Here is a 115,343-nt window from a genome sequence, read left to right as displayed (position 1 = left end):
GGGCTCGACGCGGAAAAGTATGCGAAACAGGGGAGCCGGGTCCTGGTGCTCGCGCACAGCGACTCCACCGACGTGTTGGACAATAAGGTCCCGATGGGGATGCGCCCCATCGCTTTCCTGCTTATTTCCGACCGGATTCGCGCGGATGCAGGGAAAACGCTCGAATTTTTTGAAAAGCAGAAGGTTGAACTGAAAATTATCTCCGGGGACAGCCCGGTCACGGCTAGCGCGATTGCCAAACGCGCGGGCGTGAAAAACTATGAAGCGGTAGACGCGACGATGCTCAAAACGCAGGAAGATATCGAAGCGGCGGCCGAAAAATACAGCGTATTCGGACGGGTCACGCCTTCCCAGAAAAAGGAATTGATTGCGGCGCTGAAACGAAAGGGCCATACGGTCGCCATGGCGGGTGACGGCGTGAACGATGTGCTGGCCTTGAAGGAATCCGATTGCAGCATCGCTATGGCATCGGGCAGCGACGCGGCAAAGAACATCGCTAACCTGGTGCTGCTCGATTCTAATTTTGCAACGATGCCCGATATTGTGAACGAAGGGCGCAAGGTAATCAATAATATCGAGCGCGTGGCGACGCTGTTTATCACCAAAACGGTGTACGCCGTGCTCCTTGCCTTTGCAACGGTGATCCTGCTCGACAGCAGTTACCCGTTTACGCCGCTGCAAATGACGCTGATTAGCTTTGTAACCATTGGCTTCCCGGCGTTTTTCCTGGCGTTGGAACCGAACTTTGCGCCAATCAAGGAGCATTTCCTGATTAATATTTTGAAAAAGTCATTGCCCGGGGGCCTTTCCGTAATTATCGGCATCCTTGCGATCAACGTGCTCGCGGGCATCTTCCAGTATACCCCGGCGGCGATGTCCACCATGTGTATGCTGATGGCGGTTGCCGTCGGCATGTGGGTGGTGGCCAAGGTCAGCATGCCGTTTACCACAGCGCGCAAGGTTATCCTGGGAAGCGCCATTGGCGTATTTATCCTATGCATCATCTTCCTGAGGGGCTTTTTCGACGTGGCGCCCATCAGTCTCCCGCAGGCTGTCGTGGTGTGCATCTTTACGGTGGTTGCGCCGTTTATGATGCGGGGCTTTGAGCATGTTGTGGAAAAGCGCGCCGATAAAATCCTTTCCAAAAAGCTGGTGCGCAAGAGTCTGCAAATCACGGACGAAGAGCTTGAAGACAAGGAATGAGCCATAAGGAATCATTGATAATGAAGGAATGCGCCGAAGGCGCGTGAAATACAAAACGGGAGAGCCGCCCAAAAAATGGCGGGAACGCTTCAGTAACCGGGAAACAGTAAATTAACAGCCAAGCGCCCGGCAGGTGCAAAAGAATTTCGTAAGCCGGAATTTTCCTTTGCGCCGGCCGGGCGCTTTTTTTATTTACTGCCTATTCCTTTGTTCTTTCAGTGCACCGCGCGCGGCCCCTTGTATGGGCGCGTAAACGGCATGAAGAAAGACTCCTCAAACGGCCGGAAGGGCACCATCCGGTAAATTTCGTCGATCCGCTTAAGCACATCCGCCGGAAGCGGCCCCTTTTCATAGGAAGCAAGGTTGCGTTCCACATTTTTCACCTTGCCCGCCCCCGTAACAACCGCATGGATATCCGGGTTTGAAAATGCAAACCGCATCGCAAGGTCCGCGACATCCATCTTGAGGTCGTCGCACAGCTCATATAGTTTCAGGTATTGCTGCTGGCGGGGCTTTGACAGCCACGCGGGCTTCGCCTTCACCTGAACGTCATAGCGTTTTGCGAGCGCGCCCTGCTGGAGCGCGGAACCAAGCAAAATTCCCATGTTCTGCTTCTTCGCCGCAGGAATCACCTCAATGGCCGCTTCCTGCCACAGCAGGCTGTAATTGAAGGCGGTCAGGATCACGTCGAAAAATCCGCTTTCAATAATGGGTACGATTTCATATGCGGTTGTGCCGCCGATCCCCGTATATTTGATTACCCCCTGGCTTTTAAGGTCCACAAGCACATCCATGACCGGGCCGTAATATTCCTCCGGATGATTGAGGTCCTGCGGCCGTTCCCACCAGTCGTACTGATAAGGACGGTCGGGCTCGTGCACCATCCAGATATCGATGGTATCCCGTTTCAGCCGGGTCAGGCTGTTTTCTACGGCGCGCATCAGGCAATCCCTGTCCCGGGGCAAAAAGGGCTGCGGGTCGTTGCTGAACTTGGTGGATACATAAAGCTCGCCCTTGATTTCCGGCAGGATTGTCCCCAATACTTCCTCGCTGTTTCCATAAGCAGGCGCGGTATCGATCAGATTCACGCCGCTGTCCACCGCAAGCTGCAATGCGGCGGCAAATTCTTCACGGGGGGTGCGCACATCCCCGCCCATCACCATGCGGCTCACGTTCAAATCAGTCCGGCCAAGCTTTACATACTCCATAAATTCATCCTCCGCCCTATCCGATGGCTCGTCATCGTTTTAAATACTATTTTCATTATCTCACAAACGAAACGTCACATCAATTACAGACGAAACAAAAAAATAACGAAACAGGCAAAAAAGTGTCGAAAAGTTACAGGAATTTGTTGTTTTCTTCATTGATTCTGAATTGTATTTTCAGTATAGTTATTACATAAAAAGAAAATAGTAAAGGGGAAAAACCATGAGCAGGATTTTGGCATTCGATTTTGGCGCTTCAAGCGGTCGTGCAATGATCGCGCAATATGCTGACGGAAAAATTACAATGGAGGAACTCCACCGGTTTACGAATGATCCGGTTTCAATCAATGGAACGCTTTTCTGGGATGCGCTGCGCCTTTTTTACAACATCAAGCAGGGCATTACCAAGGCGGTAAATGCAGGCGGATTCGATATGATCGGCATTGATACGTGGGGCGTGGACTTCGGTCTGATCGGGGAAGACGGCCAGCTTATCCAGAACCCCGTACACTACCGCGACGGGCGTTCGGAGAAACCGTTTGAGGAATTTTTCCGGCGCGTCGACCCGGCGGAGCTTTACAGCAAGGTCGGTTTGCAGCATATGGCAATCAATACGCTGTATCAGTTAATTTATTTAAAGGAGAACAAGCCGGAGCTTTTTGCGGCGACAAAAAAGATTCTTTTTACGCCCGACCTCTACAGCTATTTCCTGACGGGCGAAATGAAATCGGAATATACCATCGCTTCCACATCGGAGATGCTGGATGCGAAAAAACGCGATTGGAGCGAAGAAGTGCTGGAGCTTGCGGGTATCCCGCGTGAAAAGCTGTGCGACATTACGCCCCCGGGTTCGCAGTACGGTCTGCTGCGCGACGATATTTGCGAAGAGCTTGGCGCGCCCAGGGCAAAGGTAATGTGCACGGCTTCGCATGACACCGCGTCTGCGGTTGCGGCGGTGCCCACACAGGAAGAGGATTTTATATTCATCAGCTGCGGCACATGGAGCCTCCTGGGAACGGAGCTTCACGAGCCCTGCCTTAACGACAAGGCGGCGGAATACAACTTTGCGAACGAAGGCGGCGTCGCGGGCACGTACCGTTTCCTGAAAAATATCATGGGAACGTGGCCAATCCAGGAATCGCGCCGGCAATGGATTCGGGAAGGCAAAGAATTCGGCTTTGGGGAATTGGAGCAGATGGCAAAGGAATGCAAACCGTTCCGCAGCCTGATTGACGTCGACAGCCCGGAATTCGGAAAACCGGGGAACATACCGCGCCGTATCCGCGCCTATTGCGAAAAGACCGGGCAGCCTGTTCCGCAGACGGAAGGCGAGGTCATCCGCTGCATCGATGAAAGCCTTGCCATGAAATTCCGTTATAGCATCGAACGGCTTGCGGAATGCACGGGCAGGAAATATAATACGGTGCATATCCTTGGGGGCGGAACCAAAAGCGCGCTCCTGTGCCAGATGACCGCCGACGCAACCGGCATGAACGTGGTTGCGGGGCCGGATGAAGCGACGGGCTTTGGAAATATCGCGGTGCAGCTGATTGCCGCGGGAGAAATCAAGGATATCAAGGAAGCGCGGCGTGTGGTTGCCGCTTCCTGCGCGCCCAAGACATATGCGCCCCAAAACACGGCGGAATGGGATACGCAGTATCAGGCGTTTGTAAAGATCATTGAAGGCTAAACCGGGAACACCGAAAAAAAGGAACGCTCCGCGTTCCTTTTTTTGTGCAGGATTTGCATACGCGGCCGCTGTTTCCGGCAGGGCCTTAAGTAATACTTAAATTTGTAAGAATTTATTCATAAAGTACCGGCCAATGGCAAGGGCCTTTATGATATAATGAAAGGCGTAGGTTAAGGGAGTGGATTTCTACTTTCCCCTTTACTTCGTGCGGGGCTTTTTTATGCCCTGAAAACGTCGGCCTGGAGGAAACCATTGGAACCGATTATCGCAGCCAGGAACCTGAAAAAAATATACCGTATGGGCAGCGCCAAAATCCACGCCCTGGACGGGGTGGATATCGATGTTATGCCCGGGGAGGTGTGCGCGATCCTCGGCACCTCGGGCAGCGGGAAGTCGACGCTGCTTTCCCTTCTCGCGGGGCTTGAACACCCGACCTCCGGGAAAATTTTTATCAAGAAAAAACCGACATATAAAATGAATGAAAGCGAACTGGTGGATTTTCGCCTCAAACACATTGGGTTTGTGTTCCAGTCCTTCAACCTGATGCCCACCATGACGGCGGTGGAAAATGTGGCGCTTCCCTTGATGTTCCGGGGCGTGCCGCGCGCAAAGCGTATGAAGGCGGCGAAAAAGCTGCTTGTAGAGATGGGGCTTAAGCAGCAGCTTAAAAACCTTCCCAACCAGCTTTCGGGCGGGCAGCAGCAGCGCGTATCGATCGCGCGCGCCATCATTGCCAAACCGGAGATCATCTTCGCGGACGAGCCGACGGGAAACCTCGATTCGGCGACCGCGGAACAGATTATGGATATCATGTGCGGACAAGCGAAGAAACGGGGCGCGACCCTTTTGTTCGTGACGCACGACCGGGCCAAGGCGGAATATGCCGACCAGGTCGTTCACATCATAGACGGAAAAGTGGCGAAGCGCGAAGTGCGCGAGCCCGCCAAAATCAATGCCGGAGAGGTTACACAGGCAGAATCAGGAACACAGGGAGAGGAAAAATGAAGAAACGGATCACGATTATCGCACTTATAGTTCTATTCGCCTTTTCTTTGGCGCTGCCGACCGCGCTTGCGGCGGATATGCGCGGAACGGCGCTGCGGATTGACAGCGGAAGCCAATATGAAGGAATGGACGCAACCTACCAGAACGGGTACAGCCCTGCCGTATCCGGCGGGGCGGCGCGCATCATCCTTCCCCTGGTCCCCGGGCCGGGGACCGAGCAGGTGAAAAGCGGGGAACAGGTTAATATTTCGGTGAACCTGGGAAACCCGGAAACCGCTCCGTTTATATTCAATAATTATGATACGGCGGCGTCCCTCCAGGAAAACAAACTGGCGGACGGGAAAACAAAGAAATCCTATCTTGTGAACCTGAATTTGCCGCTTTCGGAAACCAGGGTGAACGGGAACTATCCGGTCGTTATCACGGCGAAATATCCGGTGACGGACGGCACCGTCAAAACGCAGGAATTTACGGTGTTTGTGAAGGTGACAGACGGCCGGGACCCGTCGGAGCCGACTGCGGAACCGAGCGGGGAGCCCAGCGCAGAGCCGACGGAAAAACCGGGAACGGACCCGGGGCTTGATCCCGGAACGGGCGGCGGTGGCGGAGGAAGCGGGGCAAGCTCCCAGCCCAAGGTCATTATCAGCAATTATGAAATCAGCCCCGACCCGGTCAATGCGGGCGAAAAATTTTCGGTAAAGGTAACGCTTACCAATACAAGTAAGTCGACGAGCGTTAAAAACATCACAGTCACCTTCAAGAGCCAGACGACGGATTTGATGCCCGGCGACAACACCAATACGGCCTACATCGAGAAGATCGGGCCCCAAAAAACAGAGGATTTCAGCTTCACAATGGCGGCGCGCGCGGATGCCAAGGCGGGTCCGCAGAAGATCGATATTGCCGTTGCCTATGAAGACAACCAGGCGGCGCAGCTTACGGCGGCGGACGAAATCAGCGTGGAAGTGCACCAGAAGATTCGGCTTGAATACGACCAGCCGAAATTCCCGTCGGAAGTGTATATGGGCGACACCACCTCCGCGAGCCTTAACCTTTACAACAAGGGAAAAAATACCCTTTATAATGTGACGGTTGTGCTCGACGTTCCCGGTCTCACGCCGGAATCGAGCGCATTCCTTGGAAATATGGAATCCGGCACGGCCAAAACGGCGGACATCTATGCCTCCGTGGCTGCGGACCCGAATGCGGGAATGAGCGGCGGGGCAGAGAATGGCGCCGGACAAGGGGCGGTGGCAGGCGATTCCGGAGTTGCTCCTGCCGCGGATGCCGCGGCAATCGGGGGAGCCGACGGGCCAACCTCGATTGTTGTATCCGGGGAAAGCGGTCCGTCTGCGGATATGCCCGCGGACGGGGGCGACGGCGCCGTCCAGCCCGGACCGGTGGAAGGGAACTTCATCGTTACCTATGAGGACGAATACGGCGAGGAATACGAAATGAAGGTTCCCGTGGAAACGATGCTTGTTCCCATGCCCGATTACGGCGGGGGTATGTATCCGGGCGAAGAGCCGCAGCCCGAGGAACCCACAGGCTTTCCGTGGTGGGGCTGGGTGATTATTGCGGCGGCCGCGGCGGCCGTGGTGATCGCAGTCGTTTTGAGGAAGAAAAAGAAAAAACGCGCGCAAGAGCTTTCGGAGGATTTCGAAGACGATGACATTTATTGATATTGTCCTTCTGGCGGCCTCCAATTTATGGCGGCGCAAGATGCGGACGATCCTTACAGTCCTTGGCGTAATTATCGGCACGGCGTGTATTGTTATCATGGTGGCCCTCGGGCTCGGCAACCTCGAGCAGTTCAACCAAAATATCATGCAGAGCACGGACCTCACACAGATTGAAATTTCGCCTATGGGCTCCGGGGAAAACGCGAAGCTGACGGATGCGAAGCTGAACCAGATTCGTGCGATTCCCGGCGTGAAAAACGCGACCGGCCTGATGAGTATTCCCTCCTATATTGTGATGGGAAAATACAAGGCGGATACGCAGGTTTACGCGGTCGACCCGCAGACGATGGATTTCAAATTTATGGAAGGAAACGTTTTCGCGGACAGTTCCAATGTAGAGCTTGTCGTGGGCGCAAACGCGCGCCAGTATTTCCAGGACCCGAATGCGTCCGGCGGCGGTATGGCCGGCGGCGTAATGATGGCCGGCGGATATGCCATTGCAATGGAAACGGGCGGCGAATACCAGGAGCCGACCGGGCCGGATGTGGACTGGGTGGGCATGAACGTGAAATATTACCCGGGCAGCGGTTACCTGATTGAGAATCCCGATCCGTCCACGCCCGACCAGCCGATGCCCAAGGAGTACCGCGGGAAAATTTCGGGAATCCTCGAGCAGTCCGACAGCCAGGAAAGCTATAACATTTATATGAGCATTCCAGCGGCCAATATGCTCATTCGTGAAAACCGCAAGCTGATGGACCAGGCGGGGGTCAAGGAGGGGCAGTATTCCCAGGGATATGTGAACGCGGTGGATGTGGACGCGGTCGCGGACGTCCTTGCGGCGGTTAAGGAAATGGGCTTCCAAGCCTATAGCCCCACCGAGTGGATAACCCAGATGCAGGAGGAACAGGCGCGCCAGCAGTCCCAGCTCATTGCCATCGGCCTGATTTCCCTGCTGGTATCGGCCATCGGCATTGCCAACACCATGCTCGCGAGCATTTTAGAACGCGCCCGCGAGATCGGCGTAATGAAGGTCATCGGCCTCTCCATCCGCAAAATTAACCTGATGTTCCTTGTGGAGGCGGCAATGATCGGCCTTTTAGGGGGCCTCATTGGCCTCGGGGTCAGCTATATTTTCGGCGCAATCGCCAATTTTGGCGGCGGGGAAATTAGCTTCCTCGGCATGTATTTCCAGAACGGCGTGCAGCTTTCCATTCCGTGGTGGCTCAGCCTTGGGGCAATTGCGATTGCCGTGGGAGTGGGCGTTGTGTCCGGCATCTATCCCGCGTGGAAGGCGACAAAAATGAGCCCGCTCGAAGCGATCCGCAGTTCAAACTGAGCGGCAGGCAAAACGCCCGGCAAAAAAGCCGGGTGTTTTTTTGTGAAAAAAGTTTGAAGGGCCTTATGGGTGGTATATTGATAGTATCCAGGGGAAAACAGCATAAGCGGGCATCGGTGGAAATTTTTATCGAAAGAGGGAGAAAACATGTATAATCAGAAAATTCGCGCCGTCCAATACGGCTGCGGGAAGATGGCCAGGTATACGGTGAGGTATTTGTATGAAAAAGGCGCCGACATTGTGGGCGCAATCGATGTAAACCCGGATATTGTGGGTATGGACGTAGGGGAATGGGCGGGCCTTGGCGTGCGCCTCGGCGTTCCGATCCGCAGCGATGCGGATGCGGTTCTCGACGAATGCGACGCCGATATTGCGGTGCTCACCCTGTTCAGTTTCATAGACGATATGTATCCGCATATTGAAAAATGCGCCCTGCGCGGAATTAATGTGGTCACGACATGCGAAGAAGCAATCTATCCGTGGACCACCTCGCCCGCCCTTACAAACAAGCTGGACGTGCTTGCGAAGGAAACGGGCTGCACCATTGTGGGCTCGGGTATGCAGGATATTTATTGGGTGAATATGATCGCGTGCGTTGCGGGCGGCGTTCACAGCATAGACCGCATCGAGGGCGCGGTCAGCTATAATGTGGAGGATTACGGCCTCGCTCTCGCACAGGCGCACGGCGTGGGCCTCACCCCTGAAGAATTTGAAAAACAGCTGGCGCATCCCGAGGTTCTTGAGCCAAGCTATGTCTGGAATTCCAACGAAGCACTGTGCGCGAAAATGGGTTGGACAATCAAATCCCAGACACAAAAAAGCGTGCCGTATTTTTACGGTGCGGACCTTTATTCCGAAACGCTCGGAGAAACGATTCCCAAGGGCAACTGCATCGGCATGAGCGCGGTTGTCACCACGCAGACACACCAGGGGCCGGTGATCGAGACGCAGTGCATCGGCAAGGTGTACGGACCAAACGACGGCGACATGTGTGACTGGAAAATCCTCGGCGAACCGGATACGGCTTTCTATGTAACCAAACCGGCGACGGTGGAGCACACCTGCGCGACCGTCGTGAACCGCATTCCCACCATCCTGAACGCCCCGGCGGGATATGTCACGGTCGACCAACTCGAGCCGCTTGAATACCTGTCCTATCCGATTCATATGTACACGGAAGAGTGGTAAAAAGGAGCAAAAAACGCCCGGGAAGATTTTCCGGGCGTTTTTTAGCGTTTACAGTTTTTTCATCCTTTCACCACACAACCTTCACGCTGCCCTTCCATAATGGTGCCAGATCAGGAAAGGAGCAGCAAGCTATATGAAAAAGATATTGACGGTACTCCTGTGTGCGGTATTGATGATGGGCTTCACCGCCTGCGCGCAGCAGGCGGTGAAGCCCCGCAGGCCGCCACGGGGGAACAGGCGGACGTACAAGCCGCGGATGGCGCAATGTATGGGCAGGTGACCGCGATAAGCGGAAATGACGCGACGATTATCCTTGGCACAATGACGGAGGGGATGGGCGGCCCGCCCGGTATGGAAAACGGCGAAGCGCCGACAGGCGGCGCACAGGACGGCGAAATACCGCCGGATATGCAGGGCGGCGGGACTCCGCCGAACGATATACAGGATGGAGAAGCGCCTGAACCGCCAAGCGGGGAAAACCCGCCCGGCGATGCACAAGGCGGCGGAACGCCACCGGATATGGGCGGAGGCGGCCCCGGCGGCATAGGCGGTTTTACCGCGGATGAGGACGGCACGGAGATTACCGTTGACCTGGCCGCCGTCACCATTACAAAGCAGGACGGGGACAGCGAAGCGGAGGTTTCCGCTTCCGACCTTACGGAAGGCACCGTTGTCAAAATGGAAGGCCCGGGCGAAGGCGCTTCCTTTGTACCGGAAGCCCTTGTCATCGTGAACGCGGGCGGCGGTCCGGTTCCGGCATAAAAGAACGGGATGATTGGGCAAGCATTAAAAAAAGGACGGCGCATGCCGTCCTTTTCGGCTGTTCGGCAATTATAGTTCCCTGATCTCGCGCTGCTTTTTCTTTGGCAATGCGGCAAGCCCGGCTTCGTATGCCTTGTCGGCCATCTTCCGCACAGTTTCCCCGGGCACGTTTCCCTCGAGATAGAGGGAACTCCAGTGGATTTTGTTCATATAATAGCCGGGCACGATATCCCCGGGGTGCTGGTGGCGCAGGAAATCACTGAGCGCGGGCGCGAGCTTCATCGTGAAAATTGGCCGCCCTTCCCTGTCTCCGCCCTGCATGGCAAACATTTTGCCGCCCACAAAATAACGCGTGGCTTCCCATTCGGGCTGGTAGTCCGTGGTCACCCCCGGCTTCCTGAGGCAATATTCGCGAAGCCATTCATAGTTCATTTTATCATCCCGCTTTCGTGGATCAGGCGCACCGCGCGCTCTATGGTGGGTACGTCCGCCACCAGTGCAAGCCGTACGAAGCCCTCGCCCGCCGGGCCAAAGCTTTCGCCGGGGGTACAGATTACCCCGGTTTTATCCATCAGCTCGAGGGCGAAGTCCCACGATTTTTCATAACCCTTCGGCAGCGGCGCCCATACGAACATCGTGCCCGGGGAATCGGGGACATCCCAGCCGATGCTCCGAAGGCCGCCGCACAGCGCATCCCGGCGCGCGCGGTACCCTGCACGGTTACGCTCCAAAATATCCTGCGGGCCGCTGAGCGCGGCAATCGCCGCCTTTTGCACCGGGAAGGAAATCCCGTAATCGATCTGCGAACGCAAACAGCGGAAGTTGCGGATGATTTCCGTATTGCCCATGGCAAAGGAAATGCGCAGCCCCGTCAGGTTATATGATTTGGAGAGGGAATTGAATTCAATCCCCACGTCCATCGCCCCCGGGACGGCGAGGAACGACATCCCGGGCTCGCCGTCCATCACAAGCTCGGAATAGGCGTTGTCATGGATTACGATCACATCGTATTTTTTTGCCCAATGGACGAGCCTTTCATAGAAGGCATAATCCGCAACTGCCGTTACCGGGTTGTTGGGATAGGAAACGACGATCATTTTTGCGCGCCTTGCGACCTCTTCAGGGATACTGTCAAAATCGATCAGGAAATTGTTTTCTTTTTTCAGCGGCGTATAATATATTTCCGCTTCCGCCATACGCGGGCCAAACATAAATACCGGATAGCACGGATCAGGGGCGATCACAAGGTCGCCGGGGTTGCAGATTGGCAGCGCGACATGCGCCATACCCTCCTGCGTGCCGTAAACGGACATCACCTGTTCGGGCGTAAGGGAAACGCCGTACCGCCGCTTATACCACGCAATCACCGCATCGGTCATCTCGGGAAGGTCGGCAAGGGAATATTTGAAGTTATCCGCGACCCCCGCCGCCTCCTGCAAGGCGGCAATCACGTGGTCGTCCGGCTTGAAATCAGGCGTGCCCACCGAAAGGTTGATGACCTCCATGCCCCGCCGGAGAAGCTCCGCGCGCTTTTCTTCCAGCTTGGAAAAAATATTCAAATCGAATATTTTCATTTTATCCGCAAATTTCATATTCCGCCTCCGCAAGTAGTCGTTAGTTGATACAAGGATATCTTACCGCAAACGCGCTGTGCCTGCAAGCTTAAACCCCGCTGTATGGTCGGGGCAAAGCCTGTGGCAGGGCGGCTTTGGGATGCGCCGGAAACCGGGAATAAATATTTCGCTTCCGGTTGGCGGGGATTTTTGCCGGAATGCGGATTGCCGCAGCAGGTCAATATTTTAAACGGAGAAGGCGTTCCCCGGCGTTTTTTTCGTGGTATAATAAAATTATTGTAAGCGAAACGGGGTGAAACGGATGTCTTATTTTTGTGCGGATTGTGCGCAGGGCTCCTGCCGCAGGCACGATGCGGAGCACGCGCCGAAAAACTGCCCTTCCTTTGGCGGGGAAACCGATTTTTACGCAGGGTATGAAGGCGAGGAACGCGAGATTGCGCGGGTTTCCGCCATTGTGGAAAGCAGCGGCTACGGAAGGCTTACCCGCATCGAGGAAATCATGGATTTCTGTAAGCGGATGGGCTATCGGAAGCTCGGCTTTGCCTTTTGTATGGGCCTGCATAATGAGGCAAAAGTTGCAGCCCGTATTTTCCGGGAAAATGGTTTTGACGTCGTTTCCGTCGGCTGTAAGGTCGGCAGCGCGGACAAAACCGGGATCGGCGTTAAGGAAGAGGAAAAGCAGCACGGCGGTTTTGAAGCGATGTGCAATCCGGTTTGGCAGGCCAAGCTCCTGAATGGGGAAAAGACGGATTTCAATATCATCCTCGGGCTGTGCGTGGGGCACGATACGCTTTTCATCCGCCATACGCAGGCGCCCATGACCGTGCTTGCCGTGAAAGACCGTGTGACGGGGCATAACCCGCTCGCCGCGGTATACCTTGCCGACGGCTTTTATAAAAAGTTGCATACCTTTTCAAAAGACCACGGGTATGAGGAATAACGAGTATTCGATAAAGGAGAATTCAGTTGGGAATCCAGATCAAACAGAATTATGTCAATGAGGAAAACGTGTTGTGCTATAACTGCGTGCACTATGGCGTGCTCACCTTTGCGCCGGGCATGCCTGAAATACGGTCCTGCCAGGTCTACGGGGATATCGACCCGGAGATGCTGACGGGCGAAAAGAACAAATGCGACCACTTTGAACCGAAAAAAGGACAGGAATACTAAATGTTTGTAGCAGACCTGCACATCCATTCCAAATATTCGCGGGCGACGAGTAAGGAATGCGTACCGGAGCACCTCGAACTGTGGGCGCGGCGGAAGGGGATAGACCTCCTTGGCACGGGCGACTTTACGCATCCCGCATGGCGGGAAGAGCTGAAGGAAAAACTTGTCCCGGCCGAAGAAGGGCTGTACCAATTAAAAGAGGAATACCGTATTGCGGATGAAGTCGGAGGCCCCCCGGTAAGCCCGCGGTTTGTCCTTTCCGGGGAAATCAGCTCGATTTACAAGCAAGACGGCAAGGTGCGGAAAATCCACAATGTCATCCTGTTGCCCTCGCTCGAGGCGGCGGAAGCGCTTTCCCACAAGCTTGAGCTTTCCTTCAACCTGCATTCCGACGGACGGCCGATCCTTGGGCTCCCGAGCCGCGATTTGCTGGAAATCACGCTCGATATCTGCCCGGAGGCAATCTTTATCCCGGCGCATATCTGGACGCCGCATTTTTCGCTGTTCGGCGCCTATTCGGGCTTTGATACCATCGAGGAATGCTTCGGGGATTTAACGCCCCACATCCACGCGCTCGAAACGGGCCTGTCGTCCGACCCGCCCATGAACTGGCGCCTGTCGGCGCTCGACCGGTTTACGATGGTGTCCAACTCGGACGCGCATTCCCCCGCGAACCTTGCGCGGGAAGCCAACCTTTTCAATACGGAAATGAGTTATCCCGCCATTGCGGCGGCGCTTCAAAACCGCGATACGGATGAATTCCACGGGACGCTCGAATTTTTCCCGGAGGAAGGGAAATACCATAACGACGGCCACCGGAACTGCAAGGTGTGCATGACGCCGGAGGAAACCATCGCCGCCGGCGGCAAGTGCCCGGTGTGCGGGCGGCGCATCACGGTTGGCGTTTACCACCGCGTGGTAGAGCTTGCGGACCGGGAGGAAGGCTATGTTCCGCCGCGCGCCCGGCATTTTGAAAGCATCGTGCCTTTGCCCGAGGTGGTGGCCTCGTCTATGGGGCTTACTCCCGCGAGCAAGAAGGTGCGCGCGCAATACCTGGAGCTTCTCCGGGCGCTTGGCCCGGAACTCACGATCCTGCGCGAAACGCCGCTTGCGGAAATCGAGCGTGAAGCGGGCGTATGTATTGCCGAGGGTATCCGGCGGCTGCGCTGCGACGAGGTGGAAATCCATCCGGGCTACGACGGTGAATATGGGAAAATCCTCGTGATGAACAAAAGTGAGGTGGAAACGCTGTCCGGCCAGCTAAGCCTGTTTGCGGACGAACCGAAACAAGCGCCGGAAAAACACGAGGCTGTGCAGGCAGGAAGCAGGCAGCCGGACGAGAAACCGGCGGAACCGGGGCGCGGACCGGGCACGGAAGAAAACCCGTACGGCCTCAATGAAGAGCAATGGGCCGCCGCTTCCGCCGCGGAACCTGCGGTTGCCGTACTTGCGGGGCCGGGCACGGGAAAGACGCGCACCCTCGTATGCCGTATCGCCTGGCTTGTGGAGCAATGTGGCGTATCTCCGGACAGCATCACGGCGGTGACCTTCACCAATAAAGCCGCAAATGAAATGCGGGAACGCCTGGAGGCGCATTTCGGCGATAAAAAAACGGCAGGGGCGATGCACATCGGCACCTTTCATTCCATCGGCCTCGGCCTGCTGAAGGAATGGGATAAAAATGTAACGGTGGCGGACGAACAGGAAGCGCTGGCCATCCTTTCCGATACGCTTACCGCGTGCAACTGCGCGGTAAAACCGCGCGAGGCAATGCAGGCGGTTTCCCGGATCAAGAACGGCGGTGCGGGCGATATCCCGCAGGTGGTGTATGACTCCTATTGCACGCGGCTGCGCAGCCTTGGCGTGCTCGATTTCGACGATATCCTGGCGGACACACTGGAAAAATTCCGCGCGGGCGGCGCAAAATGCGAAACGCTTTTCCCGCGCTTTGGGCATTTGCTGGTGGATGAATTCCAGGACATTAACCCCGTGCAGTTCGATCTGGTCCGCGCGTGGGGAAAAGAAAGCAAGGGAATCTTTGTGATCGGCGACCCGGACCAGTCTATTTATGGTTTCCGCGGGTCGGACGCGCATTGCTTCGAGCGGCTGGCGGAAGACCGGCCCGTGCGCGAAATACGCCTGAAAAAGAACTACCGGTCCACGCCGGAAATCATCGGCTGCGCACTCCCGGTGGTCCGCCGCAGCGAGCCTGTGCTTACGGCCCAGCGGGAAAGCGGAAGCAAGGTGCGCCTGCTGACGGCGGATTCGCCTTTTTCGGAAGCGCTCTTCATTGCAAAGGAAATTAACGCTATGGTGGGCGGGATCGACATGCTTGCCGCCCATGCGCAAAATAAAAAACGCGGGAACGCGCCCTTCGGCCTTTCCGATATCGCCGTCCTCTACCGCACCCACCGGCAGGCGGAATTGATTGAAGACTGCCTTATAAAAGAGGGGATTCCTTATGTTGTGCTTGGGAAAGACAATACCCTTGCCGACCGCCGCGTGCGCGGCGCGCTTGCCTTTTTCCGGGTTTTATGCGACCCGAAGGACAGCGTTGCGCTCGGAACCTGCCTGCGGGCGGAGAGCGTCCCCCCGGCGGTGCTGGAAAAGGTCGCGGATACCTACGGACAGGGAAAGCGGACCCTATCCGCCCTTTCGTCCATTCTCGCGGACGCGGGGGAAACGGCGCTTGCCGGACGTTTCGGGGCCTATGCGCCCATGATGCGCAAAAATACGCCCGCAGAGATTCTTTTGCGGTGGATTGAAGATCACGGATATGGCGAAGAGCCGCCCGCGTGCCTTGTGCGCCTGCAAAACATGGCGGTATTCCACCGCCGCATGGCGGATTTCCTTTCCTCCCTCACGCTGGGGACGGAGGGGGATGTAAAGCGCAGCAGCTCGCGGACCTATGTGTCTGACGCGGTCACGCTGATGACGCTGCATGCGGCAAAGGGGCTTGAATTCCCGGCCGTGTTCCTGTGCGGCGTTCGGGACGGCCTGGTTCCCTTCCGCAAAAAGGACGGGGAATGCGACGAAGACGAGGAACGCAGGCTGTTTTACGTAGGAATGACGCGCGCGCAGGACGAGCTTGTGATGCTTACAAACAGGGAAGAGCGGTCGCCCTTCCTTGTGGATATCCCGGCCCGGCTTCTTGTGGAGGGACCGGCGCATACGCGCAAAAAGTCCGCGGGAAAACAACTGGGATTCTTCTAAGGGGGGGAGCCATTTTGAAATTGCTGATCGACCAGTCGCCGGACAACGAAGAGGTCGAAATTACAATCAAATGCGGGCTTATCGATCCCGGGCTTGAAAAACTGATTGAGCAAATCAGGCTGTATTCCTTTTCCGTCACGGCGAAACGGGATGGAAAAACCTTCCAGATACGCCTCGAGGACGTCTATTACTTTGAATCGGTGGATAACCGTACCTTTGTCTATACGCAGCAGGAGGTTTATGAATGCGGCATGAAGCTGTATGAACTGGAAAACCAGCTTGCGAAGACCAATTTCGTACGCATCAGCAAATCGTGTATTTTGAGCGTCACAAGGCTGGAAAACGTACGGGCGCTTTTGAACGGAAAGATGGAAGCGGAGCTTGATAACGGGGAAAAGGTTATCGTCACCCGCCACTATGTGGACGCGCTTAAACAAAAGCTCGGGCTGTAAGGGGGAAAGAAAAATGTCGAAATTTAAGTTTTATGTCACTATGGACTGCATTTCCTTTACCGCACTGATGCTTCTTTATACCGTGCTCTCGGTTACGGTGGGTTTTGCGGATGTGGTGCCGGAAGCGGTGCTGGTCCTGTTCCTGATGACGACCTGTATTGCGGTGCTCATCTCCTTTACCGACAGGCTGCCGGTCAGCAGCCCGGCGCTGCAGATGATTGTCGACCTTGTCGATATTGTCGCGGTCGTGTTCCTGATCGGCGGCTTCGGCGGCTTTATTCCCATGGAACTGCCTTATGTGCCCATTGTGCTCGGCATGATCGGCATCGTTTACCTCGTAACCTTCGGCGTGCTGGTCATTAAGAACAGGGCGGACGCGGAGGATATCAACAAGCAGATTAAAAAGCTGAAGCGGAAATAGCGGGCCGGGCGCGCCGCGGAGCGCCCGCTTTGTTACGGCAGCAATTGATGCGGTTTTGAAGGGACGTCATTGGCGTCCCTTTTGCATTTCACCATGCAAAATATGCACCTTGCCCGGAACCGCTTGAACCGGGCCTTTCCTGCTGGTAACGTAGGATGCGTAGAAAGCGAAAGGACAGGAAGGTATGGAAAAAATAATCGAGGTCAGCGGCCTCAGGAAATCCTATGGAACGGTGCAGGCTGTGGCAGGAATTGATTTTTATGTGGAAAAAGGGTCCCTCTTTGCATTTTTGGGGCCGAACGGCGCGGGCAAGTCGACGACGATCGACATGATTTCCACACAGCTCGCGCCGGACGCGGGGCAGGTTATGGTGGACGGGCACGAGCTTGGACGGGACGACGGGGCAATCCGCGCGGAAATTGGCATCGTGTTCCAGGACAGCGTGCTCGACGCGCTGCTTACCGTGCGCGAAAACCTGATGCTGCGGGGGAGCCTTTATGGGATGCGGAAAGACGCCCTTCGGGACGCGGTCGCGTCCGCCGCGTTTACGGCGGATGTAATGGGCTTCTGGAACCGTCCTTACGGCAAGCTTTCCGGCGGGCAGCGGCGGCGGGCGGATATTGCGCGCGCCCTTGTCAACACGCCGCAGGTCCTGTTCCTCGACGAACCGACGACAGGCCTCGACCCGCAGACCCGCCGTAAGGTGTGGGACACAATCCGCCTGCTGCAAAAGGAGCGCAACATGACGATATTCCTTACCACGCATTACATGGAGGAGGCGGCGCAGGCAGACTATATCACCATCATGGACCACGGGCGCATCCTTGCCAAGGGAACGCCCGCGTACCTTAAGGAAAATTATACCCGGGACATGCTGAAAATCACCCCCAAAAAAGAGGAAGCGCTCCATGCGCTCCTGGACCGTGAGGGAATTGAATTCCAAAAAACGGGAGGGGATTTCGTCGTCAGGCTGCGGCATACGGCGGACGCAATCGGTATCATTGATAAATGCAGGGATGAAATCGCCGGCCTCGAGGTGCGCCGGGGGACAATGGACGACGTTTTCCTGAATATTACAGGTTCGGAAGTGAGGAATTAACGATGTGGGCAATGACAAAACGAAATTTGAAATTATTTTTCAGGGACAGGGGCGCGGTGTTTTTCTCGCTGCTCTCGGTGCTGATTATTATCGCGCTGTATGCGGTGTTCCTCGGCGATACGATCACCGGGGGCATGAAGGACGTAAAAGGGGTTGACTTCCTGATGAACAGCTGGGTTATCGCGGGCATCCTCGCCGTGATTTCCATGACCTCCACGCTTGGCGCGCTCGGCATTATGGTGGAAGACCGCGCGGGAAAAATCATGAAGGATTTCACCGTATCGCCTTTAAAGCGCGGAAGCCTTGCGGGCAGCTATATCTTTTGCGCGTTTGCCGTGGGCGTAATCATGAGCCTGGTCGCGCTCGTCGTGGGGGAAATTTTCATCGTGGCTTCCGGCGGGGAGGTACTGTCTGCGGAGAATATGCTAAAGGTGGTCGGCGGGATTTTCCTTTCCGTGCTTTCATCAAGCTCTATTGTCCTGTTCCTCGTATCCTTCTTCAAAAGCCGGAATGCGTTTACCACGGCAAGCACGGTGATCGGCACCCTGATCGGCTTTTTAATCGGGGTCTATATCCCGATCGGAAGCCTGCCCGAAGCGGTACAAGGCGTTATCAAGGTGTTCCCGGTGTCTTATTCGGCGTCCTTTTTCCGTACCGTGATGACGCAGCAGCCGGCAGCCGTCTCCTTTGACGGCGCGCCCGCGGGCATGCTTAAGGAATTTAATACGGAGCTGGGCGTGCAATTTGAATTTGACGGAAAAATGACGACGCTTGCGGTTTGCGTCATTGTCATGGTTGTCACAGCGGCCGTGTTCTATGCGCTGTCGATCTGGAACCTTTCAAGAAAGAAGAAATAAAAAAGCGCACCACAAAAGGGCTGCCGGAAGGCGGCCCTTTTCTATTCCTTCGTATGCGTATTGATATAATCCACCACATCCTGGACAGTATTCAAAAGATGCAGGTCGCTGTCCGGAATCGCAATGTGAAAATGATCCTCGAACGCCAAAGCGGCGTCGAGCAGGGAGAAGGAATCCAGGCCAAGGTCGCCCACCAGGGACTTATCCGGTGTGATTTCTTCGATATCGCACGCGGAATGTTCCGCCAAAAGCCTGCTGATTTCCAATAGGTCAGTCATACTGCATTCACGCTTTCTTTTGTTGATCTATCCCTATTATCGCTGACCGGCCCCCATATAGTCAAGTCCCTTGAAGCTGCGGCGTTTAAAATCGCTTTTTTCATATTCGCGTTCAATGTCGGGTTCCACCATGGGCCGGACGCGGCAGTGCTTATCATAGCATTTGGCCGGGGTCTCGCCGCCGTGGCAGCGCCGCCACGGCAGGAAGCCGGTTTTGGCAAAGCGGATAAAATCCCCTTGGATTGCCCCGAGCACGCGGCGTGGACGCGGCGAAGGGAAGAGGAACATCCATTTGTATTGCCGGGCATGGAAATTTCCAAAAACATACGGGATATCCGAGGAATGGCACGCATGAAGGGCCGTAAGCCGCATGGCCGGGGTTTCATAATCGAAACGGTACATCCACGTACGCGCATACTGGCTGTAAACCTCGGCGTACCATACGCTTGCCATGCGAAAGATGCGGTCCGTCAGCATCATGGCTTGCGCACGCTTGCCATAGCGCTTGTATGCCTGCCGGATTCTTCGCCTTGTTTCAGCGCTTTCACGAGTGCGGTCCGAAATCAGGATGCTGCTGATATCGAGGACCTTGGAAAGGAGCTTTTTGCATGAAAACGAAAGCTCTTCCCGGGTTGTGCCGATGAGGATCGGAATATCCCTTGCGGCGCCCTGCGCCGCCGCGGGAATCGGGTAATTGGGGACCAGTATGCCGTCCACCTCGATCATAAAGGTGCCGTCGCCAAGGCCGCAATAGGAGGCGAATTTTTTTTGCCCGGCCACAAGCCGGGACGCGGGAATGGAGCGCAGCTCCTCCGGCGAGGAAATATCCATAAACGAAAGGAATTGCTTTGCAATTTCCTGGTAATGTTCCTTCGTATATAAAAGCGACGGCCCGCCGCTCATCATGATTACCTTGGACACGTATTTCCGCGCGGAGGGCATCACGGGAAGCACGGAAGCGGCGATTGCCCCGGCGGACTGGCCGAATACCGTAATGTTTTCCGGGTCGCCGCCAAACGCTTCAATGTTGCCATAGACCCATGCAAGGGCCATGACAATATCGGAAAGGCCGCAGTTTGCGGAAAACCCTTCCCCTAAAAAAGAAAAATCCAGGAAGCCCAGCACCCCCAGCCGGTAATTGATGGTTACGACGACCACGTCGCCGTTTTTCGCAAGGGCCGTTCCGTCATATTCGGGCTCGCTTCCGCTGCCGCCCGCAAAGGAGCCGCCGTGGATGAAAAAGAGCACCGCGCGCTTCCTGCCATCCGGCCGGGGCGACCAAATATTAAGGTACAGGCAGTCCTCGCTCGTTCCCATATATTTTTTGCGCTGCGGGCAGGCGGGGCCGAATTCTGTCGCCGAATAAGGCTCCTTCCAGCCGGCAAGAGGCCGTGCGGGCTGGAACCGAAGCGCGCCCACAGGGGGCTGCGCATATGGAATTCCCTTCCACACGTGAACGCCCCTTTCCACCATACCGTATATTTCTCCGCATTGTGCATGGCAAGCTGTATGCATTTTCCTTTCGCCTTTCGTATCTGATAAATATTTTATACGCCGGCAAAAGGGCTTTGAAACGGCAGGAAGAATTAAAATTGAAAGCCGGGAAGACGCGCGGAAGATGTTTGGGAAAACAGGCGAAAAAAGAGGCCGCCGGTCCGGCCCCTTCGGTTTGCTTCCATTATAACCTGTATGTAAAACGGAATATCCCTAATTTGCGGAATAGGCCTCGTCCACAATGGTGAAAATCTCGTCGATCCATAAACCGGAATCACGCGCCTCCCGGGTAACGCGTATGAACATTTCACGGATTTCCTGTTTCTTCATTTCCTTGATGCGCGCGGCGTTGTCCGCCACAAAATCTCCTTTCCCCACCACGGAGTAAAGGATTCCATCCCGCTCGAGGATCGCATAAGACTTCTGGACCGTGTTTGGGTTAATGCCAAGCTCCTTCGCCGTCTTTCGCACGGAAGGAACCTGTTCATGCGGCAGCAGCTTTCCCGTCATCACAAGCGTTTTCATTTCCTGGACGATTTGCTCATAAATCGGCTTTTTTGATGCCGGATCAAGTTTTACCATCATCGTGTGTCAGTCTCCAATCCGTATGAATCGTATTAGTACGATTCAATTATAATTCGTCCAAAACGGCCTGTCAAATTGGATGAAGCCGCAAAATTGCACATATTTTTCCGTGGTGTTTGGAATAATTGAGAATTTTACCAAAATTGCTCAAAAAAAGCGGGAATAAATTGCTCATTTTACTTTCAAATAAACAAAGAAAGTATTATAATGAAGTCGATCCGATTTTTAACTACTTTTTTTCGGCAGGCGCAGCCGGCCGGTTTCCATATTAAGATATGACGCGTTTGCCGCTCCTTGTGTGTATGGGGTGCGGATGGGCGTGCCTGCATAGAAGTTTCAAAAATATATGTAATCATAGGAGGAAGTACCAATGGACATTATGTTTTGGGCCTTGATCGGCGCTGTCATTGCTCTCGTGTTCGCCGCGGTCACCGCGTCGGGCGTGCTGAAGAAGAGCGAAGGCAGTGACAAGATCAAGAAAATCGCCAGTGCGATCAGGAGGGGCGCGAACGCCTACCTCAAGCGCCAGTATAAGACGGTTGCAATCTTTTTCGTGATTGTAACCATCGTCCTGGCCATCCTGGCCGCGACGGGCTTTATGACCTTCTTCGTACCGATCGCGTTCATCGTGGGCGGCGTGTTCTCCGCACTCGCGGGCTTTATCGGCATGAAGATCGCCACGGCGGCAAACTCCCGTACGGTGACGGGCGCGACCAAGAGCCTCAACTCGGCGCTGCGCGTTTCGTTTTCGTCGGGCGCGGTCATGGGCATGACGGTTGTCGGCCTTGGCCTTCTCTATCTCACAATCTGGTATTTTATACTGAACGCGTACTTTGCGGGCGATACGGCGCAAATCGCGAGCAACATGCTGATGTTCGGCATGGGCGCTTCGTGCATGGCGCTGTTTGCACGTGTGGGCGGCGGGATTTTCACCAAGGCGGCCGATGTGGGCGCCGACCTTGTCGGTAAGGTGGAAGCGGGCATCCCGGAAGATGATCCGCGCAACCCGGCGACCATTGCCGATAACGTCGGTGATAACGTCGGCGACGTTGCGGGCATGGGCGCCGACCTCTACGAATCCTATGTCGGGTCCATTATTTCGGCGGGCGCCCTCGCGGTTGCGGCGGGCCTCGGCGGCAGCGGGCTTACGCTTCCGATGATTTTGGCGGCGGTCGGCATCGTTGCCAGCGTAATCGGCAGCTTCTTTGTCAAAACAAAGGAAAACGCGTCGCAGAAAAACCTGCTTTCCGCGCTTCACAAGGGCGTGTATATTGCGGCGGCGATTGTTGCCGTAGCGGGTTATTTCCTGGTTACGGGCATCCTCGGGCCCGGGCATATCGGCGTGTATGTGGCAATCCTTTCCGGCCTTGTGGCGGGTATCATCATCGGCTACTATACGGAATATGTCACGTCCGATCATTTTAAACCCACCAAAGACCTTGCAGAGTCCACAGTGACGGGCCCGGCAACCACGATCATCAGCGGTATCGCGCTTGGCATGAAGTCCACGGCGATTCCGGTTATCGTAGTAGTTGCCAGCGTCCTCATCAGCTACTTTGCTTCGGGCGGAACGCTCGGCAGCGGCTCGTTTGAGGTTGGCCTCTACGGCGTTGCAATCTCTGCGGTCGGTATGCTTTCGACGCTCGGCATTACGCTTGCGACGGATGCTTACGGCCCGGTGGCGGATAATGCGGGCGGCCTCGCGGAAATGAGCGGGCAGGACCCGGTTGTACGCGAACGCACGGATGCGCTTGATTCCCTCGGGAATACGACGGCTGCAACGGGCAAGGGCTTTGCAATCGGCAGCGCGGCGCTTACGGCGCTCGCCCTCATTGCGGCGTTTGCAGACCAGTGCCAGATCGATATGTCGGCGCTTTCGCTGCTCGACCCGACGGTCCTGATGGGCCTCCTTATCGGCGCGATGCTCCCGTTCCTGTTCTCGTCCATGACGATGAGCGCGGTCGGCAAGGCGGCGATGAAGATTGTTGTGGAAGTACGGCGGCAGTTTAAGGAGATTAAAGGAATTATGACCGGCGAAGGCGAGCCCGACTATGAATCGTGCGTAGATATCTGCACGAAGGGCGCCCTGCACCTGATGCTCGCCCCGGCAATCCTTGGGTTCGTCGCCCCGATTATCGTGGGCCTTATCCTGGGGGCAAACGGCGTGGTCGGCATGCTCGGCGGCGCGACGGCAACGGGCTTTGTGCTTGCGGTCATGATGTCCAACTCCGGCGGCGCGTGGGATAACGCAAAGAAATACATCGAAGGCGGCGCACACGGCGGAAAGGGCAGCGAGGCCCATAAAGCCGCTGTTGTGGGCGATACGGTAGGCGATCCGTTCAAGGATACGTCCGGCCCGTCCCTCAATATACTGATTAAGCTGATGTCTATGGTAGCGGTCGTTTTTGCGGCGGTTATCGTACAGTATGGCATTCTTCAGTAAACAGCATATCAAAAAGACGCTGCCGCGGCAGCGTCTTTTTTTGTATGCCGGAATTATTTTTCTTCCATGTTGCCCAGGGCGTATTCAATACACTGGTTTACAATTTTGTTGAAGGAAACGCCGGTTTTCTCGCTTAACTCCATAATTTTTTCAAAATACTCCGGCTTTAAGCGGATCGTCCGGTTAATGGATGAAATTTTTCCATCGTTTGTGTTCACTTTAAATTTTTCCATACCGCTGCTTCTCCTGTAATTAATATTGTAATTTATTTTGGGAAGCGTTATAATGTACAATAATGTAATTAAAAAACAATTACAATTAAAACGACAAAACGTCACATGCAAACTGTGATGGGAAACGGGAATTTTGGCGGGGAAAACCGGCTTTGTTAAAATAGGAAATTGGATTGTTTTTCGTATAGTAAAAGCGTATAATAAGTATCGCTTAAAGTATACTGGCCAGGAAGGGTATTTCCTACATGGATGATAACTGCGGAAACACAGAATATTTGGAAAACCTGAACGAAGCGCTTGGAGCGCTGGAACCTTTTATTATCGGGCAGGGGTCCCTCGCCGAGGGCATCGGCTGCTTTGCGGAATTCGTGCGGCGGTTCCTCCCGGTCTGCGGGGTTGCCCTCGTCGGTTTTTCCGGGGACTACCGGGTCTGTGAGGCCGCGGAATGGCGCGGCGGAAAAGTTATGCCGGAAAACGCGACCCGGTATTTGTACGACCTGGATTTCAGTAAATGGAAAGATGCGGATGTAAACGATGAAGCGCTGTGCAGGATGGTGGCAACGGCCCGCGGGGCAGAGGGCGGGGCGTCTTTCTTTGCGGTGGTTTCCGTCGCCTGTTCCGGCCAGGTGCAGGGCGTAATCCTGGCGGAAAAAGAAGAGGCGTGGACAACTGGGGAAAAGGAATTGCTGGGCAAGCTCGCGCAGACTTCCAAAATAGCCCTCGCCAACCGGATTTACTGTAAAAACCAATTGGAACAAACATGGGTGTTTAATGAGCTCATGGACAATATGCGCGCAAACATTTATGTAACGGACCTCGATACGGACGAGATTCTTTTTATGAATAAAACCATGCGCAAGGATTTTGGCGTGGAAGACCCTGTCGGGAAAATATGCTGGAAAATCCTGCAGGAGGGGAAGACGCAGCGCTGCGAATTCTGTCCGATGGAGCAGCTGCGGGAGAATCGCGATAAAAATTTTTCCTATGTGTGGGAGGAATATAATACGATCACACACAGGAATTACGAGAATTACGACAGCACGATGCGCTGGATGGACGGGCGTATCGTGCATTTTCAACAGTCTGTAGACATTACGAATGCAAAAAAAATGTCGCGCGAGGCAAGCCTCGATGAACTTACGGGCGTGCTGAACCGCCGCGCGGGCAAGGAACGGCTTTCGGAAGCGCTTGAACGGGGCAAAAAGGAAAACAAGCCGGTCACGGTGTGCCTGTATGATGTGAATTTATTAAAGGCTGTCAATGATATCTATGGCCATGTGGAAGGGGATAAACTGCTTACCACGATTGCAAGGGCGGTCACGGAATCGCTTGAAAAAGGGCAATTCGCCTTTCGTATGAGCGGGGACGAATTTATGATTGTATTTTACGCCTGCGGCGGGCAGGTGGCGGAAAAGGTGATGCAGCATGCGCTCGAGGAATTGGACAGGGTCAGGAGACGGGAAAAAAAGCCGTACGAAATCAGTTTTTGCTATGGAGTGCTGGAGGTCGACCCGCAAAATACGGGGGATATGACGGAAATCATTACGGAAGTGGACGAACGGATGTATATGCAAAAGCGCATGTACCACAACAGCAGGCTCAACCGGGAACGGGCGCAAAGGGCCGAAGCGGGGCCGTTTGCGGGTTCCGCCAGGGAACTGCCGGAATAGGAAATACGGATCGGCATAGCGACCTGAAGCAAATCAATAAATGCCGCATGCCGCGCAAGGCAAAACGGGTATAAGGCGGAAGGAAAGCTTTCCGGCAGATATTTGCTGTTTTGTTATTCGGGAAACGGCGAAAAATACGCCTCAATGCGCTGCCCGACGTTGCGCTCCAGGTTCTTGTAAAAAAGCGCGATATCAAGCATGTGCAACGAGCCGCGGTTCATCAGGCACTTTTTGAAAAACCACCGCGCCTTGTAAAGCTCATAGGCCGCGTCGTCGTCAATCATCAGGACGCCGCGCGCTTCATCCACATAGGCGCCCGTATAATGGGGCACCTCATATTTGAATTTTTTACCGAATTGAAACAATACCGCCCCGTCGTTTTTGGATTTGTCCGCGTACGCGCTGTCGTGCCTCCAATTGAGCGGATTCACGCACAGCGAATCCGGACGGATAAAACGCATCAGGGGCAGGCCGCGCGCGGTTGTGTTGTAAGAGATAATCACGCCCGTATCGTCGGCCGCGTTTGCGAGCCGGAGGTGCGGATAGCGTCTAAAATCACGTTTTGTGAGTGAAAATCCGATTAAATAGGCGGCGACAAGCTTTTCCTGGAGCAGGGGATCGGAAAATTCCCGGCGCATCAGCTGCAGGAGCATGGCGCTTCCCTGGCTGTGCCCCGCAAGGATAAACGGCCGCCCGTTGTTATAATGCTCGAGGTAATAGTGGAATGCGTCGCGCACATCCTCATAAGGCATCCGCTCCGCCCGCATGACCTCGGGCAGGGGCATTTTAAAACTCTCCGTGCCAAGCTGGCGGTAATGCGGCGCATAAAAATTACAGTGGCGCGCAAAAAGCTGGCCCTGCCAGGCGGACATGCCCTTGGCGACCCATAGGTAAATAGGATTTTTCATGCTCATATGATGGCGCTTTTTTTGGAAAGGATGCGCGTAAATAGTGGGATATACGTAAAATACATCCACCGGTTTTGTTTCGTTTTTCCTGTTTGGCAAAAAAGCCCAGAGGCTTTTTTTTGAATAATCCATACCGCACCCGCCTGCTCGTATTTAGTATCGTATCATATCGGGGCAGGGATTACAAACTCTGCCGCGGCAGGATGCACATACCGGAGCGGGATAAATTGTGACGGAGCAAGGTTCTGTGGTATAATGTAGCAAAGCAAAACCCGGGTCCTGGGCACCCGGAGGCAGGGGAATCGGTTATGAAACAAAAATGGATCGCGTTTTTTACGGCGGCTGCGTTTATGCTTCCGCTTGCCGCCGGATGCGCGGGAGATACGAAAAGCAGGGAGGAAAGCCCGGACGCCTACCGCAGCAGGTTTGAAGCGGCGGCGGTGAGCCGGCAGCTTGATTCGGCGGACGGCGTGACGAGCGGGCATATCCTCGAAACGGAGGGCGATACGCTGGTGTCCGTCGACTATCCGGTGCTTGCGGGCGCGCCGGATATTTCGGCAGAACTGAAAGCCTTTGCGGAAAATAAGCTTGCGGATTTCCGTGCGGCGGCGGAGTCCGCGCACGCGGAGCATAAAAATGAATTATGTAGCCTTACCGTCACGTATAAGCCGTATATGACGGAAGGGAACCTGCTGAGCGTCAAGTTCACGACGGAATCAAAGCTGGCCGGGCAGGATGCGGAGGAAGAAACCGAAGCGTTTGTGTACGACCTTGCGGCGGGCAAAAAGCTTGCGCTTGCGGATGTGTTTGATCCGGCGCAGGATTACCTGACGCCCGTTTCACAGGAAGCGCAGGGATATTTGCGTAAAAATGAAGTCCTGCGCAAAAGCATGGATGAAGACCTGTTCGCAACGGGAACGGCCCCCGAGGAAGCGAATTATGCGAATTTTGCGCTTGCGCCGGACAAGGTGCTGTTCTTTTTCGGGCGCGGGAAGGTCGCGCCGCCCGGGGCGGGGAGCTTCGAGGCAGGGATTCCGCTTGAAAAGCTTGCGAATCTCCTGAACCCGGAAAATAAAGAAGCGGTTCTCGGCACGGGGCAGGCCGCAGACGCACCGGCTTCGCAGGGCGCGGAGCCTGCGGAAACGGATATCCACCAGATCAGGCAGCGGGACGGTTTTATGCCCGCGAAAAGCATCGAGGGAATTGATCCGCTGAATGACAAGGTGATCGCCCTGACCTTTGACGACGGCCCCAATGAAACGCTGACGCCGAAGCTGCTCGACATCCTCAAGGAAAACGGCGTTGTGGCGACCTTCTTTGTAGTCGGACAGAATGTTGAAAAATATCCGGATATTGTCAAGCGTGAATATGAGGAAGGACACGAGATCGGCACGCACAGCTGGAACCATACGGAAAAATGGAAAAACCTCCCGGTCGGCGAAAAGCTCGACCAGTATACAAAGGCCAACGATGCAATTGAGGCGGCGACAGGCCTGCGCACCATCATCGACCGTCCGCCGGGTGGCGCGATGACGAAGGAGGAGGCTGCGTCCATCGGGCGGGAACAGATCATCTGGTCAATGGACCCGAAGGATTGGGTGCCCGAATTCCGTGACCCGGACACCATTTACGCCAACGTTATGAACGGAGGGGAAGGCGGCGGCGCAAAGGAAGTGGAAGGTTATGTTGCCGACGGCGGCGTTATCCTTTCGCACGACATCCACGCGACGACGGTGGACGCCTACGACCGTATTATCAAGGAACTCAAAAACCAGGGCTATAAGTTTGTGACGGTCACGCAGATGATGCAGATCGCGGAGGCCCGCGGGCAGGATATGGGAAGCTTTAAGTTTTACAGCGCGCCCACGGCGGAGGCGGCGAATAAATCCGCGGACGGCGGCGAAGAATAGGCAAACCGTGAAAACGAAAGGACGGCCGGGCTTAGGGGCTGTCCTTTTTTTGCGGGTATACAGCGGTTACGGAATCGAGTTTGCAACTTTGATACAAGTGCACTATAATCTAAAGAACGATATTCCGAGACAGACGAAAGGACAGTAAAATGAAAAAAACAGTCGGTATCATTTTGACGATAATGATATGCGCCGCGTTGCTTGCGGGGTGCAGCCTTGGAAACGCGGCTTCTGCGGCGCCTACGGTTATCACGAGCGGGCAATCCGCAGCCGCGGAAGACGAGCCCCGGGCTTCCGTGCCCGCGGCGACGCCCGGGCCGACGCCCAGCCCCACGCCGGAGCCCGTAACGGATATTCCCCAGCTCCAGTCGAAGGACGGGTTTATGGAGGCCCAAAGCCTCGAGGGCATCGATCCGTTAAACGATAAGGTAATCGCGCTGACGTTTGACGACGGTCCCAACCCGGTTAAAACGCCCGAGCTTTTGGATGTTTTGAAGGAAAACGGCGTGGTTGCGACGTTTTTTGTGGTCGGGAACCTTGTGGAGCAGTATCCGGATGTTGTGAAACGCGAATACGAAGAAGGCCATGAAATCGGAACCCACAGCTATACCCATCCGGAAAAAACGTGGTCAACGCTCTCGGCGGATGAAATCCTCGCCCAATATACGCAGGCAAATGATGCCATCGAAACGGCCACGGGACTGCGTACCCTGTTCGACCGTCCGGTGGGGGGCGGAATGAGCGAAGAAACGGCGGTGGAAATCGGCCGGGAACAGATCATCTGGTCGGTTGACCCGGAGGATTGGAAATATAAGGATGCGGATGCGGTTTACGAGCATGTTATGAACGGCTGGAACGGGGGCGCCGTACAGGACGGCGCGGTTATCCTTTCCCACGAAATCTACCAGTCCACGGTGGACGCATACGCGCGCATTATTCCCGAGCTGAAGGGAAAGGGCTATAAATTTGTGACCGTTTCGCAAATGATGCAGATCGCGGAAATTAGGGGAGAATCGCTCGATTATTTGTTTAAGAGCGCGCCCGCTGCCGGGAAAACCGCCGGGGAGGAATAAGAAAAAGAGGGAATCATTCCGGGCCTTATTGGGAAACACCGGTAACCGGTGTTTACAAGCTTACGGAAGGTGTATTATAATTGAAACGGCGGTTCCCCCAAAACCGCTGAAAGGAATAATGAATGAGTAAAAAAATTAAGCTGATTTCTATGGTACTCGCGGCGCTGATGGCGTGCGCTTTTATGGCGGGCTGCGGCGGCGCGGGAAGCGCGGCGGAATCCGCCGCCGTACCGACGGTAATTACCACGACTCCCTCCGAAGAGCCGTCCGCGGAAGCAACGCCGGACCCGACGGCAACACCGGAGCCAACGCCGGACCCGACTCCCGAGGTAACCACAAACCTTGCGCAGCTGCAGGCCAAGGAAGGGTATATGCCTCCAAAGAGCCTTGAAGGGATAGACCCGCTAAACGATAAAGTGGTGGCGCTTACTTTTGACGACGGCCCGCATCCGGAGAATACGCCCAAGCTGCTTGATATCCTGAAGGAAAACGACGTGGTCGCAACGTTCTTCATGGTCGGGACCAATGTGGAAGAGTATCCGGATATCGTGAAGCGCGTCTATGACGAAGGACACGAAATCGGCACGCACAGCTGGGACCATACGGACCTGATGACGCTTTCGCTCGATGAAATCATGACGAACCAGTACGGGAAAGCCAACGACGCGATTGAAGCGGCGACAGGCCTGCGGGCGCTGATCGACCGTCCGCCGTACGGCTCCATGTCGGAGGATATGGCGGAGCAGACCGGCCGCGAGCAGATTTTGTGGTCGGTGGACCCGAACGATTGGAAGAAGGAAAACCGTGACCCGGATATTGTATACGACCACGTGGTCAACGGCACGCCGGACGGCGGATACGTGCAGGACGGGGCCATTGTTTTGTCGCACGATATCCACGCCACAACGGTAGCCGCGTACGACAGGATCATTAAAGCACTGAAGGATGAAGGCTATAAATTTGTTACGGTTACGCAGATGATGCAGATTGCCGAGATTCGCGGGAAAGATATCGAATACCGCTTTGGCCATGCGCCGACGGCAAAGGAAGCGGCAGAAAGCACGGCAAGCGGCTCACAGTCGCCCGAAGTGGAAAGCGAAGAATAATTTAATTGGAACGGATGTTAAAACGGATGTGCAAAGCTGCACATCCGTTTTTTATACCGCCTGGCCTTCATGTAAACTGCACGAAAAAGCCCGCCCGTTTATACGTTTAGTTCCGCGTATTGCTGCGCGGCGGCCTTCTGCTCTCCCGTCTTTTGGCACAGGTCGCAAATACGTACGCTGTTAAGGCGCTCGATAAAACCATCCTGGAGCTCCTGGAAGAAGGTGTGCACGGTGCACCATTCTGCGGCATTCCTGCTGCAAAAACGATCCTCCTCGAGGCACCGGTTGATCCGCACATCGCCCTCGGTCACTTTAACTACGTCGTAAAGCGTTGCGTTTTCCGCGTTTTTTGCAAGCTGGTAGCCGCCGTTGCAGCCCTGCACCGATTGGATCAGCCCGGCGTGCTTCAATACGCCTGTCAGTTTCATAAAATACAGATACGTAATTCCAAGTTTTTCCGATAAATGGGTCGCTGTGGAGAGCCTGTTGTTGTTTTCATACAGGTAACACAGGATGCGTATTGCGTAATCTGTTGCGAGTTGGAATTTCATGTTGCTCCTCCTTTTTTGTTGCATGAGCAGACCAACCTTGATTCATCAGGTATTTCTTGGGCCTGCAAATATTGCTTTGCTTGGTAATACTTATGATAGATGACCTGAAAAGGCAAATATATAGCCGTCAAAAGGAAGCACAGCCAAAAAATGATAAAAGTGTGATTGCCGGGGAAAGGAGAAATGGTTTCCATTTCATGAACGTTGATATATAATAAAATTATGACTTTACGCGCGTGCGGGAGCTCGCCGCAGCCGACGATCCTATCCCGAAGTCATAAATAAAACAATTCCGTATGCGGAGGCATGGTTTGCAAAAACTGAAATTATATGGATTTAACAACCTTACGAAAACGCTGAGTTTTAACCTGTACGACATTTGCTACGCCAACACCAAGGAAGACAGGCGCAGTTATATTGAATATATTGACGAATGCTATAATGCGCGCCGCCTGACGGAAATCCTCACGGATGTGGCGCGCCGGATCGGCGCCCAGGTGCTGAACATCGCAGAACAGGACTACGAACCGCAGGGGGCGTCCGTCACTATGCTGATTGCGGAAGAAGAGGTGCCCGCGAGCCTTGTGGGGCATCTTGACAAAAGCCACCTTACGGTGCACACTTATCCGGAAAGCCATCCGCAAAACGGGGTTTGTACCTTCCGTGCGGATATCGACGTTTCCACCTGCGGGGAAATATCGCCCCTCAAAACGCTCGAAAAGCTTATCACGAGCTTCGATTCGGATATCATTACCATGGATTACCGTGTGCGCGGGTTCACCCGCACGGAAGAGGGCGGCAAGGTATTCATGGACCACGATATCATGTCCATCCAGGATTACATCCCCGGCTCAATCCTCAAAAAGTATGAAACCTACGACGTTAATTTATACGAGGAGCGCATTTTTCATACGAGCATGATTTTGAAAGAATACGATCTTGACAATTACCTTTTTAATTTGGACGCGGCGGACCTCAAGGAAAAAACGCGCGCGCGCATCGAGAGGAACCTCGAACGGGAAATGAAGGAGATTTTTTATGGCAGGAATTTCAAAAAATGATTGGTTTTATGAATATTTTACGGAAAACGCAAAGTTCGGCATTAAGGTAAAAGACCATTTTGTCGATACCAAAAGCGAGTTCCAGAAAATTGATTTTTATGATTCTTATGAATACGGGCGTTTTTTTACGCTGGACGGTTTTATCATGCTGACGGAGCGCGATGAATTCATCTATCATGAAATGCTGGTGCACCTGCCGATGGCGGTAAACCCGGACGCCCGAAAGGCGCTTATTATCGGCGGCGGGGACGGCGGCGCGGTGCGCGAGCTTGTGCGGTATCCGGGAATCCGCCATATCGATATGGTGGAAATCGACCAAATGGTGGTCGACCTGTGCGGGGAATACCTTCCCAGGACCGCCTGCAAGCTGAATGATCCGCGCGTATCGCTGCATTATTGCGACGGCATTGCCTTTGTGCGTGATGCGCAGGAAAAATACGACCTGATCCTGATTGATTCCACCGATCCCGTCGGGGTGGGGGAAGGGCTCTTTTCACAGGCGTTCTACGAAGACTGCGCGAGGCTCCTCGCGCCCGGCGGGGTCATGGTGAACCAGCATGAGAGCCCTTATTATGAGGGAGACGCAGTGGAGATGGAGCGCGCGCACAAGAAGCTTTCCTCGGTATTCCCCATATGCAGGGTGTACCAGTTCCATATGCCAACCTACGCCTCCGGGCACTGGCTGTTCGGGTTTGCATCCCGGGATCGCGATCCTCTTTCCTTTGACGCGGATGCGTGGAACGCGCTCGGCCTTTCCACAGGTTATTATAATACGGAGCTCCACCGCGGCTGTTTTGCGCTGCCGAACTATGTGCTCAAAAGGCTTGAAACGGCGCGCAAAAAATGAAACGGCAGGATTTACAAATTATTAACAAAATACTACTTGCAATATGCAGGGATGTAGTATAAAATGAAACCATATCTTAGGAGACTAGGATATGTCAATCCCCACCCTTTTATTATTTTTTGAAAAGCCGGTTCGCGAGAACCGGCTTTTCACGTTTCACGGGGTTTATATACGTTTCCTTTGCCGGGCATTTGTTTTGGCGCGCTGGATTCCCGCGGGAAAAACGGCAAACAAAAAAGCGGCGGATGTGCCGCTTTCTGCCGGTCCGTATTTATGCCGCGGCGGGCATATACAGGGATTTAAACATTTTCCGCTTGTTTTTCAGGAGTATGCACATCAGGACGATGTACACCGCGCACATGATATATGTGGAGGGCAGGCGCGTTGTAAGCACCACAAGGTAAGTCGGCCCGTACAGCAGGTAGTTCCAGAAGGAATTAATCAGCAGGGAACAGACCGTCTGCGTAAGCGCCGTGCCGAGGGAAATTTTCGCAATGGACGGCACCTCGGCCGGGCGTTTCTTCCTGTAAAAAACCAGCCCGGAAATAAGGCCGTAGAGGATCATTGTCACCGTAAAGCCGGGAAAATAAGGACCGGGCTTCGCCGCCGTACCGATGAGGAAGGACAGCAGGTCGGTCACGCCGCCCGCCGCCGCGCCCCAAACAGGGCCGAGCACCGCGCCCGTCAGCATAATGACCACGGGCGCAAGGTTGAATTTGATGCTTTCCGTCAGGTAAAAAGACAGGAAGCTGCCGACGACGACGGCAATGGCGATAAAGGTTGCGCAATACACAAGGCGCAGGGTTTTTGGACTGATTTTGGACATAAAAATAACCTCCCTTTCGTAAAAATGGCAACGCTTCTACAAAAGAAAGGCTGTCGGCCGGAATGCTGATAAGCAAAAAGCCGCCTCAAAGAATCTTCTTTTGTGAGCAGCGGACGCGACTTTGCACCGCAAGGCCAAGGGCCTTTTCGTTATCAGGCGACATCCCATCCTGATACACTTAACGCGCAAAATCTACTCTGCACATTTTTCTGTTGTGCTTTCAGTATAGCATAGGAAAAAAGGGAGCACAAGGCATAGCTTTGGGGAGAAAAGCATTTCTTTCCCGAAAATAAAAAATGTACGTACATACGGATAAATTGCAACCCCCTCGCATCCTGTGGATGAAATTTCAAAAAAAGGGGATATAGCGGCGTTTCACCTTGACTTTTCGGTGCCCGCAATACTATAATTATAATGTTGCGAATGTTTTTAAATGAATTATAAAATTAGGAGGTCACTAAGAATGGCAAAACAAACAATCGACGGTAATACCGCCGCCGCACACGTCGCATATGCATTTTCCGACGTCGGCGCGATTTACCCGATCACTCCTTCCTCGCCGATGGCGGAGTCCTGCGACGAATGGGCCGCGGCAGGAAGAAAGAATATCTTCGGACAGACAATGAAAATTTCCGAGCTGCAGTCCGAAGGCGGCGCTGCCGGCGCTGTCCACGGTTCGCTCGCTGCGGGCGCCCTTACGTCCACATTTACGGCGTCCCAGGGCCTGCTGCTCATGATCCCGAATATGTACAAAATTTCCGGCGAGCTCCTCCCGGCGGTGTTCCACGTTTCCGCACGGGCGCTTGCCGCGCATGCGCTCTCCATCTTCGGCGATCATGCCGACGTGATGGCCGCACGCCAGACCGGTTTTGCCATGCTGGCTGCCGCTTCCGTACAGGAAACGATGGATATGGCCGCGGTGGCGCACCTCTCCACGCTGAAAGCAAAGGTTCCGTTCGTGCACTTCTTCGACGGTTTCCGCACGTCCCACGAAGTTTCCAAGATCGAGCTGCTTGATTACGACAAACTGGCGGAGATGGTGGACTGGAAGGCAATCGAGGAATTCCGCGCGCGCGGCATGAACCCGGATCATCCGCACCAGCAGGGTACGGCGCAGAACCCGGATATCTACTTCCAGAACAGGGAAGCTGCGAACAAGTATTATACGGCGACTCCGGCAATCGTTCAGGAAACGATGAACGAATTTGCGAAAATGTTCGGCCGCCAGTATCATCTGTTTGATTATGTCGGCGCTCCGGATGCGAAGCACGTTGTCGTCATCATGGGCAGCGGCTGCGACGTAACGGAAGAAGCGATCAATTACCTGAACGCGCAGGGCGAAAAACTGGGCCTCATCAAGGTTCGCCTGTATCGTCCGTTCGACGCGAGCGCGTTTGTGGATGCGATTCCGGCTTCGGCTGAAAAAGTGACCGTCCTTGACAGGACAAAGGAACCCGGTTCCCTCGGCGAGCCGCTGTATGAAGACGTCGTAACGGCGCTCTTTGAAGCGGGCCGGACCGGCATCAAGGTTTTTGCGGGCCGCTATGGCCTTGGTTCCAAGGAATATACGCCTTCCATGGTGAAAGCGGTTTACGACAACATGAAGCAGGCTGCCCCGAAGAACCACTTCACGGTCGGCATCACGGACGATGTGACGGGAACATCCCTTGAAGTGAAAGACCAGATCGATTCTTCGCCGCACGGCCTTTTCAGCGCGAAATTCTACGGCCTCGGCTCCGACGGTACGGTGGGTGCGAACAAGAACTCCATCAAAATCATCGGCGACCATACGGATATGTATGCGCAGGGCTATTTCTCCTATGACTCCAAGAAATCGGGCGGCATCACGATCTCGCACCTGCGTTTCGGGAAATCCCCGATCCAGTCGGCGTACCTCATCACGCAGCCGGATATGGTGGCCTGCCACAATCCGTCCTACGTCATCCGTTACGACGTTCTCGAAGGAATCAAGGAAGGCGGCACGTTCCTGCTGAATTCCCCCTGGTCCCTCGAAGAGATGGAAATGGAACTTCCGGCGGTCATGAAAAACGTTATCGCCAAGAAGAAGCTGAAACTCTACAATATCGACGCAATCAAAATTGCGGGCGAAATCGGCCTCGGCGGCAGGACCAACATGGTTATGCAGTCCGCGTTCTTCAAGATTGCGAACATTATTCCGGAAGCGGACGCCATCGATTATATGAAACAGGCGATCAAGAAGACCTATGGCAAGAAGGGCGACGAGATCGTAAACATGAACTATAAAGCGGTTGACGCGGGCATGGCGGTCCAGGAAGTGAAGTATCCTGACAGCTGGGCGACGACAACGCAGGGCGCTCCGTGCCTTACGCTGCCGGATGATAAATATTACTGCGACGTAATCCATCCGATCCTCGTCCAGAAGGGCGACGAGCTTCCGGTTTCCGCGTTTGATCCGCGCGGCTTTGTTCCGACGGGTACGACGAAATTCGAGAAGCGCGGCATTGCCGTCAACGTACCGGAATGGCAGATCGGCAACTGCATCATGTGCAACCAGTGCTCTTATGTATGCCCGCATGCCGCAATCCGTCCGTTCCTCGCGACAGACGAAGACCTGAAGAATGCCCCGGCCGGTTACGAGACGAAACCTGCGCGCGGCAAGGAAGGTTATAACTACCGCATCCAGGTTTCCACGCTCGACTGCACGGGCTGCGGAAACTGCGCGGATATCTGCCCGGCGAAGGAAAAGGCCCTCATCATGAAGCCGCTTGCTGAGCAGGAAAAACTCCAGAAGGACAATTGGGACTTTGCGGCGGCGCTACCCGAACCGAAGATCGAAATCAAGAAGAACACGGTTCCGGAAAGCCAGTTCTTAAAGCCGCTGTTCGAGTTCTCGGGCGCATGCGCGGGCTGCGGCGAAACGCCGTATGTAAAACTCGTTACCCAGCTCTTCGGCGACAGGATGACGGTTGCAAACGCGACGGGCTGCTCCTCCATTTACGGCGGCAGCGCTCCGACGTGCCCTTACACGGTCAACGACGCGGGCAAAGGCCCGGCTTGGGCAAACTCGCTGTTTGAAGACAACGCGGAATTCGGCTACGGCATGAACCTCGCGTTCACGGCGCGCAGGAACGCCCTCAAGGATCAGGTACAGGCTGCAATCGACGCACCCGGCGAAAAGGACGCGGCGGTTGTGGAAGCAATGAAAGCATGGCTCGAAGTGGCCGACAAGGGCGACGAGTCCAAGGCTGCGGCTGCAAACCTTGAGGCGGCCCTCGAAAAGGTTGCGGATAAGTGCGATACCTGCAAGAAAATCCTTGACCAGAAAGACCTCTTCATCAAGAAGTCCGTATGGATTTTCGGCGGCGACGGCTGGGCGTACGATATCGGCTACGGCGGACTCGACCACGTGCTCGCTTCCGGCGAAGACGTGAACGTACTCGTCGTAGATACGGAAGTTTATTCCAACACGGGCGGCCAGGCCTCCAAGGCGACGCCGACAGGCTCGATCGCGAAGTTTGCGGCTTCCGGCAAAAAGGTCAAGAAAAAAGACCTTGGCGCAATTGCCATGACATATGGCTATGTGTATGTTGCAAGCGTTGCAATGGGCGCGAACCAGAACCAGCTCCTGAAAGCAATGCAGGAAGCGGAAGCATATCCGGGTCCGTCGCTCATCATTGCGTATGCTCCGTGCATCAACCACGGTATCAACATGGGCAAATCGCAGCATGAAGAAAAACGCGCGGTGGAAGCGGGCTACTGGCAGCTTTACCGCTATAACCCGACGCTTAAGGAAGAGGGCAAGAATCCGTTCACGCTCGATTCCAAACCGGCAACGGCAAGCTTCCAGGATTTCATTATGAGTGAAACCCGTTATAAATCCTTAAAGAAGCTCTTCCCGGAAATGGCGGACGAACTGTTCGCAAAATCCGAAGAGGAAGCGAAAGAACGGTACGAATACTACAAGGGTCTCGCAGAAGAAAAATAACCGTTCAGGCAAAGAAAGAAAACGCTCCCGCAATATTGCGGGAGCGTTTTTTGCATCCCGCGTTTTACAAACGGCGGAAAGTGTGCTATACTTCAGAAGTATACAAAGTAGATTGATAAAAAGACCTTGCTTTGAGAAGCAGGGTCTTATTTTTTTGCTGAAATGGGAAAGAGGTAATGATTTGAGTTTTTCGATGCAATTGTCAAAAGAAATGAACAAAACGCTTAACCGCGTAGGCTATGCAAAGCCCACGCCTATCCAGGAGCAAACGCTTCCGGCGCTTTTGGAAAAGAAAGACCTGATTGGTCTTGCGCAAACGGGAACGGGAAAGACCGCCGCGTTTATGATTCCGATCCTGGAAAATATTTTTCCGCCGAACAGGAAAGTCCAGGCGCTGATCCTGTGCCCGACGCGCGAGCTTGCCATGCAGACCGCAAAGGTGGCGACAGAGCTCTCCGCACATATGCACGGCGTGCGTACGGTAAGCGTGTACGGCGGCCAGCCGGCAGGCATACAAATCAAGGCGCTGCGCGGCGGGGCCCAAATCGTTGTGGGAACGCCCGGACGTTTAAAAGACCTTATCAGCCGGAATGTGCTGAAACTGAAAAATGTACGCACGGTCGTAATGGATGAGGCGGACGAAATGCTGGATTACGGTTTCCTGGGCGATATGAAAGAAATACTGTCCTCTGTGCCGGAGCAACGCCAGACCATGCTGTTTTCGGCGACAATGAACAAAGAGATCACGGCGATTGCAAAACAGTTCCAGAAAAACCCGGTTCGTATTAAGATTGGGGAGCAGAACCGTCCGGTCGAAACGGTGGAGCAGGCCTATATGCAGACCAAGCGGAAATCAAACGCGGTCTGCGGGCTGATTAACCGCTGCAATCCCAGGCTCACGCTCGTGTTCTGCAACACCAAGCGCAAGGTGAAGGAGCTGCAAAAAGAGCTTTACCACCGGGGATTTTCCTCGGCCTGCCTGCACGGCGATATGCGCCAGAAGGAGCGGGATACGATTATGAATACCTTCCGCAAAGGAAGGACAAAGGTGCTTGTCGCGACGGATGTTGCGGCCCGGGGGCTTGATATTGAAAAAATCGATATGGTGATCAATTATGATGTGCCGGACAAGCCGGATTATTATGTGCACCGCATCGGGCGAACCGGACGCGCAGGAAAAGACGGGAAGGCATATACGCTGATTACGCCGCGGGAGCATGGCAAGATAAAGGATTTGGAACGCAAGCTCCACATCAGGATTTTCCGGGAAAAGAATGAGGAAGAAGCAAAAGCGGAAGCGGTATCATAAATCAAAAAATGGGGTTTCCGTTCGGAAACCCCATTATCATATTTACATTTAATTTTACTCTTGTGCACCTGCGCTCTGCCTATACCTTCGGGTCATGCATCCCCCATCGGTTCCTGCCGACCGCCACATTGATACGCAGCATCTTTTTCTATATTTACGCACCAACCGGTTGCTCCGGTATCGCATTTCTTGCGAACAAACTGCACCTCCGGCACCACGCACATTTGGTTTGAAACTGCTTCAAACCCCCTTGCGGCTACAACGCCCGCGATACGTTTGCTTTTTCGGCGCCTTCACTGAGCTTTCTTTACAACTCTGTCGTGGAATCCGGCCTGCCCTCCGCTTTCTTCACAGCATCTTCGGGAACCTTGCTTCCACCGTCACGGATATTTCCAAACTGTCAATCGCCAATTCAAAAAATTTTGTTCCGTGATCCCTTTCGTGCGACCTTAAAGCCTACTTCTGGGATTGTGCGTGCGTGCCCAATATCACGCATTCGGAATCGTACATTGGTATCACGCCCTTTCTTTCTGCATTCAGATTTTCTTCCGGACCACTGTCCGCCGAAGTCCATCTGTCCTTACTATTATCATACCCTGAAATCAGATTCTTAAACCATCATTTTCTTCTGACCTCTTGTATGATCTCTTGTTATATGTATTCTACATCCGAATTCAAATTCCTGCAAGTATTTTTTGAAATTTTCAAAAAAAATGTTTGAACAGGATTAAACCGTTCAAAAATGCTTGCCCGATCGGATTATTACGGTGCAGGAAATAAAGCGTTTAATTCTTCCGGATGCTCTTCAAACCATTTGACTACATAAGGGCAAGTGGCAAAAGGCTGCTTTTCCGCTTCCGCAATTTGCTGGAGGGCGGCGCGTACAAGCTTGTCGGCAATGCCCTGCCCGCGCAGGGACGGGTCGACAAAGGTATGGTTGATATCCGCCCTGCCGCCATTTTGGGGAAACGTGATCTCCGCAAGCAAATGTCCGCTTTTATCTTTCGCATAAACGCGTTCCTTTTCATATTGAAAAATCATTAATCTACCTCCCAAGGATGTCTTTCCTTTATTATACAAAGAGGAACGCCGGTGCAAACAAAAAAAATTGGAAGCCGTAAAAAAATCACGCGGTTATACCGCGTGATTTTTCAGCCGTATTTTACTGCTGCAAGAGCAAAGCCGTTCAGCTTGCTTCCGGCGTAATCGTTCCTTCGCCTACGGTATAGGTAATCACTGTGGACCCGCCGTCCTCAAAATAAAAGCTGATGAGGATGATACGCCCGTCCGCTGACGCTTCCTTTCCGATCTGGTAGCTCTGGCCGGTTCCCTGGGCCTGCGCTTCCTGCGTAATCATATAGCCGTCCGAAACCAGGCTTTCAATATAGGAATTGAGTTCGTCGAGGGCCACGCCCTGATAGGTAAGCTCTACCTCTGCGGCTTCCGTATTGATGCTTTTCGACGTGCCGGTGATCTTCTTTTCCCCCACCACGGAATATAAAGAGGGGAGGACTTCGCCGCCCACTTCAACCGTTGGCGCGGTGCTGGACGCGCATCCGGCCATAAACACCATCATGGCAAGCAAAATGAAAGCCAATATCCCACGTTTGTTTTTCATAACGGTTCCTCCGCCTGATTAATACCAATAGGACATCAGGGAAACCGTATTTAAAATCCAGGAGATGACCGCAATCACAAGGCCGATAATACCACAGGTAAAGCCGGCATTTGCCATGCCCCTCTGATCGGCAGGGAGGATGCGTTTGGCCTTATTGCCCAACGTGAGCGCAATAATGCCGAGGATAATTCCGACAATCGGAACAAATAAACCCATTACAATAGCGATAATGCCGCAAACAAGGCTGCCCGTGGCCGAACTCTTTGCCGCGGAAGTATCCTGGTAACCCTGCGGCGGCGCCTGCTGATACTGCGGCTGCTGATATTGCTGCTGGGGCTGTTGTTGTGCCTGCGGCGGCTGGTATTGCTGCTGGGGCTGCTGTTCCTGCGGCTGTTGGTACTGCTGCTGGGGCTGTACCGGCGGGACATTATTCTCCGCCGCTTTCGCCGCGCCGCAATAAGGGCATGCGTTTAAATTGTCGTCGTAACTTTGATTACAGTTGCTACAAATCATCAAAAAATCCTTCTTTCCCATTATTTTATGGAACGGACGAAACCCGGCCAATTCCATAAGACTTATTTTATCATAGTTTCATTATAACGTAAAAGAACGGGAATATGAAAGCAATTTGTGCATTTTTTAATCTTATGCGGGCCATAGGTCTCTGAAGATTTTTGATTGCAGTGAAAACCGGAAAATTTCTTCCGCCGAAAGGGATTGAAAAATTTGCCGGAGTATCATATAATATTTAAGTCGTAACTTTATTATGCTGATGTGGCACAGGAGGTAGCGCACATCCTTGGTAAGGATGAGGTCACGAGTTCGAGTCTCGTCATCAGCTCCAGAAAATCCCTTCAACCACTCGGTTGAGGGGATTTTTTTAACGACAGGCATATGAAGCTGTGTGAATGCGGATGGGAGTGTTTTAAAATCATGATGAATATTGTTGTTTTGGCAGGCGGAATCAGCACGGAACGCGAAGTATCCCTTTCTTCGGGAACGATGGTCACCAATGCGCTGCGGCGGGCAGGTCACCGTGCGGTGCTGGTGGATTCCTTCCTCGGCGTCGATGTGCCGGGGGATGTGATGGACGTATTCAACGTGGAAGGCGAAATGGAAGCCGTCCGTGTAGAAGAAAATGCGCCGGATATTGCAAAGGTAAAGGCCGCCCGCGGAGACAGCGGTTTTGGAACCGTCGGCAAAAATGTTATCGAGGTCTGCCGTGCGGCGGATATCGTATATATGGGGCTGCACGGCGAAGACGGCGAAAATGGGCGCATGCAGGCTTTTTTCGACGTGCTGGGCATTCGGTATACGGGTACGGGCTATCTTGGCAGCGCGCTTGCCATGCATAAGGGAATCAGCAAGAGGATGGTGGCGGACAGCATCCTGAAAACCGCAAAAAGCAAGGTCTTTTATAAAGGGAAGGGAACGGAAGGAATCGAAGAAATCGGCTTCCCCTGCATTGTAAAACCGTGCTGCGGAGGCTCGAGCATCGGCATTGCCAAAGCGGAAAATAAGGAAGAGCTGGCGCGAGCGCTGGCCGATGCGTTCCGGTATGAAGACGAAATCATGGTGGAACAGTTTATCACGGGCCGCGAATTTTCAGTCGGAATATTGGGGGATATGGCGCTTCCGCCCATCGAAATCATTCCGCGCGGCGGCTTCTACGATTATGCGCATAAATACCAGGCGGGCTGGACGGAAGAGGTGTGTCCGGCGGATATCGATAAAGCGACAGAAAAAACAATGCAGGAAATGGCGCGGGAGGCGTGCCGCCTTTTAAAACTGGAGGTTTATGCGCGCGGGGAATTCATCCTTACGGAAAACGGCGGGATATATTTCCTGGAAATGAATACGCTCCCCGGCATGACGCCGACCAGCCTGCTGCCCCAGGAAGCGGCGGTTGCGGGTCTTTCCTATGAACAATTGTGCGAACGAATCATTGAGCTTTCGCTTGAAAAATACAGGTGAACCGTATGAAAGAATTTTTACTCAGCCAGGCCGTGGAAGCGGTGCATGGAATCTACTGCGGGGATGCGGATGCGCTCTCGAAAAGCGTACGCGGCGTTGTGATCGATAACCGCAGGGTGGAAGCGGACTTTTTGTTTGTGCCCATCAAGGGGGAACGGTTCGACGGTCACAGCTTTATTCCCGCCGCCTATGAAGCGGGCGCGCTTGCCTGCATTACGGAACGGAAGCTTGAAACGAAACGGCCATATATCCTTGTGGAAGATTCCCTGCTGGCGTTCCAGAATCTTGCGGAATTTTACAAAGGATTGTTTGATGTCAAAACAATTGGAATTACGGGCAGCGTAGGAAAAACGACCACAAAGGAGCTGATCTCGTCCGTGCTTTCCCAAAAATATGACGTGCTGAAATCGGAAGGGAACCTGAACAACCAGACCGGCGTACCGCTGACGGTGTTCCGCCTCGGGGAGCATCATGAAGTTGCCGTGGTGGAAATGGGAACCAACCATTTTGGCGAAATCCGCAATCTTGCGAAGATCGCGCGGCCGGATTTTTGCTTCCTGACCAACATTGGGGAAGCGCATATCGAGCATCTGGGATCAAAAGAGGGCATCTTGGAAGCAAAATCCGAAATGCTGGAATATATGCAGAAGGATGGGCGCGTGTTTGTAAACGGCGACGATCCTTACCTCAGGATGCTCAGGGATACGCGAACGGATGTAACCGCGTTCGGCATAGGCGTGCAAAACGATATTTACGCCGGGGAAGTGCAAAGCAGGGGCCTCCACGGGACGGATTTCGTGATCCATACGGCGGATGTGGAATTCCCGGTGCACGTTCCTTCGCCGGGCGGGCATATGGTGTATAACGCGCTTGCCGCTGCGGCTGCCGGGCTTGCGCTTGGCATGACGCCGGAAGAAATCGAAACAGGCCTTGCGGAATATAAAACGATTGCGGGGCGCATGTGCATCGAAACCAAAAACGGCGTTACGGTTTTGAATGACGTGTATAATGCAAACCCCGGCTCCATGCGCGCGGCGCTGGATGTGCTTACCTACGCGGAAGGCGGAAAGGTCTGCGTTCTCGGGGACATGCTGGAGCTTGGCGGCAGGGCGGGGCAATATCACCGTGAACTTGGCGTATATGCGGCGCAGAAGGCGGACCGCGTGCTGTGCGTGGGGACGCTTGCAGAGCAAATTTACGCGGGCGCAAAAGAGGCGGGTGCGGAAACGTTTTACTTCCCGACGCAGGAGGAACTACTGGAAAAGATACGGCAGCTGGTCCGCGAAGGCGACGCGGTGCTGGTCAAAGCCTCGCGCGGAATGAAGCTTGAAAAGACGGTTGAATTCTTACTGAAGTAAAAAAGAGCTGCAGCCTTGCAGCTCTTTTACTATTTTCATGTTACGCGTTCATCCCCACGACCATTCCCAAAACATACGGGATAAGCCATACGGCCCACACAATCACACTGAATTTATGGAAGGAAGAACGCAGCCCTTCGCTGCCCCTTACCAATACATAGGTCGCCCATACCGCATGGAAAAGCATAAGGGCAATCGCGGCAACGCCCGTTATCCCGTGCAGAAGCCTCGTTACCCCTGAAAGCTGCGCCGTACCCGCGGCGGCAATAAAACTCATGATCGTGGTGCCCGTCGTATCAAAAGCAAGGCCGCACCAAAAGGTGACGACATGCTTTTTTTGAAGCGTTCCGCTTTTCCGTTCGCCAAAAACGCCCACCGTATAAAATACAAGGGCCAGTGTAATCGTAATAATTGCAAAAACCAGTTTAATATCCATAATTTATTCCCCGCATCACATTATAAGCGCCCGGGATTAAAAAAGCAAACCTTCATTAAAATTCACGGGTTTTGGTTTTATTCCAAAAAATCCAGTTTAAGTATAGACCTACAAAGAGCCGCGCTGGAAGTTGAAGGGCGCTGCCGTTTCATTATTGGCTGAAGAGAAAGGGAGTTGATATTATGCCAAGCTTTGGAAACCCGTTTGCGGGGAATGTGGAAAGAAAAATCACCAAGGGAGAACTTATACAGGCGGTACGCCTTGATATTGCAGGGGAGCTGGAAGCCATCTATCTGTACGACGCCCATGTTATGGCAACGGACGACATCGTTGCGAAAACGGTGCTCGCGGATATTCGCGATGAGGAAAAAGCGCACATCGGCGAACTGATGACGCTCCTTCAGCACCTCGATCCGGAAGAAGCGGAGCATTTTGCTTCCGGCGTAGAGGAAGTTAAGGAAATGATGGAAAAACTGGGCACCCCGGATGAAGCGGCGGTCAAAGCCACCGTGGGCAGCCTTTTGGATAAGTAAGGGAGGAAGCGGACATGGATTATTTATCGAGGGAAAGCGCGCCTTTTGGCGAGGCGCTTTGGGATAAAATCGACGGCGCGGTTGTTGAATCGGCGCGGAGGAACCTGGTCGGACGCCGTTTTCTGACCGTGTTCGGGCCGCTCGGCGCGGGCGTGCAAAATATTACGATCGACAGCAAAAAGAAAGAAGAAGTCTTTGAGGATGGAATTGTAAGGACGGAAGGCAGGCAATATGCGGAAATCCCGCAGGTTTATGACGATTTTATCCTCCTGTGGAGGGACATCGAGACGAGTGAAAAGGCAGGCTATCCGGTAGATGTTTCTTCCGCCATGACGGCGGCGGAATCCGTAGCGCGCAGGGAAGACAAGCTGATCTTTTTTGGCAACCAGGCGCTTGGGCTGACGGGCCTCATGAACGCGCCGCGCGCCAACAAAATAAAACGCGGCGACTGGACGACCGGCGAAAATGCGTTCGCCGATATCGCAAAGGGCCTCACGATGCTGAACGACAAGGGCTATCTGGGGCGTTACGCATTGATCCTGAGCCCGGACCTCTATCTCGATCTTCAGCGGATACAGCCGGGCACGGGCCTGATGGAGATTGACCGTATTTCCACAATGGTCGACGGCAGGCTGTTCCGCGCCCCGGTCCTCGGGATCAAAAAAGCGGCGCTTGTGTGCTGCGAACCGCAGTATATGGATATCGTCATCGGGCAGGACATACAGACGGCCTATCTTGAGCTTGTGGACCTCAACCACCATATGCGTGTGCTGGAAACGGTGCTTCCGCGCCTGAAAGAGCAGGAAGCGGTCGTGGTGTTTAACTAACGGAATTACACAAAAGGACCTGCCAAAAACGGCAGGTCTTTTTTGTTATATAGAAGGATTACAAAAACGTAATCTTATTGTAAGCAAGAGGAATAGCAGGATTTCGTCCCGGGAAGTACGATAGAATCAGAAAAAGACAAGGAGGACGAAAACATGAAACGAATTTTGTTTTGGTTAATCATAGGAACGACGGTGCTCGCAACGCTTGTTTATTCGGGCATTACAACGGTAACGCATAAGCTCAGGCGGAAAAAGGAAGACGGAAAAAGCGAACAGGTAAGCGGCCTTATGCGGGATGCAAGGTACGCGATGATTAAGTAACGGGAGGAATGGAAATGGAAAAAGTTAAAAAAGCCCTGTATACGGCGGGAGTGCTCATTGGAACGGTTTTCCTCGTCACGACGGGGGCAACCGAAAAGGAAGTGCTGGAACTTCTCCCGGATTACGGGAAGGGAAAAAGAGGCGGAGTACCGCGGGAGTAAATATTCCCGCGGTTTTTCGTTCCCGGATTTATGCGGGAAGAATGAAGGACAATGCCTGCCGGGGATTGCCCTGAAAGCCTAATTGAACAGCACTATGCCCGTATTGGTAATGGTGCCCGCGCCATGGATATATGCAAGCCCGCATTTTTCGCATAATATGGATACATCGATTCCGCATGCCTCCAGGGATATGTTTTTGCGGTCCGGGAAGCGGCAGGGAGCGGCAGGATAGGTACACTCCGGGCAAAACCTGCATGCGCCCGCGCCGAGGACCAGCGCCTCCGGTTCAGGCACACTGCTTTTTAAGTATAACCGGATGCCGTCCGATATTTCCCCGAAGATATGTTCCGCCGCCATCATCCCCTCGTAATCAAAGGAATCCTCCAGCGTGCCCACAGATTGATAGACAACGCCGCGCCGGTACTCCCGCACTCTGCGCGCGAGCTCTTCCACCATGCCGCAGCCGGGAGGGCAGCCCCAACCCGCGCCATACGCGCCGCAGCGGTTCATCTCGCACAACAGGCGGAGTTCGGGCGAAAAGCTGATTTTGGAAACCGCGATGGGCGCGGTATACATCGCCCCCAATTTTTGCAGCTCTTGCGTGATTCGCTGTTCCATAGCCAACCTCCCCGTGTGAATAAAGCAAGCTTTTTCCTATTATAACATATGGACTGTGAAAAACGGTTTCTCCGGCGCGCCGGGTTTCCTGCAAACAAAAAACCGGCACAAGGCCGGTTTTTTGCTGATTGGGGGTATGTATTGTTTTGGCGTCACTTCAGCCCGTAGGCGTCTGTGACATAATATATATACCCTGTGTTTCCGGCAGTAAACACTATTTTTTTGATTTTATTTTTTGCTTCCTGCGTTTCCGGTAGGCGGAGAAGAAAGCAAGCAGGCCCATGAATATCTGGCCGTTCACAATCATCAATACGCCGCGGGCCATGCCATAGGTGAAAAAGCCGCCCGACATGGAAACCAGAACCCGCATGGGGTTCTCCTCCAACAGCCGGAGCATAATGTCATGCCCCATGTATCCGCCCGGGTCGATATGCTTTTCCACGAACCGGGAAACCAGCCGGTGCACCGTGCGTCCGATGGCCACGGAATCAAAATCCTTCAGGGTGGCGTTGATGGTAAACGGATGGATGCTGAAGGTAATATGCGGGATTTTTTCAAATAAGCCGTAATATTGCACGGCGTCCCAGTGCCCGTCCGCGGAGACCGGATATTCGGGCAGCGGCTCGCCGTTCGGGATTTCCACGATAATTCCCAGCCTCAGGTCGCGCGAAGAAGCGCCGATCAGCACGTGGACGTCCTGCATCAGCTTCCAGCCGTCGGAAAAGAAGGAAAAGTCGCGCTCCGTAAGCGTAAAGGAAACGCGCGCGCTTTCGCCGGGCTGTAAAAATATTTTTTCAAAGCCGCATAATTTTTTCACGGGCGCCTCGTCCGCGCGGACATAGCACTGTACCACTTCCGCGCCGGCAACCTTGCCCGTGTTTTTAATTTGGACGCTGACCGTAACCGTACCGCCGGGGGCAAGGCTTCCCGCATCCGTCTGCATATCGGAATATTCAAAGGTGGTGTATGAAAGCCCGAACCCAAAGGGGAAAAGGACTTCCTTTTCCGCCGCGTCGTAATAACGGTATCCTACGTAAATGCTTTCACGGTATTCTACGTTGTGGCGGTCGTCGGAAAAGAAATGATAAGACGGATTATCCGAAAGCCGGAGCGGATAGGTTTCCGCAAGCTTGCCGCTCGGGTTCACCTCCCCCGTTAAAATCTGCGCCATGGCAGACGCGCCCGCCTCGCCGCCCAGATAGCAATTCACAAGGGCGGAGACGGAGGAAAGCCACGGCATTTCAACAGGAGCGCCGCCGCACAGCAGGACCGCCACAGGTTTGATTTTTGCGATACGTTCGATCAGATCGACCTGGTTTTGCGGGATGCGCATGTGCGCCCGGTCGATTCCCTCCACTTCATATTGCGGGGGCAGGCCCGCAATGATAACGGCAACGTCGCAGTCCTGCGCCGCCCGTTCCGCTTCGGCGATCATCGTTTTGTCCGCTATATCGGCGGAGACGGAAAAGCCCGGCGAATAGGTGTAATGAATTCCATACTTTGAGAATACGCCGACCGCATTTTCCAGGTTTGCGGGATGAATCATGGAACTCCCCGCCCCCTGGTAGCGCGGCTGTTCGGCGAATTCCCCGAGAAGGGCGACCTTAACGCCGGGTTTCAGCGGAAGCAGGCCGTCGTTTTTGAGGAGGACGGCGCTTTCGGCGGCCGCACGCCGGGCAAGCGCATGGTTTTTTTCCATATCGCACCGATAAGGGATTTTTTTATTTTCTTCACACCGGAATATAAAGGAAAGGATGCGACGCACGCATGCGTCAAGGTCCTCCTCGGAAAGCATACCGTTTTTTACGGCCCGGAGGATGCGGTTCGTGTTTTCCTCACCGGAATAGGGCATTTCGAGGTCGAGTCCGGCGGAGATGCCCTTTTCCCGGTTATAGCATGCGCCCCAATCGGAAACGACAAGGCCGTCAAACCCCCATTCGTCCCGCAGCAGGCCGCGGATCAACGCGGGTGATTCCCCGCAATAGGTGCCGTTCAGCATGTTATACGCGCTCATGACCGCGTAAGGCTTTCCCTTTTTCACGGCGCGCTCAAAGCCTTCGAGATAAATCTCGCGCAACGCCCTTTTGTCAATAATGGAATTGGAGACCATGCGGAAATATTCGCGGTTATTCGCCGCAAAATGTTTCAGGCATGCGCCGGTTCCCGTGCTCTGGATTCCCTGGATCATGGCCGCGCCGAGCTCGCCGGAAAGCACCGGGTCCTCGGAAAAATATTCAAAATTACGGCCGCACAGAGGGGAACGTTTGATATTGATTCCCGGGCCGAGCACCATGGATATTCCCTGCTCCCGCGCCTCGCTTCCAAGGGCGGCGCCCATTTCGTGCAGGAGCTCCCTGTCCCACGAACATGCCGTGGTTGAAGCCGCGGGATAGCAGGTTGCGGGCACGGACTGTTCAAGCATGGCCGTGCTCTCGTCATACTGTTTCCGCAGGCCGTGGGGGCCGTCCGTCATCAGGACGCTGGGAATACCGCAGCCTTTGACCGGGAAGGTATTCCATGCGTCGAGCCCGGAACACAGGTCCGCCTTTTGTTCCTGGGAAAGCTGCGAAATGATTGCGTCAATCTGTTCCATAAATCCTGACCTTTCTTAGAGATACATTATATTATACCATACAGCGCCGGACGGGAAACGGGCCGAAAAAGTTTTACAATGGAACCCGGCAAAAATTTTTTTTTAATAAATAGAAAAAATTCTTTTAGGCATGCGAATTATGGGTTATTTATTACGCAAATATTACAAAAAAGTTAAAAAACTATAGACAACTCAAAAAAAATGTAGTATACTCATAACAAATTCGCGGAAGCGAAAAAAAGGAGACCAACATGATTAAGCCATTTGGGAAACACAGAACGTTTGTCAAAGCCAGACGTAACGGCGACGTTTCCTCGAATAGCGAAAGCGTATCCCGCACGGCGGTGCGCTATCGCGTCAGAAAGAAGAAACGTTTGTTTACGGTGGTGACGGTTGCTGTGGCCTCGGTGATGATTCCGATCATGATCGCGTCAGCCGCAACCGGGGACATGAAGATGACTCCGCAGCCGGAAAAAACAGCACAGGTACAGGCAGCGGCGCAGCCGCAGGAAACGGAAGAAGCCCAGCCCGCCTCTACGGCGACGCCTAAGCTGACGGAAACGACGCAGTCGGCAGCGCCTGTCGCTTCGGAAGGCTCGGTGGTGACGGCGGAAGGCGAGACAGCCCAGACGCAGGCTCCGGCAGCGCAAACACCGGCGGCGGAACAGACGCAGGCGGCCGAGGAACCGGCGGTAGCCGTTACCTACATGGAAGGCATGACCGACCCGAAGGTCCATGAAATCCAGCAGAGACTGATGGACCTCTATTATATGGGCCAGGATGACACCACGGATTATTTTGGGCCTGCAACCAACCAGGCGCTGAAATATTTCCAGCGTAAGCATGGACTTACGGTCGATGGCGCGGCAGGGCCGGAAACGATGGCGTTGCTGTTCTCTGAAAACGCAAAGGAATATTCCATGTCGCTCGGTATGGCCGGCGCGGATGTGGAAAATATGCAGGAACGCCTGATCGAGCTTGGTTACCCGATCTCTGAGGCGACGGGCTATTTCGGGGAAGAAACCGAAAAAGCGGTGAAGTATTTCCAGAGAATGAGCGGCCTTGCGGAAGACGGCAGCGTCGGCCATATGACGGAAGAACTGCTTTATTCGGGCGCGGCGGAAAAATCGCTTGAATATGAACAGATGCAGGCGGATAAGGAAGCTGCGGCACAGAAGCCTGCGGAAGACAACAGCGGTAAGGAAAACGACAAACAGGAAAGCAGCAAGGAAGACAACAGTAGTAAAGAAGATAGCAACAAGGAAGACAGCGGCAGCAAGGAAGACAGCAAGCCGGAGAGCGACGATTCCCCGCAGGAAGACAGCGCTCCCGCAGAGGATAATTCCTCGTCCTCCGAGGATTCCGGAGACAGCGCTCCTTCGTATACGGCAGACGCAGGTTCCGTAGAGGCGTTTATCGCGGTTGCGGAAGCACAGCTTGGCAAGCCGTATGTGCTTGGCGGAAAAGGACCGAATTCGTTTGACTGCTCAGGGCTCATCTACTACGCCCTCAGGGAAAGCGGAAACGATGTTCCTTACAGGACGTCGGGCGGCTGGAGAAGCACGGATTATCCGACGATCACCAGCATCAGCGATTTACAGCGCGGCGACATCATCTGCATGGACGGCCACGTGGCAATCTACCTTGGCGACAATATGGTGCTTGACGCATCCTCGAGCCAGAATGCAATGGTCACAAGGGAATTTGGTTCCTGGTTCAGGAACGGCTTCATTTGTGCGAAGCGTCCCCTGTAACATCATTTAAAAAAAGGTGTAAGCCAAATCCCCTGCTTCCGAAAGAGAGGCGGGGGATTTTTTTGCGCGTCAGCCGGAGGCTGAATGCGGCTTTCGCCCGGCCGGACAAGGAAAGACTGAAAGGAACCATGAAAATGGATACGCTGGATTTTGATTATTTTTTCCGGCAGCTGAAGGCCGGGAAAAGCATTGATGAAACCTGTTTTTATTTTGCCGATGACGAAAAGCAGGCAGAGCATTACCTTGGATATCTCCCGGAGTTCGATAAACCGTATTGGGTGGGATATTGCGATATTCCGGACGGGACGGACTTCGCGCTTGCGGAAGAGCTCGTGGAAGCGCCGGTTTTTGACGGGAAATCGCTGAAAGAGCGGTGGAATGAGGTCCGCATTGTGAGCATCTGGGGAATAGGCCTCGACGACTGGATGAAATACTGCGGGCATGTTTAAAGACAGGGTTTTGGGAATGAATACAAAAGGACCGCATATCGGCGATATGCGGTCCTTTTTGGCGGGGCAGCCGCTTTTTACAAAACGGCTGCGGTTCCCGCGTTTCTCATTTGATTCTCATTCCGGGTATGCCGCGTGGGTCGGGCATTCAATTTCACATGCATAACAGTCGATGCATTTGTCCCTGTCAATCTCCATGTGCTTTTCGCCCTTGTGAATCGCGTGCACCGGGCACAATTTTACGCATCTTCCGCAGTTGATGCAATCGTCGTCTATTGTTCTTGCCATAATACTGCCACCTTTCTGCTTATTATAGATCGTTCCCTATTTTTCCCTGCTGCAGGTTTTCCGTTCCGCAATCAGGTGTGTTTTGCTTTCAGTTTGCCCTCTTCCTTAATCATCTTAACGTATTCATCCGTGAAATGCGGGTCATACGTCGCACAGCCTACGTGATGCTGGCGGATCAGGAATTCCACGCAATGGTCGCAAAGCGTGCACCAATGGATATCCTTTTCGTTTCCTTCCATCATCTTTTTCGGGAGGTATGGGTCCGCAAACGCCTGGCGGCCGATTGCAATCGCATCCACAATGCCTTCCTTGATGTTTTTGTTGCCCCAGAAACGCAGGTTGTTCTTTTCAGGCTTTACAGCACAGAAGGGCTGCTTGCCGTCGCGGTAAATGCTGTAAGCGGAACCGATCACCGCCGTTTCCGGTTTCAGTGCGTCGCGGCAAACCTTCTGGAAATAGAAGTGCATATATGCATAGTCCGGCGTCCGCCTGTCAGGATGCGCAAGATCGAGCGTATGGGACGGGGAACCCGCAGACTGGAGGATATAGCTTGCGCCATGCGCCTCAAGCTGCTTGACGAGGTCGATCGATTCGGTCAGGTCCATCAGGGCGGTATCCGGGCCGGCCGTGCCTACGCCGCCCGGGAAGCCTTCGTAAATGGAAATTTTGGAACCCAATACGAAGTTTTCGTCCGGAATTGCAGCACGGGTGCGGTCATAAATATCGATTGCAAACTGCCTGCGGTTTTCCCAGCTTCCGCCGTATTTCCAGTTATCCTTGTTGAACGGACGAAGAATCTGGCTGCCAAGGTATCCGTGGCAAAGCTTCAGGTCTACGCCGTCCGCGCCAACCTCGTAAGCGTATTCGGAGCCGAGCACATAATCCTTGATTACCTGCTCGATTTCCTCTTCGCGCACCAGCTTGGAATCTTCATATCCCGGAAGCGGCTCTTCCGTTACACGGATTCGCTGTGAATATACGTTGTTGCTGATTTCGCCGGAATGCGTGATCTGGAAAAAGATCAGCGTATCGGGATTGATTTCCTTCAGATGGGCGATGAACTTTTTCAGCGCCGGAAGGTTGTGTTCCTTGATCGAGAGCTGGTTCCTTCTCGCGATATAATCGTATTGCGGCGTGATCGCTTCCAGTATGACAAGACCGGCCTGTCCTTTGTAATAATCCTCATACCGTTTATAGGTTGCCGGACTCGGATCGCCGTTGTCAAGTGCGTCACAGCATTCCATTGCATTCAGCACAATACGGTTCTTCGCTGTTCTTGTACCGATCTTAATCGGCGTAAACAACAATTCTTTTTCAGCCATTCTTAAATACCCTCCATATTTAGTTATTTTATTTTGAAAAATGTGAAAAGCCCCTCAATACTGCTATCATAAACCTATGGCGGCAATCATACAATCCCTGAAAAGTCCATTGATAATACCAGTGCAAAACTAGTATTTTGATTGACTTTTGGCCATGGGGGGCCTATACTGAAATTATTACAGTTTTCCAAATGCCCCGGCGTCAGATATCTGCGGGGATTGCCATACAACATATCCCGTACGCTGCGGGCTGTTATCTGCTGTAAAATATCGATATATGGGGAAATTTTAAATGGCGAAAAGTACAGAATGGGTATTCAAGCCCGACGTGCCTACCGCAATCTCGGTCGATACGGAGGACGAGTTCCTCTCCAATACGGAGCTCTATGAAGCGGTTCTTTCCAGTATACAGGACGGAATCAGCGTCCTCAAGCCGGATTTTAAAATTATTTATGTGAATAAGTCTATGCTGCACTGGTATCCGGGCGGGGACAATGTGCTCGGCCAGAAGTGCTATGAGGTGTTCCACGGCCGCGGGGAGCCGTGCGCCTGCTGCCCCACAATCCGCGCCGTCCGCACCGCCGCGCCGCAAATGGACCTTGTGCCCTATACGACGGACGGCAAGGATTCGGGATGGCAGAAGCTGTACGCGGTTCCCGTCCTCGACAAAAACGGCCATGTTGTATTGGTCATCGAATATATCCGCGACATCACCTTCCAGAAACGCGTGGAGACCAATATGAACGAGCTGGCGGAATTATATGAGAACCTGGAAGCGCAAAACGACATGCTGATGGAAATCCTGAACCAGCGGGAACGCTATAAGGAGGACCTGGAACAAACCATCACGCAGAATGTGGAAAAATATATCCGTCCCTCCCTGAATTACCTGAAGAAAAACGTCAAGGAACGGGACCTTAATATTGTGACGGGGCTGATTGACGAGATCGTATACCCCATTACCAAAAAACGCCCGTCCGTGTTCGATAAGCTCAGCCCGCGTGAATTGCAGGTGTGCACGATGATTAAGGAGGGGTATTCCAGCAAGGAAATTGCCGACGCGCTGTTTATCACCAAGAAAACGGTGGATTACCACCGCAGCAATATTCGCAAAAAGCTGGGTCTCCGCGAGGAAAACCTCCGCGTTTACCTGGAAACCCATCTGTAAGGAATGAACGAAGCGCCCGGGGCGGAACGAATTCTTCCGGAAGGCGGATGAATTTGCGCGGGCGCCCGATTCATATTGCGTTCATGTGCGTGCGGTATAGTAATATTAACAAAATATTCACGCGAAATCCCGGCGCTTAAAGGTTGTAAAGTGGGGCGCTTCAGTATATTATATATACTAGGGATAGAATTTGGTATGGAAGAGCGAGTGAGGGACTTCATAACAGAAAACGGGCTGATCGGTCTTGGACAGACGGTCGGCGTCGCGGTTTCCGGCGGACCGGATTCCATGGCGCTCCTGGCCTGCCTCCGGTCCCTTGCGCCGTTTTTTTCCTGCTCCGTGGCATGCGTGCATTTCGAACACGGAATCCGCGGGCAGGAATCGCTTGACGATGCGGATTTTGTAAGCCGTTTCTGCGAAGAGCAGGGCATCCCCTTTTATATGAGCGCGGCGGATGTTCCCGTGCTTGCGGGGGAATGGGGGATGAGCGAGGAAACAGCGGCGAAGCGCGCGCGGGAAACGTACTTCAACACGCTTGTTGAAAACGAAGACGTCGACGTGATCGCGACGGGCCACCACAGCGACGACAATGCGGAAAGCGTGCTCATGCATATCCTCCGCGGCAGCGGGATCGACGGGCTTAAGGGAATCGCCGCGCGGAATGGAAATTTTATCCGCCCGTTCCTGTGCGTTTCGCGGGAAGACGTGATGGAATACGTCCGGGAAAAAGGCCTTTGCTATGCGCAGGACAAAACGAACGACAGCGCGCAATACACACGTAATTTTGTCCGCAATACGCTGCTTCCACAGGTCAGGGAAAGGATTAACCCCGATGTTTCCGGGGCCCTCAACCGCCTGAGCGCGATTGCGCAGGAAGATTCCGCGTTTATCTTTGGCGAGGCGGAGCGCGTGTTCCCGGAATGCGCCGCACAAAAGGGCGACCGTGTTGAAATCGATATCGGGCGTTTCCTTGGGCTTTCACCGGCGGTGGCCTACAGGATCATCAAAATCGCCTGCGCAAAGCTTTTTGTTACGCAGGATATAGAGAAGGCCCACGTGGGTTCGGTGATGAGGCTCGCGCAGAAAAACAAGACGGGCACCCGTGTAAACCTCTCCGGGGGGCTGTGCGCGGAAGTGGAATATGGAACGCTCGTTATTTGCTTTGCGGCGCGGCGTATCAATTACAGCTTTTGCAGCGTGTTTGATATTGAGGCGAAGAACGAAACGCCGTTTGGGGATTATATCGTGTGCGAGCAGGCCCGTGCCTGCGATTTCAGCAATAAAGACCCGTATACGGCGTATGTGGACCGGGACAAGCTGCCCGCGCATTTCATGTTCCGCACGAGATATACGGGCGACCGCATCACGCCGCTTGGAAGCGGGGGAAGTAAAAAGCTGAAGGATTACTTTATTGACAAGAAGCTGACGCGGGAGCAGCGGGAAAAGACGCCGCTTCTTGCCGACGGCAACCGCATTATTTGGGCGGTAGGCCACGTAATCGGGGACGATTACAAGGTGGATGGTACAACAAAGCGTATTTTGCGGATGAATTATGTCCGCTGCGGCAATAAAAAAGAAGAAACTGACGGGGGAGAAAGCTGAACATGCAGCATTATGTGGAACGGGATATCGAAAAGATATTGCTTTCAAAGGAACAGATCGAAGATCGCGTAAAAGAGCTTGGCGAACAAATTTCAAATGATTACGAAGGGAAGGACCTCATCGCGGTGGGAATCCTGCGCGGGAGCGTCGTGTTTTTTTCCGATTTGATGCGCCAGGTCAAAATTCCCATGGAAATCGATTTCATGGCGGTTTCAAGCTATGGAAAGGGCAGCACGTCCTCGGGCAGCGTACAAATCAAATACGACATGCAGGAGGATATCCGCGGGAAGCATCTTCTGATTATCGAAGATATTATCGATTCGGGCTGGACGCTGCACAACCTGACGGAACAGCTCAAGGGCAGGAAGCCGGAAAGCATCAATATCTGCTGCCTGCTGAACAAACCCGACCGCCGCGAGGTAGAGGTGCCGGTGAAATATGTCGGCTTTGACATCCCGGATGAATTCGTGGTCGGCTATGGGCTGGACTATGCGTCGAAATACAGGAACTATGAGCATGTAGGCGTATTGAAACGTTCTGTCTACGAATGAGCCGCATACGGTTTGAATCCGGCAAAAAGTAGGTAATAATATTAATATGATATAAACCCATTGCCTTTGCGGCAGCCAACCGGAAAGCGTAAAATGGGCCCCCGCAAAACTCGCAGGGTGAATCGCCGCAAAGCGGCGAGAGAAAGCACTCTGGGGTGAACAAAGTGAGTTTTGTGGGGAAGATGGCTGAAGCTCCGGGAGCGCGAGGAAACCGAAGCGCGACGGCAAGCAGAAGCTATGCAGGGCAGGAGCAACCGCCCGCAGCCGCGAAGCTTCGTCCGCAGGACGAAACGAGCAAAAGGGCGCTAAGAAGAAGGCATTATAAAAAATTTAAAAGAATAAACCCATTGCCTTTGCGGCAGCCAACCGGAAAGCGTAAAATGGGCCCCCGCAAAACTCGCAAGGTGAATCGCCGCAAAGCGGCGAGAGAAGGCACTCTGGAGTGAACAAAGTGAGTTTTTGTGGGGAAGAGGAGCAACCGCCCGCAGCCGCGAAGCTTCGTCCGCAGGACGAAACAAGCAAAAGGGCGCGTTGCGACGAAGGAGGGTAGAAATTTGGGCAAATTTTTCAGAGGGCCGCTGATCTATATTATCATTATCGTAGTAATCATATTGGCGGCACAGTTCCTGGGCAGTCCGCAGACAACGACGGTGGACGAGCTCCAGTATTCGGAATTCCTGCAAAAGGTGCAGGGAGACGACATCAAGGCTGTGGCGCTTCAGGACCGCACGCTTGTGGGCCTGTATAAAACAGGGTCGCAGGTGCAGGACGAAAAGCTGTTTCCCACACAGCAATATGATTTTTCAACCACAATCCCGGCATCTGTCGAGCAGTTCAACCAGGACCTGGCCGCAGTAACGGGTAGCACCAATCCGGAAGAATACGGCTTTACGCTGAACTATGTTCCCACACCGGAACCGAACTTCTTTGTACAGCTGCTGCCGTACCTGATCCCGATTGTGCTTTTGCTGGTGCTGTGGGTGGTCATCATGCGGCGCGCGCAAAACGGCGCGGGCGGCACGGGCAGCGCGATGGCGTTCGGAAAGAGCAAGGCGCGCATGACGGACGGCGGCGATACCAACAAAACGTTTGCCGACGTTGCGGGTGCGGATGAAGAAAAGGAAGAGCTTGTCGAGATCGTCCAATTCCTGAAAAATCCGGCAAGGTTTAAAGAACTTGGTGCGCGCATCCCCAAGGGCGTGCTCCTGGTGGGCCCTCCGGGCGGTGGTAAAACGCTGCTCGCAAAGGCGGTCGCGGGCGAGGCGAAGGTACCCTTCTTCTCAATCAGCGGTTCCGATTTTGTGGAAATGTTCGTGGGCGTCGGCGCGTCCCGGGTGCGTGATTTGTTTGAAAATGCAAAGAAAAACGCTCCCTGTATTGTATTCATCGATGAAATCGATGCGGTAGGACGCCAAAGGGGCGCGGGCCTTGGCGGCGGCCACGACGAACGAGAGCAGACGCTGAACCAGCTGCTCGTTGAAATGGACGGTTTTGAGGTCAACGAGGGAATTATCGTCATGGCGGCGACGAACCGCCGCGATATCCTCGACCCCGCGCTCCTGCGCGCCGGTCGTTTTGACAGGCAGATTACGGTGAATTATCCTGACGTTAAGGGCCGGGAAGAAATCCTCAAGGTGCACGCAAAGGGCAAGCCCTTTGAATCCGACGTGGATTTCAAGGTAATTGCGCGGCGCACTCCGGGCTTTATCGGCGCGGACCTTGAAAATGTGCTGAACGAAGCCGCGATCCTAACCGCCCGCCGCCGGAAAAAGAAAATCGGTATGAGCGAGATCGAGGAATCGATCACGCGGGTCATTGCGGGGCCGGAAAAGAAGAGCCGTGTCATGACCGAGGACGACAGGCGCTGCACCGCCTATCACGAGGTGGGCCATGCCATTCTTGCGCATGTGCTCCCGAAGTGCGATCCGGTGCATGAGGTTTCCATTATTCCGCGCGGCATGGCGGCAGGCTATACCATGACGCTGCCGGAGGAAGATAAACAGCATGTGTTTAAATCCCGCCTGATGGATGAAATCACGATGATGCTGGGCGGCCGCGTGGCGGAGTCGCTTACCCTGAAGGATATTTCCACGGGCGCGATCAACGACCTCCAGCGTGCGACGGAAACGGCGAAGGACATGGTCACAAAATACGGCATGAGCGACGAGCTCGGTCCGGTGTTCCTCGCATCCGGCCACGAAGTGTTCCTCGGCAAGGATTTCGGGCAGACGCCGGAATATTCCGAGAGCACGTCCGCGCGTATCGATGCGGAGGTAACGCGTATCATCGAAAGCGCGTATACAAAGGCAACGGATATCCTCAGCAAAAACCTGCGCAAGGTGGTTAATATCGGCGAGGTGCTGATGCGCAAGGAAAAGCTGACAGGCGAAGAATTCCAGCAGCTGTTTGACGACGAAATCCCGGTAGACGACCCCGATTCCTGGGAAATTGAGGAAAAGAAGACGGAAAAGGAACCGGAATGGGTTGCGCCTCCGGAGCAGCCGACAGATGCGGAAGCGGTGGAAACAATTATTGTGGAGCCGCCCAAACCGGAAGATATATGAAATACGAAAATCAATCGCGCCAAAGGAGGCAATTGATTTTCGGCGGCTGAACGGTTTCGTTTTGCGGGGCAATACGGAGCTTCATTCATTACAAACAGCAGGGGCGCGATCCGTCGCGCCTTCCTGTTTTTCACGGAGCAAAAATATGATCGATTTACATATGCATTCAACGGCGTCCGACGGAACGGATACGCCGAAAGAAATTATCACAAAATGCCGGAAGCTGGGCCTTAAGCTTTCCGCAATCACGGACCACGACACGATGGATTCCCAGCCGGAGGCAATTGCCACGGCAAAAGAGCTGAGGCTGAAATATCTTGCGGGCGTGGAGTTTTCCGTGCGCCATACGGGAGAGCTGCATATCCTCGGCTACGGCATGGACACAAAGGACAAGGAACTGACCGCCATGATGGACGACCTGCGCGGCTCCCGCGTCGAACGTGTGCGCGAAATCATCCGCGTGGTGCAGGAGCACGGCATGAAGATAGAGTTTGCGGATGTGGAGCGGTTTGCGAAGGGCAATACGCTCGGGCGGCCGCATGTGGCGCTCGCGCTGATTGAAAAAGGCTATGCGAGCGATTTGCAGGACGCGTTCACACGCTATTTAAACGAGGAAGGCAGCTGCTATGTACAGCGCCGGAAATTAAACCCGCAGCAGGCGATTGAAATGATCCTGAAAACGGGAGGGATTCCTGTGCTTGCCCATCCGAAGTTTGTGCGGGCGGATAACATTGAAACTTTGACAGCCGAGCTCAAGGAAATGGGACTCGGGGGAATCGAAGCATATTATCCGGCCCATTCGGACGCGGATGTGGAGCGTTATTTAGGGATTGCAAAACGCCACGGGCTCCTTGTAACGCAGGGCAGCGATTACCACGGCGCAATGCGTCCTTATGCGGCGATTGCGTGCGAAAAACGGACGAGTCCGTATCTCGACGAGTCAATTAAAATTTTAACTGAAAAATATGCAATTTGATTGAAAAGGGACCGGGCGGGTGCTATAATCAGTAATAGGTGTTTAAACGATTATAACAAGGATGGTAGGTATTTATGCTGAACGGAAACCCGGACATAAAAATTTTTGCCGGCTCATCGGGGGTTGCTTTCGCGAAGAAAATGTGCGCCTATCTGGGGGCAGATTTAGGAGCGTCGGAGGTGATTCATTTTTCCGACGGAAATATTTTTATCCGTATTAAAGAAACGGTAAGAGACAAAGACGTGTATGTAGTGCTCCCGATTGGTTTGGACCCCAACAACGAATTAGTGGAGCTTTTATTTTGGATGGATTCTTTCAAGCGTGCGAGCGCAAGCTCGATCACGGCGATCATTCCATATTTCGGGTATGCCAAGGGCGATAAAAAGGACGAGCCAAGGGTTTCCATCCGTGCGCGCGTATGTGCGGACTGCCTTGAAACGGCGGGTGCGGACAGGGTTATTACCATGGACCTGCACAGCGCCCAGGTACAGGGTTTCTTCAAAATTCCGGTTGACCACCTGCTTTCCCTGCCGATCCTCTGCGAATATATCAAGGGAATGGATATCATGGAAGACCTCGTGGTCGTTTCCCCGGACGCCGGTTTTGCCAAGACGGCAAGGAAGTATGCGGATTACCTGCAGCTGCCCGTTGCCATTGGCGATAAAACGCGTACGGACCATGACGAAAATGCGCATATCCTTGAGCTTATCGGCAATGTGGAAGGCAAGAACTGCATGATCGTGGATGATTTCTCCATTTCCGGCGGAACGCTGATCGATGTGGCCCATATGCTGAAATCGCGCGGCGCCAAGCGCATTGTGGCGGTCCTTGGGCATATCATGCTGCGTGAAAAGGGCGTGAAAGCCATCAACGAAAGCCCGATTGAAACGGTTATTTCCACAGACAGCGTAGAAAATCCGTTCATCATCGGCCAGAAAAAATTCCAGACGGTTTCCGTTGCCCCGCTTTTTGCAGAGGCGGTTTACAGAATCCATGAACGTGAATCGGTGAGCACGCTGTTCTCCACCGTGCCGCAAAAATTGAAAGACGACCTCAAGGAGTCTTGCGGAAAATAATCGACAGTATGAAACGACCCTGCCTTGTTGTATTGCTATAATAAGACAGGGGATTTTTTTAGATCGAGAGGAACTATATGAAAAAATATACGAAATTAATGGGCCTCGTTGTTATAATTGCCCTGGTGCTGGCGATGATGGCGCCCATGGCGGCGTTCGCGGAAGGGGAAACGGCAGAGCCTGATCCCACGGAAACGGTTACGGCGGCGCCGGACCCGACGCCCGAGCCCACGCCGGACCCAACGCCTGATCCCACGCCGGACCCGACGCCCGAGCCTACGCCGGACCCGACGCGTCAGCCGACGCAGGCGCCGACCCAAACCCCGGAGCCGTCCCCGTCGCCTACCGAGACGCCGGACGACAGCCAGAATTATGTCGACCTGATAATGTATGTCTATGACAACGGCGCGGTTGCCTCCGGATATACGGTGAAGGTAGGAAACCTTTCCCAAACGAGTAATCAGGAGGGGATGGTCACGTTCCCGGGCGTGCCGCTTGACAGCCATAATGTGACGATCGTGGGCAAAGACGGAAAAGAGAGCACGGGCCGTATCCTGCTTTCCCGCGGAGACCGTACGGCGATTGTGGATATGGCGATGGGCGGTAAATACGATATCTCCATCGCGAACGGCGTGCAGAGCCTGCATATGACCGTCGCCTTTATGGCGGAAGAAGCCTTGCAGATCACGGCTGTGGGGGAAAGCAAGACGCCCGCTCCCGAAGCGACGGCAACGGCTTCCGCAGGGGTTGCCGGAACAATTAAATTTACGGCCGACTTTGTGGATGCGGCAGACAAGGCAGTGGCCGGCATAGGGGTACAGATCAACCAGGGAGATACGCCGCTTACCACCGGCCTGACCGATGGCAAGGGACGGTTTGTGTTCAACCAGGGGGGCATCGGCGCCTACCAGTGGGGGCTTCTTGCGCCGGGCGCATCTATGGAGCAGGGAAAGATTTTGAGCATCGAGGTGCAGCAGGGAGCGACGACAAAAATCGTTTCCGCGGATGGCGATTCCTACGTGGTGCAAACGCCGGGTACGTCCAAAGACCTGTACCTGAAGTTTGAGCAAAACGGCGACAGCTTTACTTTAAAAGAGGTTGCAGACAAGGTGCCGGGGGGGATCAGTTCCCTCATGCTGGGGATTATCATGGTGATTGTGATTATTGTCGTGATAATTGTAATTATCGCCGTGGCGCGTCATAACAAAAAGAAAAAGCGCAAGATTGAAAAAATCTATAACGAACCGCGCGGACGCGAACGTGAATTTGAACTTGAGGATGACGAAAAGGATGATGAGGACGACCTAGAGCCTCCGCGTCCGAAACAGACGGGCGGCGCCAATAAAATGGGCGACCGGAGCCGGTTGTAAAACAGGAAAAATATGAAGTGCGGCGCAGGAATGCGCCGCACTCTTTTGAATCGGGGGAAAAACAAATGAGAGTGTTGATCGCATCGGATATCCACGGCTCGGCATCCTTCTGCGCCCGGCTCATGGAAGCATACGGGCGGGAACGGGCGGACAGGCTGCTCCTGCTCGGAGACCTCCTGTATCATGGCCCGAGGAACGATTTGCCCGACGGATATGCGCCTAAAAAGGTGATTTCCATGTTGAACGGCATGAAAAACAGTATTATGTGCGTGCGCGGCAACTGTGAGGCGGAGGTCGACCAGATGGTGCTCGAATTCCCGGTCATGGCGGATTACGGCGTGTTTTCCTTTGGGGAGCCCGTGATCTATGCGACGCACGGGCATGTGTGGAACGAAGAAAACCTGCCGCCCTTAAAACAGGGCGACATCCTTCTCTGCGGGCATACGCATATTCCAAAATGCACGGATCATGGAAGTTATGTGTATATGAATCCCGGATCGGTTTCCATTCCCAAGGAGGGAAGCGCGCATAGCTATATGATTTATGAAAACGGCGTTTTTACGTGGAAGACGCTCGACGGGCAGGCATACATGGAATACAAAACGCAAAGGAAAGGTATTTCGCAATAAAATCCAATACAGAATGGGTAAGCAGGCCATGCCCCGCAAGCGCATGGCAGACTGCCCCCGAACCCCCTGTCCCAACCGGGACAGGGGGTTTTCTATTGTTTTGGCTTTTTTCCGGCGCCTTTCCATCCAAACCCGACCCGGTCTTACGGTTGGACCCTTTCAGCGGCAGGAGGGCATCGCCCTCCTTTTTGTGATGCAGTCAATAAATTTTGGTATATTCACATTTGCGTCAACCTTGCCGCGTGATAAGGCCGCGCAGGCGTTGAGAACGTATTGTCTATTTGGTATATAACGTATTGTCTATTTGGTATATATAGACTACATATATAGGAAAGCGAAACTAATACACAGAGAATCAGATATCTATTCTGTCGAAATCGGATCAATGGACACAATGAGTAGAAAGCATAAAAAGGGGATCAAAATGAAGAACAGCCGTTTAGATTCCGGCAAAAAATATAAATTAAAAACACGCCGTAAAAGATGCCTTTCCATTGTATTGGCCCTGGCGCTTTTGATAACCCTGCCCGTTGCTTCTTTCGCGATGGGCGACACGATTATTAACAATGAGGGCGATGGCGGCATCCCTGTGGAAATGCCGACGGAAAGAATAAATAACGAAGCAGAGCAGGCTGCGGAGCCGGAAGAGCCCGGACAGGCGGATACGTGCGTTTGTGAAACCCTGTGCACGGAAGATGCAGTAAACGGGGATTGCGCCGTATGCGCGGGAAGCCCGGCAAGCTGTACGGGAAAAGAAGCGGAACCAGTGCCGGAAGCGGAACCAGTGCCGGAGCCAGAACCAACACCGGAGCCGAAACCGGAACCGGAGGAAACGGAAAATACGCCTGTGCAGGAGCTTACAATTCATTTTAAGGTAGCGGAAGCCAACGACGGGAACGGACTCCTGAAACCAAGCGCGTTAGGAATAAACGGCGATGGGACGGTTACGCTCCCGGGCTATGAAGACGTCTTTACGGCGGAGGATTATGAAATTCCCGGGGGGCTTATATTCAAGGGCTGGGGCCGGGAAGATTTATCCGTGCTGGAAGCGGCCGGGACGGCTGTCCTTTCCGAAGGCGATGAGCTGGCCGCAATTTTTGAACAGGACCCAAATGCGCAGGGCACGGCGTTGGGCGGCATGGTGGCAAACGCCAACGAATTTGTCGCGGCGTTGGGGGGCGCGGCAAACGCCGAAGCCGACGGGAATACAATCACATTAAAGGAAGATGTTTCACTGGAAGCGGCAATTACAGTCGGCGCGGGTTCGTATACGCTGAACGGGAACGGACATGCCGTCACAAGAAGCTTTGCGGGCGGCGGGTCTGCCGCAGCGCCATCGGCAATGTTTTTGGCTACCGGGGCCGGTACGGGGCTTGCATTCGGGGATATCGTCCTTGATGGAAACAAAACGGGTTATCCCGCCATGCCTGAAGCTTATTCGTCGGTCATTTATGCCATGTCCGGCGCTGCTGTTGATATAAACAGCGGCGCTGTAATCAGGAATAATGCACGAAACGGCGTCGTTCTGGAAGGAGAAGCGGCTGTCAGCATGTCCGGCGGAAAAATACTTGATAACCAAACAGGAGTGAGCTTTTACCATCCAACCGCCGGAACGGTTTTTAATATGAGCGGGGGAACGATATCAGGCAGCACGAATTCAGGAGTATACCTGTCGGGAGCCGCGGGGACGGCAAATTTGTCCGGCGGTGAGATATCTTATAACACCTCGGCAAGGAGCGGCGGCGGCGTAGGGCTTGAGAGCGGCGCGGCCGTTCATATATCCGGGAGCGTAAAGATTGTAAACAACTCCACAACCAACGGCAATGGCGGCGGCGGACTCTATGACAACAGCAGTCATATTACCTTTTCGGGGACCCCGGTCATTGCGGGCAATGTCGTCAACGGAACGGTTTGGGGGAGCAACGGCGGCTATACGCTCAGCGGAGGAACTGAGAACAACCTGGCCTTCGCGCAGTGGACCGCAAAGAGCAATAAGCGTGCCATTACTGGGGAACTGGGTACGGGCGCGAATATTGGAATCACCTCGCCGGTGGACTCCGCGGTGCAGATTATACGCGACGATACCGGGGAAAAAGCGGGCACGGAGTATATCGGCGCACAGGGCTATTTCCGGGCGGATTCACCGGCTTACGCCACCACCCTTGACGGCGGCAGCGGAAACATCGTCCTTGCCCCGGCGGAAGTAAGATATACGCTCGCGGGCAGCGGGACGGAATATTCCGGCACGTTTGTCCAGGCAATTGCGGCCGTCAACGCCTCGGCCTCCGGCGGAACGATCACCCTGCTTGCGGATATCACGCTGGCAGCCGGACAGACGGTCACTAAGAATACCGTTATTTTGGGCGGCGGGCACACCATTGCGCGCGTAAATGCCAACGGCGCAATGCTCATCGTCGATTCCGGCGCAACGCTGACGCTGGGAAACAGCGCGGGCACGGAAGCGCTCACCCTTGACGGGAAAAAACTCACGGCAACCGGACCGGTCATACAGCTCGGCAGCGGGGTTTTGAATATGTATGAGGGAACGATACTCCAGGATAATATAAACAACGCGAACGCAGGAGCCGGAGGGGTCCAGGTCGGGGGAGGCGGTACATTCAACATGTACGGCGGAAGGATTTGGGATTGCGAAGGGATGCAGGACACGGGCGGCGTCGTGATAAGCGGCGGGGCCTACCTGCTTTCCGGCGGCGTGGTGTCAGGAAACAAGGGCAGCGGCTTCGGCGGAGGGATTTGCCTCACCAGCGGAAGGTTCGAGATGAGCGGCGGCGCGGTTTCCTATAATAAAGGCGGCTTTGGCGGCGGGCTTTATATAGAAAATCCGGCCGGGGCGTCCGTTAAGCTTACGGGCGGGGAAATCAGCTATAATGACGCCGCGGTACTGAACGGCGGTATAGGCTGGTCCCAGGGACTGCATATCAGCATAGCGGGAACGCCCGTCGTCACAGGAAATATTGAGGGCGGCAGCCTGGAAGGAAGCAAGGGAAGCTATACGCTTTCGGATGGCACTGTAAGCAATATCGCCATTTCCGGGAATGACGACACGCTTAAAATTACCGGCCCCATGGCAGGCGGGGCGCGAATCGACGTATCGGGGGATTATGGAGTGGCCTATCCGCTGCTCGTGGCGACAAACGAAACGGGAACGCCGCTGGGCGCGGAATATTATGGCGCGGACGGTTATATCCGGTCGGATAACGCAAACTATGTTTCGAAACGCAACGCGGACGGGAATATCGTGCTCGGCAAGGCGGTCGTTTATGTACAGCAGCCCCAAGACACGTTGATCCCGGAAAAAGGCGGAAGCATATCCTTTGCGATGGACAGCCCGGTTGCGGGCTTGCTAAATACCGTCTCCGTATATACGGCCGAAGGGGCCCGTGTAAGCGGAGCGGCCGCATCGGCCAGCGGCGATAAAGGAATCACCGTTACGTTCAGCAGCGCGAATGCGCTCGCGGCGGGAGAGTATTATGTGATGACGGACGACGTAAAAAGCAGCGTGTTCGGGCTTTCCACCTGGTCGCTTTCCGGGGCCGACGGAACCTCAGACGCGGAACTGACCGCCGGCGAAACCGTGCTTTCGAATGATAACAACGACGCGGTGAAACTCACGGTCAATCCGGCGAAGGCGGGCGCGCAGATATTCATGGGAACGCCTGCGCTTTCCCTGCCGGGCTATACGCCGCAAATCGCGGCAATCGGAGAAGTAAAGAACAACCGCAATTCATGGGGCAGCGCCGACGCGATGAAGAAGTTCGGGTTTGGCCTCGGTGCGGTCGATATGAACAGCATCACAGGCGACATGCCGATCGGAAGCGAGAACGCGGTACGCCTGTATAACGCATACGCGCTCTCCGAAACGGTGACGGGCGGGAGCCTGAAAATCCCGGTGAAAATCATGGACGGGGCGTCCGCGCTTGGTTCCGCGGAAATAGAGATTCCGTTCAACGTCCGGCAGGCGACGATCAACGTGTCGATCCCCATAGCAAGCACGGCAAAGATCGACGCGGCGGGGGAAATCACATTCCCCGACGCCCAGCAGCTGACCAACGCCTCTATGGCGCCGGTGCAGCTTACGAATGTAGCGATGTCATGGACTGCGGATGCCGGAAGCTGGGTAAGCGATATAAACGCGCTGAGCGCACAGCTGGGCATCGGTTCAAACCGGTACGTTTTTTCAAACGGGGGAAGCATGGCATATCCAATTCCCGCCGCAGCGGGAAAAGTAAACGGCGGGGGAAGCCTGATGCTTGACTGGGGAATGAAGCTCGGCGCGGGCAACGTCCTCAACTATTGGAACGCGGGAGAGTCCGTACATATGGCGGATATTGTTTATACCGTCAAAATGGCACAATAAGAAGGGTACTTAAATATATGGGAAGAACACAAAAACAGGCTGGAAAAAGGAAAAAAGGGAAGAAAGTTATTATCATAATCTGCATCCTGGTTGCGGCAGGAGTGGCGGCGGTGCTGCTGGGAATGCATTCATGCGGCCGGGGAAACTGGTTTGATACGACGGCCCAAACGGGGTCCCTTGCGGGGAAAACGCAGGAAGAAATCCAGGAAGAGCTGAACCGTATCGTCGAGGAAGGAAACTTCAACATTTCGATCGCGTCGAAGATTTATTTTGAGAACGGCGGCGCCGAGGGCTCCGCGCGCATCGAGAACATCAGCGCAAACCATTACAACATGAAGGTGGCGATCACGCTCGACGAAACGGGAGAAACAATCTATGAATCCGGCGGGCTCAAGCCGGGGCAGTTTATTGAAAAAATCAGGCTGCTCCGGGATTTACCCGAAGGTACATACAGCGCAACGGCGGTGTTTACCGCCTATACGCAGGACGACCTTTCCAGGGTCGGCCAGGCTGCGGCGCAAATTGAAATGATCGTTGAAGGCTGATATGCAGTTGGAAATGCGGCGGAAGGAGGAATGCAGACAGGAAACAAAGCGGTAAACAGTCTATTCAATATTATATAAAAAGGAAATAAAGGAGAAAAAAATGAAAAAAGTATTGGTAGTAATTTTAGCGGTAGTATTCGTCGTGGCCATGGGCACTACAGCATTCGCGGCCGGTTCGCTTGATACGGATGGGAAAGCGTCGACAGAGGTCAGCGTTAAAATGGACGACAACGTCGACCCCGGCGATTTGAGCGTTACGGTTCCCCTGAACATCACATTGGCGGTGGGCGCGGACGGTACGGTCACGGCTCCCACAAATTATGCGATTGCAAACACGGGCGCGATTCCGGTCAAGGTAACGAACATTAAGACAACGCCTGCGACGCCGTTCTCTTTTGCGGATGGCGCGAACAAACTGGCCCTCACGCTGAATACGGAAGCGCTGAGCGCAACGGCGATCACGCCCGGCACAGCGGCGTGGAACGTAGCGGGCGGCACCAATTTGAATCTGGCGCTGGCCGGGGAGGTTTCCGGGGTGAACGTCGATATCACGACGGCGCAGAAAGCGTTTGACATCGAATATACTATCGCGGCAGGCAGCTTCTAAGAAGAATGAACCGGAAATGAAAGAGTTTTACGGGGGAGGGGCCCCTCCCCCGTAAAAAATAAAGAGGAAAGAGATCAGTGCGGAAAAAAGAAAGAAACAAAAAAAAGAAAAAAGTTGTTATTATACTGCTGATTGTGGTCGTCGCCGTGCTGGCGGCGTGCCTTATTTGGCAGAACTGGCCCAAGGAGGCCGACTCCTCCGCAGAACGCGACCCAAACGCCGCCCTGGGGCAGCTTGAAGGGAAGAGCGGGCAGGAGGTTGTCGACGAATTGAATAAGATCGTTGAACAGGGGATGTTTAACGTTGCGATCAACACGAAGGTAAAGATGGAAAACGGAAAGAGCGAGGCGGATTTGCGTATCGAAAACATTCCGGCGAACCATTACCTGATGAAAGTGCAGATAACGCTCGACGATACGGACGAAGTAATATATACGTCGGGGCTGATCGAGCCCAATTACCATATACAGAGCGCAAAGCTGGATAAGGAGCTTGAAAAGGGGACCTATAAAGCGACGGCATTGTTTATGGCATGCGATATGGATACGGGAGACGTAGTTGGAAGGGCGTCGGTTCAATTTGAAATACAGGTTTTGAACTGACGAATCGGAGGAGCATGAAACGTGAAAAATAAATTGCGAAAAGGAATCGCGGTATTGGCGGCAGCAACGCTGGTATTGGCGGGAACTTCCGCGTTTGCAGCAGGTGCGGCGGGGGAGCCGCAAACGCCCTCCGGGGACGAAAAAATGACGACGTCCGTTTCCGTGGTGTCGAGGGAAATCCGGATATTGGGCCAGACGGAGGATTTTGTCATGGACGAGGGTGAAAGCCAGGAGCTGAAAGTCATCGTCGATGCCGCCGAGCCGGTCAGCTTCCAATGGTCTGTCAACGGGGCGGATATCCCGGGCGCGGTAAACAGCGCATATATGATTGAAAATGCCGTGAAAGGCGATTACGTTTACAGCCTGAAAATAACGGATGGATACGGGCAAACGAAAACGACCGAAATCAGGGTGCGCGTCAGCGACGTGTATTCCTACAGGACGCTTACGGACCAGGATATAACGGTCAGCGGATACATCCATAAAAACGCGCGGCTTATCGTTACGCCGCTCGATGAGGCGCATGAAGCGTATTCGCGGATGCGCGGCCAAATGAAAGAGGGCTGCGAGCCGTATTCTTTCAATGATGTCTCGCTCGTGCTCGACGATGGGGAAAAGGCGCCCTTTTTCGGCACGCTGGAAGTGGCTTTCCCGGTGGACGGACAGTATGAGGGACAGGAACTTCGCGTATTTCATTTGCACGGCGGGGAAATGAAAATATATTCCGAAACAGTACGCGAAAAACGGCTTTGCGTGAATGTGGAAGGGCTCAGCCCTTTTATGATAGAGGCTGCCCCGGCGTCCTCCGTTCCCGCGCCGGGGGCTGGAAAAGATAATCCCCCGCCGGGAGCCGGAAAAGACGATCCCGCGCCGGGCAGGGGAACGTCCGCCGGACCCAAAACAGGGGACGACACAGATATAACGTTTCCTTTAATCCTGCTGGCTGTCGCCGCTGCGGCCCTCGCCATAGGGATATTCAAAAAACGCGCGGAACATACCGGCTGATGCGGGAATGAAGAAAGACGGAAAGAATGCGGGGGCCGGGGAATACCGCGGAAATGGACAAAACGGCGGCGGCCTCACGGAGCGGGCGGCTTGATGGCGGCCTGGGGCGGCCCCGCGTCAAGTTCCTTTAGGATGCTCCGCCCGAGCGGTATGGCAAGGACAAATGCGAGCGCATCGGAAACGGCCTGGCACATTTCCACGCCCAAAAGGCCGAAATGTGCGGGCAGAATCAGGATAAGGGGCAGGAAAAACATGCCCTGCCGCGCAACGGCCAGGACGCTGGCGCGCACGGTCTTTCCGAGGTTTTGCAGGATCATGTTGCAGAGAATGATCCATCCCAGCAGCGGGAAGGAAATACACTGGAAACGAAGCGCCTGGGCCCCCACGGCGAGGAGCTCCGCGTCATCGGCGCGGAAAAGGGCAATGATGTCCGGCGCGAATATAAATTCTACGACGGCCAGCGCTGTCATGGCGACGGCGGCAACGCGGATGCAGAACCAAAACGCCCTCTTCACGCGGTCGTAGCGCTTTGCACCGTAGTTGAAACCGCATACCGGCTGGAAGCCCTGTCCGAAACCGAGAAGCGCGGAGCCGGAAAAATTGGTAATACGCATTACAATGGACATGGCGGCAATCGCCGAATCCCCATACGGGCCCGCAGCCACATTGAGGCATACGGTTGCCACGCTCGCAAGTCCCTGCCGCCCAAGGCTGGGAAGGCCGCCTCCCATAATGGCGCGGTAGCGCGCGAGGCTGGGCGAAAATTTGCGGATGCGAATGGGAAGGGTCCCTTTCCTGTTGCACCCTGCAAGCAAAATACAGAAGCTGGCAAGCTGGCTCAATATGGTGGCGAGCGCCGCGCCGGAGATTCCCATTCCGGCCCCGAAAATCAGCAGCGGATCGAGACCGATATTAAGAACCCCTCCGCTCACAAGGCCAATCATCGCATAAAATGCGTTGCCCTGCAGCCGAAGCTGGTTATTGAGGACAAGGGACGCCATCATGTACGGCGTGCCGAGCAGGATATACCGCATATAGTCCTCGGCGTAGGGAAGGATGGTGTCCGTCGCCCCCAAAAGGCGCGCCAGGGGCGTCAGGAAACAAAAGCCAAGCACGGAAATAATTCCCCCCGCGATCAGGGCGGAGAAAAAACCGGTTGCCGCCATGCGCGAAGCGGCTTCCGCGTCCTGCGCGCCCATCCGGCGCGAAATGTAGTTTCCAGAGCCCTGGCCGAAGAAAAAGCCGATGGCCTGGATAATTGCCATCAATGAAAAAATTATGCCGACGGCTGCGGTTGCGCTCGTACCGATGCGCCCCACGAAAAATGTGTCCGCCATATTGTAAAAGGTGGTAATCATCATGCTGATGATGGTGGGGACCGCCATGCGGCACACAAGCCGCTCCACGGGGGTCTCGGTCATTTGACGGAACTTGGCTTCCTGCTTTTGGGTCTCGTTCAAAGCGGCTCCTTTCCCGGGCGAAAATGTTTAAAAAGACGGCTTTTTAGCCGTCTTTTCTGCGGTTTCATATTTTCAGGCCCGTGTTATTTCAAATAATTCCCGATGGGCGAAAGGTCGAGCTTGTCATAGTCCTTCAGGAAGGCATACAGCTTTTCCGTGATGATGCGCGCGCCGCCCCGTTCGTCGCTTTCCACATTTACGGGAATGAGCGGGTCATGCAGCGAGAGACGGACGAGGAACCAGCCGTTGCCGTTCTCCTTGTCAAAGGAAACGCGTATGCCCTCATGATTGTCGGGCGCAATATTGAATTCCGGCTGCCGCTTTGCGTATTCCATGAGCGCGGCAATCATATCGTTGCCGTAAGCCTTGAAATCGTCCGCGCTGATGTTCAGGCGGAATTCCTCGCTTTCGAGCGGTTCTTTCAAATCAGCGATCAGGTCTGAAATCGTATGCCCCTGCTTCTTCAGCCTGGCCATCTCAATCAGCAGGCGCGTGACAAGGTATGCGCCGTCGTCAAGGAAATAATTTTCCTTGAGCGCGGCATGCCCCGAGGTTTCGATGGCAAGCTGGGAATCGGTTCCGCTTTCGTTGAGGCGGATGGACTCGTTGATGACATTTTTATAGCCGCGTTTGAAACGGTGGTGCACGCCTCCCCGGCTGGCGATAAATTCCGCAAGCCCGCTCGAAGTGATGGAGTCCGTCACAATGGTGGTGCCGGGGAATTCCTTTAAAAGAATCGCCGAGATTGCCGCAATCAGGCGGTTTTTGTTGAGGACGCTGCCGCCCTTGTCAACCGCGCCCGCACGGTCGACGTCCGTATCGAAAATGATGCCGAAATCGGCGCCCGTATTTACAACCGCATCCACAATGCTTTTCATGGCTTCTTTATTTTCCGGGTTTGGAATATGGTTTGGGAAGGTGCCGTCCGGGTCCAGGAACTGGCTGCCTTCGGTATCCGCGCCAAGCGGTTTTAAAACCTGGTCCACATAGAAACCACCTGCGCCGTTGCCTGCGTCTACAATGATTTTGAAGCCCTCGAACGGTTTTTCTTCCCCGGTGGCCCTTTTAATTTTATCCGCGAGGATGCCGGAGTATACGCTCATGAAATCCGCAGTGGAAACGCTGCCCTTTGCCTCGCCGCCCGCGTCGATATCCGCCGCAATGCGGATCAGCTCCGCAATGTCGCCCTTTTCGAGGCCGCCGTTTTTTGTGAAAAATTTAAGGCCGTTGCGGTTCATGGGGAGATGGCTCGCCGTTACCATCACCGCGCCGTCGCACAGGAACCCTTCGGTCACCGTGGTCATAAACATTGCCGGGGTGGAAGCCATGCCGCAATCGATGACGCTCGCCCCCATGGCGGTGAACCCGCCGATGCACGCTTCCTTCAGGGCCGGGCCGGTCACGCGGGAATCCATGCCAATCGCAATTTTGGGCGCGGAACCCGTCCGCGCGGAAAGCCAGGAAACAAACGCCGCCGCAAGGTCGCGCGCCGCCTGCTGCGTGAGGTTTGCGTCGTCGCCCAAAGCGATCCCGCGTATATCGCTGCCGTTTTGCAGTTTTTGATAATCCATTTTCCTACCACTCTTTCTTATTCGTTTTAGCCGGACACCTTTATTGTAACGGCAAACAGGGAGATGTTCAAGTGGAAGCGGGCGCCATAAAACCGGTTTTCGGCGATAAAACAGAGAAGAAAAGAATATGCCTGACAATAATCCGTTTTTTGATCAGGCGCGATGTGTTTTGCAGGGGGAACAGCACAAAGAAAATGCGCCTGAAAGCCCGGAAATATGACGTTTTCGTAACAAAACAGTTGAAAAAAAGCCTTCGATGTATTATCATATATAGTATGTAGGCTCATGATGTTTATTTGTACACGGATTCGCGTTCAAATAGGGAATCATGCCAGAGCCAGTAATCGAGAAGAGAGGCTTCGATGAATGGGTTTATTCGGTAATTATAATGATATAGGAATCGATCTCGGTACGGCGACAGTCCTTGTTTATGTCAGGGGAAAAGGAATTGTGCTGCGCGAGCCATCCGTGGTTGCGGTAGACCGGCTTTCGGGCAGGATGCTCGCAATCGGCGAAGAAGCGCGCATCATGCTTGGCCGTACGCCGGGCAACATCGTGGCGGTCCGTCCGCTGCGCGAAGGGGTCATTTCAAACTTTCACGATACGGAAAGAATGCTCCGCTATTTCCTGCGCAAGGTGATCGGCAAACGGCTGTTCTTCAAGCCGCGCGTTGTCGTCTGCGTTCCTTCGGGCGTGACCGAGGTGGAAAAGCGTTCGGTCATTGAAGCGACCGAAGAAGCGGGCGCACGGCATACGTGCCTGATTGAAGAACCGATTGCGGCGGCAATTGGCGCGGGCATCGATATTGGGGCGCCGCAGGGCAACATGGTGCTCGATATCGGCGGCGGCACGGCGGACATGGCCGTTATTTCGCTCGGCGGCGCGGTAATCAGCGATTCCATCAAAATCGCTGGCGATACGTTTGACGAATACATTTCAAGATATATCAAGAAAAAATACAATATGCTGATCGGCGAGCGCACCGCGGAGGAAATCAAAATCAATATCGGCAGCGCGTTCCCGCGGAAAGAAGAAGCATATATGGAAGTGACGGGCCGCAACCTGATTTCCGGCCTGCCGAAAACCATCACGATCAGTTCAAACGAGACAATCGAGGCCATGCAGGAGCCGCTGAACCGCATTATGGAAACGATGCACAGCGTGCTCGAGCGTACGCCGCCGGAACTCACGGCGGATATCGCTGAAAACGGCATCTGCATGACGGGCGGCGGGTCGCTTTTATATGGGCTTGACAGGCTGCTCACAGAGCGTACGAAGATTCCGTGCTATGTTGCGGAAGACGCCGTTTCGTGCGTTGCCATCGGCACGGGCAAGGCGCTCGAGAGCATCGACGTATACAGCGCGGGCGCGGTGTACGATTACCGCCGCGGCGATTACTATAACCAGGGATATTAATGCAAATGATGCAAACGGGAGTCCGGGCCGTATACAAATTCCCAGGGCGGGAGTTCAAAAGGGCGAGCCTGTTATAATTTACCGGCAAGCGCGGTTGCCTTTCTTTGGAAGGGCAACTTTTCTTGTATCGGCGGCGAAATTTTTAACTTTTTGTGAATAATGGAAAAAAGCCACGCAAAGCGGCGGAAAATGAATTAACATAAGACTTATCAAAACAAACCGGAGGAAACTGGGTTTTGAATCAACAAAAACAAGCGAAAAACGTCAACCACCATAAAAAAATCAAGGGCCTGCTGGCCGTGCTGGTCATACTGATTGTTGCGGCGGTGTTTGTCTTTGCTTCCCTTTACGGCACGTATCAGAATTTACGGGCCAATCCGCTGACGGCGTTTAACACGGCGCCGCCGCAGGCAGAGGAGACGGACGCGATCAATTTTGATAAAAATGCGAACGTGAAAACTGTGACCATAGAAGGAAAGAAATATACCGTCAATCCAAACGTAATCACCGTGCTGATGCTGGGAATCGATTCGGACGGCAGCGCGGCCAAAACGGCGCAGGGCGAACGAAGCGACATGATGCTGCTGTGCACCGTAAACCTGGAAGAGGGGCAGGAGGGCATCACGCTCACGTCCCTGCCGCGCGATACGCGCACCACGGTGCACGATGTGGATAAGGAGACGGGTAAAATCCTCGATAAAAACTGGATTACCAAGCTCAACCACGCCTATAACATCGGCGGCATGACGAAGGGCTACGGCGCGGAAAACGCGATGCGTGCGACGGAAGATTTGATCGAGTGCGACGAGCAGCTGAGTATTCCTGTCCAGTATTATGTGTCGATCGACCTCGAGCACCTTTCCGACCTTGCCGACGCGCTCGGCGGGGTGGAGGTAACGCTCGATCAGGATTATCCGGATATTGGCAACAAGGGCGACGTTGTGAACCTGCGGGGCAACGATGTCCGGCTGTATCTGCAGAACCGCAAGCAGATGGACGACGGCGAGATGGACCGCCAGCGCCATGAACAGAATTTCATGATGGCAATCGCCAGGAAAATCAAGGAAATGGGCGCGGTACAATCCGCTTCCAAGCTGTTTACCCAGCTTCAGGACGTGGTGCACATGAATCTCTCGCTCGACCAGGTGGTGGCGATGGCGGGCGTGCTCGACAAGGTATCCCTTGACGATATCGAGCATTCCGTCATGGAGCAGGGCGATTACGAAAACGCGCACGACGAATATATGGGGCAGGAATTGAATTTCTATATGATGGACCAGCAGGAGCTGATGGATAAGATGATCGGAATGTACTATACGCCCGCCTGACCCGGGAAAATGAAGATGCAAAAATGATGCAAGGGCCGCATAGAATAACTATGCGGCCTTTTTGACAGGAAAAGTTTGTTAAATTTTTATGAATATGAAAAAATAATTTTCATTTCATGAAAAAAAGGATTATGATAGATAAGGCTGAGGTACAAATGAAATGAAACTAATTTTGGAGGCGAAAAACCTTGAATCATCATAAGACAATCAAAGCGCTGCTTGCGGTCCTGATCGTGCTTATTATTTGCGCGAGCGGGGTTGGATATGCGCTCATAGGCACCTATTCCGGCCTGAAGGAAAACCCGATGGCGGCGTTTGTGTCCGCCGGGCCGGACGAAGCCGTGCCGGAGGAAGGCACGGCCCTCTCGGGAGATACGCCTGCGGAAACAATCCGGATAGACGGCCGGACCTACCAGAAAAACCCCAATACAATCAGTATCCTGATGATGGGCATCGACTGGGACGGCACGGAGGTCAAAGACGCGACGGGCGCGCGCACCGATATGCTGATGCTGTGCACGCTCGACGTACAGAACAATAAAATCACCTTTACGTCCATTCCGCGCGATACCCGCACAAAGGTGCACTATGCGGACAAAAAAACAGGGGAAATCGAGGATAAGACGTGCACTACAAAAATCAACCATGCCTATGTGCTCGCGGGCGGGAATGACCCGAGCAAGCACGGCGCGGATAATTCCATGCTTGCCGTGAAAGACCTCATCGAATGCGAGGGCCGGCTTGATATCCCGGTGGATTATTATGTGTCCATCGACCTCGAGCACCTTTCCGACCTCGCGGCGGCGCTCGGCGGAGTGGAAGTCACGCTCGACCAGGATTATCCGGATATCGGAGACAAGGGCGAGACGATTAACCTTGAGGGCAACGATGTGCGCCTGTATTTGCAGAACAGGAAACAGATGGACGACGGCGAGATGGACCGCCAGCGCCACGAGCAGGATTTCATGATGGCGCTCGCCAAAAAGATCAAAAGCATGGGGGCTGTACAGGCTGCCACCAAGCTGTTCCCCCAGCTTGCCAATAATGTAATCCAGACCAATCTGAATCTCGACCAGATCGTCGCGATGGCAGGGGTTCTCGACAAAATCGGTTCCATTGACGAAATTAAAATGGATACGTTCGAGGAAACGGACGAGAGCTGGCAGAAATTCCCCGATCCGATTGTAAGCACGCCGTCCGAGCTTGATTATTTTGTGATGAACGACGACGAGCTTTTGGGCAAGATGCTTGACCTTTACTATATTGCCCAATAAATAAAATCGTATCAAAAAGAGCCGCGGCGCTGCGGCTCTTTTTTGTGGGATTTATTCAAAGTAAAACGGTTTAAAAGTCCCAGTCCTTATTCCACAGGTTATAGGTTTGTGTTGTCTTGACTGCGTTCAGCATATTATCCGCCGTGCCGGGATATAAGGAATTCAGGTATTTCACAATCTCTTTCGCCTGTTCCCGCTTGGTGGAAAAATCAATCGGGCAGGGGTTTTTGGCAATGGGAATATCGAGCCTGCCTACGGCGGAAACGATGTCGCGCTCGCGCAGGAATACAAAGGGGCGCACGAGGGTAATTTCCCTCCGGGAAAGGTAGGATTTGGGCGAAAAGGTGTTCATGCGTCCTTCATACATCAGGCTTAAGAGCAGCGTTTCGATCACGTCGTCTCCGTGGTGCGCAAACGCGGCCTTGGTGCATGAGAGCTCCGTTGCCTTTTCGTAAAAGGCCCCCTTGCGCATTTTGGCGCACAGCGAGCAGGGATTTTTTTCTTTGCGGATGTCGAAAACAATCTCTGAAATATTTGTTTCAAGGATATGAAGCGGCACGCCAAGGCTGTCCGCATATTCGCGCATTACGCCGGTGGCATAATTCCCAAAGCCGAGGTCAACGGTAATGGCGAGCAAATCATAATCCTTTTTTGCATATTTTTGGTATAGGTGAAGCGCATACAGCAGCAGCATGGAATCCTTTCCGCCGGACAGCCCGACGGCGATCCGGTCCCCGGAAGCGATCATGGAAAAGCGTTCATCCGCCCTGCGCAGCGCGCCTAAAATTTTTCTCATCGGCAAAAAATCCTTAATTGTTTCTAAACAAGCCCATATTTCATTGAAATTATACCACAGATATAGTATCATTGGTGTTGATTTTGTGGAAAAGAGGTAAATTCATGGTTCCTGCAAGTAGTTTATGGACCGTATTCGGAACGTCCATCCTGCCGATCATCGAGCTCAAGGGGGCAATCCCGCTGGGCCTCGGGCTCGGCGTGCCGTTCTGGACGACTTATTTTATTGCGCTTCTGGGCTCGTGCCTGCCCGCGCCTTTTATTGTGCTTTTCATCGAAAAAATCATCCGCTGGATGCAGGGCAGCAAGGTTGGACTGTTTAACCGCTTTGCAAACTGGCTGATGGGCAAAGTGGACAAACACAAAGGTAAAATTGAAAAATACGGATACCTCGGCGTTTTTATCTTCGTCGCCATTCCGCTTCCCGGAACGGGCGTGTGGACGGGGTCCCTCATTGCAAGCGTTCTCGGCCTCAAGCCCGCAAAGGCGATTCCGCTGGTTATCCTCGGGAACTGTGTCGCCGGGCTTATTATGCTGGCGCTTTCGAGCATCTTCTTCCCGGGCATGGTCCCGTGGGCGGCATAAAAGGGTCTTTCAGGAAGGCGGCGCGGACCGCCTTTTTTATTTTAAGGTGAAAATTTTTGGAAAGGCAAAATCCGGGCGGGACCGCCTGTTACATAAAATTTCCGCGATTTTAAACGGAGATCAGAACATGCGTTCAAATAAAATATCCCAAAAGACGGAAAAGCGGCATGGAAAGCGGGATTTTTGGTATTTTTTACCATTGAAAAGGCAAAATTCATTTGGTATAATAAGTTACTAGTGAAATCATACATTTTTGTGTATCAATAAATGGAGGAACAATATGAGAAGATTATTTACTTCGGAATCCGTTACGGAAGGACATCCGGATAAGGTTTGCGACCAGATATCGGATTCCGTACTGGACGCGATCCTGGAACAGGACCCGAACGCGCGCGTAGCGTGCGAAACGGCAGTCAATACGGGCCTTGTGCTCGTAACCGGCGAAATTACGACGAATGCCTATGTTGATATCGCCAAAATTGCCCGCGAGACGATTAAGCAGATCGGCTTTGACAAGGCGGACTATGGCTTTGACGGAGAAACGTGCGGCGTGATTACATCCATCGACGAGCAGTCGCCGGATATTGCAATGGGCGTAGACAAAGCGCTCGAAACGCGTGAAAACCAGGACGACGCGGAAAACGGCGCGGGCGACCAGGGGATGATGTTCGGCTATGCGTGCAATGAAACGCCCGAATTTATGCCGATGCCCATCTATCTCGCACACAGGCTTTCCCGCCGTCTTGCGGAAGTGCGGAAGAACGGCACGCTCGATTATCTCCGCCCGGACGGCAAGTCCCAGGTAACGGTGGAATACGACGAAAACTGGAAGCCGATCCGCGTTGACGCGGTCGTCATCTCGACGCAGCACGACCCGGAAGCCACGCAGGCGCAGATACGGCGCGACATGATCGAACAGGTCATCACCCCGATGATTCCGGCGGACATGATGGACGACGATACGAAAATTTACGTCAACCCGACAGGCCGTTTCGTAATCGGCGGGCCGAAGGGCGACAGCGGGCTTACGGGCCGCAAGATCATTGTTGATACCTACGGCGGAATGGGCCGTCACGGCGGCGGCGCGTTCTCGGGCAAAGACCCGTCCAAGGTGGACAGGAGCGCGGCCTACGCGGCGCGCTATGTGGCTAAAAACGTGGTTGCGGCAGGCCTTGCGGACCGCTGCGAAATCCAGCTTGCATATGCCATCGGCGTTGCGCGTCCGGTATCGGTATTCGTGGAAACGTTCGGCACGGGCAAAAAGCACAGCACGGAGATTGCGGATATCGTGACGAAGCTGTTTGACCTGCGTCCGAAGGCAATCATTGAAAAGCTGCAGCTCAGGAAGCCCATCTATCGCCAAACCGCGGCATATGGCCATTTCGGGAGAGACGATCTCAATCTGCCGTGGGAGAGGCTTGATATGGTTGAGGCCATCAAGAAGGAAATTTGAACGAAGAACTTGAAGGTACGGTTGTAAGTATTATCTATGAAAGCGCGGATGGTTATACCGTGGCGGAAATCGAGGCGGAAGAGCCCACCATTGTGGTGGGCAACATGCCCGATTTAAAGCCGGGGGAACGTACGCGCTTTTTTGGTGCGTTTAAAAACCACGCAAAATATGGCACCCAGTTCGCGGTGCAGTCTTACGAAAGCGCCCTGCCGCGCGATTTAAACGATATCGTGCTCTTTTTATCGGGCGGGTTCATCAAAGGCCTCGGCGAGGTGCTTGCCACGCGCATTGTGGAAGAATTCGGGGAAGACACCTTTGACGTGATCGAAAACGACCACCGGGAACTCACGCGAATCCGGGGCGTATCCCGCCGCCTCGCGGACAGCGTACATGGGGCCATGAAGGAATATGCACGGAAAAAATATGTCTATTCCGACCTGATGGGCATGGGTCTCACCGCCCGGCAGGCGACGGCCGCCGCCGCGGCGCTTGGGGACGATGCGGCAAAGCTGGTGCGGGAAAATCCGTATATTCTCATCGAGCATGTACGCGGGATCGACTTCCTCACTGCCGACCGGATCGCGCTGCATATCGGCGTGGGGGAAAATTCGCCCTTCCGTATCAAAAACGGGATTTTGAATGTGCTGCAAAAGGTGCTCGCGCAGGGCAGCACCTACGTGCGCAGGAAACAGCTGATTCCCCACGTTGCCAAAAACCTCAACGTGGCGGAGCCGGAAGTAAACAGGGCGCTCCTCGCCCTTGCGCTTGCAAAGGACGTTGTGCTCAAAAAATATTATCCCGACCAGCAGGTCGTGTTCCTCGCGTCCGCCTACCGGGCGGAAACGCGGTGCGCCGCGCGTCTCGTTGCACTCGCGAAGGCTTCCGCGCCGGATAGCGTCAAAAACCTGGACCGCCTGGTGAAAAAGCAAAGCGGTACGTTTTCCCTGACGGACGAGCAGGAGAGCGCCGTCCGTGCGGCGGTGGAAAACCGCGTATGCATCATCACGGGCGGCCCGGGAACGGGGAAAACGACGATCCTGAAAGCGGTGCTCAATATCCTTGGCGGCCTTGGCCTTACGTGCAGCCTCACCGCGCCCACCGGGCGCGCGGCAAAGCGCATGCAGGAAATGGCGGGCGCGCAGGCGGCCACCATCCACCGCCTGCTTGAATATTCCTACGATGAGGATGAATATAACTGTTATTTCCGCAGGAATGAGGAAAACCCGGTCGAGGCGAATGCAGTCATTGTGGACGAGGTTTCCATGCTGGATGTGTTCCTGTTCCATAACCTCCTCAAAGCGCTTCCGGAAGGCGCGCGGCTTATCCTCGTGGGCGATGCGGACCAGCTTCCGTCCGTCGGTCCGGGAAACGTGATGGGGGACATCATTGATTCGGGCGTGGTTCCGTGCGTAAAGCTTACGCACCGGTTCCGCAATGCGGGCAGTATCGCGGACGCCGCTTACGATATCCTGAACGGAAAGGTTCCGGAGATATCCGACGGTTCCTTTGAATTCAGAGAATGTTCCAGCCTCGATGAAGCCCGGGGGATTCTGTGCGCGGAATATGAGGCATACGCGAAAAAAGGGGCGGACGTGCAGCTCATTGCGCCGATCAAGCGCACCGACCTCGGCACCGTGGCGCTCAATTCCGCGATTCGTGAGCGGGTCAATCCGCCGAAAACGGGCAAGGCCGAAGTTGTATTCGGGGACCGGACGTTCCGCGAGGGTGACCGTGTGATGCAGATCAAAAATAATTACGCGCGCGAATGGCGCGACGATACCAGCCTCACGCTGGGAGAAGGCGTGTTTAACGGCGATATCGGCACCGTAACGGGAATCGCGGCGGGTACGGTAGACGTGCTTTTCGAGGATATGAAGCATTGTGAATATGAGACGATGGCCCTCCCCGAACTTGACGGGGCCTACGCCTATACCATCCATAAATCGCAGGGCAGCGAGTTTGACGTAATACTGATGCCCATGCTGTATGGCGCGCAGCCCTTCCTGACGCGCAATTTGCTGTATACCGGCGTCACGCGGGCCAGGAAAAAGGTGCTGATCGTGGGCAGTATGAAAACATTCGAGCATATGATCGGCAATGTATGGCAGGGAAGGCGCGCGACGGTATTAAAACGCGAGCTCATGTACCTCGACAGGTTGACAAATGGGAAAGTGGAATAATTTTGTACGGCAGTTTATGCATATGGGGGCGAAATGCGCTTATTGTGAACGGGAGCTTCCGGAAGGGGAAACCGTCTGTGCGCAATGTGCGCGCGAAGAGGAAGAACTGCGCAATGCGGAAGGCTTCGCGGGCGGGATTTTATATGCCTACCGCTACGGCGGGATTGTGCGTACGCTCATTCACCGGTTCAAATACAACGATTCGCCCAATTGCGCGCTGTTTATCGCGCAGCGCATGGCGGAATTCATCGGGGACTATGAAGTAAGCGCGGACGCCGTTACATTTGTGCCCATCCATGAAAAGCGACGGAAAACGCGCGGTTATGACCAGTCCGGCCTGCTCGCGGGCCATTTGGGAACGCTGCTCGACGTTCCGTGCGAAGCAATGCTTGTGCGCGGACGTGAAACAAAACCGCAGTATAAGCTGGGCGCGCAGCAGCGCTGGCGCAATGTACACGGCGCGTTCGCGCTTGCAGAGGGGGCGCGGCCGGAAGGAAAAAACCTCCTGCTCATAGACGACGTATTTACCACCGGGGCGACGGTCGGGGAGTGCATGAAGGTGCTTGCGGACGCCGGCGCGAATGTGATGGTGTTTACCTATGCGAAGGAATTCCCGCAAAAAGACCGGCAGGCGTAATTTGGAATGTATTTTATCGTTTAATTTTTGCCGGGTTTCCTGCGAATAGAAGATTGCCGGCGGGGCCTGCCCCAAACAAAAGGAACGGCACAGCAGGTTCCTGCTGTGCCGTTCCATGTATACCGTCTTATGTGCGGAGCCGCCGGGGGCGGCCTTTTTTATGCGCTTATTCCGGCTCGATCAGGCCGTAATTCCCGTCGGCCCGTTTATAGATGACGTTCACCTCATTGTTATGCGCGTTGCGGAACACATAGAAATTATGCCCCAGCAGCTCGAGCTGGATGGCGGCGTCTTCTTCCGCCATTGGTCGCAGCGCGAATTTTTTGTTGCGCACGATCTGCGGCGCGTCCTCGTCAAAGTTCTCGTCATAATAGTCGTATACGGTTTCTTCCGCAAACGCTTCCTCGTGCAGCCGTTTTTCAAGCTTGGTACGGTGCTTGCGCATCTGCCGCTCCAGCTTCTTGAGGGCAACGTCGATGGAAGAGTACAGGTCGCCTGTCGCTTCCTCCGCCCGCAGCACAACGCCTTCCGCGACTACGGTGATCTCAGCGATATGCCGTGATTTTTCAATCGAGAGCGTTACCTGCATTTCGGTATTGGGCTTGAAATAGCGTTCCAGCTTTCCCGCCTTTTTTTCAACAACGCGGCGCAGATAACTCGAAACAGTGATGTTTTTCCCCGAAATATTGATGTTCATTTAGTTCGCCCCTTCCGTGATATGTAATGTGGTACGGGTTTGCCCGTTACTTACAGATACACCCTTACGGGCCGCCTGAAACAACGGCCTTTGGTTCTGCTTGCCACCGCGCAGCCGGGGTCGGCAAAGAGGTGCTTGCGGCAATGGGAAACCCCGTGCCTGAAGGATAAAATATCCTAATTAATAATTCGCCAAAGAGACTGTGTTTTCCTTCACGGGAATAAAAAATGGGCGGCCAAGGATTCGCCTGACCTGGTCTTTTCCCCCACATTCGCCGCCTGGAAGCCCCGCAGCCGTTATGCCACTCTTACTTCTCTCGCCCTATTGTTGGGCGGGCGGGCTTACGTCTAGCCGCACTATGCTCACAACCGCCCGGGCGGCCGAAATTCCCATCCGCCCGGGCGAGCCCTATTATCAATAGAACGTCATTGCTTACGTGGACCGTTTTGCCTGCGACTGGCATCGGCTTTCAACCACAGGCGCGAATCCTTTTCCGCTTGCCTTTGATTATAATGCGGGACACCCGAAATAACAATAATTTATGAACAATTCGCGGAATTTGGGCGTATTTGTTTACTTCCATCATTGACTTTGATAAAATTAGAAAGGATTGGATATATTTGTGAAGAACCGCTGACCGAGGGATGCCGCGAGGCATAAATCCGTTTTTCAGGCGCCGTTATACGCGCAGTGGAAAAACCCCGGCAGGGGATCGCCGGGAAGGGGGCGCAGCCTCCGCCCGGAGCACCTGCGGGTGCGTTATCAGGAAAGGGAGAAGGTTTTAAATAACATGGGATTATTTGGGAATTCGGCGCTCCGGCCAGTGAGGAAGCTTGCAGATAAGGTGGAGGCGCTTTCTTCGGAATTTGAAGGGATGAGCGATGAAGCGCTTGTCGCCAAAACGGAGGAATATAAGAAACGCCACCAGGACGGGGAGTCGCTCGACGACCTGCTGCCCGAGGTGTTTGCACAGGTGCGGGAGGCCAGCCTGCGCGTGCTGGGAATGAAGCACTTCTATGAACAGGTCCTGGGCGGCATTGTCCTTCACCAGGGCAACATTGCCGAGATGAAGACCGGTGAAGGTAAAACGCTGGTGGCGACCCTGCCCGCGGTCTTAAACGCCGTTTCGGGTAAGGGCGTGCACATCGTAACGGTGAACGAATACCTCGCCAAGCGCGACAGCGAATGGATGGGCAAGGTGTTCCGCTATCTCGGCTATACGGTGGGCCTTGTCACGCGGGAGATGGATAAGGCGCAGAAGCAGAAGGCTTACGCGTGCGATATCGTATACTCCACAAACAACGAGCTTGGGTTCGATTACCTGAGGGACAATATGGTCGTGCGGAAAAGCGACCTTGTACAGCGCGAACTGAACTTTGCGATTGTCGACGAGGTGGACAGTATCCTCATCGACGAGGCGCGCACCCCGCTGATTATTTCCGGCCAGGGCGATAAGGGCACGGACCTTTACCAGCAGGCGGATAAGTTTGTGAGCCGTTTAAAAGAGGAAGACGACTACGAAGTCGATGAAAAAATGAAGGCTATCAACCTGACGGAAGAGGGCGTGAAAAAGGCGGAGCAGTTCTTTAAGCTTGATAACCTGACCGACATTGAAAACACGGAGATCGTGCACCATATCAACCAGGCGCTGAAGGCGCACCGCTTGTTTGTACGAGACCGGGAATATGTGGTCACGGAGGATAAGGAAGTCGTCATCGTAGACGAGTTCACAGGCCGCCTGATGATCGGCCGCCGTTATTCCGACGGGCTGCACCAGGCAATTGAAGCCAAGGAAGGCGTAAAGGTGGAGCGCGAATCCAAGACGCTCGCGACCATCACCTTCCAGAATTTCTTCCGTATGTACCACAAGCTCTCGGGCATGACGGGTACGGCGAAAACGGAGGAGGCGGAGTTCCAGAGCATTTACAATTTGCAGGTCGTGGAAATCCCCACGCACCGCCCCATGGTGCGCAAGGACCAGAACGACGTGATTTACGGCTCCAAGAAAGGCAAGTTCGACGCAGTTGTCGAGGAAATCGTGCAGGTACACGAAACGGGCCGCCCGATCCTTGTGGGCACGGTGTCCGTTTCGGACAGTGAGTATTTATCCTCGCTGCTTGTAAAGCGGGGCGTAAAGCACGAGGTGCTGAACGCGAAAAACCACCTGCGCGAGGCGCAGATCATCGCGCAGGCAGGTAAAAAGAACGCCGTTACCATCGCCACCAATATGGCGGGCCGTGGTACGGATATCATCCTCGGCGGCAATGCGGATTACCTTGCGCGCAACGAAATGCGCGCGGACGGCATGGACGACGAAATGATCGAGAACGCGGTCAGCCACGCCTCTACGAAAGACCCGGAAATCCTTGCGGCCCGCAAAAAATATGCGGAGCTCGTGGAAAAGCACAAAAAGGTTACGGATGCGGAGCACGACGAAGTGGTGGCCCTCGGGGGCCTTGCCATCATCGGTACGGAGCGGCACGAATCCCGCCGGATCGATAACCAGCTTCGCGGCCGAAGCGGACGCCAGGGCGACCCGGGCTCGTCCAAATTCTATATTGCCCTGGAAGACGACCTCATGCGCCTTTTCGGCGGAGACCGTGTGAAGGGTGTGATGGACCGGCTCTCCGGCGGGGACGACGATATTCCGCTTGAGTTCGGAATGATGACCAAGCAAATCGAAAACGCCCAGAAGCGCATCGAGAGCAATAACTTCAACCTCAGGAAACACGTCCTTGATTACGACGACGTGATGAACAAACAGCGTGAAGTGATCTACGGCCAGCGCAAGCAGGTGCTGATGGGCGACGATATTTCGGATAATATCCAGTCCATGATTACCTCGCTGATCGAGCAGGCGATGGCGGTTTACTGCCCGAAAGGAAAATACCCGGAGGAATGGGACTGGGATGACCTCTATGCGTATATCGAGCGCATTTTTGGCATCAAGCTCGTACCCTATACGGATGAGCAGCGCGAACAGGCGGAGGAAAAACAGCTTAAGCAGGAGATCACGGACGCGGTCATGTCCTTCTATGCCACGAAGGAAGAGGAAATGTCGGGCGCGGGCTTCAGCATGCGCGATGTGGAACGCATGGTGCTGCTGCGCGTGGTGGACTCCAAGTGGATGGACCATATCGACGCGATGGACCAGTTCCGCCGCGGCATCGGCCTCCGGGCGCTTGGCCAGCGGGACCCGATCAACGAATACCGCATCGAGGGCTTCGATATGTTCGACGCCATGGTGGATGCAATCCGCGAGGAAACCGTCTATATGCTCTTCCACATCAAGGTGGAAAGCAAGGTGGAGCAGCGTGAGGTAAAGAACGTGCATGCCAACGTGGACGCGGATGGGAATCCGATTGCGTCAAATGCCCCCGCAAGGCAAAGGATGAACACCAACGCAAACGCGGGCGAGGCACAGATGCCCGTGCACGTGGAAAAGAAGGTGGGCCGCAACGAGCCGTGCCCATGCGGAAGCGGAAAAAAATATAAAAATTGCTGCGGTAAAAACGTATAATAAGGCATACGGCCACCCGCCTTCCGGCGGGTGGCTTTTTTGTGGGAAAGTTTGCAAAGCGCCCTTGAATTCCAGCCGTGGAAATGCTATGGTAATATACGCAAATACAACGGGCTGCCAGGGGGAAAGAAACAATGATGCCATGGAACCGCCGGGAACTGTGGATGGGAAGTTCCCAGAAGAAGTTTTCGCAAATTAAAAACCTGCTCAGGGAAAACGGCATACCCTATGATTTCAATGTGAGATCGACGGGCTGGTCCGGGGGCCGGGGACTCGGCGACAGGGGCGCCGCGGCCATGCGCACCGGGGAACATGTGGAAGAACTCAATACCTACTATATTTATGTGCATAAATATGAGTACGAAAAAGCCGCCCACCTGATACGGAAGGTAATGGAATAACCCGGCGGTGTTAAAATTGTATAAAAATTGCCGCCGACCTCTTGAAAATAGAAATGCCGGGTTCTACAATGGCAATACACGGTTCCGGATGGGCCGAAGTACGCTGCGGAGCGCCGAATCCGCAGCACCTAAGATCAAGGAGGAGGATTGCAGCATGATCCCATTAAGCCGGCGGGAGGTACTGGGTACGCCTTCTGCCGAAACATTTTCCAGGGCAAGGAGGCTGCTTGCGGGCAGCCGTATCCCGTGTGATTACAGCATTGTTTATTGCGACCATACGGGAAGGCCGGGCGAAATGCACCATCTTTACGTCCGCGATGTGGACTACGGACAGGCGCGGCGAATGCTGGCAGGGCTCGGAAAATAAGGGAAAAAATTTTATCAGCAAAAGCAAGGGCGTTTATCGCCCTTGTTTTTTGCGAACAACGTAAAGCAAACTTGACATAGTGGCGCGGATGGTATACCATAATGTAAAGCAAACTTTCCATTGCGGGAGGGAACCAGGATTGAAAAACCGGTTGGAAGAGATCAGGAAACAAAGAGGGATACGGCAGGAAGAACTCGCCGCCGCGCTCCGGGTATCGCGGCAGACGGTCAGCTCGCTCGAGAACGGACGGTATAATCCCTCCATAACGCTTGCATTTAAAATAGCGCGGTATTTTGGAATGAAAATAGAGGAATTGTTTATTTACGGGGAGGATGAAGATGAAAAATAGAAAGACCGCATATATTGTCCAGGCGGCGGTTGGCGCCGTGTTGTTTGCGGCAGGCCTGTTCGTTTTTCCAAAGGACGGGGCATGGGCGCAGTTCGGCGCGTGCATTGGCTTCGGGGCGGCGTTCCTGGCGGTGGGGCTTTCAAATATGGTGTACCTCGCAAAGCTTTCGCCGGAGGAGCAGGAAAAAATCAACGACCAAAAGCAGATCGAGGTAAACGACGAACGCAACGTGCGTATCCGGGAAAAAGCCGGGCATATGGTCGCTAAGGTCATGACCTATGTGCTGTGCGTATTCGTGCTCATTCTCGCGCTTATGGGGGCGGCGCAGGCGGTTGTGCTGCTGGCGGCGGGCCTTTTGGCCGTCCATCTCGTGCTGTGGATCGTATTTTCAAATTACTATTATAAAAAGTTTTAAAATAGTGCTTGACCTTGCCCCCGGGGCAACCCATATACTAAGAATAAAGAATCGATTCTTACAAAAAAAACAGGAGAATAGCTGATGTTTACAATAGGGGAATTTTCAAGGCTGTGCATGGTTACGACCAAAACACTGCGGCACTACGACCGGATCGGCCTGCTCACGCCCGCGCATACGAGCGACGGGACAGGATACCGGTATTATGAAGCGTCACAGTTCCGCGACATGCTTTTTATCCTGCGGTGCAAAGACTACGGATTTACGCTTGAGGAGACGGCAGAGCTGCTCCATGCGGATACGCATATGACCCTTGCGCGCTTTGCGGTGAAGTATGAACAGCAGAGGAATGAACTCAAACATCAGCGCAGGCTTCTCGAAAAAATGCGGGAAGATATGGAACTGCTCAGGAAAGGAATCGATATTATGAACCAGACGAAAACAGAGATCAAAATTGTAGAAACACAACCGCTCGAGATTGTAAGTGAACGCGCGACAATTGCCATTAAGGACTTTGACAAGCTGTTCGGCAGGGTAATGAAGAAGCTTGGGGACAACAACCTGCAATGTACGGGAGGGATTATCGCCCTCTATCACAGCAGTGAGTTTGATCCGGAAAGTACGGACGTAGAAATCGGCGCGGTCATGGCGGCAAAAAACAACCTGACGCGCACCCTGCCCGGCGGGCCGTGCGTGATGGGCGTGCACCTCGGAGCCTATGGCGGTTTGTCGGAGGCGTACGCGGCAATCGTGAAATGGATTGAAGAAAAAGGCTACCGCATCACGGCGCAGCCATACGAAAAGTATCTGAACGATCCGTGCGAGGTGCCTGAGGAACAGCTCGTCACCGAAATCTATTTTCCGATTGAAAAATAAGCCGTCTGCTATTACGCCCCGCGGAACCAGTCTTCCGCGGGGTTTCTTTTATCTGGAAATATGGTATAATATGCCGGAGGTGAAAGAGATGGCGTTAAGGGAAATCAGAACATTTGACGACGAAATATTGCGCAAAAAAAGCAGGGAAGTAAAGGAAATCACAGACCGTATCCGCACCATTCTCGACGATATGGCGGAAACGATGTACCATGCGGAAGGCGGTGGGCTCGCCGCGTGCCAGGTGGGCATCTTAAAGCGCCTTGTTGTGATCGACGTTGGAGAAGGCCTTATAAAGCTGGTAAACCCGGAATTTGTGCTCCAGGAGGGCGAGCAGGTCGTGGAGGAAGGCTGCCTCAGCTTTCCGGACGTGTGGGGCAAGGTGAAGCGGCCGGAGCATGTAGTGGTGCGGGCGCTCGACGAAAATGGAAAAGAGGTCACCGTGGAAGGAAGCGGCTTGCTTGCAAAATGCCTGTGCCACGAGCTTGACCATCTGGACGGGGTCGTGTTCAAGGATAAAATCATTGAGTTCACGGAATAAAAAGGCCGGAAGGCCTTTTTTATATTTCCGGCGGCATTTCCAGGACAGGCGGCCCGGAGGGGGCGTCTTCCCATTCCTTCCGTTTTTCCCGCTTCCCGATAAAATGACGGCAAACGCGGTCCAAAAGGTACATCCCGAGGACAATGGCGATCCCGATGCCAAGCAGCAGGAATCGGTTTCCAATGGCCGTATTGGTGTCAAACAGTACAAGATTTGCGTTTAAGGCATTGATTGCATTGATGACCTGCGTGTATTTATATTCCTTCACCCACGTGCTGAGATATCCGAGGAAGATGATGAAATAGAAAATATATTCCTGCGGGATTAAATACTGGCAGAACAGCAGGAACAGGAACACGCCCGCAATTGTCGCAATCACACGGTATTTAATGCGCTGGTGCGTTTCTTTGATATCAATTTGCGTCAGGGACAGCACCACGATGCTGATCCACATCGGTTTTTTCAGGTGCAGCGCAAACCCGAGGATACCGGCGAGCGTAAGCCCCAGCGCCATTCTCAGGATAAAGCTCCGGTGCCGTGCGGAAAGGTGAACCTGCGTGCGCAGGCTGTGCTGCTCGCTGTCCTTGTATTTATGCCGCCATGTGAAATATGTTACCAGCGCCACCGCGAGGCCGCCCAGGGTAAGCGTTGCCATGCGCATGCCGAATCCGCCAGGCGCAACGGGGCTGCCCTGCGAGAAGACGAAGCAAAGCATAAAGGTCATAAACGGCTTTAAGTCCCGCGGCTCGATGGTAAGCACCATAATAAGGAGCACCGTGCCAAACGTACATACAATGCTGAGCCACACATTCACAAGGGAAAGCATGGACGTTAAGCCAATCAGGGGGAACAGCAAAAAAATGGCGGCTGAAAACTGGAGATGGTCCGTTTTCACGTCCATCAGCGGAAAGGACATCAGACCCACCACCACCGCCACGCTGGGCAGCACGTTTTCCTGCCCGAACAGGGTGCTCATCAGTATGATGCAGCCCATACAAAAAGCAAAGGACGCGGTATTCTTGCCAATTAAACTCCAAACTTTTTTCTTTTTCCCGGTGAGCAACGCTTCTTCATATCCATTCTAAAAATTTTCAATGTCACTATTATAAAAATTCCAGGGATACGAAACAAGTACGTCTGTTTATGAACAAATTGTGAATTTTACCAACGGCAAGCAAGGGAACAAAAAACAGCGCGCCAAAGGCGCGCTGTTTAAACCGTTTTTTAGAATCCCTGAATCAGGCAGGCCTTGATGAAATCGTCGATATCGCCGTCCATCACGGCGTTGATATTGCCCGTTTCCACGTTGGTACGGTGATCCTTCACCATGGTATACGGGCAGAATACGTACGAACGTATTTGGCTGCCCCACTCGATCTTTTTCTGGTCGCCCTTGATTTCCGCAAGCTGCGCCATACGTTCTTCCTCGCGTTTCTCGGCAAGCTTGGATTTCAGCATGCGCATCGCGGTTTCCCTGTTTTGCAGCTGGGAACGTTCGTTCTGGCATTGCACGACAATCCCGGTCGGGAAATGCGTAATGCGGATTGCGGAGGACGTCTTATTGACATGCTGGCCGCCCGCGCCCGACGAGCGGTAGGTGTCCACCCGGATATCGTCCGGCGCAACTTCGATATCGTTGTCCGCGTCGTCGATCTCCGGCATGACGTCGAGGGAAGCAAACGAAGTGTGCCGCCGCGCGTTGGAATCAAAGGGGGAAATACGCACCAGGCGGTGCACGCCCTTTTCATTGCGCAGGTAACCGTACGCGTTATCGCCCTCAATGCGCATGGTTACGCTTTTGATGCCCGCGTCGTCGCCGTCGAGGTAGTCGAGGACCTTCACGTCATACCCGTGGCGTTCCGCCCAGCGCGTATACATACGCATCAGCATCTGGGCCCAGTCCTGCGCCTCCGTACCGCCCGCACCCGCATGGAGCGAGATAATGGCGTTGTTTGCGTCGTAGGTGCCGGAAAGGAGCGTTTGCAGATGGAAATCGGTGATATCCTTTTCAAAGTCCGCAAGCTCGGTGTTAAGCTCGGCGAGAAGCTCCTCATCCTGTTCCTCGTCCACCATTTCCACAAGGACCTTAAGGTCCTCGAGGGAAGAATTGAGCTTTTCACATAAAGTGATTTTAGCCTTCAAAGGCTTTTCCTGCTTTGTGATTTTATTTGCCGTCTCCACGTCGTTCCAGAAGTCCGGCGCCTCCATCTGCGCAGTCAGCCCCGCAAGCTCCTCTTTGAGCGCCGGAAGGTCGAGCGACGCGGTCGCTTCATTAAGCTTCTGTTCGGCTTCCTGTATTCTTTGTTTTTGGTCGTCCGTTATGATCATTTCAAAACCCCGTTTTTGTTTTGTTACCGCGGCATTCGCCACCTGATAATCTTATCAATTCCAAGCCCGGCTGTCAACCGAAGCAGGGAACGGGGAATGGAATCAATTGCCTGCCGTTTCGCCCCCGGCCCGGTGCAGCCTCAGCATCACAAACCGCGCGGCGGGCTGCGCGATGCAAGCCTCGACCACGAAGGAAATGGTAAAATTCCATTATTGCACTTCGCTTTTGAATTCCGTGAATCAGTCAAAAAAAAGCGCGAGACCAAATTTGGTCTCGCGCTGAACCATTATACGCGCCTGAATCCAATTCATATTTTGAATAGATTTACGGCCTTAAAAATTCCCGCTCGAATTCATCTTCGGAAACAGGCCTGCCAAACAGGAAGCCCTGGATCAAATCGAGGTTCATGCTTTCGACAATGCCGTACTCCTCCTCGGTTTCCACGCCTTCGAGGCAAACGCGGATTCCGACGTTGTGGCACAGTTCCACAACAAAACGGATGAAGGTGGCGTCAAAGGAACGCTCCTTGATTCCCTGCACGAACATCCGGGAAATTTTTACGATATCCGCGGGAGACTGCTTAAGGATTCCGAGGGAGGAATATCCCGTCCCGAAATCATCCATGGCAATCTTAAGCCCCAGCTCGCGCATTTGGGAGAAACGGTCCTGAAGGGAACCGATGTTGGAGGCGATATAACTCTCCGTAAGTTCCACGGCAATATGCTTCGGCGCAACCCCGTTTTCCCGCATACAGTCCTGCATAAATGCAATAAAGCCGGGCTCCTCGAGCTGCAGCCAGGATAAATTGATGCTCAGTATAAAATCCTTTTTCTTTTTCAGCCATTTTGCGCACGTCCGTACGCTCTGCTCGAAAATCCACCGCCCAACGGGAAGGATCAGCCCGCTTTCTTCGAGGAGGGGAATGAATTCCAGCGGCGGTACGTCGCCATATGCCGCGCAGGACCACCGCGTAAGAACCTCCGCGCCCGTAAGCTGCCTGCCCGCGGCGTCCACCTGCGGCTGGAAGCGGAGGGAAAAGCCGGAAAATCCGTTTTCCACGCTTGCGCGCAGCCATTCCGTCAGCGCAAGGTCCCGTTCCCGCGCAACCAACATTTCCTTGTCAAAAAACACCAGCCTGTTTTTCCCGCCGCGTTTTGAATATTCGAGCGCGCAGCCCGCATGCTTCATCAAATCGGAATAGGTAGTTCCGTCCTCCGGCGCGGATATACATCCGGCGGAAACGGTACAAAAATATTTTTTGTCGTCGTAAATTTGCTGGTGGTTCAGCGCGGCCTGTACCTTTTGATAGCATTTTTCGATATCCGCCGTGTCCGCGCCGCGAAGGATTGCGCCGAATTCATCCCCGTCCAGCCGGTAAAGGGCGGTATCGAACGGCAGCAGGGATTGGATTTTCTGGGCGACAACGCGAATTATTTCATCCCCGAACGGACGGCCGTACAGGTCGTTAATGTGCCGGAAATCGTCGATCCCAAATACCAGGAGGGTAAATGGATTCCCATCGTTTTCCAACAAGCGGACGACTTCGTTTTCAAATTCAAACTTATTGAATAGGCCCGTAAGGTGGTCCACCTTATTCTTTTTCCCAAGGTTTGAAATAATTCCTGCAAAAATACGGGGCCTGCCGTTTTCATCCCGTTCGAGATGGCCGCGGCACCGCAGCCACACCCAATCCCCGTCACGGTTTTTTGCGCGGTATTCCACAAAATGGCAATCGGTCACACCGTCAAGGATTTCCTGGTTGGATTCAAGGAACGCCTTTTTGTCGTGTTCGTGAACGTTTGCGCCCCAGACGCGTGCCGCATCCGGAACAATTTCCCCCGGCAGGTCAAATTCCTCCACCATTGCTTTTGGATAACGGAAAACGCCTGTATCCATATTGCAGACATAAATATAATCGTCGGTGCTCTGGACCAACGCATCGTACAGGTATTCCTGATCGTATTTAAAATTTTCAGGGACATGGGCCGAAGAAGCGCCCTCGCCAGATTGCATCTGTTTGTCGTCTCGATTCATAATAATTCCCGCACAGGACTAAGAGTAATTTCAAAAACAAAACCGGATATATTGCTATTATAGCGAAAAAGTGGCTGTACGTAAACGATAAAAGAACAGAAATGGTCATTAAAAATTATTCTTTAAAGCCTCAAAAAATCCTCTGGATGTAAAACCATGTTTTATCCGCAAGGCTGAATCGATCCGACCGAAATAACCGCCTTGGAATCCCCAAGCCTGTTCTTATTCTTTTCCATTCCAGCAATAGGTGCACAGCTTGCACGGATCGATACCCACGGAGGCCTGTACGTCGTCCAGCCGGTGGTAACGCAGGGAGGTCAGGTGCAGTTCACGGCATACCTGTTCCGTAAGGTCCGCATGGCGGGCGCTGTCCGGGTCGGCATATTCCTGGAGGGTCTCCATAGAGCTGCTTTTTTCCTGCCGGGCGATAATCTTGCGTGCGATCAGGTCAAGGTCCGAGGTGGAGCGTGAAAAGTTCAGGTATTTGCAGCCGAACAAGATAGGCGGGCATGCTGAACGCACATGCACCTCGCGCGCGCCGCTCAGGTACAAAAATTCGGTTGTCTCGCGCATTTGTGTCCCGCGGACAATGGAATCGTCAATCATCAGCAACTTTTTTCCTTTGATGAGGTCTGCGACGGGAATCAGCTTCATATGGGCGATCAGGTTGCGCAAATCCTGCTTTTGCGGCATGAAGGAACGCGGCCATGTAGGCGTATATTTGATAAACGGACGCGCAAAGGGAATTCCGGAATGATTCGCATATCCGATTGCATAGGCCGTACCGGAATCCGGTACGCCCGATACCGAATCGGGCTGCACGTCAACATCGTGCGACGCAAGGAGCCGTCCTCCTTCATAGCGCATCTGCTCGACATTCACACCCTCGTAATAGGTGGTGGGGTAGCCGTAATACGTCCACAAAAAGGTACAGATTTTCATTTCCTCTTTGGGCGGCAGGATTTGCTCCACGCCGTCCGGCGTAATCAATACCACCTCGGCGGGACCTAATTCCCGCAAATCCCGGTAGCCGAGGTTCAGGTACGAAAAACTCTCCGAAGCCACGCAATAGCCGTCGTCCTTTTGTCCCAATACAAGCGAAGTGCGGCCCACATTGTCCCGCGCGGCGTAAATGCCGTCCTTGGTAAGGACGAGCATTGTCATAGACCCGTCGATCATCTCCTGCGCATAACGGATTCCTTCCGCAAACGTTGACTGGCTTCCCACCAGCGCCGCCACCAATTCGGTGGGGTTCAGGTGCCCGTTGCCCATTTCGGAAAACTGTGCAAAATGGTTTTGGAAACATCTGTCGATGATTTCATCGGCGTTGTTGATGCGACCAACCGTAGCCACCGCATAGGTGCCGAGGTGGGAACGCACGGTCAGCGGCTGCGGCGCGGTATCCGAAATACTGCCGATGCCCATTGGCCCCGTCAGGTCTTCCACGTCCCGTTCAAATTTGGTTCGGAAAGGAGAATTCTGGATTCCGTGAATCGCGCGCAGGAAGCGCCCTCCTGAATATACCGTCATGCCGCCCCGGTAGGTGCCCAGATGCGAATGATAGTCCGTCCCGAAAAACAGGTCGTATGCACAATTCCCCTTTAATGCCGCTCCAAATACACCGCCCAATTGCTTATCCTCCGTTGCTGGTTTCTTCCCCCATTATATCATTTCAAGGAATCGGGTACTATACCAAAAGGAAATTTCCATGTTAAAGATTAGGAAAAGCCTGTATGGCACCGGAAGAAGGTAAGACGGCAAGCCATGTTTGTTCCTGCGGCTCATCGTATTACTGTTGATAGCCCGGCGACTGGCTTCTTGGATGCTGCTGTGCCTGTTATCAAACCGCATCGTCCGTAGAAATAACGGATTAAAAAAAGTATAATAATATATAAAGACAAAGACTGTGAAAGAAGGTGGAGCGGTTTCGATGGCCTTTAAATTTATACTTCCCATATTTATGACCATTGCCGCCTGTATTTTTTTGTGTCTGATGACGGATTTTCGTTATGGTAAAAAACGGGTGTGGATTACCCTGATCCTTGGTATGGCGGCAATCATCGGCTTCAATCTTGCGGCATACCTGCTGCTCCGGTATGAGCTTTATTCCCGTATTTCGCTGCTGGTGCTCCACCTGCCCATGCTTTTACTATTCCTGCTGCTTTCCAAATATCGGGATTTCCGGACAGTTTTTTCATGGCTGACCGCCAATTCGGTTGTCTATCTGATTACGCTGGCAGGTCTTTTTTTTACGATTTGTTTTGCGGGACAGCCTGCCGCGGACTATGCAGGCCGGCTTGCGGCGGCGATACTGCTATTTTTTCTGTGGAAAAGCCTGCGGCCCCTGTATCTTTCTATGCAAAAAGCATTGAAGCGGGGCTGGGGAATTTTTTGCCTGATGCCGCTTGGCTATTATGCGGCCGCATACTTCTTCATTATGCGCGTGCCGATGGCCGGGCGTAGTGAAAACCTGCCGCTGCAGCTGTTGATGACCTGCGTAGTGGTTGCAGCCTACTGCCTGCTTTTCCTGTTTTTCCGGCAGATGCGCGAAACCATGCGCAAGGAAAACGAACGGCAATTGCTCAAAACGCAGGTGAAAGCCTTCGAAAGATACAGGGAGGAAATACGGCAGGGGCAGCAGCAGATTTCCATCCTGCGCCATGATATGCGCCATTACACGGTTCATATGGCCGCCCTGCTCAGGGAGGATAAAACGGGGGAAGCGCTGCGGCTGACAGAGCATTTGGACGATGCCCTGCTGCGTGCCACACCGGCGCGGCGGTGCGAAAACGACCTGCTGAATCCCGTTCTTTCCTACTATTTACAACGTGCCGATCAGGAAGAAATAGAAGTGGAAGCAAATCTTGACCTGCCCCGATCCCTTCCTGTGGACGATACGGAGCTTTCCATTGTCTTCGCCAATGCGATTGAAAACGCAATCCACGCCTGCGGGCGGCAGGAGCCGGGCGAACCCCGCCGGATTATCCTCGACGCCGTTACCAACGCCCGCGTCACGATCAGGATTTCCAATACCTATGGAGGGGAAGTGCGCTTTGATAAACATGGGAGGCCGATTGCGGATGGTGATGGATACGGTATCGGGACGCAAAGCATTCTCGCGTTTGCAAAAAAGTACGGCGCTTTCTGCCGGTTTGCGGTAGAGGACGGCCTGTTTTGCCTGTATCTGCAAATATAGTGGCGTTCAACTACATTTCATATTTTATTTGAACATATAAGAGTCATTTTTTAATATTTTTGGCATAATTAGGAATAAACATATGATATACTAAATATATATTCAAAATATCACATAAGAGGAGTTTGGAATGGCCTACTATATTGATCTGTTTTCGCCAGATACTTATCAAGCATTCGCCAAATCTGAACAAACAATATCTGGCTTTCGAAATAGGCAAAAAGGGATTGCTTCTTCTGTTAAAATAGGTGATAAACTCATATGTTACATGACTAGGTTATCACGTTGGGTTGGTATATTAGAGGTTACAAGTGAATTTTTCATTGATGATACTCCAATATTTATACCATCTAATGATCCTTTTGTTGTTCGATTTAATGTGATTCCCAACTGTTGGTTATCTCCCGAAAACTCGATTCCCATAAATGATGATATATGCTGGAACAATTTATCATTTACGAAGGACTTACCAAAGGGTAGTCTTGCGTGGACAGGAATGGTAAGAGGAAGTCTGCGGAAATTACATGATGAAGATGGGAAGTATCTAGAAAAGATATTACTTAATCAACAAAAATCGCTTCGCAAGTATGAACTCACAGAAGCTGATCAGAAAAAGTATAAGCCTTCGGTGGTAAAAACTGAAAACAGTCAAGTAGTTGTATCTATTCCAGATAATGAGACTTCTATTGATGACAGTCACAAACATCAGAAGATGGAGCAACGGGATTCGATAAAAATGCAAGCATTGTTAGCGAAAATTGGCGAACGAATGGGATTGAAAATCTGGTTGCCAAAGAGTGATCGGCAAAGAGTTCTTGATATTTGGAAGCCGGGGGAAGGGAGTCTCCTTGAACAACTTCCTCTAAATTATAATGAGGCTACCTTAAGCACTATTGAAAATATTGATGTATTATGGATAAAGAGGCGATCCATAAAAAGAGCATTTGAAGTTGAGCATACGACTTCAATTTATTCTGGTATATTGAGAATGGCTGATCTAATGACCTTACAACCGAATCTTAATATAAAGGCACACATTATAAAGGCACACATTGTAGCCCCACTTGATCGCAGGACAAAGGTATTGATGGAAATATCAAGACCTGTTTTTGCATTTTTGGAAAATGGTCCGTTGGCAGAATCATGTACCTATATTTCTTATGATGCAATTAAGGAGTTATCACAGGAAACTAGACTTGAATATATGAGCGATGAAGTAATTGAGGAATATGAAGAATATGCTGAGGAAGCTGACATTTAATTGGTCCTCCTAAGCACTAAGAGATTGATAAGTTGCAAAGGAAGAACAACATGCTTTTTACACGCTGTCTTTCAATTTTGGTAGCGGCGAGTGGATAGCGCGCACTTTGCCTTTGGCTCGTGCTTACATGAACCACCGGTGGTTCGAACCCAACACCATCAAATAAAAAAGCCCGCATCTTCGATACGAACTTTCTTATGTGGTAGCGGCGAGTGGATAGCGCGCACTTCGCCTTTGGCTCGCGCTTGCATGAACCACCGGTGGTTCGAACCCAACACCATCAAATAAAAAAGCCCGTATCTTCGATACGAACTTTCTTATTTGGTAGCGGCGAGTGGATTCGAACCACCGACCAATCGGGTATGAACCGAGTACTCTAGCCAACTGAGCTACGCCGCCATCTGATTAAATTGTCTTGCAATATAATATCATACGCGCATTTCAAAAGCAACAACTTTCCGGTGCGATCCGCAAAAATATTTTCCCGCCTCACCAAACGTCGTCCGCAATAGAAGTCGCGATGAATTCCTCTACCTGGTCAAACGGAATTCCCAGCAGAGCGGAGATTTCACCATGCAGATATCGTTTCGCACGCATGCCATATTCGCGTTCATCCGGCATCAGGCGCTTTTCGCGCTCCTGCATATATACGGTCTTAATAACCCTGACCCACTGGAGCTCGTCATATTTTTCCATAGCGTCCCTATAAAACTCCATGCGCACCTTGGCGCCGGGGGCCTGAATGGTCCGCGTATATGGAATCCGGCTGAGCACATCCTGCAATTCTTCCACGGGAATCACCCCGCGCACAATTTCGCCGCTGTTCACGGGAAGTGTTTGTATCTCCCCGGGGTTTTCATGCGATTCCAACTCCACTTGGCCTTCATGTACAGCCGTAACGCGCCATACGCCGCCGCTTTTGCAAAACACATAATCACCGGGTTTATACATGGCCGCCAGCCTCGGAATCCTGAATCTGTTCAAAAATAAACGGCAGCACTTCATCGCGCTCAAGCTTTAGCACATGGGCGAACTCGTCGTACAATGCCTTTTCCGCATCTTTCAGGAAATGCTCGTCGGATAAATGAAGCTTTTTTCCTTTTCCCTGCAATTCACGGCTATGAAGGTATAAAGCCTTGATGATCCGAATCAACTCCAGGCAGTCGCCGCCTGCAAGAATCTCTTTGTAACGGACTTTGCGTTCGCTTTCCTCTTCAATCCAAATCGGCTCTTCATGCGGTATCTGGCTGACAATCTTGTGCGCCTCCTCGGGGGAAAGCACCCGCCGCATTTTGGAAGTCAACTCTTCGTTTTGCGTGGGGACAAAAACGCGTGTGTCCTTTCCGTCGTAAATCGGCCGCAGGACATAATATTCAACGGGGGTTTGGCCAAAATCTTTTTTAGTAATTTCAACAATTTTGCAAACTCCCTGTATGCCATATAGAACCGATTCGTTTACCTGAAACATGGTATCCTCCTTTGCGTATTCCTAAGACAGCTCTGATAAAAAAACGCGCGGTTTGCATGGGCTGGACTTACGTTCCGCAAAGCAAACTGCACGCTGACCTTACATTTTTATTATACCATTTTTTCGGCAAAATGTCAGGAGAATTTTGAAGATGGTTTTTTATCCTGTAATCCCGCGAAAGGCCGTTTCAATTCAAAAATACGGTCCGGGAAAATGCCCGCCGGTGTTTTCATTTGCAATTTCGTGGTGTATCATAAAAGAAAACGGCATTTAAAGGAGATGTTTTTGTTGCAGGAATTTATAGCGCATGCACCGTGTGGAGCGGTTCGCGGATCGGAGGACGGCGGGGTAATTGCATGGAGGGGAATCCCATATGCCCAGCCGCCCGCGCGTTTTTCGCCGCCTATGCCCATGCAGCCGTGGAGCGGCGTGCGCGACGCCTTGGAGTTCGGCCCTTCCTGTCCGCAGGAGGATGTGAAGAGGGCGCCGATGGCGGAAGATTGCCTGTACCTTAATATATGGTCGCCCGGTACTGCGGGGAAGCGCCCGGTTATGTTTTTTATCCACGGAGGCTCGTTTGCGGGCGGCAGCGGCAGTGAAGAAGCATATAACGGCGCGAATCTCGCCCGGAACGGCGATGTTGTAGTTGTGACCTTTAACTACCGCGTGGGAATCCTGGGCTTTCTGGACTTTTCTTTTATCCATGACGACTTTCATGCCAACTGCGGGCTGTTCGACGTGCTCGAAGCCCTGCGCTGGGTAAAGGCGAATATTGCCGCCTTCGGGGGCGACCTGGATAATATCACCGTGTTTGGACAGTCGGCCGGGGGAACGATTACAAGCGTGCTGCCGGTGCTTCCGGCAGCACGGGGACTTTTTTCCAAATGTATTGTAATGAGCGGCGGCCCCACACTTTTGCAGGGATGCAGGGAAGGCCATCGTACGGCCCGTTCCTTTCTCGAATCGGCGGGCGTCAGGGACGCGCGCGGCCTGCGTTCCATTCCGGCGGAAGAGATTCCGGCATTCCAGCGCGAATTTGTCGCACACTGCGGGCTGGGGGCGGGAACCTTCCGTATTTCCGTAGACGGGGCGCTTGTGCCCGATTATCCAATTGCCGCGGCGCGTACGGGAATTGCCAAAGGAATTCCGATGCTGATCGGCACCACGCGGGAAGAGATGTCATTCCTGCTCATAAAACCATTGGCAAAGGCGCTTGATGTGGACGGGATTATGCAGGCGGGGGTAGAACACGAGGAAGACGAATGCAAGGAACGGATTCCGCTGGCCTACCGGCAGCGCTATGGGAAACGGCGTGGCCAGGCAATGATGTTTTCGGATATGGTGTTCCGTATGGGAAATATATGGTATGTGCAGGAATACGGCCGCCACTGCGATGTGTGGATGTACCGGTTTGACTATGAAACCCCGGCAATGAAGGTGAGCGGGCTGCATGCGTTTCACTCAAGCGACATTCCGTTTGTGTTTGGGAATTTCAAAGCAGGGATGGGAAAGCTTATTTTCCTGTTGTCCCCGTCAATGAAAAAGGTGCGGGAACTTTCGCAGGAAATGCAGCGGGATTTCGTTTCTTTCGCGCGGACGGGCAGGGCGGCGTGGCCGCAATGCCGGAATGGTGATATCCCGGCAAAATGTTATGGAAAACGGTGTTCGGTGAGTCCTGCCGTGGAAGAACAAATTGTCCGCCAATACGAAAATACGCATTTTAAAAAAACCAGCTTTATGAGCAGCAAGGAAGAATAAAGCAAAAGCGCACCACTTGGGCGGTGCGCTTTTGCTTTTGGGTATAGGAAAATAAATTTTACAGTCCAAGCTTCGCGAGCGTATGGCTTTTTTCATTGATGCTGCGCGAAGGAAGAATCTGCCGCGCGGCATACATTTTGTTTCCGAGCAGCTCGTTCAGCTCAAAGATGTTGTTTTCACTTTGCAGGTACATATATGAGAAAAATAACCGCAGGGCGCGCATGGTCAGCTTGGATTCGTCGATCTTCACCATTCCGCCCAAAACCTTAAGCTGGCGGCAAATATATGCGCGGTCGATGATGCGGTTCCTCCCCCTGCCATAAAAAATAATGCCGCTTTTGATGCCGTTTTCCTGGCAATATTGGCTCAAAACTTCCTGGAGGTTGCGCGAGATTATGATGTCCCATGTCTTCCCGCTGCGCTGCGCTTTTGCACAGCCGTTCTTCACCGCTTCCACCGTGATGAACTCGAGGTCGCTGTAATTGATGCCGGTGCCTGCAATCGTGCGGATAATATAGTAAAGCTTGCTGCCCTCGCGCGCGGCTGCGGCAAGGAGCTTCTTATATTCATTGCGCGTAAGCACATCGGGAAGATGGTCCGGCTGTTTTTTGCGGATATTTTTAATGCAAAAACGCTCTTCATGCATAAACCGGAACAGGCGGTTTGTGATGCCGATAATATTAATTGCCGTGGCATTTTTATATTTTGCTTCCACATGGTCGCGAAAATCTGCGACGTCTTCCGGGGTAATCCCGCGCGGGCCGCCCTCGTGCTCAAAATAGCTGTTCATATAAGCCAGGTTGCGCGCATAAACATTAAACGTGGAACCCGACAATCCTTTTTCCGCAAGCGCGTTCAGATATTCCTGCGTACCGCGCTTGAGTTTTTTCAACGTAATTTCCATCGTGTGCCCTCCTTTGGTCGTGGGAATATATATATTGAGGATAAAATTATTACTATTCCTATTTATATCATGTACAAATATTTCCACCAGACGGTGCGCGGAAATATCACTGGAAATAGTTGACCGGTTTGTGAAAAATCGGCTGGACACAAGGGGAAAAGCCAGGGGCCGGAGCATGTATGCCCTGCCAATGGAGAAAGAATGTAACCGGCAGTCCATTATGCAGGCCCCGGCCTTATTCCCGTATGCGCGGCGTTCAGTGAAAAATTGAGTTGACAAAAGGGAAAAGAATGCATATACTGCAATTAAAAGGTTTTAATAAAATTTTATACGGAGCCGCAGGGAAATATGCCGATGACAGGGAAAAGAAAAAAACCGAGAAAGCCGACGATGGTCGACGTCGCCGCCAAAGCGGGCGTGACGATAGGAACGGTTTCCCATGTAATCAATAAAACGGCGCCGATTTCCGGGGAAACAACGGAACGGGTGCTGGAGGCAATCAAAGAGCTGGGCTATAAGCCAAACTCCATTGCCCGCGCCCTGCGCACCCAAAAATCCAACGTGATCGGTTTGCTGCTGCCCGATGTAACGAATGATTTTTATGCTCCGGTTTTGAGTTCTTTTATCGACAGCGCCTACACGGACGGCTACACGGTTCTTGTTGTCAGCTATCAATACAGCGGGGAACGTGAAGCGGTCGAGATGGAACGCCTGGCGGATAAAAATGTGGACGGTATCCTTTTGTTCAACGGCTTTGACGATCTCGAGCTGCTCCGGCGCATGAAAGCGGAAGACATGCCCGTTGTGGTTGCGGACCGCCGGGTGGAGGGAATAGACCTCCCGACGGTTGAGTTCGATAATATTGCAACGGCAAGCGAGGTCGTTGGGCTGATGTGCCGAAAGGGCTACAGGAAGATCGGGTTCCTTTCCGAATCCATCCGGTTAAAAAACCTGAAGGACCGCTACGAAGGCTATATAAAAGGCCTTACAGGAAACGGCCTCCCGGTTCGCCAGGAGTTTATTTATATCAGCGAAGACATGGAAATGAATAACCTGGAAAAAGGATATTCCCACATGAAACAGGTGCTCGAAAGCACAGGGCCGGAAAATCTTCCCGACGCCATTTTTGCAACGACGGACCTGCTGGGCATCGGCGCGGCGCGTGCGTTCCGGGAAGCGGGCTTCCGCATTCCGGAAGAGATTGGTATCGTCGGTTTCGATAATATTTCCTTTACGGATTTTGTGGAGCCAAAGCTCACCACGGTGGACCAAGATAAGGTGCTGATGGGCCGCATCGCGTGGGAGATCATGAAAGAAGCGCTCGACGGGGAAGGCAATGAAGTGCGGCATGCAGTCCTTCCGCAGAGGATTATCCTCAAAGGCTCCTGCTGACGCTGCGGAAATCGGGCGGTCCGGCGCACAGGCGCGCTGTAAATTCAAAATTACTGATTACGGCTGTTTCCGGCGTAACAAAAACACAAACAAATTTTTCTGCGTAAATAAAATGTAATGGGACCGGTGTTTACCGGTTTGGTGCAAACTAAAGGATAATTAAAACGTTTTCACAAGAAAGGATGGTACTTTTTACAGCAAATTATTAAAACGATTTAATAGGCGGATTCAAAATCAACGCATGAATTTGTCAAAAAAGGAATACCAGAAAGGATATGGAAAAATGAAAAAAGGGAATGTAATGCAGCAGTATGAAGCGGCGAAGGAACGCTATGAGGAATACGGAGTGGATACGGACGCGGCGCTGCGGGCAATGGACGAGGTGGAGATATCGATGCATTGCTGGCAGGGAGACGACGTCACGGGCTTTGAGTTAAGCGAGCAGGGAATGTCGGGGGGCATCCTGGCCACGGGCAATTACCCCGGACGGGCGCGCAATGCGGAAGAGCTGCGCGCGGATTACGGGAAAGCGTTCTCGCTGGTTCCGGGCAAACAGCGCGCAAATCTGCATGCGTTCTACCTCGAGACGAATGGAAAGCATGTGGACCGCGACGCGGTGGAGGTCAAATATTTTGAGAACTGGATGCAGTGGGCGCAGGAGCTTGGCATCAAGCTGGATTTTAATACGTCGATGTTTTCCCATCCGAAATCGGAAGCGGGCTATACGATTGCAAGCTATGACGACGGGATTCGCGAATTCTGGATCGAGCACGGCAGGCGCTGCCGCGATATCGCGGAGGAGATGGGCAAACGTCAGGGAAGCCCGTGCGTGCTGAACCACTGGATGGTGGACGGCAGCAAGGACTCGCCGGTGGACCGGTACGACAGGCGGGCGCTGTTTGTAAAAAGCATGGACGAAATCCGCGCCAGGAATATCTCGAAGGATTATGTGCTGGACGCAATCGAGAGCAAGCTGTTCGGCATCGGGCTTGAAAGCTTTACGGCTGGCTCGGGAGAGCTTGCGCTCGGCTACGCGATTACGCGGGATATCATGCTGACGTGCGACCTCGGGCATTTCCATCCCACGGAAAGCGTTGCGGACAAGGTTTCATCCGTGCTGCAATTTATCGACAAAATGCTTCTGCACACAAGCCGCCCGGTGCGTTGGGACAGCGACCATGTTGTGCTCCAGAATGATGAAACGATGGCGCTGATGCAGGAGGTGGTACGCGCGGACGCGCTTCGGAGGGTCTATATTGCGCTCGATTTCTTTGATGCGAGCATCAACCGGATCGCCGCGTGGGTCATCGGCACGCGGGCGACGCAGAAAGCGCTGCTGTCGGCGCTGCTCGAGCCGCAAAAAATGCTGCTCGAGGCGGAGCGCGAAGGAGATACCACCTATCGCCTGGCCCTTGTGGAAGAAATGAAAAACATGCCCGCGAACGCGGTATGGGATTATTATTGCGAAAAGAGCGGCGTGCCGGTCGGGATGGATTGGTTCGGCGAAGTGAAGCAATATGAAAAAGACGTTTTGCTGGGAAGGGATTAAGCCAAAGGCCCGGCACGACCGCCGGAAATACATGGTTTCAAAAAAAACTGCCTGCACGCCGGTGCAGGCAGTTTTTTTTACTTTTTTTTCAGCGAACCTCTTATAGCGCGGATTTCTTTCGTGATGCGAACGTATTCGAGGCTCCAAACTTTTTATCCGATGAAGCCCTTGATTGTTGATCGCGAAGCTCCAGCAGTTCGATATACTTTTCCAGGTCGCGAAGGCTTTCGTCCTTGAGGGCGGCCAGCCGTGTTTCCCAATAGGAATGTTCGGGGACGCTCTCGAGCCCAAGCAGGTAATCGGCGCTTACGCCAAAAATTTTCGCCATCTGCCGGATGGTTTCGTCGGTCAGGGGAATTTTTCCCGTTTCATATTTTGAAATTGCGGATTTTTGAACATTTAAAAGCTGCCCAAGTTCTTCCTGGGTCAAGTGTTTTTTCAGCCGCAAATCCCGAATCCGGTTCATTCTCCAGTCCTTTATCCTTCCTACTGTCGCCTTGAAAAACGGGCTTTTCTATATGATAAATCAATCTAAAACAATTCCTTATTAAATTATAGGAAAAACGAATTAAAATAGATAGCGAATATCCTAATAAGAAATATTTGTATTGACAATATCCTAACAAGAAACTATAATACGAATTGGATTTAATAATTCTGACGGGTAAGACGAAAGCCCACACCCGGAACCATGTTCATGGCCGCATCCAATCAAGCGGCTTGTATCTGAAAAAAACGAACTGAATAAAGCTTACGAATGAATAATCGGAGGGGGACTGAAGATGTACTTGGAGAGTTTGTTTGGCCTTGAAGGCAAGGTGGCGGTCGTAACGGGAGGCGGCCGCGGAATCGGGCAGGTCGTTGCGCGCGGCCTTGCAAAAGCAGGGGCGGAAATCGCAATTTTGTGCCGCTCGGGTGCGGATGAGACGGTTTCTTTGATCGAAGCGGACGGCGGAAAGGCCTGTTTTCTTAAAACAGACGTGACCAAAGAAGAGGAAGTGGAAAAAGCCATGCGAGCAATTGTGGACCGGTCCGGGTCGCTCGATATTGTTTTTAACAATGCGGGCGTCTGTATGCACCAGGACACAATGGATGCGACGGTGGAGGAATTCCGCGAGGTAGTGGATATCAACCTGACGGGCGAATTTATCGTGGCGCGCACCGCCATCCGGATCATGCTGGAAAGGAAAACCAAGGGCAGCATCATTAACATGGCGTCTATGTCGGGCAGCATTGTAAACGTGCCGCAGTGGCAGGTTTCCTATAATGCGTCCAAGGCGGGCGTGATTCATATGACGCGGTCCCTCGCGGCGGAATTTGCCAAAACGGGAATCCGCGTAAACAGCTTAAGCCCGGGCTATATCGCAACGCCGATGTCGGCCGATACGCCAAAGGAGCTCCGCGACGCATGGATGCCGCTTATTCCCATGCACCGCATGGGCGACCCGGAAGAGCTGATGCCGGCAATCCTGTACCTTGCGAGCGGCGCGGCCGGATACACGTCGGGCAGCGACGTGATCGTAGACGGCGCATATACATGTATTTAATTTCAATTTCAATAAGGGGGAGGGAATTATGGCTGAAAATACAGCAATTAAGTTGGAACTGAAACACATTTCAAAATCATTTCCCGGAGTAAAGGCCTTAAACGATGTGAGCTTCCAGCTCCGCCGCGGTACGACCCACGTACTGTGCGGCGAAAACGGGGCGGGGAAATCCACCCTGATGAAAATCATCAATGGAATTTACAAGGAAGACGAGGGCGATATTTTCGTGGATGGCCAAAAGGTCAAAATCCGCGATCCGTTGCATGCGCGGAATCTTGGAATCGCCATGATCTACCAGGAACTGTCGTTTGTGCCGGACCTTACTCTCGAGGAAAACATCTGCCTCGGGCATTGGCCCATGAAGGGCAAGGGCGCGATCGACTGGAAGGCGGTACGCAAAAAAACGATGGAGCTCCTTGAGCAGGAAGGGCTTCCCTACGCGCCGGATACGAAGCTGCGCAGCCTGAATGTTTCGGATATCCAGATGATTGAAATCCTGAAAGCGGTATCCTTCAACGCGGATATCATCATCATGGACGAGCCGACCTCGGCAATCACCTCCAAAGAGGTGGAACGGCTGTTTGAAAAAATCGAACAGCTGAAGCAGCGCGGGGCGAGTATCGTTTACATCTCGCACAAGATGGATGAAATTTTCCAGATTGCGGACGATATCACCATCCTGCGCGACGGCAACGTAATCGAAACGCATGAAGCGGGGGACATCGACGAAAAGACCGTGATCGAACTGATGGTGGGGCGGAAAATCGAAAACCAATATCCCAAGGAAGAAGTCGAGATTTCGGATGAAATGCTCCGTGTGGAGGGCCTCACCAGTGAAGGAACCTTCCATGACATAGATTTTCATGTGAAAAGAGGAGAAATCGTCGGTTTTGCAGGCCTGATGGGCGCCGGGCGGACGGAAGTGATGCGCTCCCTTTTTGGCCTCGACCGTTATGACAGCGGGACAATTTCCGTAAAGGGAAAAGAGGTCAGGATCAAAAGCGTGCAGGACGCAATACAGAATGGAATTGCAATGCTGTCCGAAGACCGCCGCCGGTACGGCATCGTTCCGCTGCTGAGCGTAGAGGAAAACATCGCGCTTGCCGCGCTGGATAAATTTATCAGGAAAGGCCGCTGGTATAAAAAGGAAGAATTCGACGCGGTGCGTTCCATGTGCGAAAAAATGCGGGTTAAAACACCGACGCTCGAGACTAAGGTATTCTCGCTTTCCGGCGGTAACCAGCAGAAGGTTATCCTCGCCAAATGGATGGTGCGCGAGCCCGATATCCTGATTCTCGACGAGCCGACACGCGGCATCGACGTCGGGGCAAAGAGCGAGATATACCAGCTGATGATGGAACTGGTAAAGCAGGGAAAAAGCATCATTGTGGTTTCGTCCGAGCTTCCCGAACTCATCGGCATGTGCGACCGCGTTTACGTCATGCACGAAGGCTACATGACGGGGATGCTTGAAAAGAACGAACTTTCGCAGGAGGCTGTTATGCAGCTGGCCGTAAAATCTGTGCAATAGAAGGAGTAAAGCAATGGAAAAACAAATGACACTTAATAAAGGAAAGAAAAATTTCCTTAGCAAATACAGCCTGATTTTTATTCTGGTCATATTCATGATCGTATGTACGTTTGCCAACGAAAACTTTTTGACCTCAACCAACCTCATCAATGTATTCCGCCAGCAATCGGTTGTCATTATGCTGGCCCTCGGCGAAATGATCCTGATTATTGCCGGATTGCTCGACTTGTCCTGCGGCTCGGTGGTCGCGTTTGCGGGCGTCGTATCCGTCCTTGCCTATAAATCGATTCCCAATTTGTTCGTGGGCTTTGCGGTGGCGATCGGCGTAGCGCTTGCGATCAATGCGCTCAACGGGCTGATGGTAACGAAATTCAAAACGCCGCCTTTCATCGCCACCCTCGCAACGCAGGCAATTGCCCGCGGCGCGGCGCTCTATATTACGGGCGGCCAGAACGTTTACGAAATCGGCGACTATAACGCAGTCGGCCAGGGCTCCTTCGGCCCGATCCCGATTCCGGTCATCATCATGCTGATCGCGCTCGCCGTTATGATCTATGTCATGCGCTATACGCGCTTCGGGCGCTCCACCTATGCGGTCGGCGGGAACGAAGAAGCCGCAAACGCATCGGGCATCAAGGTGAACGCCGTCAAAATGAAGGCCTACCTTGTCAACGGTATACTCGTCGGCGTCGCGGCGCTGGTGTTCATGTCCCGTGTCAACGGCGGCCTGCCTAACGGCGCGAAGGACTATGAATTTGACGCCCTCACGGCGACGATCATCGGCGGCACAAGCTTTACCGGCGGCGTGGGCAACCCGATCGGGACGCTTCTCGGCGCGCTGATCGTCGGCTTCCTCGGCAATATTATGAACCTGATGTCGGTCGACTCGTATATCCAGCAGATTGTCCGCGGTGCGATCATTGCATTTGCCGTAATTATCGATATTTATTCCAAAGACCGGCAAACCAGTAAATCAAACAAATAAAGTTTTCTTCCGGTTCCGATACCTACGCAGCGGAAGAAAAAATGAAATATAAAATTATGAGGAGGAAAGTATGAAAAAATTAGTCAGTATTATCTTAGTAAGCGTGATGCTCGCAGCCGTTGCTCTCACGGGCTGCGCGAGCACGGAACAGCCGGCGGCTTCTTCGGATGCCGGAACAGACGCCCAGGTGTCCGCGGCTCCTGCCGAATCGTCTGCGGCCGCAGACAGCGGCGAAAAGGCCGAGGGCGGGAAATACAAGGTCGCTTATGTGGCCCGTACCCTTTCCGACGTATTCGCTTCATGGCTCGCATCCGAAATGCAGAAATCGGCGGAGCAGTATTCCGATACCTACACGCTTGACGTGCTGGATTCCCAGGGCGACCCGGAGAAGGAAAACTCCCTGCTTGAGAATTGCATTACACAGGGCTATGACTGCGTTATCATCCAGCCGAACGACGGCGAGCTCCAGCGGCCGTATGCGGAAAAACTGGTGGAAGCGGGCATTAAGGTAATTACCACGAATGCGAAGATACCGGACCTTGAAGGCGCTTCCAGCGTTGACGCGGACCCGTACGAACAGGGCGCAGTCCTCGCCAGGGACGCGGCGGAAAAAATTCCGGAAAACGGCAAAATCGTGATCCTGAACTGCCTGCCGGGCAACCTGCATACGACGACCCGCTATAAAGCGTTCCAGGAAGAATTGCTTGCAAAACGCCCCGATATCGAGGTGCTGGGCGACCAGATCATCGAGCAGGGCAGCGAAGCGGATGCAATGGCGGTATTTGAAGACTGGGCGCAGTCCTATGGCACATGGGATTGCACGCTGACCACCTCCGACGCGCTTGCGCAGGGCTTCATCAACATGGCAAAAGACAACCCGGCATTTGAAAATACCCTCGTATACGGCGTAGACGGCACGGCGGGCGGAATGCTCAACGTAATCGACGGTACGCAGACGGCGACCTGCCTGCAGAATGCGATCGAGCTCGGCGAACTGAATACGAAGCTGGCAAACGAGCTCCTTACGGGCGCAACCGAGCAGGAAGATTATGCAATTGACGCAATCCTTGTGGATTCCAGCAACGTGGACGAATACATCAAAATCTACATCGACAACGGACAGCTCACGGAAGCTGAAGTAAAACAGCATCAGGACGCTGCCTGACCATTCAAAAAACATCTGCAACCGGGAACATCCGGCCGGGCCGTTCAAACGGCGGCCCGGCCGAACTGAAAATGATGTGCGTGGGTGATTGAAAAAAGCTTGGGACTGCAGGCGAAAGGCGGCATATTGCCGCCTTTGCGCAGCGGTCCGCGCAATGAGAGGAGACTGGGATATTGAAGGGAACAATGAAAGTCGCCGTTATGAACGGCGTGGGAAAAATGGGATATACGGAACGGCCGATCCCGCAGCCAAAGGACGACGAGGTATTGGTGAAGCTGGAATATGTGGGAATTTGCGGTTCGGACCTTCACTTTTATGAAGCGGGAGCCATCGGCGACCACGTGGTGGAGCCGCCTTTTGTTTTGGGGCACGAACCCGGCGGCACGGTGGTTGAAGTCGGGAAGGACGTAAAACACCTCAAGGTGGGGGACCGCGTCGCGCTTGAACCGGGGAAAACCTGCGGGCATTGCGAATTCTGCAAAAGCGGCCGGTATAACCTCTGCCCGGACGTCATCTTTTTTGCGACCCCCCCTGTGGACGGGGTCTTCCAGGAATATGTGGCGCACGAAGCGGACCTGTGCTTCAAGCTTCCGGATAATGTGAGCACGCTTGAAGGCGCGCTGATCGAACCGCTGGCGGTTGGCTTCCATGCCGCGAACCAGGGCGGGGCCGAGCTCGGGCAGACGGCGGTCGTGATGGGCGCGGGCTGCATTGGCCTCGTATCCATGATGGCGCTGAAAGCCAAGGGCGTTTCCCAGGTTTATGTGGTGGATATCATGCCGAAGCGGCTGGAAAAAGCGATGGAGCTTGGCGCGACAGGCGTAATCAACGGCGCGGAGCAGGACGTGGTTCGCGAAATTATGGAGCTGACGGAAGGAAAGGGATGCGACCTTGTCATCGAGACCGCCGGCAACGAAATTACCATGCAGCAGGCAATTAAAGGGGCGAAAAAAGGCGGCACCGTTGTTTTCGTGGGATATTCCATCAAGGATAACGCAAGCGTTCCCATGAACCTTGCGCTCGATAAGGAACTGACCTTTAAGACAATTTTCCGCTACCGCAATATTTACCCGATGGCAATTGAAGCGGTTGCTTCGGGCAAGGTGGATTTGAGGAACATCGTAACGGATATTTTCTCGTTCGACGATATCCAGAACGCAATGGACCAGAGTGTGGAGAATAAAGCGAATATCGTGAAAGCGGTTGTAAAAATAGCGGACTGAAAAAAACAGCGGAGGAAACAGAATGTCGCTTGTAAATATGAAGGAAATGCTTATGCACGCGCGGGAAGGCGGCTATGCGGTCGGACATTTCAACGTGTTTAACACGGAAATGCTGCGCGGCGTGGTGATGGCAGGGGAAAAACACAATTCGCCGATTATCCTCGCTTTCGCGGAAGTGTTTGAACAACTGGTAACAATTGAAGAGTTCGCCCCTGCCATGATCGCGGCAGCGAAGGCTGCGAGCGTGCCGGTCGCTGTCCATCTCGACCATTCCAAGACGTTTGAATATATTAAACGCGCGGTTGGCGCGGGCTTCACATCCGTCATGATCGACGCCTCCGACCAGACGTTTGACGAAAATGTACGGCGCACAAAGGAAGTGGTTTCGCTGTGCGGACCGAAAAATGTGACGGTGGAAACGGAGCTCGGGCATGTGGCCGGGCTGGAAGGCTATGAAAACGGCTATGAAGACAGCGCGGACGAATACACGGATGTGCAGGAAGCCAAAGAATTTATCCGTGAAACCGGGGCGGATGCGCTCGCGGTGGCCATCGGTACGGTGCACGGGGTTTATAAAAAGGAACCCGAGCTGAACATCGAACGGCTGAAGGAACTGCGGCGGGAAGTGCCGGTTCCGCTCGTGATGCACGGGGGAAGCGGCCTTTCGGACCAGGATTTTCGGAACACCGTTCAAAACGGAATTACGAAAACAAATATTTTTACAGACCTCACCCTTGCGGCCAAAAAATCCTTGCGCGAAAATTGCGTGGACGGCGGCGGCCGACAGCTTGGTTATCTCGACCTGTGCGTAAGAACTGCGGAAGCGGTGTGCGCGGAGGCGGAGAAAAAAATCCTCCTGTTCGGTTCGGCGGGGAAACGGTGAATCGCTGTACGGGCGGCGGAAAACGCGCCTTTTGTGAACTCCGCGCGTTTTCTGAAACCGGGAAAGGAAGAATCCAATATGCAGGAAAAACTGGCAGGAAAACTCAAAAACGCGGTTAAAAAGCGCCGCCCTGCGGTGATTGGCTTTGACGGCTTCATCGACGAAGTGGTCCATGTGGTGGAAAAACGCCTGGACCCCGAACACTATGCGCGCGTGCGCACCATTGCGGATTATGCGGATATGGTCCGCAACGGCGCAGGGCTCAGCACCAGCATGGAAATTGTGACCGTCGCAAAAAAGCTCGGCGGCAACGGCCCCAATATGTCGATCGGCCTGAAGAATTACGGAATTGACCTCACCTACATCGGAACGGTGGGGACGGGCGGCCTTGATCCGGTCTATGCGCCGCTTGCGGAGGGCTCGCGCATCATCGGCGTGGCCGACCCGGGCCAAACGGATGCGGTAGAGTTCGAGGACGGGAAGATCATCCGCTGCAAGCTCGTTCCCTTGAACCTTATGAGCTGGGAAGACGTCAAGCGCAAGGTGGGCCTCGAAGAGCTGATCCGCCTGGTGTGCGGGGCGGAGCTCCTGAGCTTCAGCAACTGGTCGATGATTATGCACATGAGCGAAATTTGGGAAGGGCTGCTTACGGAGGTGCTGCCCCATGTAGGGAACCGGGCGGAAAAAACGCTGTTTATTGACTTTGCCGATCCGGAGAAGCGTAGCGGCGGGGAAATCCTCGACGCGGTGCGCCTGCTGGAGCGGTTCCAGGAAACCGGCGTAAAAACCTCCCTTGGGCTCAATAAAAAGGAAGCGTGCGAATTCGCGGAATTGTTCGGCAGGAAAATTGCGGATTACCGCGAATACCCGCTCGAAGAACTGACCCGCTTTGTAGCGGAGCATATAAAGATCGATTGCCTGGTGGTGCATCCGGTTAAAAAGGCGGCATGCGTGACAGGCGGCAGTTATTACGAAGTGGACGGACCCTTCTGTGCGAATCCGGTTTTGAGCACGGGCGCGGGGGATAATTTCAATGCGGGCTTTGCCTACGGCTACCTGTGCGGCTTCGAGCCGGAGCTGTCGCTGATGCTCGGGACGGCGACGTCGGGCTTTTATGTGCGGAACGGGCGCACGGGCACTGCGGAAGAAATAGAACATTTTTTGATGGAGTGGAAAGAAGGAACGCTGGACTGCTGAAAGCAGCGGCCTGAACGGAGGAAAAAAACATGGCAAAGATGGAAGGTCTTGCGCACATCGGCGTATTTGTATCTGATTTACAAAAATCAAAGAAATTTTACGAAGATATACTCGATTTTAAAACAATATGGGAATGCAGGGTAAAGGAAGCGGACGGAACGACGACGGACGTCGCCTTCGTACAGAACGGCTGCCTGACGCTTGAACTGGTGCGGCTGGAAAACCTGCAAAAACGGACGGATGGAATCGTAGACCATATCGCAATGAAGGTAGAGGATATTGAAGCGGTAAAAGAGACTTTGATTTCGCGGGGCATTGCGTTCGAGACAAACGAGGTTGTTTTCAATGCGGACGTTTTCCCGAACGGATCAAAATGGATTTTATTCCGCGGGCCGGATTATGAACATCTTGAGCTTACGGAAGTGTTATAGAAGGCGATAGGAGAAAAATTATGGAAAATCAGGGAATAAGAGATACGGAAAAATTTGCGGTGGAAATCCGCATGCAGGTGATTCGCCAGCTTGCAAAGCTTGGTTTCGGGCATGCGGGCGGCTGCCTGTCTGTGGCGGACGTAATTGCTTCGCTTTACAGCGGCATCATGAATGTAGAC

102 protein-coding genes, 2 tRNA genes and 1 riboswitch (2 of these 105 cut by a window edge) are annotated in these 115,343 nt (G+C 53.5%); of the genes, 73 read left to right on the top strand and 31 right to left on the bottom strand.

The window, feature by feature from the left end:
* Positions 1 to 1,203, top strand: partial view of a cation-translocating P-type ATPase gene (locus tag BBD38_RS07250; RefSeq protein WP_066686260.1) — the 3' portion only. The gene continues 1,197 nt to the left of window position 1, outside the view; 1,203 of the gene's 2,400 nt are visible here — the last part of the coding sequence; the start codon falls outside the window, past its left edge; its stop codon occupies positions 1,201 to 1,203.
* A gap of 215 nt (positions 1,204 to 1,418) precedes the next feature.
* Here the strand turns inward: BBD38_RS07250 and BBD38_RS07245 are convergent, their stop codons facing one another.
* A complete protein-coding gene (locus BBD38_RS07245) occupies positions 1,419 to 2,411 on the bottom strand; it encodes an aldo/keto reductase (protein ID WP_066686258.1) in 993 nt (330 codons plus the stop codon).
* Positions 2,412 to 2,634: 223 nt separating this feature from the next.
* Here BBD38_RS07245 and BBD38_RS07240 point away from each other — a divergent pair, with 223 nt between their 5' ends.
* The 6 genes from BBD38_RS07240 (at position 2,635) to BBD38_RS07215 (ending at position 10,077) form a co-directional block, all read left to right on the top strand.
* Positions 2,635 to 4,101, top strand: a complete 1,467-nt coding sequence (locus BBD38_RS07240) for a rhamnulokinase (RefSeq protein ID WP_066686256.1) — start codon at positions 2,635 to 2,637, stop codon at positions 4,099 to 4,101.
* A gap of 252 nt (positions 4,102 to 4,353) precedes the next feature.
* Positions 4,354 to 5,106, top strand: coding sequence for an ABC transporter ATP-binding protein (locus tag BBD38_RS07235; RefSeq protein ID WP_066686254.1), 753 nt, complete (start codon positions 4,354 to 4,356; stop codon positions 5,104 to 5,106).
* On the top strand, positions 5,103 to 6,788 hold the full coding sequence (locus BBD38_RS07230; RefSeq protein WP_066686248.1) for a COG1361 S-layer family protein: 1,686 nt from the start codon (positions 5,103 to 5,105) through the stop codon (positions 6,786 to 6,788). The genes BBD38_RS07235 and BBD38_RS07230 overlap by 4 nt, the downstream gene beginning before the upstream one ends.
* A complete protein-coding gene (locus BBD38_RS07225) occupies positions 6,775 to 8,127 on the top strand; it encodes an ABC transporter permease (RefSeq protein ID WP_066686246.1) in 1,353 nt (450 codons plus the stop codon). The genes BBD38_RS07230 and BBD38_RS07225 overlap by 14 nt, the downstream gene beginning before the upstream one ends.
* 147 nt (positions 8,128 to 8,274) lie before the next feature.
* A complete protein-coding gene (locus tag BBD38_RS07220; RefSeq protein ID WP_066686244.1) occupies positions 8,275 to 9,315 on the top strand; it encodes an NAD(P)H-dependent amine dehydrogenase family protein in 1,041 nt (346 codons plus the stop codon).
* 99 nt (positions 9,316 to 9,414) lie between these two features.
* Positions 9,415 to 10,077 (top strand): hypothetical protein, encoded by a 663-nt coding sequence (locus BBD38_RS07215; RefSeq protein WP_066686242.1) that lies wholly within the window; start codon positions 9,415 to 9,417, stop codon positions 10,075 to 10,077.
* Positions 10,078 to 10,146: 69 nt separating this feature from the next.
* Here BBD38_RS07215 and BBD38_RS07210 read toward each other — a convergent pair whose 3' ends face one another.
* Complete coding sequence (locus BBD38_RS07210; RefSeq protein WP_066686241.1) at positions 10,147 to 10,509, bottom strand: MmcQ/YjbR family DNA-binding protein; 363 nt, start codon at positions 10,507 to 10,509, stop codon at positions 10,147 to 10,149.
* The gene (locus BBD38_RS07205) at positions 10,506 to 11,669 is read right to left on the bottom strand and encodes an aminotransferase class I/II-fold pyridoxal phosphate-dependent enzyme (RefSeq protein WP_066686237.1); all 1,164 of its coding nucleotides are present in this window, start codon (positions 11,667 to 11,669) and stop codon (positions 10,506 to 10,508) included. The genes BBD38_RS07210 and BBD38_RS07205 overlap by 4 nt, the downstream gene beginning before the upstream one ends.
* 283 nt (positions 11,670 to 11,952) lie before the next feature.
* Between BBD38_RS07205 and BBD38_RS07200 the strand changes: the two genes are divergently transcribed.
* The 7 genes from BBD38_RS07200 to BBD38_RS07170 all read left to right on the top strand — a co-directional run bounded on the left by BBD38_RS07200 (position 11,953) and on the right by BBD38_RS07170 (position 18,863).
* Positions 11,953 to 12,591 carry a DUF1847 domain-containing protein gene (locus tag BBD38_RS07200; RefSeq protein ID WP_066686233.1) on the top strand — a complete coding sequence of 213 codons (639 nt, stop codon included), beginning with the start codon at positions 11,953 to 11,955 and terminating at the stop codon, positions 12,589 to 12,591.
* A 26-nt stretch (positions 12,592 to 12,617) separates the two neighbouring features.
* Positions 12,618 to 12,821 (top strand): hypothetical protein, encoded by a 204-nt coding sequence (locus BBD38_RS07195; protein WP_066686231.1) that lies wholly within the window; start codon positions 12,618 to 12,620, stop codon positions 12,819 to 12,821.
* Positions 12,822 to 16,034 carry a UvrD-helicase domain-containing protein gene (locus tag BBD38_RS07190; protein WP_066686230.1) on the top strand — a complete coding sequence of 1,071 codons (3,213 nt, stop codon included), beginning with the start codon at positions 12,822 to 12,824 and terminating at the stop codon, positions 16,032 to 16,034. It begins immediately after the preceding gene.
* 14 nt (positions 16,035 to 16,048) lie between these two features.
* On the top strand, positions 16,049 to 16,486 hold the full coding sequence (locus BBD38_RS07185; protein ID WP_066686229.1) for a LytTR family DNA-binding domain-containing protein: 438 nt from the start codon (positions 16,049 to 16,051) through the stop codon (positions 16,484 to 16,486).
* A gap of 13 nt (positions 16,487 to 16,499) precedes the next feature.
* Complete coding sequence (locus BBD38_RS07180) at positions 16,500 to 16,907, top strand: DUF3021 family protein (RefSeq protein ID WP_066686228.1); 408 nt, start codon at positions 16,500 to 16,502, stop codon at positions 16,905 to 16,907.
* Positions 16,908 to 17,091: 184 nt separating this feature from the next.
* Complete coding sequence (locus BBD38_RS07175; protein WP_066686226.1) at positions 17,092 to 18,006, top strand: ABC transporter ATP-binding protein; 915 nt, start codon at positions 17,092 to 17,094, stop codon at positions 18,004 to 18,006.
* Positions 18,007 to 18,017: 11 nt separating this feature from the next.
* A complete protein-coding gene (locus BBD38_RS07170; RefSeq protein WP_235829111.1) occupies positions 18,018 to 18,863 on the top strand; it encodes an ABC transporter permease in 846 nt (281 codons plus the stop codon).
* 41 nt (positions 18,864 to 18,904) lie between these two features.
* Here the strand turns inward: BBD38_RS07170 and BBD38_RS07165 are convergent, their stop codons facing one another.
* The 3 genes from BBD38_RS07165 to BBD38_RS07155 form a co-directional block, all read right to left on the bottom strand.
* Positions 18,905 to 19,141 (bottom strand): acyl carrier protein, encoded by a 237-nt coding sequence (locus tag BBD38_RS07165; RefSeq protein WP_066686223.1) that lies wholly within the window; start codon positions 19,139 to 19,141, stop codon positions 18,905 to 18,907.
* A gap of 36 nt (positions 19,142 to 19,177) precedes the next feature.
* The gene (locus BBD38_RS07160) at positions 19,178 to 20,656 is read right to left on the bottom strand and encodes a carboxylesterase/lipase family protein (protein ID WP_082989548.1); all 1,479 of its coding nucleotides are present in this window, start codon (positions 20,654 to 20,656) and stop codon (positions 19,178 to 19,180) included.
* Positions 20,657 to 20,848: 192 nt separating this feature from the next.
* Positions 20,849 to 21,220 (bottom strand): GntR family transcriptional regulator, encoded by a 372-nt coding sequence (locus BBD38_RS07155; RefSeq protein WP_082989547.1) that lies wholly within the window; start codon positions 21,218 to 21,220, stop codon positions 20,849 to 20,851.
* 370 nt (positions 21,221 to 21,590) lie between these two features.
* Here BBD38_RS07155 and BBD38_RS07150 point away from each other — a divergent pair, with 370 nt between their 5' ends.
* Positions 21,591 to 23,663, top strand: coding sequence for a sodium-translocating pyrophosphatase (locus tag BBD38_RS07150; RefSeq protein ID WP_066686218.1), 2,073 nt, complete (start codon positions 21,591 to 21,593; stop codon positions 23,661 to 23,663).
* 53 nt (positions 23,664 to 23,716) lie between these two features.
* On the opposite strand, the gene BBD38_RS07145 is transcribed toward BBD38_RS07150, so the two are convergent.
* Positions 23,717 to 23,896 (bottom strand): ribbon-helix-helix domain-containing protein, encoded by a 180-nt coding sequence (locus BBD38_RS07145; protein ID WP_066686216.1) that lies wholly within the window; start codon positions 23,894 to 23,896, stop codon positions 23,717 to 23,719.
* A 245-nt stretch (positions 23,897 to 24,141) separates the two neighbouring features.
* Here BBD38_RS07145 and BBD38_RS07140 point away from each other — a divergent pair, with 245 nt between their 5' ends.
* Positions 24,142 to 25,566, top strand: a complete 1,425-nt coding sequence (locus BBD38_RS07140) for a GGDEF domain-containing protein (RefSeq protein WP_066686214.1) — start codon at positions 24,142 to 24,144, stop codon at positions 25,564 to 25,566.
* 113 nt (positions 25,567 to 25,679) lie between these two features.
* On the opposite strand, the gene BBD38_RS07135 is transcribed toward BBD38_RS07140, so the two are convergent.
* A complete protein-coding gene (locus BBD38_RS07135) occupies positions 25,680 to 26,606 on the bottom strand; it encodes a DUF3089 domain-containing protein (protein WP_066686212.1) in 927 nt (308 codons plus the stop codon).
* 176 nt (positions 26,607 to 26,782) lie between these two features.
* On the opposite strand from BBD38_RS07135, the gene BBD38_RS07130 reads away from it, so the two are divergent.
* The 3 genes from BBD38_RS07130 to BBD38_RS07120 all read left to right on the top strand — a co-directional run bounded on the left by BBD38_RS07130 (position 26,783) and on the right by BBD38_RS07120 (position 30,563).
* Entirely contained in the window at positions 26,783 to 28,384 is a 1,602-nt protein-coding gene (locus BBD38_RS07130) for a polysaccharide deacetylase family protein (protein WP_066686210.1), read from the top strand.
* A 149-nt stretch (positions 28,385 to 28,533) separates the two neighbouring features.
* Complete coding sequence (locus BBD38_RS07125; RefSeq protein ID WP_066686208.1) at positions 28,534 to 29,457, top strand: polysaccharide deacetylase family protein; 924 nt, start codon at positions 28,534 to 28,536, stop codon at positions 29,455 to 29,457.
* Positions 29,458 to 29,579: 122 nt separating this feature from the next.
* Positions 29,580 to 30,563 (top strand): polysaccharide deacetylase family protein, encoded by a 984-nt coding sequence (locus tag BBD38_RS07120; RefSeq protein ID WP_066686206.1) that lies wholly within the window; start codon positions 29,580 to 29,582, stop codon positions 30,561 to 30,563.
* Positions 30,564 to 30,661: 98 nt separating this feature from the next.
* Here the strand turns inward: BBD38_RS07120 and BBD38_RS07115 are convergent, their stop codons facing one another.
* A complete protein-coding gene (locus BBD38_RS07115; RefSeq protein ID WP_066686204.1) occupies positions 30,662 to 31,114 on the bottom strand; it encodes an RrF2 family transcriptional regulator in 453 nt (150 codons plus the stop codon).
* 296 nt (positions 31,115 to 31,410) lie between these two features.
* Here BBD38_RS07115 and speD point away from each other — a divergent pair, with 296 nt between their 5' ends.
* Positions 31,411 to 32,175: an adenosylmethionine decarboxylase gene (gene speD / locus BBD38_RS07110; protein ID WP_066686202.1), complete on the top strand. Its 765-nt coding sequence runs from the start codon at positions 31,411 to 31,413 to the stop codon at positions 32,173 to 32,175.
* Positions 32,153 to 33,022 carry a polyamine aminopropyltransferase gene (speE, locus tag BBD38_RS07105; RefSeq protein ID WP_066686200.1) on the top strand — a complete coding sequence of 290 codons (870 nt, stop codon included), beginning with the start codon at positions 32,153 to 32,155 and terminating at the stop codon, positions 33,020 to 33,022. Before speD ends, speE begins: the two co-directional genes overlap by 23 nt.
* 271 nt (positions 33,023 to 33,293) lie before the next feature.
* Here the strand turns inward: speE and BBD38_RS07100 are convergent, their stop codons facing one another.
* On the bottom strand, positions 33,294 to 33,848 hold the full coding sequence (locus tag BBD38_RS07100; RefSeq protein ID WP_066686196.1) for a folate family ECF transporter S component: 555 nt from the start codon (positions 33,846 to 33,848) through the stop codon (positions 33,294 to 33,296).
* A 105-nt stretch (positions 33,849 to 33,953) separates the two neighbouring features.
* A riboswitch (THF riboswitch) is annotated at positions 33,954 to 34,050 on the bottom strand.
* 261 nt (positions 34,051 to 34,311) lie between these two features.
* Here BBD38_RS07100 and nifJ point away from each other — a divergent pair.
* Both nifJ and BBD38_RS07090 read left to right on the top strand, forming a co-directional pair.
* Positions 34,312 to 37,815 (top strand): pyruvate:ferredoxin (flavodoxin) oxidoreductase, encoded by a 3,504-nt coding sequence (nifJ, locus tag BBD38_RS07095; RefSeq protein ID WP_066686193.1) that lies wholly within the window; start codon positions 34,312 to 34,314, stop codon positions 37,813 to 37,815.
* Positions 37,816 to 38,026: 211 nt separating this feature from the next.
* Positions 38,027 to 39,124 carry a DEAD/DEAH box helicase gene (locus BBD38_RS07090; RefSeq protein WP_172807785.1) on the top strand — a complete coding sequence of 366 codons (1,098 nt, stop codon included), beginning with the start codon at positions 38,027 to 38,029 and terminating at the stop codon, positions 39,122 to 39,124.
* Between the two features lie 762 nt (positions 39,125 to 39,886).
* Here the strand turns inward: BBD38_RS07090 and BBD38_RS07085 are convergent.
* From BBD38_RS07085 to BBD38_RS07075, 3 genes are all read right to left on the bottom strand, one after another.
* Positions 39,887 to 40,165 (bottom strand): GNAT family N-acetyltransferase, encoded by a 279-nt coding sequence (locus BBD38_RS07085; protein ID WP_066686187.1) that lies wholly within the window; start codon positions 40,163 to 40,165, stop codon positions 39,887 to 39,889.
* Between the two features lie 145 nt (positions 40,166 to 40,310).
* Entirely contained in the window at positions 40,311 to 40,742 is a 432-nt protein-coding gene (locus BBD38_RS07080; RefSeq protein ID WP_066686186.1) for a hypothetical protein, read from the bottom strand.
* Positions 40,743 to 40,760: 18 nt separating this feature from the next.
* Positions 40,761 to 41,255: a DUF4190 domain-containing protein gene (locus tag BBD38_RS07075; protein WP_147568116.1), complete on the bottom strand. Its 495-nt coding sequence runs from the start codon at positions 41,253 to 41,255 to the stop codon at positions 40,761 to 40,763.
* Between the two features lie 255 nt (positions 41,256 to 41,510).
* Here BBD38_RS07075 and BBD38_RS07070 point away from each other — a divergent pair.
* The 3 genes from BBD38_RS07070 to BBD38_RS07060 all read left to right on the top strand — a co-directional run bounded on the left by BBD38_RS07070 (position 41,511) and on the right by BBD38_RS07060 (position 44,074).
* Positions 41,511 to 41,586, top strand: a tRNA-Thr gene (locus BBD38_RS07070).
* A gap of 50 nt (positions 41,587 to 41,636) precedes the next feature.
* Positions 41,637 to 42,716: a D-alanine--D-alanine ligase family protein gene (locus BBD38_RS07065; protein ID WP_328585605.1), complete on the top strand. Its 1,080-nt coding sequence runs from the start codon at positions 41,637 to 41,639 to the stop codon at positions 42,714 to 42,716.
* Between the two features lie 5 nt (positions 42,717 to 42,721).
* A complete protein-coding gene (locus tag BBD38_RS07060) occupies positions 42,722 to 44,074 on the top strand; it encodes a UDP-N-acetylmuramoyl-tripeptide--D-alanyl-D-alanine ligase (protein WP_066686179.1) in 1,353 nt (450 codons plus the stop codon).
* A 40-nt stretch (positions 44,075 to 44,114) separates the two neighbouring features.
* Here BBD38_RS07060 and BBD38_RS07055 read toward each other — a convergent pair whose 3' ends face one another.
* The gene (locus BBD38_RS07055) at positions 44,115 to 44,510 is read right to left on the bottom strand and encodes an HsmA family protein (protein ID WP_066686178.1); all 396 of its coding nucleotides are present in this window, start codon (positions 44,508 to 44,510) and stop codon (positions 44,115 to 44,117) included.
* A gap of 182 nt (positions 44,511 to 44,692) precedes the next feature.
* Here BBD38_RS07055 and BBD38_RS07050 point away from each other — a divergent pair, with 182 nt between their 5' ends.
* The 4 genes from BBD38_RS07050 (at position 44,693) to BBD38_RS14485 (ending at position 46,352) form a co-directional block, all read left to right on the top strand.
* Positions 44,693 to 45,043: a demethoxyubiquinone hydroxylase family protein gene (locus tag BBD38_RS07050; RefSeq protein ID WP_066686176.1), complete on the top strand. Its 351-nt coding sequence runs from the start codon at positions 44,693 to 44,695 to the stop codon at positions 45,041 to 45,043.
* Positions 45,044 to 45,057: 14 nt separating this feature from the next.
* Complete coding sequence (locus tag BBD38_RS07045) at positions 45,058 to 45,870, top strand: family 1 encapsulin nanocompartment shell protein (RefSeq protein WP_066686172.1); 813 nt, start codon at positions 45,058 to 45,060, stop codon at positions 45,868 to 45,870.
* A 153-nt stretch (positions 45,871 to 46,023) separates the two neighbouring features.
* On the top strand, positions 46,024 to 46,191 hold the full coding sequence (locus tag BBD38_RS14490; RefSeq protein WP_156738176.1) for a hypothetical protein: 168 nt from the start codon (positions 46,024 to 46,026) through the stop codon (positions 46,189 to 46,191).
* Between the two features lie 14 nt (positions 46,192 to 46,205).
* The gene (locus tag BBD38_RS14485) at positions 46,206 to 46,352 is read left to right on the top strand and encodes a hypothetical protein (RefSeq protein ID WP_156738175.1); all 147 of its coding nucleotides are present in this window, start codon (positions 46,206 to 46,208) and stop codon (positions 46,350 to 46,352) included.
* Positions 46,353 to 46,430: 78 nt separating this feature from the next.
* Here BBD38_RS14485 and BBD38_RS07040 read toward each other — a convergent pair whose 3' ends face one another.
* Positions 46,431 to 46,970 carry a DUF2284 domain-containing protein gene (locus tag BBD38_RS07040; RefSeq protein ID WP_066686170.1) on the bottom strand — a complete coding sequence of 180 codons (540 nt, stop codon included), beginning with the start codon at positions 46,968 to 46,970 and terminating at the stop codon, positions 46,431 to 46,433.
* Between the two features lie 214 nt (positions 46,971 to 47,184).
* On the bottom strand, positions 47,185 to 49,563 hold the full coding sequence (locus BBD38_RS07035; protein WP_066686168.1) for a glycoside hydrolase family 3 C-terminal domain-containing protein: 2,379 nt from the start codon (positions 49,561 to 49,563) through the stop codon (positions 47,185 to 47,187).
* 251 nt (positions 49,564 to 49,814) lie between these two features.
* On the opposite strand from BBD38_RS07035, the gene BBD38_RS07030 reads away from it, so the two are divergent.
* Entirely contained in the window at positions 49,815 to 51,317 is a 1,503-nt protein-coding gene (locus BBD38_RS07030; protein ID WP_066686167.1) for a C40 family peptidase, read from the top strand.
* Between the two features lie 134 nt (positions 51,318 to 51,451).
* Positions 51,452 to 51,766 carry a hypothetical protein gene (locus tag BBD38_RS07025; RefSeq protein ID WP_235829110.1) on the top strand — a complete coding sequence of 105 codons (315 nt, stop codon included), beginning with the start codon at positions 51,452 to 51,454 and terminating at the stop codon, positions 51,764 to 51,766.
* Between the two features lie 117 nt (positions 51,767 to 51,883).
* Here BBD38_RS07025 and BBD38_RS14285 read toward each other — a convergent pair whose 3' ends face one another.
* Together BBD38_RS14285 and BBD38_RS07020 are read right to left on the bottom strand one after the other, a co-directional pair.
* Entirely contained in the window at positions 51,884 to 52,054 is a 171-nt protein-coding gene (locus BBD38_RS14285; protein ID WP_082989545.1) for a DUF362 domain-containing protein, read from the bottom strand.
* Between the two features lie 71 nt (positions 52,055 to 52,125).
* Complete coding sequence (locus tag BBD38_RS07020) at positions 52,126 to 53,376, bottom strand: oxidoreductase (protein ID WP_066686166.1); 1,251 nt, start codon at positions 53,374 to 53,376, stop codon at positions 52,126 to 52,128.
* Between the two features lie 292 nt (positions 53,377 to 53,668).
* Here BBD38_RS07020 and BBD38_RS07015 point away from each other — a divergent pair, with 292 nt between their 5' ends.
* The 13 genes from BBD38_RS07015 (at position 53,669) to BBD38_RS06950 (ending at position 70,449) form a co-directional block, all read left to right on the top strand.
* Positions 53,669 to 54,544 carry a LuxR C-terminal-related transcriptional regulator gene (locus BBD38_RS07015; RefSeq protein WP_066686165.1) on the top strand — a complete coding sequence of 292 codons (876 nt, stop codon included), beginning with the start codon at positions 53,669 to 53,671 and terminating at the stop codon, positions 54,542 to 54,544.
* Between the two features lie 195 nt (positions 54,545 to 54,739).
* Complete coding sequence (tilS, locus tag BBD38_RS07010; RefSeq protein ID WP_082989544.1) at positions 54,740 to 56,146, top strand: tRNA lysidine(34) synthetase TilS; 1,407 nt, start codon at positions 54,740 to 54,742, stop codon at positions 56,144 to 56,146.
* Positions 56,147 to 56,148: 2 nt separating this feature from the next.
* Positions 56,149 to 56,697, top strand: coding sequence for a hypoxanthine phosphoribosyltransferase (hpt, locus tag BBD38_RS07005; protein ID WP_066686157.1), 549 nt, complete (start codon positions 56,149 to 56,151; stop codon positions 56,695 to 56,697).
* A gap of 554 nt (positions 56,698 to 57,251) precedes the next feature.
* Positions 57,252 to 59,261, top strand: a complete 2,010-nt coding sequence (ftsH, locus tag BBD38_RS07000) for an ATP-dependent zinc metalloprotease FtsH (protein WP_066686155.1) — start codon at positions 57,252 to 57,254, stop codon at positions 59,259 to 59,261.
* 145 nt (positions 59,262 to 59,406) lie between these two features.
* Positions 59,407 to 60,237, top strand: a complete 831-nt coding sequence (locus tag BBD38_RS06995) for a PHP domain-containing protein (protein ID WP_066686154.1) — start codon at positions 59,407 to 59,409, stop codon at positions 60,235 to 60,237.
* A 74-nt stretch (positions 60,238 to 60,311) separates the two neighbouring features.
* Positions 60,312 to 61,313, top strand: coding sequence for a ribose-phosphate diphosphokinase (locus tag BBD38_RS06990; protein ID WP_066686152.1), 1,002 nt, complete (start codon positions 60,312 to 60,314; stop codon positions 61,311 to 61,313).
* A 77-nt stretch (positions 61,314 to 61,390) separates the two neighbouring features.
* A complete protein-coding gene (locus tag BBD38_RS14820; protein ID WP_066686151.1) occupies positions 61,391 to 62,683 on the top strand; it encodes a hypothetical protein in 1,293 nt (430 codons plus the stop codon).
* A 65-nt stretch (positions 62,684 to 62,748) separates the two neighbouring features.
* Positions 62,749 to 63,312 (top strand): phosphodiesterase, encoded by a 564-nt coding sequence (gene yfcE / locus BBD38_RS06980; protein ID WP_066686493.1) that lies wholly within the window; start codon positions 62,749 to 62,751, stop codon positions 63,310 to 63,312.
* A gap of 424 nt (positions 63,313 to 63,736) precedes the next feature.
* Entirely contained in the window at positions 63,737 to 67,690 is a 3,954-nt protein-coding gene (locus BBD38_RS06970; RefSeq protein WP_066686143.1) for a beta strand repeat-containing protein, read from the top strand.
* Between the two features lie 17 nt (positions 67,691 to 67,707).
* Positions 67,708 to 68,235, top strand: a complete 528-nt coding sequence (locus tag BBD38_RS06965) for a hypothetical protein (protein ID WP_066686141.1) — start codon at positions 67,708 to 67,710, stop codon at positions 68,233 to 68,235.
* Positions 68,236 to 68,335: 100 nt separating this feature from the next.
* Positions 68,336 to 68,842 carry a hypothetical protein gene (locus BBD38_RS06960; RefSeq protein WP_066686139.1) on the top strand — a complete coding sequence of 169 codons (507 nt, stop codon included), beginning with the start codon at positions 68,336 to 68,338 and terminating at the stop codon, positions 68,840 to 68,842.
* A gap of 77 nt (positions 68,843 to 68,919) precedes the next feature.
* Positions 68,920 to 69,444 carry a hypothetical protein gene (locus tag BBD38_RS06955; RefSeq protein WP_066686137.1) on the top strand — a complete coding sequence of 175 codons (525 nt, stop codon included), beginning with the start codon at positions 68,920 to 68,922 and terminating at the stop codon, positions 69,442 to 69,444.
* Positions 69,445 to 69,465: 21 nt separating this feature from the next.
* Positions 69,466 to 70,449: an LPXTG cell wall anchor domain-containing protein gene (locus BBD38_RS06950; RefSeq protein WP_066686136.1), complete on the top strand. Its 984-nt coding sequence runs from the start codon at positions 69,466 to 69,468 to the stop codon at positions 70,447 to 70,449.
* A gap of 74 nt (positions 70,450 to 70,523) precedes the next feature.
* Here BBD38_RS06950 and BBD38_RS06945 read toward each other — a convergent pair whose 3' ends face one another.
* The gene (locus BBD38_RS06945; protein WP_066686135.1) at positions 70,524 to 71,870 is read right to left on the bottom strand and encodes an MATE family efflux transporter; all 1,347 of its coding nucleotides are present in this window, start codon (positions 71,868 to 71,870) and stop codon (positions 70,524 to 70,526) included.
* Between the two features lie 122 nt (positions 71,871 to 71,992).
* The gene (locus tag BBD38_RS06940; protein ID WP_066686134.1) at positions 71,993 to 73,480 is read right to left on the bottom strand and encodes a phosphohexomutase domain-containing protein; all 1,488 of its coding nucleotides are present in this window, start codon (positions 73,478 to 73,480) and stop codon (positions 71,993 to 71,995) included.
* Between the two features lie 366 nt (positions 73,481 to 73,846).
* Between BBD38_RS06940 and mreB the strand changes: the two genes are divergently transcribed.
* From mreB to BBD38_RS06920, 3 genes are all read left to right on the top strand, one after another.
* Entirely contained in the window at positions 73,847 to 74,896 is a 1,050-nt protein-coding gene (mreB, locus tag BBD38_RS06930) for a rod shape-determining protein (RefSeq protein WP_066522428.1), read from the top strand.
* Positions 74,897 to 75,132: 236 nt separating this feature from the next.
* Complete coding sequence (locus tag BBD38_RS06925; protein WP_066686131.1) at positions 75,133 to 76,224, top strand: LCP family protein; 1,092 nt, start codon at positions 75,133 to 75,135, stop codon at positions 76,222 to 76,224.
* A gap of 188 nt (positions 76,225 to 76,412) precedes the next feature.
* Positions 76,413 to 77,498 (top strand): LCP family protein, encoded by a 1,086-nt coding sequence (locus tag BBD38_RS06920; RefSeq protein ID WP_066686129.1) that lies wholly within the window; start codon positions 76,413 to 76,415, stop codon positions 77,496 to 77,498.
* A 70-nt stretch (positions 77,499 to 77,568) separates the two neighbouring features.
* Here the strand turns inward: BBD38_RS06920 and BBD38_RS06915 are convergent, their stop codons facing one another.
* A complete protein-coding gene (locus tag BBD38_RS06915) occupies positions 77,569 to 78,294 on the bottom strand; it encodes a tRNA 2-thiocytidine biosynthesis TtcA family protein (RefSeq protein ID WP_147568115.1) in 726 nt (241 codons plus the stop codon).
* Positions 78,295 to 78,398: 104 nt separating this feature from the next.
* Between BBD38_RS06915 and BBD38_RS06910 the strand changes: the two genes are divergently transcribed.
* The 4 genes from BBD38_RS06910 to BBD38_RS06890 all read left to right on the top strand — a co-directional run bounded on the left by BBD38_RS06910 (position 78,399) and on the right by BBD38_RS06890 (position 83,148).
* The gene (locus tag BBD38_RS06910; protein WP_066686125.1) at positions 78,399 to 78,878 is read left to right on the top strand and encodes a COG2426 family protein; all 480 of its coding nucleotides are present in this window, start codon (positions 78,399 to 78,401) and stop codon (positions 78,876 to 78,878) included.
* Between the two features lie 280 nt (positions 78,879 to 79,158).
* Positions 79,159 to 80,331 carry a methionine adenosyltransferase gene (gene metK / locus BBD38_RS06900; RefSeq protein WP_066686122.1) on the top strand — a complete coding sequence of 391 codons (1,173 nt, stop codon included), beginning with the start codon at positions 79,159 to 79,161 and terminating at the stop codon, positions 80,329 to 80,331.
* Positions 80,328 to 82,511: an SF1B family DNA helicase RecD2 gene (gene recD2, locus BBD38_RS06895; protein ID WP_066686120.1), complete on the top strand. Its 2,184-nt coding sequence runs from the start codon at positions 80,328 to 80,330 to the stop codon at positions 82,509 to 82,511. The genes metK and recD2 overlap by 4 nt, the downstream gene beginning before the upstream one ends.
* Positions 82,495 to 83,148, top strand: coding sequence for a ComF family protein (locus tag BBD38_RS06890; protein WP_066686115.1), 654 nt, complete (start codon positions 82,495 to 82,497; stop codon positions 83,146 to 83,148). Before recD2 ends, BBD38_RS06890 begins: the two co-directional genes overlap by 17 nt.
* A gap of 166 nt (positions 83,149 to 83,314) precedes the next feature.
* On the opposite strand, the gene hpf is transcribed toward BBD38_RS06890, so the two are convergent.
* Positions 83,315 to 83,845 carry a ribosome hibernation-promoting factor, HPF/YfiA family gene (gene hpf / locus BBD38_RS06885; RefSeq protein ID WP_066686112.1) on the bottom strand — a complete coding sequence of 177 codons (531 nt, stop codon included), beginning with the start codon at positions 83,843 to 83,845 and terminating at the stop codon, positions 83,315 to 83,317.
* A 790-nt stretch (positions 83,846 to 84,635) separates the two neighbouring features.
* Between hpf and secA the strand changes: the two genes are divergently transcribed.
* The 7 genes from secA (at position 84,636) to def (ending at position 90,311) form a co-directional block, all read left to right on the top strand.
* Positions 84,636 to 87,365, top strand: coding sequence for a preprotein translocase subunit SecA (gene secA / locus BBD38_RS06880; protein ID WP_066686491.1), 2,730 nt, complete (start codon positions 84,636 to 84,638; stop codon positions 87,363 to 87,365).
* 134 nt (positions 87,366 to 87,499) lie between these two features.
* A complete protein-coding gene (locus BBD38_RS06875) occupies positions 87,500 to 87,766 on the top strand; it encodes a hypothetical protein (protein WP_066686110.1) in 267 nt (88 codons plus the stop codon).
* Between the two features lie 154 nt (positions 87,767 to 87,920).
* On the top strand, positions 87,921 to 88,133 hold the full coding sequence (locus BBD38_RS06870) for a hypothetical protein (RefSeq protein ID WP_066686108.1): 213 nt from the start codon (positions 87,921 to 87,923) through the stop codon (positions 88,131 to 88,133).
* 139 nt (positions 88,134 to 88,272) lie between these two features.
* Positions 88,273 to 88,482, top strand: coding sequence for a helix-turn-helix transcriptional regulator (locus BBD38_RS06865; protein WP_066686106.1), 210 nt, complete (start codon positions 88,273 to 88,275; stop codon positions 88,480 to 88,482).
* Entirely contained in the window at positions 88,472 to 88,897 is a 426-nt protein-coding gene (locus BBD38_RS06860; protein ID WP_082989541.1) for a hypothetical protein, read from the top strand. The genes BBD38_RS06865 and BBD38_RS06860 overlap by 11 nt, the downstream gene beginning before the upstream one ends.
* Positions 88,898 to 88,981: 84 nt before the next feature.
* Positions 88,982 to 89,773 (top strand): MerR family transcriptional regulator, encoded by a 792-nt coding sequence (locus BBD38_RS06855; RefSeq protein WP_066686102.1) that lies wholly within the window; start codon positions 88,982 to 88,984, stop codon positions 89,771 to 89,773.
* Between the two features lie 88 nt (positions 89,774 to 89,861).
* The gene (gene def, locus BBD38_RS06850) at positions 89,862 to 90,311 is read left to right on the top strand and encodes a peptide deformylase (protein ID WP_066686490.1); all 450 of its coding nucleotides are present in this window, start codon (positions 89,862 to 89,864) and stop codon (positions 90,309 to 90,311) included.
* Positions 90,312 to 90,330: 19 nt separating this feature from the next.
* Here def and BBD38_RS06845 read toward each other — a convergent pair whose 3' ends face one another.
* The 4 genes from BBD38_RS06845 to BBD38_RS06830 form a co-directional block, all read right to left on the bottom strand.
* On the bottom strand, positions 90,331 to 91,305 hold the full coding sequence (locus BBD38_RS06845) for an FUSC family protein (RefSeq protein ID WP_172807784.1): 975 nt from the start codon (positions 91,303 to 91,305) through the stop codon (positions 90,331 to 90,333).
* A gap of 230 nt (positions 91,306 to 91,535) precedes the next feature.
* The gene (gene prfB / locus BBD38_RS06840; protein WP_172807783.1) at positions 91,536 to 92,639 is read right to left on the bottom strand and encodes a peptide chain release factor 2; all 1,104 of its coding nucleotides are present in this window, start codon (positions 92,637 to 92,639) and stop codon (positions 91,536 to 91,538) included.
* Positions 92,640 to 92,964: 325 nt separating this feature from the next.
* On the bottom strand, positions 92,965 to 94,674 hold the full coding sequence (locus BBD38_RS06835) for a bifunctional diguanylate cyclase/phosphodiesterase (protein WP_082989540.1): 1,710 nt from the start codon (positions 94,672 to 94,674) through the stop codon (positions 92,965 to 92,967).
* Positions 94,675 to 94,896: 222 nt separating this feature from the next.
* Positions 94,897 to 96,303: an amidophosphoribosyltransferase gene (locus BBD38_RS06830; protein WP_066686097.1), complete on the bottom strand. Its 1,407-nt coding sequence runs from the start codon at positions 96,301 to 96,303 to the stop codon at positions 94,897 to 94,899.
* Positions 96,304 to 96,667: 364 nt separating this feature from the next.
* Between BBD38_RS06830 and BBD38_RS06825 the strand changes: the two genes are divergently transcribed.
* Together BBD38_RS06825 and BBD38_RS06820 are read left to right on the top strand one after the other, a co-directional pair.
* Positions 96,668 to 97,870: a sensor histidine kinase gene (locus BBD38_RS06825; protein WP_172807782.1), complete on the top strand. Its 1,203-nt coding sequence runs from the start codon at positions 96,668 to 96,670 to the stop codon at positions 97,868 to 97,870.
* 130 nt (positions 97,871 to 98,000) lie between these two features.
* Positions 98,001 to 99,131, top strand: coding sequence for an EVE domain-containing protein (locus BBD38_RS06820; RefSeq protein ID WP_066686094.1), 1,131 nt, complete (start codon positions 98,001 to 98,003; stop codon positions 99,129 to 99,131).
* A gap of 322 nt (positions 99,132 to 99,453) precedes the next feature.
* Here BBD38_RS06820 and BBD38_RS06815 read toward each other — a convergent pair.
* The 3 genes from BBD38_RS06815 to BBD38_RS06805 all read right to left on the bottom strand — a co-directional run bounded on the left by BBD38_RS06815 (position 99,454) and on the right by BBD38_RS06805 (position 100,599).
* Positions 99,454 to 99,530, bottom strand: a tRNA-Met gene (locus tag BBD38_RS06815).
* 90 nt (positions 99,531 to 99,620) lie between these two features.
* Entirely contained in the window at positions 99,621 to 100,082 is a 462-nt protein-coding gene (locus tag BBD38_RS06810) for a hypothetical protein (RefSeq protein WP_066686092.1), read from the bottom strand.
* Positions 100,075 to 100,599, bottom strand: coding sequence for a CarD family transcriptional regulator (locus BBD38_RS06805; protein WP_066686086.1), 525 nt, complete (start codon positions 100,597 to 100,599; stop codon positions 100,075 to 100,077). The genes BBD38_RS06810 and BBD38_RS06805 overlap by 8 nt, the downstream gene beginning before the upstream one ends.
* 288 nt (positions 100,600 to 100,887) lie before the next feature.
* Here BBD38_RS06805 and BBD38_RS06800 point away from each other — a divergent pair, with 288 nt between their 5' ends.
* Positions 100,888 to 102,357 carry a carboxylesterase/lipase family protein gene (locus tag BBD38_RS06800; protein WP_066686081.1) on the top strand — a complete coding sequence of 490 codons (1,470 nt, stop codon included), beginning with the start codon at positions 100,888 to 100,890 and terminating at the stop codon, positions 102,355 to 102,357.
* 58 nt (positions 102,358 to 102,415) lie between these two features.
* On the opposite strand, the gene BBD38_RS06795 is transcribed toward BBD38_RS06800, so the two are convergent.
* Complete coding sequence (locus BBD38_RS06795; RefSeq protein WP_066686079.1) at positions 102,416 to 103,261, bottom strand: tyrosine-type recombinase/integrase; 846 nt, start codon at positions 103,259 to 103,261, stop codon at positions 102,416 to 102,418.
* Between the two features lie 354 nt (positions 103,262 to 103,615).
* On the opposite strand from BBD38_RS06795, the gene BBD38_RS06790 reads away from it, so the two are divergent.
* Both BBD38_RS06790 and BBD38_RS06785 read left to right on the top strand, forming a co-directional pair.
* Complete coding sequence (locus tag BBD38_RS06790; RefSeq protein ID WP_066686072.1) at positions 103,616 to 104,653, top strand: LacI family DNA-binding transcriptional regulator; 1,038 nt, start codon at positions 103,616 to 103,618, stop codon at positions 104,651 to 104,653.
* Positions 104,654 to 104,936: 283 nt separating this feature from the next.
* Positions 104,937 to 106,202, top strand: a complete 1,266-nt coding sequence (locus tag BBD38_RS06785) for an L-rhamnose isomerase (protein WP_066686485.1) — start codon at positions 104,937 to 104,939, stop codon at positions 106,200 to 106,202.
* Positions 106,203 to 106,302: 100 nt separating this feature from the next.
* Here the strand turns inward: BBD38_RS06785 and BBD38_RS06780 are convergent, their stop codons facing one another.
* Positions 106,303 to 106,668 carry a helix-turn-helix domain-containing protein gene (locus BBD38_RS06780; RefSeq protein ID WP_066686070.1) on the bottom strand — a complete coding sequence of 122 codons (366 nt, stop codon included), beginning with the start codon at positions 106,666 to 106,668 and terminating at the stop codon, positions 106,303 to 106,305.
* A gap of 316 nt (positions 106,669 to 106,984) precedes the next feature.
* Here BBD38_RS06780 and BBD38_RS06775 point away from each other — a divergent pair, with 316 nt between their 5' ends.
* From BBD38_RS06775 to BBD38_RS06735, 9 genes are all read left to right on the top strand, one after another.
* Positions 106,985 to 107,749, top strand: coding sequence for a glucose 1-dehydrogenase (locus tag BBD38_RS06775; RefSeq protein ID WP_066686068.1), 765 nt, complete (start codon positions 106,985 to 106,987; stop codon positions 107,747 to 107,749).
* Between the two features lie 28 nt (positions 107,750 to 107,777).
* Positions 107,778 to 109,280, top strand: coding sequence for a sugar ABC transporter ATP-binding protein (locus BBD38_RS06770; protein WP_066686066.1), 1,503 nt, complete (start codon positions 107,778 to 107,780; stop codon positions 109,278 to 109,280).
* 13 nt (positions 109,281 to 109,293) lie between these two features.
* The gene (locus tag BBD38_RS06765) at positions 109,294 to 110,265 is read left to right on the top strand and encodes an ABC transporter permease (protein WP_235829109.1); all 972 of its coding nucleotides are present in this window, start codon (positions 109,294 to 109,296) and stop codon (positions 110,263 to 110,265) included.
* A gap of 70 nt (positions 110,266 to 110,335) precedes the next feature.
* Positions 110,336 to 111,430, top strand: coding sequence for a sugar ABC transporter substrate-binding protein (locus tag BBD38_RS06760; protein WP_066686064.1), 1,095 nt, complete (start codon positions 110,336 to 110,338; stop codon positions 111,428 to 111,430).
* Between the two features lie 173 nt (positions 111,431 to 111,603).
* Positions 111,604 to 112,653: an NAD(P)-dependent alcohol dehydrogenase gene (locus BBD38_RS06755; protein WP_066686063.1), complete on the top strand. Its 1,050-nt coding sequence runs from the start codon at positions 111,604 to 111,606 to the stop codon at positions 112,651 to 112,653.
* 22 nt (positions 112,654 to 112,675) lie between these two features.
* Positions 112,676 to 113,536 carry a class II fructose-bisphosphate aldolase gene (locus BBD38_RS06750; RefSeq protein ID WP_066686061.1) on the top strand — a complete coding sequence of 287 codons (861 nt, stop codon included), beginning with the start codon at positions 112,676 to 112,678 and terminating at the stop codon, positions 113,534 to 113,536.
* 78 nt (positions 113,537 to 113,614) lie between these two features.
* Entirely contained in the window at positions 113,615 to 114,733 is a 1,119-nt protein-coding gene (locus tag BBD38_RS06745; RefSeq protein WP_066686481.1) for a PfkB family carbohydrate kinase, read from the top strand.
* Positions 114,734 to 114,762: 29 nt separating this feature from the next.
* The gene (locus BBD38_RS06740) at positions 114,763 to 115,164 is read left to right on the top strand and encodes a VOC family protein (RefSeq protein ID WP_066686059.1); all 402 of its coding nucleotides are present in this window, start codon (positions 114,763 to 114,765) and stop codon (positions 115,162 to 115,164) included.
* A 20-nt stretch (positions 115,165 to 115,184) separates the two neighbouring features.
* Positions 115,185 to 115,343 carry the start of a transketolase gene (locus BBD38_RS06735; protein WP_066686057.1) on the top strand. The gene runs 684 nt beyond the window's last position, so the window shows 159 of its 843 coding nt (coding positions 1–159); it begins with the start codon at positions 115,185 to 115,187; its stop codon lies beyond the right edge, outside the window.

Origin of the sequence: Christensenella intestinihominis, assembly GCF_001678845.1 — a bacterium.
Taxonomy (GTDB): Bacteria; Bacillota; Clostridia; order Christensenellales; family Christensenellaceae; genus Christensenella; species Christensenella intestinihominis.
This window is presented reverse-complemented; position numbering and strand designations above follow the sequence as displayed.

Excerpts from the sequence above, each read along its gene's own strand:
- BBD38_RS07245 (WP_066686258.1), bottom strand. The coding sequence starts at position 2,411 with ATGGAGTATGTAAAGCTTGGCCGGACTGATTTGAACGTGAGCCGCATG.
- BBD38_RS07240 (WP_066686256.1), top strand. The coding sequence starts at position 2,635 with ATGAGCAGGATTTTGGCATTCGATTTTGGCGCTTCAAGCGGTCGTGCA.
- BBD38_RS07230 (WP_066686248.1), top strand. The coding sequence starts at position 5,103 with ATGAAGAAACGGATCACGATTATCGCACTTATAGTTCTATTCGCCTTT.
- BBD38_RS07225 (WP_066686246.1), top strand. The coding sequence starts at position 6,775 with ATGACATTTATTGATATTGTCCTTCTGGCGGCCTCCAATTTATGGCGG.
- BBD38_RS07220 (WP_066686244.1), top strand. The coding sequence starts at position 8,275 with ATGTATAATCAGAAAATTCGCGCCGTCCAATACGGCTGCGGGAAGATG.
- BBD38_RS07215 (WP_066686242.1), top strand. The coding sequence starts at position 9,415 with ATGGTGCCAGATCAGGAAAGGAGCAGCAAGCTATATGAAAAAGATATT.
- BBD38_RS07210 (WP_066686241.1), bottom strand. The coding sequence starts at position 10,509 with ATGAACTATGAATGGCTTCGCGAATATTGCCTCAGGAAGCCGGGGGTG.
- BBD38_RS07205 (WP_066686237.1), bottom strand. The coding sequence starts at position 11,669 with ATGAAATTTGCGGATAAAATGAAAATATTCGATTTGAATATTTTTTCC.
- BBD38_RS07200 (WP_066686233.1), top strand. The coding sequence starts at position 11,953 with ATGTCTTATTTTTGTGCGGATTGTGCGCAGGGCTCCTGCCGCAGGCAC.
- BBD38_RS07190 (WP_066686230.1), top strand. The coding sequence starts at position 12,822 with ATGTTTGTAGCAGACCTGCACATCCATTCCAAATATTCGCGGGCGACG.
- BBD38_RS07180 (WP_066686228.1), top strand. The coding sequence starts at position 16,500 with ATGTCGAAATTTAAGTTTTATGTCACTATGGACTGCATTTCCTTTACC.
- BBD38_RS07175 (WP_066686226.1), top strand. The coding sequence starts at position 17,092 with ATGGAAAAAATAATCGAGGTCAGCGGCCTCAGGAAATCCTATGGAACG.
- BBD38_RS07170 (WP_235829111.1), top strand. The coding sequence starts at position 18,018 with ATGACAAAACGAAATTTGAAATTATTTTTCAGGGACAGGGGCGCGGTG.
- BBD38_RS07165 (WP_066686223.1), bottom strand. The coding sequence starts at position 19,141 with ATGACTGACCTATTGGAAATCAGCAGGCTTTTGGCGGAACATTCCGCG.
- BBD38_RS07160 (WP_082989548.1), bottom strand. The coding sequence starts at position 20,656 with ATGCATACAGCTTGCCATGCACAATGCGGAGAAATATACGGTATGGTG.
- BBD38_RS07155 (WP_082989547.1), bottom strand. The coding sequence starts at position 21,220 with ATGATGGTAAAACTTGATCCGGCATCAAAAAAGCCGATTTATGAGCAA.
- BBD38_RS07150 (WP_066686218.1), top strand. The coding sequence starts at position 21,591 with ATGGACATTATGTTTTGGGCCTTGATCGGCGCTGTCATTGCTCTCGTG.
- BBD38_RS07145 (WP_066686216.1), bottom strand. The coding sequence starts at position 23,896 with ATGGAAAAATTTAAAGTGAACACAAACGATGGAAAAATTTCATCCATT.
- BBD38_RS07140 (WP_066686214.1), top strand. The coding sequence starts at position 24,142 with ATGGATGATAACTGCGGAAACACAGAATATTTGGAAAACCTGAACGAA.
- BBD38_RS07135 (WP_066686212.1), bottom strand. The coding sequence starts at position 26,606 with ATGGATTATTCAAAAAAAAGCCTCTGGGCTTTTTTGCCAAACAGGAAA.
- BBD38_RS07130 (WP_066686210.1), top strand. The coding sequence starts at position 26,783 with ATGAAACAAAAATGGATCGCGTTTTTTACGGCGGCTGCGTTTATGCTT.
- BBD38_RS07125 (WP_066686208.1), top strand. The coding sequence starts at position 28,534 with ATGAAAAAAACAGTCGGTATCATTTTGACGATAATGATATGCGCCGCG.
- BBD38_RS07120 (WP_066686206.1), top strand. The coding sequence starts at position 29,580 with ATGAGTAAAAAAATTAAGCTGATTTCTATGGTACTCGCGGCGCTGATG.
- BBD38_RS07115 (WP_066686204.1), bottom strand. The coding sequence starts at position 31,114 with ATGAAATTCCAACTCGCAACAGATTACGCAATACGCATCCTGTGTTAC.
- speD (WP_066686202.1), top strand. The coding sequence starts at position 31,411 with ATGCGGAGGCATGGTTTGCAAAAACTGAAATTATATGGATTTAACAAC.
- speE (WP_066686200.1), top strand. The coding sequence starts at position 32,153 with ATGGCAGGAATTTCAAAAAATGATTGGTTTTATGAATATTTTACGGAA.
- BBD38_RS07100 (WP_066686196.1), bottom strand. The coding sequence starts at position 33,848 with ATGTCCAAAATCAGTCCAAAAACCCTGCGCCTTGTGTATTGCGCAACC.
- nifJ (WP_066686193.1), top strand. The coding sequence starts at position 34,312 with ATGGCAAAACAAACAATCGACGGTAATACCGCCGCCGCACACGTCGCA.
- BBD38_RS07090 (WP_172807785.1), top strand. The coding sequence starts at position 38,027 with ATGAACAAAACGCTTAACCGCGTAGGCTATGCAAAGCCCACGCCTATC.
- BBD38_RS07085 (WP_066686187.1), bottom strand. The coding sequence starts at position 40,165 with ATGATTTTTCAATATGAAAAGGAACGCGTTTATGCGAAAGATAAAAGC.
- BBD38_RS07080 (WP_066686186.1), bottom strand. The coding sequence starts at position 40,742 with ATGAAAAACAAACGTGGGATATTGGCTTTCATTTTGCTTGCCATGATG.
- BBD38_RS07075 (WP_147568116.1), bottom strand. The coding sequence starts at position 41,255 with ATGATTTGTAGCAACTGTAATCAAAGTTACGACGACAATTTAAACGCA.
- BBD38_RS07065 (WP_328585605.1), top strand. The coding sequence starts at position 41,637 with ATGAAGCTGTGTGAATGCGGATGGGAGTGTTTTAAAATCATGATGAAT.
- BBD38_RS07060 (WP_066686179.1), top strand. The coding sequence starts at position 42,722 with ATGAAAGAATTTTTACTCAGCCAGGCCGTGGAAGCGGTGCATGGAATC.
- BBD38_RS07055 (WP_066686178.1), bottom strand. The coding sequence starts at position 44,510 with ATGGATATTAAACTGGTTTTTGCAATTATTACGATTACACTGGCCCTT.
- BBD38_RS07050 (WP_066686176.1), top strand. The coding sequence starts at position 44,693 with ATGCCAAGCTTTGGAAACCCGTTTGCGGGGAATGTGGAAAGAAAAATC.
- BBD38_RS07045 (WP_066686172.1), top strand. The coding sequence starts at position 45,058 with ATGGATTATTTATCGAGGGAAAGCGCGCCTTTTGGCGAGGCGCTTTGG.
- BBD38_RS14490 (WP_156738176.1), top strand. The coding sequence starts at position 46,024 with ATGAAACGAATTTTGTTTTGGTTAATCATAGGAACGACGGTGCTCGCA.
- BBD38_RS14485 (WP_156738175.1), top strand. The coding sequence starts at position 46,206 with ATGGAAAAAGTTAAAAAAGCCCTGTATACGGCGGGAGTGCTCATTGGA.
- BBD38_RS07040 (WP_066686170.1), bottom strand. The coding sequence starts at position 46,970 with ATGGAACAGCGAATCACGCAAGAGCTGCAAAAATTGGGGGCGATGTAT.
- BBD38_RS07035 (WP_066686168.1), bottom strand. The coding sequence starts at position 49,563 with ATGGAACAGATTGACGCAATCATTTCGCAGCTTTCCCAGGAACAAAAG.
- BBD38_RS07030 (WP_066686167.1), top strand. The coding sequence starts at position 49,815 with ATGATTAAGCCATTTGGGAAACACAGAACGTTTGTCAAAGCCAGACGT.
- BBD38_RS07025 (WP_235829110.1), top strand. The coding sequence starts at position 51,452 with ATGGATACGCTGGATTTTGATTATTTTTTCCGGCAGCTGAAGGCCGGG.
- BBD38_RS14285 (WP_082989545.1), bottom strand. The coding sequence starts at position 52,054 with ATGGCAAGAACAATAGACGACGATTGCATCAACTGCGGAAGATGCGTA.
- BBD38_RS07020 (WP_066686166.1), bottom strand. The coding sequence starts at position 53,376 with ATGGCTGAAAAAGAATTGTTGTTTACGCCGATTAAGATCGGTACAAGA.
- BBD38_RS07015 (WP_066686165.1), top strand. The coding sequence starts at position 53,669 with ATGGCGAAAAGTACAGAATGGGTATTCAAGCCCGACGTGCCTACCGCA.
- tilS (WP_082989544.1), top strand. The coding sequence starts at position 54,740 with ATGGAAGAGCGAGTGAGGGACTTCATAACAGAAAACGGGCTGATCGGT.
- hpt (WP_066686157.1), top strand. The coding sequence starts at position 56,149 with ATGCAGCATTATGTGGAACGGGATATCGAAAAGATATTGCTTTCAAAG.
- BBD38_RS06995 (WP_066686154.1), top strand. The coding sequence starts at position 59,407 with ATGATCGATTTACATATGCATTCAACGGCGTCCGACGGAACGGATACG.
- BBD38_RS06990 (WP_066686152.1), top strand. The coding sequence starts at position 60,312 with ATGCTGAACGGAAACCCGGACATAAAAATTTTTGCCGGCTCATCGGGG.
- BBD38_RS14820 (WP_066686151.1), top strand. The coding sequence starts at position 61,391 with ATGAAAAAATATACGAAATTAATGGGCCTCGTTGTTATAATTGCCCTG.
- yfcE (WP_066686493.1), top strand. The coding sequence starts at position 62,749 with ATGAGAGTGTTGATCGCATCGGATATCCACGGCTCGGCATCCTTCTGC.
- BBD38_RS06970 (WP_066686143.1), top strand. The coding sequence starts at position 63,737 with ATGAAGAACAGCCGTTTAGATTCCGGCAAAAAATATAAATTAAAAACA.
- BBD38_RS06965 (WP_066686141.1), top strand. The coding sequence starts at position 67,708 with ATGGGAAGAACACAAAAACAGGCTGGAAAAAGGAAAAAAGGGAAGAAA.
- BBD38_RS06960 (WP_066686139.1), top strand. The coding sequence starts at position 68,336 with ATGAAAAAAGTATTGGTAGTAATTTTAGCGGTAGTATTCGTCGTGGCC.
- BBD38_RS06945 (WP_066686135.1), bottom strand. The coding sequence starts at position 71,870 with ATGACCGAGACCCCCGTGGAGCGGCTTGTGTGCCGCATGGCGGTCCCC.
- BBD38_RS06940 (WP_066686134.1), bottom strand. The coding sequence starts at position 73,480 with ATGGATTATCAAAAACTGCAAAACGGCAGCGATATACGCGGGATCGCT.
- mreB (WP_066522428.1), top strand. The coding sequence starts at position 73,847 with ATGGGTTTATTCGGTAATTATAATGATATAGGAATCGATCTCGGTACG.
- BBD38_RS06915 (WP_147568115.1), bottom strand. The coding sequence starts at position 78,294 with ATGAGAAAAATTTTAGGCGCGCTGCGCAGGGCGGATGAACGCTTTTCC.
- BBD38_RS06910 (WP_066686125.1), top strand. The coding sequence starts at position 78,399 with ATGGTTCCTGCAAGTAGTTTATGGACCGTATTCGGAACGTCCATCCTG.
- metK (WP_066686122.1), top strand. The coding sequence starts at position 79,159 with ATGAGAAGATTATTTACTTCGGAATCCGTTACGGAAGGACATCCGGAT.
- BBD38_RS06890 (WP_066686115.1), top strand. The coding sequence starts at position 82,495 with ATGGGAAAGTGGAATAATTTTGTACGGCAGTTTATGCATATGGGGGCG.
- hpf (WP_066686112.1), bottom strand. The coding sequence starts at position 83,845 with ATGAACATCAATATTTCGGGGAAAAACATCACTGTTTCGAGTTATCTG.
- secA (WP_066686491.1), top strand. The coding sequence starts at position 84,636 with ATGGGATTATTTGGGAATTCGGCGCTCCGGCCAGTGAGGAAGCTTGCA.
- BBD38_RS06875 (WP_066686110.1), top strand. The coding sequence starts at position 87,500 with ATGATGCCATGGAACCGCCGGGAACTGTGGATGGGAAGTTCCCAGAAG.
- BBD38_RS06870 (WP_066686108.1), top strand. The coding sequence starts at position 87,921 with ATGATCCCATTAAGCCGGCGGGAGGTACTGGGTACGCCTTCTGCCGAA.
- BBD38_RS06860 (WP_082989541.1), top strand. The coding sequence starts at position 88,472 with ATGAAAAATAGAAAGACCGCATATATTGTCCAGGCGGCGGTTGGCGCC.
- BBD38_RS06855 (WP_066686102.1), top strand. The coding sequence starts at position 88,982 with ATGTTTACAATAGGGGAATTTTCAAGGCTGTGCATGGTTACGACCAAA.
- def (WP_066686490.1), top strand. The coding sequence starts at position 89,862 with ATGGCGTTAAGGGAAATCAGAACATTTGACGACGAAATATTGCGCAAA.
- BBD38_RS06845 (WP_172807784.1), bottom strand. The coding sequence starts at position 91,305 with ATGGGCTGCATCATACTGATGAGCACCCTGTTCGGGCAGGAAAACGTG.
- prfB (WP_172807783.1), bottom strand. The coding sequence starts at position 92,639 with ATGATCATAACGGACGACCAAAAACAAAGAATACAGGAAGCCGAACAG.
- BBD38_RS06835 (WP_082989540.1), bottom strand. The coding sequence starts at position 94,674 with ATGAATCGAGACGACAAACAGATGCAATCTGGCGAGGGCGCTTCTTCG.
- BBD38_RS06825 (WP_172807782.1), top strand. The coding sequence starts at position 96,668 with ATGACGGATTTTCGTTATGGTAAAAAACGGGTGTGGATTACCCTGATC.
- BBD38_RS06820 (WP_066686094.1), top strand. The coding sequence starts at position 98,001 with ATGGCCTACTATATTGATCTGTTTTCGCCAGATACTTATCAAGCATTC.
- BBD38_RS06810 (WP_066686092.1), bottom strand. The coding sequence starts at position 100,082 with ATGTATAAACCCGGTGATTATGTGTTTTGCAAAAGCGGCGGCGTATGG.
- BBD38_RS06805 (WP_066686086.1), bottom strand. The coding sequence starts at position 100,599 with ATGTTTCAGGTAAACGAATCGGTTCTATATGGCATACAGGGAGTTTGC.
- BBD38_RS06795 (WP_066686079.1), bottom strand. The coding sequence starts at position 103,261 with ATGGAAATTACGTTGAAAAAACTCAAGCGCGGTACGCAGGAATATCTG.
- BBD38_RS06790 (WP_066686072.1), top strand. The coding sequence starts at position 103,616 with ATGACAGGGAAAAGAAAAAAACCGAGAAAGCCGACGATGGTCGACGTC.
- BBD38_RS06785 (WP_066686485.1), top strand. The coding sequence starts at position 104,937 with ATGAAAAAAGGGAATGTAATGCAGCAGTATGAAGCGGCGAAGGAACGC.
- BBD38_RS06780 (WP_066686070.1), bottom strand. The coding sequence starts at position 106,668 with ATGAACCGGATTCGGGATTTGCGGCTGAAAAAACACTTGACCCAGGAA.
- BBD38_RS06775 (WP_066686068.1), top strand. The coding sequence starts at position 106,985 with ATGTACTTGGAGAGTTTGTTTGGCCTTGAAGGCAAGGTGGCGGTCGTA.
- BBD38_RS06770 (WP_066686066.1), top strand. The coding sequence starts at position 107,778 with ATGGCTGAAAATACAGCAATTAAGTTGGAACTGAAACACATTTCAAAA.
- BBD38_RS06765 (WP_235829109.1), top strand. The coding sequence starts at position 109,294 with ATGGAAAAACAAATGACACTTAATAAAGGAAAGAAAAATTTCCTTAGC.
- BBD38_RS06760 (WP_066686064.1), top strand. The coding sequence starts at position 110,336 with ATGAAAAAATTAGTCAGTATTATCTTAGTAAGCGTGATGCTCGCAGCC.
- BBD38_RS06750 (WP_066686061.1), top strand. The coding sequence starts at position 112,676 with ATGTCGCTTGTAAATATGAAGGAAATGCTTATGCACGCGCGGGAAGGC.
- BBD38_RS06745 (WP_066686481.1), top strand. The coding sequence starts at position 113,615 with ATGCAGGAAAAACTGGCAGGAAAACTCAAAAACGCGGTTAAAAAGCGC.
- BBD38_RS06740 (WP_066686059.1), top strand. The coding sequence starts at position 114,763 with ATGGCAAAGATGGAAGGTCTTGCGCACATCGGCGTATTTGTATCTGAT.